The organism is Colwellia sp. BRX10-1, assembly GCF_014077545.1.
Classification (GTDB): domain Bacteria; phylum Pseudomonadota; class Gammaproteobacteria; order Enterobacterales; family Alteromonadaceae; genus Colwellia_A.
The window spans coordinates 1-115,343 of the sequence record NZ_JACGWC010000009.1 but is presented as its reverse complement, the minus strand read 5'-3'; the positions used below and the strand labels follow the sequence as shown (position 1 = coordinate 115,343).

96 protein-coding genes and 7 tRNA genes (1 of these 103 running past the window's edge) are annotated in these 115,343 nt (G+C 37.9%); 36 read left to right on the top strand and 67 right to left on the bottom strand.

Annotated elements, in window-relative coordinates; translation table 11 throughout:
* Positions 1-1,580: the start of an ExeM/NucH family extracellular endonuclease gene (locus H4J75_RS09945; RefSeq protein ID WP_182222031.1), read on the bottom strand. The gene continues 2,884 nt to the left of window position 1, outside the view; the window shows 1,580 of its 4,464 coding nt (coding positions 1-1,580); its start codon is at positions 1,578-1,580; the stop codon falls past the left edge of the window.
* Between the two features lie 765 nt (positions 1,581-2,345).
* Positions 2,346-5,870 (bottom strand): M36 family metallopeptidase, encoded by a 3,525-nt coding sequence (locus H4J75_RS09940; protein WP_182222030.1) that lies wholly within the window; start codon positions 5,868-5,870, stop codon positions 2,346-2,348.
* Positions 5,871-6,238: 368 nt separating this feature from the next.
* On the opposite strand from H4J75_RS09940, the gene H4J75_RS09935 reads away from it, so the two are divergent.
* Together H4J75_RS09935 and H4J75_RS09930 are read left to right on the top strand one after the other, a co-directional pair.
* Positions 6,239-7,189 (top strand): hypothetical protein, encoded by a 951-nt coding sequence (locus H4J75_RS09935; protein ID WP_182222029.1) that lies wholly within the window; start codon positions 6,239-6,241, stop codon positions 7,187-7,189.
* A gap of 63 nt (positions 7,190-7,252) precedes the next feature.
* Positions 7,253-8,170 carry a surface lipoprotein assembly modifier gene (locus H4J75_RS09930; protein ID WP_182222028.1) on the top strand — a complete coding sequence of 306 codons (918 nt, stop codon included), beginning with the start codon at positions 7,253-7,255 and terminating at the stop codon, positions 8,168-8,170.
* Here the strand turns inward: H4J75_RS09930 and H4J75_RS09925 are convergent.
* Positions 8,167-9,507: a S8 family serine peptidase gene (locus H4J75_RS09925; protein WP_182222027.1), complete on the bottom strand. Its 1,341-nt coding sequence runs from the start codon at positions 9,505-9,507 to the stop codon at positions 8,167-8,169. The two genes, H4J75_RS09930 and H4J75_RS09925, sit on opposite strands and share 4 nt — an antisense overlap.
* Before the next feature lie 119 nt (positions 9,508-9,626).
* Here H4J75_RS09925 and H4J75_RS09920 point away from each other — a divergent pair, with 119 nt between their 5' ends.
* From H4J75_RS09920 to H4J75_RS09905, 4 genes are all read left to right on the top strand, one after another.
* Positions 9,627-10,118 carry an RNA polymerase sigma factor gene (locus tag H4J75_RS09920; RefSeq protein WP_182217207.1) on the top strand — a complete coding sequence of 164 codons (492 nt, stop codon included), beginning with the start codon at positions 9,627-9,629 and terminating at the stop codon, positions 10,116-10,118.
* Positions 10,115-10,864: a hypothetical protein gene (locus H4J75_RS09915; protein ID WP_182222026.1), complete on the top strand. Its 750-nt coding sequence runs from the start codon at positions 10,115-10,117 to the stop codon at positions 10,862-10,864. Before H4J75_RS09920 ends, H4J75_RS09915 begins: the two co-directional genes overlap by 4 nt.
* Positions 10,865-10,876: 12 nt before the next feature.
* Positions 10,877-11,395: a CC0125/CC1285 family lipoprotein gene (locus tag H4J75_RS09910; RefSeq protein WP_070373679.1), complete on the top strand. Its 519-nt coding sequence runs from the start codon at positions 10,877-10,879 to the stop codon at positions 11,393-11,395.
* Between the two features lie 309 nt (positions 11,396-11,704).
* Positions 11,705-12,175, top strand: a complete 471-nt coding sequence (locus tag H4J75_RS09905) for an FKBP-type peptidyl-prolyl cis-trans isomerase (protein ID WP_070373680.1) — start codon at positions 11,705-11,707, stop codon at positions 12,173-12,175.
* Between the two features lie 122 nt (positions 12,176-12,297).
* Here the strand turns inward: H4J75_RS09905 and H4J75_RS09900 are convergent, their stop codons facing one another.
* From H4J75_RS09900 to H4J75_RS09825, 16 genes are all read right to left on the bottom strand, one after another.
* Positions 12,298-12,960 (bottom strand): YoaK family protein, encoded by a 663-nt coding sequence (locus tag H4J75_RS09900; RefSeq protein ID WP_182222025.1) that lies wholly within the window; start codon positions 12,958-12,960, stop codon positions 12,298-12,300.
* Positions 12,961-13,008: 48 nt separating this feature from the next.
* On the bottom strand, positions 13,009-13,380 hold the full coding sequence (locus tag H4J75_RS09895; RefSeq protein ID WP_070373682.1) for a hypothetical protein: 372 nt from the start codon (positions 13,378-13,380) through the stop codon (positions 13,009-13,011).
* A gap of 185 nt (positions 13,381-13,565) precedes the next feature.
* A complete protein-coding gene (locus tag H4J75_RS09890) occupies positions 13,566-14,255 on the bottom strand; it encodes a glycerophosphodiester phosphodiesterase family protein (RefSeq protein ID WP_197517634.1) in 690 nt (229 codons plus the stop codon).
* Between the two features lie 116 nt (positions 14,256-14,371).
* Positions 14,372-16,342, bottom strand: coding sequence for a tetratricopeptide repeat-containing sulfotransferase family protein (locus tag H4J75_RS09885; RefSeq protein WP_182222024.1), 1,971 nt, complete (start codon positions 16,340-16,342; stop codon positions 14,372-14,374).
* 124 nt (positions 16,343-16,466) lie between these two features.
* Positions 16,467-18,866 carry a TonB-dependent receptor gene (locus H4J75_RS09880; RefSeq protein WP_182222023.1) on the bottom strand — a complete coding sequence of 800 codons (2,400 nt, stop codon included), beginning with the start codon at positions 18,864-18,866 and terminating at the stop codon, positions 16,467-16,469.
* 367 nt (positions 18,867-19,233) lie between these two features.
* Complete coding sequence (locus H4J75_RS09875) at positions 19,234-20,580, bottom strand: MFS transporter (RefSeq protein ID WP_182222022.1); 1,347 nt, start codon at positions 20,578-20,580, stop codon at positions 19,234-19,236.
* 662 nt (positions 20,581-21,242) lie between these two features.
* A tRNA-Leu gene (locus tag H4J75_RS09870) sits at positions 21,243-21,328 on the bottom strand.
* A 99-nt stretch (positions 21,329-21,427) separates the two neighbouring features.
* Positions 21,428-21,503: transfer RNA gene (locus H4J75_RS09865), tRNA-Gly, on the bottom strand.
* A 58-nt stretch (positions 21,504-21,561) separates the two neighbouring features.
* Positions 21,562-21,637 (bottom strand) — tRNA-Gly (locus H4J75_RS09860).
* A 95-nt stretch (positions 21,638-21,732) separates the two neighbouring features.
* Positions 21,733-21,818: transfer RNA gene (locus H4J75_RS09855), tRNA-Leu, on the bottom strand.
* 93 nt (positions 21,819-21,911) lie between these two features.
* Positions 21,912-21,985 (bottom strand) — tRNA-Cys (locus H4J75_RS09850).
* 50 nt (positions 21,986-22,035) lie between these two features.
* Positions 22,036-22,111: transfer RNA gene (locus H4J75_RS09845), tRNA-Gly, on the bottom strand.
* A gap of 137 nt (positions 22,112-22,248) precedes the next feature.
* On the bottom strand, positions 22,249-22,836 hold the full coding sequence (gene pgsA / locus H4J75_RS09840) for a CDP-diacylglycerol--glycerol-3-phosphate 3-phosphatidyltransferase (protein WP_070373704.1): 588 nt from the start codon (positions 22,834-22,836) through the stop codon (positions 22,249-22,251).
* A 135-nt stretch (positions 22,837-22,971) separates the two neighbouring features.
* On the bottom strand, positions 22,972-24,816 hold the full coding sequence (gene uvrC / locus H4J75_RS09835; RefSeq protein WP_182222048.1) for an excinuclease ABC subunit UvrC: 1,845 nt from the start codon (positions 24,814-24,816) through the stop codon (positions 22,972-22,974).
* A gap of 9 nt (positions 24,817-24,825) precedes the next feature.
* Entirely contained in the window at positions 24,826-25,470 is a 645-nt protein-coding gene (gene uvrY, locus H4J75_RS09830) for a UvrY/SirA/GacA family response regulator transcription factor (protein WP_070373705.1), read from the bottom strand.
* Positions 25,471-25,653: 183 nt separating this feature from the next.
* Positions 25,654-25,908, bottom strand: a complete 255-nt coding sequence (locus tag H4J75_RS09825) for a hypothetical protein (RefSeq protein WP_182222021.1) — start codon at positions 25,906-25,908, stop codon at positions 25,654-25,656.
* A 184-nt stretch (positions 25,909-26,092) separates the two neighbouring features.
* Here H4J75_RS09825 and fabA point away from each other — a divergent pair, with 184 nt between their 5' ends.
* Positions 26,093-26,608: a bifunctional 3-hydroxydecanoyl-ACP dehydratase/trans-2-decenoyl-ACP isomerase gene (gene fabA, locus H4J75_RS09820; RefSeq protein WP_070373707.1), complete on the top strand. Its 516-nt coding sequence runs from the start codon at positions 26,093-26,095 to the stop codon at positions 26,606-26,608.
* Positions 26,609-26,783: 175 nt separating this feature from the next.
* On the top strand, positions 26,784-29,381 hold the full coding sequence (locus tag H4J75_RS09815) for a GGDEF domain-containing phosphodiesterase (protein ID WP_182231400.1): 2,598 nt from the start codon (positions 26,784-26,786) through the stop codon (positions 29,379-29,381).
* Here H4J75_RS09815 and H4J75_RS09810 read toward each other — a convergent pair.
* The 3 genes from H4J75_RS09810 to aroG form a co-directional block, all read right to left on the bottom strand.
* On the bottom strand, positions 29,378-30,301 hold the full coding sequence (locus tag H4J75_RS09810) for an ABC transporter ATP-binding protein (RefSeq protein ID WP_182222019.1): 924 nt from the start codon (positions 30,299-30,301) through the stop codon (positions 29,378-29,380). The two genes, H4J75_RS09815 and H4J75_RS09810, sit on opposite strands and share 4 nt — an antisense overlap.
* The gene (locus tag H4J75_RS09805; RefSeq protein WP_182222018.1) at positions 30,298-31,110 is read right to left on the bottom strand and encodes a hypothetical protein; all 813 of its coding nucleotides are present in this window, start codon (positions 31,108-31,110) and stop codon (positions 30,298-30,300) included. Before H4J75_RS09805 ends, H4J75_RS09810 begins: the two co-directional genes overlap by 4 nt.
* Before the next feature lie 179 nt (positions 31,111-31,289).
* Complete coding sequence (gene aroG / locus H4J75_RS09800) at positions 31,290-32,342, bottom strand: 3-deoxy-7-phosphoheptulonate synthase AroG (RefSeq protein ID WP_182218309.1); 1,053 nt, start codon at positions 32,340-32,342, stop codon at positions 31,290-31,292.
* Between the two features lie 304 nt (positions 32,343-32,646).
* Here aroG and H4J75_RS09795 point away from each other — a divergent pair, with 304 nt between their 5' ends.
* From H4J75_RS09795 to secF, 3 genes are all read left to right on the top strand, one after another.
* Complete coding sequence (locus H4J75_RS09795; RefSeq protein WP_182218305.1) at positions 32,647-33,084, top strand: hypothetical protein; 438 nt, start codon at positions 32,647-32,649, stop codon at positions 33,082-33,084.
* Positions 33,085-33,209: 125 nt separating this feature from the next.
* Positions 33,210-35,060, top strand: a complete 1,851-nt coding sequence (gene secD / locus H4J75_RS09790) for a protein translocase subunit SecD (RefSeq protein WP_404842713.1) — start codon at positions 33,210-33,212, stop codon at positions 35,058-35,060.
* Positions 35,057-35,977, top strand: coding sequence for a protein translocase subunit SecF (secF, locus tag H4J75_RS09785; RefSeq protein WP_182222016.1), 921 nt, complete (start codon positions 35,057-35,059; stop codon positions 35,975-35,977). Before secD ends, secF begins: the two co-directional genes overlap by 4 nt.
* Positions 35,978-36,067: 90 nt before the next feature.
* Here secF and H4J75_RS09780 read toward each other — a convergent pair whose 3' ends face one another.
* The 3 genes from H4J75_RS09780 to H4J75_RS09770 all read right to left on the bottom strand — a co-directional run bounded on the left by H4J75_RS09780 (position 36,068) and on the right by H4J75_RS09770 (position 40,467).
* Positions 36,068-36,589 (bottom strand): GNAT family N-acetyltransferase, encoded by a 522-nt coding sequence (locus H4J75_RS09780; RefSeq protein ID WP_182222015.1) that lies wholly within the window; start codon positions 36,587-36,589, stop codon positions 36,068-36,070.
* A gap of 58 nt (positions 36,590-36,647) precedes the next feature.
* Positions 36,648-37,832, bottom strand: a complete 1,185-nt coding sequence (locus H4J75_RS09775; RefSeq protein ID WP_182222014.1) for a cystathionine beta-lyase — start codon at positions 37,830-37,832, stop codon at positions 36,648-36,650.
* Positions 37,833-37,953: 121 nt separating this feature from the next.
* Positions 37,954-40,467, bottom strand: a complete 2,514-nt coding sequence (locus H4J75_RS09770; RefSeq protein ID WP_182222013.1) for a DNA polymerase II — start codon at positions 40,465-40,467, stop codon at positions 37,954-37,956.
* Positions 40,468-40,607: 140 nt separating this feature from the next.
* On the opposite strand from H4J75_RS09770, the gene dinG reads away from it, so the two are divergent.
* The 6 genes from dinG to purB all read left to right on the top strand — a co-directional run bounded on the left by dinG (position 40,608) and on the right by purB (position 47,172).
* On the top strand, positions 40,608-42,725 hold the full coding sequence (dinG, locus tag H4J75_RS09765) for an ATP-dependent DNA helicase DinG (RefSeq protein ID WP_182222047.1): 2,118 nt from the start codon (positions 40,608-40,610) through the stop codon (positions 42,723-42,725).
* A 3-nt stretch (positions 42,726-42,728) separates the two neighbouring features.
* Entirely contained in the window at positions 42,729-43,373 is a 645-nt protein-coding gene (locus H4J75_RS09760; protein WP_182222012.1) for a pseudouridine synthase, read from the top strand.
* Positions 43,374-43,377: 4 nt separating this feature from the next.
* Positions 43,378-43,878 (top strand): NUDIX hydrolase, encoded by a 501-nt coding sequence (locus H4J75_RS09755; RefSeq protein ID WP_182222046.1) that lies wholly within the window; start codon positions 43,378-43,380, stop codon positions 43,876-43,878.
* Positions 43,879-43,941: 63 nt separating this feature from the next.
* Positions 43,942-45,093, top strand: a complete 1,152-nt coding sequence (gene mnmA, locus H4J75_RS09750) for a tRNA 2-thiouridine(34) synthase MnmA (RefSeq protein WP_070373718.1) — start codon at positions 43,942-43,944, stop codon at positions 45,091-45,093.
* A gap of 34 nt (positions 45,094-45,127) precedes the next feature.
* On the top strand, positions 45,128-45,751 hold the full coding sequence (gene hflD / locus H4J75_RS09745; RefSeq protein ID WP_182222011.1) for a high frequency lysogenization protein HflD: 624 nt from the start codon (positions 45,128-45,130) through the stop codon (positions 45,749-45,751).
* Positions 45,752-45,801: 50 nt separating this feature from the next.
* Positions 45,802-47,172 (top strand): adenylosuccinate lyase, encoded by a 1,371-nt coding sequence (purB, locus tag H4J75_RS09740; RefSeq protein ID WP_182222010.1) that lies wholly within the window; start codon positions 45,802-45,804, stop codon positions 47,170-47,172.
* A 6-nt stretch (positions 47,173-47,178) separates the two neighbouring features.
* Here purB and H4J75_RS09735 read toward each other — a convergent pair whose 3' ends face one another.
* Positions 47,179-47,355 carry a hypothetical protein gene (locus H4J75_RS09735; protein WP_182222009.1) on the bottom strand — a complete coding sequence of 59 codons (177 nt, stop codon included), beginning with the start codon at positions 47,353-47,355 and terminating at the stop codon, positions 47,179-47,181.
* A gap of 136 nt (positions 47,356-47,491) precedes the next feature.
* On the opposite strand from H4J75_RS09735, the gene H4J75_RS09730 reads away from it, so the two are divergent.
* The 3 genes from H4J75_RS09730 (at position 47,492) to H4J75_RS09720 (ending at position 50,418) form a co-directional block, all read left to right on the top strand.
* Positions 47,492-48,661: a cupin domain-containing protein gene (locus H4J75_RS09730; protein WP_182222008.1), complete on the top strand. Its 1,170-nt coding sequence runs from the start codon at positions 47,492-47,494 to the stop codon at positions 48,659-48,661.
* Positions 48,662-48,681: 20 nt separating this feature from the next.
* A complete protein-coding gene (locus H4J75_RS09725; RefSeq protein ID WP_070373722.1) occupies positions 48,682-49,146 on the top strand; it encodes a GNAT family N-acetyltransferase in 465 nt (154 codons plus the stop codon).
* A 228-nt stretch (positions 49,147-49,374) separates the two neighbouring features.
* A complete protein-coding gene (locus H4J75_RS09720; RefSeq protein WP_182217626.1) occupies positions 49,375-50,418 on the top strand; it encodes an amino acid dehydrogenase in 1,044 nt (347 codons plus the stop codon).
* A gap of 107 nt (positions 50,419-50,525) precedes the next feature.
* On the opposite strand, the gene H4J75_RS09715 is transcribed toward H4J75_RS09720, so the two are convergent.
* The gene (locus H4J75_RS09715) at positions 50,526-51,974 is read right to left on the bottom strand and encodes a glyceraldehyde-3-phosphate dehydrogenase (protein ID WP_070373724.1); all 1,449 of its coding nucleotides are present in this window, start codon (positions 51,972-51,974) and stop codon (positions 50,526-50,528) included.
* A gap of 154 nt (positions 51,975-52,128) precedes the next feature.
* Here H4J75_RS09715 and H4J75_RS09710 point away from each other — a divergent pair, with 154 nt between their 5' ends.
* Positions 52,129-52,929, top strand: coding sequence for a DUF2989 domain-containing protein (locus H4J75_RS09710; RefSeq protein ID WP_083277851.1), 801 nt, complete (start codon positions 52,129-52,131; stop codon positions 52,927-52,929).
* 29 nt (positions 52,930-52,958) lie between these two features.
* Here the strand turns inward: H4J75_RS09710 and msrB are convergent, their stop codons facing one another.
* Together msrB and gndA are read right to left on the bottom strand one after the other, a co-directional pair.
* A complete protein-coding gene (gene msrB, locus H4J75_RS09705) occupies positions 52,959-53,333 on the bottom strand; it encodes a peptide-methionine (R)-S-oxide reductase MsrB (RefSeq protein WP_182217623.1) in 375 nt (124 codons plus the stop codon).
* A gap of 14 nt (positions 53,334-53,347) precedes the next feature.
* Positions 53,348-54,886 carry an NADP-dependent phosphogluconate dehydrogenase gene (gene gndA / locus H4J75_RS09700; protein ID WP_182222007.1) on the bottom strand — a complete coding sequence of 513 codons (1,539 nt, stop codon included), beginning with the start codon at positions 54,884-54,886 and terminating at the stop codon, positions 53,348-53,350.
* A gap of 200 nt (positions 54,887-55,086) precedes the next feature.
* On the opposite strand from gndA, the gene gap reads away from it, so the two are divergent.
* Positions 55,087-56,091 (top strand): type I glyceraldehyde-3-phosphate dehydrogenase, encoded by a 1,005-nt coding sequence (gene gap, locus H4J75_RS09695; RefSeq protein ID WP_070373727.1) that lies wholly within the window; start codon positions 55,087-55,089, stop codon positions 56,089-56,091.
* Between the two features lie 286 nt (positions 56,092-56,377).
* Here gap and H4J75_RS09690 read toward each other — a convergent pair whose 3' ends face one another.
* Genes H4J75_RS09690 through zwf form a run of 5 tightly spaced genes read right to left on the bottom strand, consistent with a single transcriptional unit; the run spans position 56,378 to position 62,069 of the window.
* Positions 56,378-57,025: a bifunctional 4-hydroxy-2-oxoglutarate aldolase/2-dehydro-3-deoxy-phosphogluconate aldolase gene (locus H4J75_RS09690; RefSeq protein ID WP_182217619.1), complete on the bottom strand. Its 648-nt coding sequence runs from the start codon at positions 57,023-57,025 to the stop codon at positions 56,378-56,380.
* Between the two features lie 3 nt (positions 57,026-57,028).
* A complete protein-coding gene (locus H4J75_RS09685; protein WP_182222006.1) occupies positions 57,029-58,015 on the bottom strand; it encodes a glucokinase in 987 nt (328 codons plus the stop codon).
* On the bottom strand, positions 58,012-59,850 hold the full coding sequence (edd, locus tag H4J75_RS09680) for a phosphogluconate dehydratase (RefSeq protein ID WP_070376951.1): 1,839 nt from the start codon (positions 59,848-59,850) through the stop codon (positions 58,012-58,014). Before edd ends, H4J75_RS09685 begins: the two co-directional genes overlap by 4 nt.
* A gap of 15 nt (positions 59,851-59,865) precedes the next feature.
* Positions 59,866-60,561: a 6-phosphogluconolactonase gene (gene pgl, locus H4J75_RS09675; RefSeq protein ID WP_182222005.1), complete on the bottom strand. Its 696-nt coding sequence runs from the start codon at positions 60,559-60,561 to the stop codon at positions 59,866-59,868.
* Between the two features lie 38 nt (positions 60,562-60,599).
* Positions 60,600-62,069, bottom strand: coding sequence for a glucose-6-phosphate dehydrogenase (gene zwf, locus H4J75_RS09670; RefSeq protein WP_182217616.1), 1,470 nt, complete (start codon positions 62,067-62,069; stop codon positions 60,600-60,602).
* A 372-nt stretch (positions 62,070-62,441) separates the two neighbouring features.
* Here zwf and H4J75_RS09665 point away from each other — a divergent pair, with 372 nt between their 5' ends.
* The 3 genes from H4J75_RS09665 to H4J75_RS09655 all read left to right on the top strand — a co-directional run bounded on the left by H4J75_RS09665 (position 62,442) and on the right by H4J75_RS09655 (position 66,009).
* Positions 62,442-63,290, top strand: coding sequence for a MurR/RpiR family transcriptional regulator (locus H4J75_RS09665; protein ID WP_070373731.1), 849 nt, complete (start codon positions 62,442-62,444; stop codon positions 63,288-63,290).
* Positions 63,291-63,363: 73 nt separating this feature from the next.
* Positions 63,364-64,815 carry a pyruvate kinase gene (pyk, locus tag H4J75_RS09660; protein ID WP_070373732.1) on the top strand — a complete coding sequence of 484 codons (1,452 nt, stop codon included), beginning with the start codon at positions 63,364-63,366 and terminating at the stop codon, positions 64,813-64,815.
* 189 nt (positions 64,816-65,004) lie between these two features.
* Positions 65,005-66,009, top strand: a complete 1,005-nt coding sequence (locus H4J75_RS09655; RefSeq protein WP_182222004.1) for an ATP-dependent 6-phosphofructokinase — start codon at positions 65,005-65,007, stop codon at positions 66,007-66,009.
* Positions 66,010-66,081: 72 nt separating this feature from the next.
* Here the strand turns inward: H4J75_RS09655 and H4J75_RS09650 are convergent, their stop codons facing one another.
* The 5 genes from H4J75_RS09650 to H4J75_RS09630 all read right to left on the bottom strand — a co-directional run bounded on the left by H4J75_RS09650 (position 66,082) and on the right by H4J75_RS09630 (position 74,759).
* Entirely contained in the window at positions 66,082-67,293 is a 1,212-nt protein-coding gene (locus H4J75_RS09650; RefSeq protein ID WP_182222003.1) for an EAL and HDOD domain-containing protein, read from the bottom strand.
* 183 nt (positions 67,294-67,476) lie between these two features.
* The gene (locus tag H4J75_RS09645; protein ID WP_182222002.1) at positions 67,477-68,751 is read right to left on the bottom strand and encodes a hypothetical protein; all 1,275 of its coding nucleotides are present in this window, start codon (positions 68,749-68,751) and stop codon (positions 67,477-67,479) included.
* 33 nt (positions 68,752-68,784) lie between these two features.
* Positions 68,785-69,357: a tRNA-(ms[2]io[6]A)-hydroxylase gene (locus tag H4J75_RS09640; protein ID WP_070376952.1), complete on the bottom strand. Its 573-nt coding sequence runs from the start codon at positions 69,355-69,357 to the stop codon at positions 68,785-68,787.
* A 104-nt stretch (positions 69,358-69,461) separates the two neighbouring features.
* Positions 69,462-73,904, bottom strand: coding sequence for a thrombospondin type 3 repeat-containing protein (locus H4J75_RS09635; RefSeq protein WP_182222001.1), 4,443 nt, complete (start codon positions 73,902-73,904; stop codon positions 69,462-69,464).
* A 174-nt stretch (positions 73,905-74,078) separates the two neighbouring features.
* A complete protein-coding gene (locus H4J75_RS09630; RefSeq protein ID WP_182222000.1) occupies positions 74,079-74,759 on the bottom strand; it encodes a hypothetical protein in 681 nt (226 codons plus the stop codon).
* Positions 74,760-74,891: 132 nt separating this feature from the next.
* Here H4J75_RS09630 and H4J75_RS09625 point away from each other — a divergent pair, with 132 nt between their 5' ends.
* On the top strand, positions 74,892-75,452 hold the full coding sequence (locus H4J75_RS09625; RefSeq protein WP_182221999.1) for a DUF2937 family protein: 561 nt from the start codon (positions 74,892-74,894) through the stop codon (positions 75,450-75,452).
* A gap of 226 nt (positions 75,453-75,678) precedes the next feature.
* Here the strand turns inward: H4J75_RS09625 and H4J75_RS09620 are convergent, their stop codons facing one another.
* From H4J75_RS09620 to H4J75_RS09570, 11 genes are all read right to left on the bottom strand, one after another.
* Entirely contained in the window at positions 75,679-75,969 is a 291-nt protein-coding gene (locus H4J75_RS09620; RefSeq protein ID WP_070373739.1) for an integration host factor subunit alpha, read from the bottom strand.
* 3 nt (positions 75,970-75,972) lie between these two features.
* Positions 75,973-78,384 (bottom strand): phenylalanine--tRNA ligase subunit beta, encoded by a 2,412-nt coding sequence (gene pheT / locus H4J75_RS09615; protein ID WP_182221998.1) that lies wholly within the window; start codon positions 78,382-78,384, stop codon positions 75,973-75,975.
* A gap of 11 nt (positions 78,385-78,395) precedes the next feature.
* Positions 78,396-79,376 (bottom strand): phenylalanine--tRNA ligase subunit alpha, encoded by a 981-nt coding sequence (gene pheS, locus H4J75_RS09610; protein WP_070373741.1) that lies wholly within the window; start codon positions 79,374-79,376, stop codon positions 78,396-78,398.
* Positions 79,377-79,591: 215 nt separating this feature from the next.
* Positions 79,592-80,890 carry an ammonium transporter gene (locus H4J75_RS09605; protein ID WP_182221997.1) on the bottom strand — a complete coding sequence of 433 codons (1,299 nt, stop codon included), beginning with the start codon at positions 80,888-80,890 and terminating at the stop codon, positions 79,592-79,594.
* 22 nt (positions 80,891-80,912) lie between these two features.
* Positions 80,913-81,251 carry a P-II family nitrogen regulator gene (locus H4J75_RS09600; RefSeq protein WP_070373742.1) on the bottom strand — a complete coding sequence of 113 codons (339 nt, stop codon included), beginning with the start codon at positions 81,249-81,251 and terminating at the stop codon, positions 80,913-80,915.
* A 330-nt stretch (positions 81,252-81,581) separates the two neighbouring features.
* Entirely contained in the window at positions 81,582-82,685 is a 1,104-nt protein-coding gene (locus tag H4J75_RS09595; RefSeq protein ID WP_070373743.1) for a phosphoribosylaminoimidazolesuccinocarboxamide synthase, read from the bottom strand.
* Positions 82,686-82,960: 275 nt separating this feature from the next.
* Complete coding sequence (gene rplT / locus H4J75_RS09590; RefSeq protein ID WP_070373744.1) at positions 82,961-83,320, bottom strand: 50S ribosomal protein L20; 360 nt, start codon at positions 83,318-83,320, stop codon at positions 82,961-82,963.
* 15 nt (positions 83,321-83,335) lie between these two features.
* Positions 83,336-83,530, bottom strand: coding sequence for a 50S ribosomal protein L35 (gene rpmI / locus H4J75_RS09585; RefSeq protein ID WP_070373745.1), 195 nt, complete (start codon positions 83,528-83,530; stop codon positions 83,336-83,338).
* A gap of 214 nt (positions 83,531-83,744) precedes the next feature.
* Positions 83,745-84,299, bottom strand: a complete 555-nt coding sequence (infC, locus tag H4J75_RS09580) for a translation initiation factor IF-3 (RefSeq protein ID WP_070373746.1) — start codon at positions 84,297-84,299, stop codon at positions 83,745-83,747.
* A gap of 115 nt (positions 84,300-84,414) precedes the next feature.
* Complete coding sequence (gene thrS / locus H4J75_RS09575) at positions 84,415-86,325, bottom strand: threonine--tRNA ligase (protein WP_070373747.1); 1,911 nt, start codon at positions 86,323-86,325, stop codon at positions 84,415-84,417.
* A 140-nt stretch (positions 86,326-86,465) separates the two neighbouring features.
* Positions 86,466-88,109, bottom strand: a complete 1,644-nt coding sequence (locus H4J75_RS09570; protein ID WP_070373748.1) for an NAD(P)/FAD-dependent oxidoreductase — start codon at positions 88,107-88,109, stop codon at positions 86,466-86,468.
* Between the two features lie 141 nt (positions 88,110-88,250).
* On the opposite strand from H4J75_RS09570, the gene fdxA reads away from it, so the two are divergent.
* The 6 genes from fdxA to H4J75_RS09540 all read left to right on the top strand — a co-directional run bounded on the left by fdxA (position 88,251) and on the right by H4J75_RS09540 (position 92,975).
* Positions 88,251-88,580, top strand: coding sequence for a ferredoxin FdxA (gene fdxA, locus H4J75_RS09565; protein ID WP_182218013.1), 330 nt, complete (start codon positions 88,251-88,253; stop codon positions 88,578-88,580).
* Between the two features lie 62 nt (positions 88,581-88,642).
* Positions 88,643-89,527: a fructosamine kinase family protein gene (locus H4J75_RS09560; RefSeq protein WP_259368196.1), complete on the top strand. Its 885-nt coding sequence runs from the start codon at positions 88,643-88,645 to the stop codon at positions 89,525-89,527.
* Between the two features lie 129 nt (positions 89,528-89,656).
* The gene (locus H4J75_RS09555) at positions 89,657-89,878 is read left to right on the top strand and encodes a CPXCG motif-containing cysteine-rich protein (RefSeq protein WP_070373751.1); all 222 of its coding nucleotides are present in this window, start codon (positions 89,657-89,659) and stop codon (positions 89,876-89,878) included.
* A 149-nt stretch (positions 89,879-90,027) separates the two neighbouring features.
* Positions 90,028-91,389: an MATE family efflux transporter gene (locus H4J75_RS09550; RefSeq protein ID WP_070373752.1), complete on the top strand. Its 1,362-nt coding sequence runs from the start codon at positions 90,028-90,030 to the stop codon at positions 91,387-91,389.
* Positions 91,390-91,491: 102 nt separating this feature from the next.
* Positions 91,492-91,568, top strand: a tRNA-Val gene (locus H4J75_RS09545).
* A 165-nt stretch (positions 91,569-91,733) separates the two neighbouring features.
* The gene (locus H4J75_RS09540; RefSeq protein ID WP_182221995.1) at positions 91,734-92,975 is read left to right on the top strand and encodes an integrase domain-containing protein; all 1,242 of its coding nucleotides are present in this window, start codon (positions 91,734-91,736) and stop codon (positions 92,973-92,975) included.
* Between the two features lie 449 nt (positions 92,976-93,424).
* On the opposite strand, the gene H4J75_RS09535 is transcribed toward H4J75_RS09540, so the two are convergent.
* A complete protein-coding gene (locus H4J75_RS09535; protein WP_182172021.1) occupies positions 93,425-93,841 on the bottom strand; it encodes a LexA family transcriptional regulator in 417 nt (138 codons plus the stop codon).
* 319 nt (positions 93,842-94,160) lie between these two features.
* On the opposite strand from H4J75_RS09535, the gene H4J75_RS09530 reads away from it, so the two are divergent.
* Complete coding sequence (locus tag H4J75_RS09530) at positions 94,161-94,775, top strand: DsbA family protein (protein WP_310733762.1); 615 nt, start codon at positions 94,161-94,163, stop codon at positions 94,773-94,775.
* Between the two features lie 284 nt (positions 94,776-95,059).
* Here H4J75_RS09530 and H4J75_RS09525 read toward each other — a convergent pair whose 3' ends face one another.
* From H4J75_RS09525 to H4J75_RS09455, 16 genes are all read right to left on the bottom strand, one after another.
* Positions 95,060-95,704 carry a PEP-CTERM sorting domain-containing protein gene (locus H4J75_RS09525; RefSeq protein WP_259366394.1) on the bottom strand — a complete coding sequence of 215 codons (645 nt, stop codon included), beginning with the start codon at positions 95,702-95,704 and terminating at the stop codon, positions 95,060-95,062.
* A gap of 38 nt (positions 95,705-95,742) precedes the next feature.
* On the bottom strand, positions 95,743-96,363 hold the full coding sequence (locus H4J75_RS09520) for a PEP-CTERM sorting domain-containing protein (protein WP_182221993.1): 621 nt from the start codon (positions 96,361-96,363) through the stop codon (positions 95,743-95,745).
* Positions 96,364-97,066: 703 nt separating this feature from the next.
* Positions 97,067-97,696 carry a hypothetical protein gene (locus H4J75_RS09515; RefSeq protein WP_182221992.1) on the bottom strand — a complete coding sequence of 210 codons (630 nt, stop codon included), beginning with the start codon at positions 97,694-97,696 and terminating at the stop codon, positions 97,067-97,069.
* A gap of 113 nt (positions 97,697-97,809) precedes the next feature.
* The gene (locus tag H4J75_RS09510; RefSeq protein WP_182221991.1) at positions 97,810-99,273 is read right to left on the bottom strand and encodes a caspase family protein; all 1,464 of its coding nucleotides are present in this window, start codon (positions 99,271-99,273) and stop codon (positions 97,810-97,812) included.
* Between the two features lie 137 nt (positions 99,274-99,410).
* Positions 99,411-99,782, bottom strand: coding sequence for a hypothetical protein (locus H4J75_RS09505; RefSeq protein ID WP_182221990.1), 372 nt, complete (start codon positions 99,780-99,782; stop codon positions 99,411-99,413).
* Positions 99,783-99,890: 108 nt separating this feature from the next.
* Positions 99,891-100,958, bottom strand: coding sequence for a pentapeptide repeat-containing protein (locus H4J75_RS09500; protein ID WP_182221989.1), 1,068 nt, complete (start codon positions 100,956-100,958; stop codon positions 99,891-99,893).
* A 44-nt stretch (positions 100,959-101,002) separates the two neighbouring features.
* Positions 101,003-101,128, bottom strand: a complete 126-nt coding sequence (locus H4J75_RS20140; protein ID WP_259366393.1) for a hypothetical protein — start codon at positions 101,126-101,128, stop codon at positions 101,003-101,005.
* A gap of 176 nt (positions 101,129-101,304) precedes the next feature.
* Entirely contained in the window at positions 101,305-101,796 is a 492-nt protein-coding gene (locus H4J75_RS09495; RefSeq protein WP_182221988.1) for a hypothetical protein, read from the bottom strand.
* A 404-nt stretch (positions 101,797-102,200) separates the two neighbouring features.
* A complete protein-coding gene (locus H4J75_RS09490; protein ID WP_182221987.1) occupies positions 102,201-102,656 on the bottom strand; it encodes a terminase small subunit in 456 nt (151 codons plus the stop codon).
* Positions 102,649-105,126 (bottom strand): DUF3987 domain-containing protein, encoded by a 2,478-nt coding sequence (locus tag H4J75_RS09485; RefSeq protein ID WP_182221986.1) that lies wholly within the window; start codon positions 105,124-105,126, stop codon positions 102,649-102,651. The genes H4J75_RS09490 and H4J75_RS09485 overlap by 8 nt, the downstream gene beginning before the upstream one ends.
* On the bottom strand, positions 105,126-105,830 hold the full coding sequence (locus H4J75_RS09480; protein WP_182221985.1) for a hypothetical protein: 705 nt from the start codon (positions 105,828-105,830) through the stop codon (positions 105,126-105,128). The genes H4J75_RS09485 and H4J75_RS09480 overlap by 1 nt, the downstream gene beginning before the upstream one ends.
* Complete coding sequence (locus tag H4J75_RS09475; protein ID WP_182221984.1) at positions 105,827-106,171, bottom strand: AlpA family transcriptional regulator; 345 nt, start codon at positions 106,169-106,171, stop codon at positions 105,827-105,829. Before H4J75_RS09475 ends, H4J75_RS09480 begins: the two co-directional genes overlap by 4 nt.
* A gap of 1,626 nt (positions 106,172-107,797) precedes the next feature.
* Entirely contained in the window at positions 107,798-108,580 is a 783-nt protein-coding gene (locus tag H4J75_RS09470; protein ID WP_182221983.1) for a class D beta-lactamase, read from the bottom strand.
* Between the two features lie 170 nt (positions 108,581-108,750).
* The gene (locus H4J75_RS09465) at positions 108,751-108,966 is read right to left on the bottom strand and encodes a GDCCVxC domain-containing (seleno)protein (protein ID WP_070373754.1); all 216 of its coding nucleotides are present in this window, start codon (positions 108,964-108,966) and stop codon (positions 108,751-108,753) included.
* Positions 108,954-109,343, bottom strand: a complete 390-nt coding sequence (merC, locus tag H4J75_RS09460) for an organomercurial transporter MerC (RefSeq protein WP_182218008.1) — start codon at positions 109,341-109,343, stop codon at positions 108,954-108,956. Before merC ends, H4J75_RS09465 begins: the two co-directional genes overlap by 13 nt.
* A 64-nt stretch (positions 109,344-109,407) precedes the next feature.
* Positions 109,408-109,785 (bottom strand): MerR family DNA-binding transcriptional regulator, encoded by a 378-nt coding sequence (locus tag H4J75_RS09455; RefSeq protein WP_182221982.1) that lies wholly within the window; start codon positions 109,783-109,785, stop codon positions 109,408-109,410.
* A 592-nt stretch (positions 109,786-110,377) separates the two neighbouring features.
* Here H4J75_RS09455 and H4J75_RS09450 point away from each other — a divergent pair.
* The 3 genes from H4J75_RS09450 (at position 110,378) to H4J75_RS09440 (ending at position 115,258) form a co-directional block, all read left to right on the top strand.
* Positions 110,378-111,109, top strand: a complete 732-nt coding sequence (locus H4J75_RS09450; protein WP_182221981.1) for a hypothetical protein — start codon at positions 110,378-110,380, stop codon at positions 111,107-111,109.
* A 560-nt stretch (positions 111,110-111,669) separates the two neighbouring features.
* Positions 111,670-114,006: an ATP-binding protein gene (locus H4J75_RS09445; protein WP_182221980.1), complete on the top strand. Its 2,337-nt coding sequence runs from the start codon at positions 111,670-111,672 to the stop codon at positions 114,004-114,006.
* Between the two features lie 238 nt (positions 114,007-114,244).
* Positions 114,245-115,258 carry a transposase gene (locus tag H4J75_RS09440; RefSeq protein WP_182221979.1) on the top strand — a complete coding sequence of 338 codons (1,014 nt, stop codon included), beginning with the start codon at positions 114,245-114,247 and terminating at the stop codon, positions 115,256-115,258.
* Positions 115,259-115,343: the final 85 nt, after the last annotated feature.

The following is a 115,343-nucleotide window of genomic DNA, read 5'->3' as shown; positions in this document are numbered from 1 at the left end:
TCAATCGATTCACCAATATCACCGCCAGCGTTGTCATAGTGAATTTCATTAATAAATATATTTGATGTAATGCCGCCAGTATCGCCACCGCCAGTATCGCCACCGCCAGTATCGCCACCGCCGTTAGAGTTACAGGCTTCGCTACCATATAAAGTTGATACCCATTCAGGGTGATCAATAAAGGGATTACGATTTCCTTGATATTCGTAAATGGTATTGTTTCGTTTTTGTTCAAAGGCATCAATTGGATCTGCATTATGCCACTCAATTAAACGACATAACCTGCCAAGTTCAGGCCCACTGGTATTAGTACTTTCCACAACGCGCAAATCTGGCATGTTAGCGTCGGCTACTTCATATCGCGCATCCATATAAAAGACCATTCGTGCGACATCACCTTTTACTGTATCTCTAGGTTCGAATGAATTGCTGTCAACCTTATTACCAGGCGCCTCTCCAATTTCAGACCCTCCACTATCAAAATCTAAATTGCCTCTTGTGCTGTTAACTGAAATATCAGTAGGCCTTAAGTGATGAATATCTGTATAGCCAGACTGACTTTCACTACTAAAACCACCATGACTTTTCGCCCATACATGTTCCCTGTTCCAGTTTTCTGGATCACTAGAAGCTGGGCCACTGCCGTTTGAAAGTTTAGCTTTGGAAATACCACGATAGAATAAGATTACGTTATCTGAATTTGACGGGTCTTCATCAGTTTCAGTCAATGCGGTCCAAACCTCTGCATAACTTAGGTCTTTATGATTTTGACTTATTGCGGTAGTTATTTCTGCTTTTATTGCTGTGGTACCATGTCCGCCATTAATCGCCAAAATTACATCTTCATAATAAGTGGCATCGTCAAAATTGGTCGAGTTAGCAACTTTTTCTAGATCTGGGCAGTTAACACAGACGCTGCCACTGGCACCATCGTCAACATTGCCGCCACCACTATTATCACCGTTGTTACTATCACCACTGTCATCAAATGTCTGGCCTGTATTTACTGCGCCGAATGTATTTGCATTAGCTCCTTGCCAAGTTGAACCATCAAACTGTAGTGAATAACCCGTAGGTGTACTACTGGTTTCAGCAACACCAATATCAATACTTGTTAAGCCATTTGCTGGACCATTTGTGGCTGTTAACGTTCCTTCATAACTTAAGAATTCAACGACAACACCAAGATTATCTACTAATGCAAATGCATCAGGTGCGCCGTTTTGTATACCCGACTTTGTAAAAAATTGCGTACCAAAGCCTCCTTGTTGATCAGGAATAATGCCAGACAGGCTTACAGAGCTATAGCTAGTTCCATTACTACCATTATATAAAATAATTGACCAACCGGTTAAATCTGTTCCTGCAACACCAGCGATTTCAACTGCTTCACCTACGTCTGATCCTGCATTGTCGTAGTGTATTTCGTTAATAAAAACATCTGCTGCAAACGCTGTTTGTGTCATAGAAAAACATAATGCAGACATAAGCATTACTTTTCTTAAGCAACGTTTGGGGTTGTGATTGTTAGGGGGAACAGCCATGATTTTGGGTCGTAAGGCTAATCGATTTTTTTTCATTTTATTTTTCCATATTACGTTTATTATTTTTATTAAAGTGCTATGTATTCGCACTTAGCCATTTGATTCAATATTTTTGTAAACCACTCATTCACATCGTAATTAATTTATTTTTGGGCGTATTGTCTATAATTTAGAATGATAAAGGTTTTATAATTACTGCCCGTAATTAACATCTTTTCTTTGAATAAAGATTTTAAGAAATAATCGCTTAGCGATTTTAGTAAAAATTGGTAGTGCAAATAATAAATTGAAACGATTATTTTCAATGATAGAGAGCAATATAGGGTGGATAAAATGAATGAATAAAACTTTCCAGTCTTAGAGAGAAGAGAAAATATAAAAAAAGATGAATCTGTGTATCTAAACTCCATTTTACATTCTTATATTGTTGTTTTATATATGGCTATTATTTCCCTGAAATATGACATTTTAATGAATAATCTAATAAAATATTTATATTAAAAATCACTTTAAAGTAAAATGCTCCATAAACTGACTAAGCGGTCAAATAAAAAAAATGAATTAGAAGCTTGTTTAACTTAACAATTCTGTCCAATAGTAGTATCCAGCTGACCATCAGGATGGATAATTAAATAATGGATGCACTATTTATTCAATACGTATATTTGTACCTTCTCTTCTCGTTGAATACTCACTAATAAGATGTTTTTTTGGTGGGTGGCAAAACACTTTTAGCAAAAAAAAGACAAAAAAAAGCCCACTTATATCACTAAGTGGACTATTACTTTTTTCAGCAAATGATTAAAGTGTCGCTGTTGGACCCATCATTGGCGCAGCAGTTACTGACTTCGCATCGTCAGGTTCGACGACCATAATCGTGCCATTAGCTGGGTTTACTACAAACTCAACTAGCTCCACAGAACCTACAGCAGACTCAGCAGTACTTGCTTCGGTACTCGCATCTGATTCATTTAGTACCATTTGGTCTAACACAATAGTAAATTGAGTTGGACCATTGGCATAACCTTTAACACGTAGAGTGTAGCTTTCACCACCAACAACCGTACTACCTACCTGCTCTGAAGGGCCTAAGTTACCAGAAGTAACCATGACATTGCCGTCACTGTCGAGCATTGAGAAATCCAAATCTGGAATGGCTCCCCCCACTTCAGTATCTGCTGTTAAGGTTGCAACAATACTTTGTGCACTTGTCTCTGCAGTAAATACCACATCAACATAATCAACACCGTCAGCAACTTCTACGTCTGTAGTGCCAATAGCAACTAAGCCTTTATGCTCAGAGATATTATGATAAACCACGGTACGATCAGCACCCGCAGATGAATCCATCGGTTCTTGGTTACCATTAGCCGCAACTGAAGGTTTCTCTATCTGAGCAAACACTTTAGCTTTAAAGGTAAACAGCTCAGCCATCGGGTTGTTAAAGATAAAGTTAATCGCTGAAGAGTCCATTTGTGATGATAAAGATTCGTCATAAATGAACGTCGCAGTATTGCCATTTTGACCTGTGCCACTTTTAGCGTTAGCTACAGTTACATCAGGGCTACTAATTGAGACAATATTAAACTTTATCGGCCCAAACAAATCATGCGAAGCATTATTTGTTAAGATATTATCAAAAGAAAATAAACCTTCACTAAAAGAAACATTATCGATCCGCGCGGTAACTTTCTTAGTGACATTTCTCTGTTTCAAGTTAGTTTTCGCCGTACCTGACAAATCAGAAAAACCAACTTGACCCAAAGCATTAACTTCAATAGCACGAACAACATATTGATAATCATAAGCATCAATACCTTGACCTGCTCCACGACCAAAACCTTGTCCTTTATCGCTGTAACTGGCACCCGTTACAAATTCAACATGGGTATAGCCATTATTTTCTATATCGCCGTCGACATATTCACGACCCGGTACACCAGCGAATAAACGAGCTGGGCTGCCACCTTTACGCTTTAATATTTGATAGCCTATGGCATTATCTACTTCATTCCAAGTGACATCTATTGTGTCTGGGTTGGTAATCGTTGCAACAATATTTTGTGGTGCAGCTGGTGCTGCTTGACCCGCAGTAAAGTCACTTACCGCTGTTGAAATCATCTGCACACCACCTAATGGAGCTGAAGCGTTTAATCCCAATTCACGAGCGGCAAATACACGTTCAATAATAGCATGATGTTGACCTAGAGATTTAGCATCAACAGAGGTAGTTGGATATAGCATAGCGTCAGCTGTTAATGCCGCATCTCGTGCTTTAACAAAGGTATCTGGCGCAGTAACCCCTAAAATATACATAGAGCCAAGGAAAATACGTTCCCACGTTTCTTTACCTAAACTGGTTAACTGTGTTGCATCACCCGTTGTTGGATCTGGGCGAGCAAAGTCGTTAGCTGGATACATCTCTAACATAATTTCTCGTAAGTCCCACATCGCACCGGCATATATTTCGCCATCTCTGTGTACTTCAAAGTCGTCACCGCGTGTTCCTAATTGTGAATAACGTAATTGGCTTTGGCCACTACGAATATATTCAAAAGAATCAGGATCTGTACCATTTTCGCGTAATAAGTCTCTTAACCCACAACCTGCAACTGGGTAACTACCTAAATCAGGTGTTTCACCTATGGTATAAGCCCATAAATCGGCTTGCCCTTCGTTCAAGGCGCCACCTTCAGGGCTACCTTCAAAGCCAGCAATAGGTGTGATAGTCGCATGCGTACCTTCGTGCATAGGCACACTAAAATCTATTGCTAAGTTGTTAAAGTAATAACCATGACCATAAAATGTTGGGTTAACAACCACTTCCTGACCACCAATTTCTTGTGTAAGGGGTATAGCAAAAGCATTATCTAAGTTTACTATTTTATTTAAAAGCTCAGGATCACTAAAGTCTATATCTTGAGCTTCTAGTGCCATAAACACGTTAGGTATATGAACGACACCTACTAAAGGCGTTGACTCATTAGGGTATTGATCAGGAAAACTACCACTGCCAAATCCTCTAGCATGAACATCATCGCCATCTTTGTGCAAATAGTCTAAATATTCCATTAAGTTAGTGATATATATAAATTGACTGATACCGTCGAATTGCTGTGCAGGCTCAGCAGTATGATCTTTTTCATTAACGCGGCCATAAAGAGGTGCAGCGTCTTGGTCAAAATAATAAGTGCCTAAAGCCGCTTGAGCGAATGGCAATTTGCTCGATGAAGCATTAAGAATAAGTGCATTAGTACCCGTTAATACACTACCAACACCTGTTACTCGGTTAGTTTCATCAAATTTTCTTAATTTAATGCGCAATAACCCTTCAGGTGTGCCCGTTAAACCGCCATCTGCATCAACAACTTCACAAGAGTCTTGTAATTCTTTGGTGATCGGTGGGAAAGTCGGAAAATAATCAGCAAATTGATCGGTGGGTTGTGGCTCTTCGGCCGTGCGCACTTGATCTTCACGGTAAACTATCTCACCCGTTTGTGCATCAACCATGTATTTAAATACGCCAAAAGGATTCGTTGAGTAGTAATAAAACTGCCAAACTAAACTATGGCTATCAGCCGTTTGCACTATGCGTAGCTCTGGTATTGGTGTTTTAAACACACCTAGCTCTGCTGCTATTAATTCATAGGCCGGGGTTAGTATTGACATAGCCTCTGCGGGGATATTCTTTTGAAATTGTACAAGATTACGCGTTGCCATTAACACCGCATCATCAGCAGATAACCCCGGTTGACCCGCTACAGTAAGGGCTTTTTGATAAGGACCCATAATGGCGCGAACGTTGTTGTTACCATCAATAACAACACCTAAACCATTGCCATCAACAAGAATACCATCGACAACTTGATCGAAACGAACAACTTGCCCACCTAATGCCGCTTTAGAGCGATTACGATTATATTTCAGTTGGTCATTGCTTAAACCTTCAAAAATTTGCTGATTGTCGGTAATGAAATTACGCGCCATATTCTCAACAGAGTTACCCGCCGTTTTAACGGTCATACCGGTAATAGCATCAACAGTCCCTGTTGCTTGATTGATATTTACCTGTGCGTTTGGATTAGCTGCTTGAAAGTGACTGATGGCTTGAGCCTGCTCAGCGCTTAAACTCATTAAAGTATTTAGGCCCGTATCTTGAATTTGATTAACGTTTGGTACACCAGCAACGTCAAAATTTAAGATTTTATTAGCAGCATTACTTCCAGTAATGATATCGCTTGTTGATGCATGAACTTGACTAGATATAACGCTTAGCGGAACAGTCAGTGCAAAAGCAATGGCACTTGATATTAATGTATTCTTCATTGTAATCACCTTTTATTATTTGTGACCTTGAGCATGATAATTAAACATATAAGTCAACATCATTCGCTTTCATGGACACTTTATGGGTAAGAAAATTATTTACTTAGTTAGGGTGCCCATTTCTCTGACAAAAAATAATCAGGTATTTCCCTCTTTTACACTAGGTATTAACCCCCAGTGTTATTACTGCTTATCTATGTAGAGGAAAAAAAGTAAAACAAAAAGCCAGCCTAAAATATTGATATACAGACTTAAAAAAAACAAAACCTTTAAATTTGTATTTTTATTTAAATAAACTTGGAATAAATATCTCACATCATCCGTTATCTAAGTGTCATTAACATAAACAAACCTTAGAGGAAGCAAACATGACTTCATTAAATAAAATTGCAAAAGTATTGGTAGTAAGCGGATTAAGTTGTTGGGTAAGTGTTGCACAAGCAAACACTATTCAAATTAATCAAGACGCCCAAGTTAATCAGAATACTCAATTATCTCAAGGAGTTGATAGCACTGATAATTCAGCACAAATGTCGGTACATTCAGACAGTTCCGCAACGAGTAATACACAAGTTACGGCTAATAACGCAGACAACAATCCGCAAGCCTCTGCTCCAAGTGAACCAGCGCAAAGCGAACCAACAGAGCAGCAAATCAGTAATAGCGTTAATGCAACAAGCGTTAATGCAACAAGCGTTAAAGCTTTTGATAGCAATAATCAGATGGTTGCGACCCTAACAAATAATACGGGAAGCACTGTCAATATAACCGCTGGTGTTGCGGCCACGTTGAGCCAATCACTGACCCAATCACTTACCCAAGTAAGCACAACAGAGCTACCAGAAGATGATATTCCCCAAGAGAGTGAAGCGACACCTGGTGAAGACTTAGCTGAATCTGAAGATGTTGCTAGGGCGTCCAACCTTGATAGCCAAACGTCTTTTGCTAATACGTCGCAGCTGTCGCAGAGTTTATCGCAAGGCATGTTTGAAAATATGTCAGGAGGCTTACAAAATGCTAATGCGTTAGATACCGCCACCTCTTTAACTGGTACCTCGCAACTGTCGCAGAGTTTGTCAGGAGATTTGCAAAACATTGCCGCTGCAGATGCAGCAGCACAAACCACGCAAGTCTTGGAGCAAAGTATTAATGCCAATATTGTTAATTCAATTACCAGCGATACGCAAAGTGTTATTACTCAAGACGTGAATAGCCAAATTAGTCGTGTAGTTACTGAGCAGGTTAACGCTGAAATTGCTGCAGCAACTGCCGCTGAAGTGGTAAGCACTTTGGCAAGCGACTTAGCTATTGGCTTTTAATCTTACTGACTAACTTGTTAAATGCGCCAGTTACCCTGGCGCATCCTATTTAAGGAAATTAAGATGAAATATATGTTGAGCAGTTTAGGATGCATCCTTAGTATGCAAGTGATGGCAGCAACGCCAGAGACATTTACTTTTAGTGGTGAGGCTTCGCTGGCTTTAATAAACAACTCAGCGCTTAGTGTCGATGAGCTTGATGAAGTTTCCTCACAGGGTGACAGTGGCATTCAAAAAACGGCTGCGGTTACTGGCTTGTGGACGTTCAATAATAAAGCAAAGTTAACGTCATCATATCGATATAATGACCAAGATTATCATCAGTTAGATTCTTTTGATCTTGCCTTACATCAAGTCAGTATTGATGGGACCTATAAATGGCAGGAAAAAGATTTAGGGCTACGTTATGATGGTGCTAAAGCTAAGTTAGCTGGCGAGACATATTTAACCTTTCAACAAGCCAGTATTTACTTGGGAACTTTTCTTCAACCCCAAACATTTTTACGCACTAGCCTTAAAATAAAGCGTAAAGACTTTGCCCTAATAACTCGCCGAAATGCCAACACTTTTGCTGTAAGTACTGAATTATTTCACTTTATCAATGACGGTCGCACTATGCTGATGCTAGGGCTTAGCGCAGATAAAGAAACGGCAACAGACTCACAGTTTAATTATGGTGGCTATGGGGTTAACACTAAGTTATCTCAAAAATTTGAATTATTTGACTTAGCTCACAAAGCAACTATCGGTTGGCGTTTTCAATCGAAAGATTTTCAAGCGGTCAGCAATAATGATATCCCTAGTCAGCGTGAATCAAAAGCAGATGAACATAGGCATATATTTCACGGACAGTGGCAGTTAAACGTTAACGAACATTTAGTGGTTATTGGCAACGTTGAATATGGCGACTACCGTTCAGAGCTTGATAGCCAAACATACACTCAAACCCTTTCGACTTTAGCGATTAAAGCGCAATTTTAACGGCTTACTATCGCGCCGACACCATAAATAGGGTCCTTACCGCGAGGACCCAAATCTATTGTTGATTCATTGAGCTTTTCTAATAATTGATTTCTGTTGACGCCAATTTTTGCAATTAAACAGGCTAAAGCTGCGGTTACGTAAGGTGCGGCAATCGATGTGCCTGACTCCCGCCCCACCCGCTGACCACTTTGTGCCGTTAAGACATTAACCCCTAAGGCAGAGTAATCGACATAATCACCGCGATTTGACCAACGGTAAGGTTGTTGAAATTGGTCAATAGCACTCACCGCAATAACATCTTTATAAGCCGCTGGAAACATCGGAGGAGCCGCCGGACCTTCATTACCGGCTGCAGCAATAATTAAAGCGCCCTTTGCCATGGCCGAAGTAAGCACAGCCTGCAAAATTTTATTATCTGGGCCCGCTAAACTCATATTGATCACTTTTACGTCTTGTTCTATTAGCCAATTTATTCCCGCTATCATCGCTGACAAAGTTGCACCCTGAACATAACCTGACTGCTGGTAAAATACTTCTGCCGAGTAAATTTGACCCTGTGGTAAAAGCGGTACCAACTGCTCGGTCTTACCAACCAATAAACTTGCGATCACGGTACCGTGTTGAACTGAGGCAGCTAATTCAGCAGGCAAAAAAGACTTTGCGCTAATACTTGCCTGCTTAAAAGCATCATGGTTTGTGTCTATTGCACTATCAACTAGACCAACTTTTACCTTTAGCTGACAAGCATTAAATGGGCTTTTAGTTTTTAGCTTTTCACCGACTACTTTTTTATCGGTAAGCTGACGGGCTTGACTTTGTGTTTGATAAATATGATTTCTAGCTAAACTCAGTGACGCTTTGGCAGAAAGTATATTTATTAACGCTTTCTTTGAGTCGAGAGCTTGTGGCACATTAAAACGTAACAATGTCATGCCCAAACCAGAATAACGAGATTCATTGATTATCACCGCACCCTGGCCAATTAAGCGTGCCTTATTAAGGTCGTCGGCTAAGAGTATCCATTGTCCCTTCACGGCTCGCCATCCCTGTTCTACCTCAACATCAAACCAAAGGTGTTTTCCTGTTACTGTTTCTATTGATAATGAATCAGGTAAAGCCGTAAGTGGCTCAGTCGTCAATTTATCAACATTGGGTAAGCGACTTAACGCAAATGGCGCTAGTTTACGCGGTACTTTTATTTGCTGGCTAATATCGCCTAAATTGCGATCTACTAGGGTTATATTTCCTAAAACATCACCGCTAGCCAGTTGTTTTGCCGGTAGCGATGTACTAAGAATTGAAATAAATATGGCGGTAAGTGGTAAGGTTTTCATGTTAGTCTTCAGCCTAAAAAATAAGTGTGTCGTTAATAAAACGTTTCAACTAAAAATAAATTTCCTTTTATGGAATAAATATTTTTTAGATACGTCTACTTAGTAGAGAGGAGTAAAAAATGAATAAACCTATAGAAAATATACTACCAATGCTAAGACGCTTTGCCTACTCTTTAACGGGTAATCCTGCTGATGCAGATGATTTAGTACAAACCACGCTAGAGAAAATACTCAATAAAGGTGTGCCTAGTGGAGTAGACGAAACTAGGTGGGCATTTAAGGTTTGTCGCAATGTTTGGATTGACGAATATCGGTCACGAAAAGTTAGGCAGAATGCGGTACTCAAACCGGAGCTTCAAGAGCCACAAACTGCTAATGAACACCAACAATTTGACAACAAAGAAACGCTGGCACACGTTAATAAAGCGATGAGTACCTTGCCTGACGATCAACGGGCAATTTTATCTTTAGTGGCCGTTCAAGGCATGTCATATAAAGAAGTGGCTTCTTCTATGGAGATCCCTGTTGGTACGGTGATGAGTCGGCTATCTCGAGCACGTGTTGCACTAATGGATATGATGAAACCCTATCAAATAGGAGCAGGCTTATGAAAATAGACAATGAAATATTGAGTGCATTTTTAGACGCCGAACTGAGCGAAGAAGCAATGGAAGAGGTCCGTTGTGCGCTAGAGACTGACGACGATTTAGTGATGCGTTTGGCTGACTTATCACAAGTTGATCACTGGGTTAACGAAAATGCTGCCATTATTGATAGGACTACAATGCCTGATGGTATCTTACTCTTAGCACAAACCTTAGATAAAAAAATAGCAGAAAATAAAGAAGACCAGACGCCTGAAAATGTTGTTAGCTTGTCACGCTGGAAAAGTGTTAACCAACGCATTAAAAAACATTACGCCTTAGCGGCAGGTATTTCGATGATATTTGGCGTAGGAACAATAACCCTAATGCAGTCAGAGCAAACAACTGCGATTACTGCAGAGATATCACAGGTGTTAGATAAGGCAAAAAGTGGTGAAATGTCGTCAACAGACCAAGGTGATAAGGTCATGGCTAATTTAAGTTTCACTAATCATGCGGGTAATTTTTGTCGACAGTTTCAGCACATTAATTTACAAGCGGCCAGTATCAACATTGCCTGTAAAGAAAATCAGCAGTGGCAGCTTAAAATCACCAAAAACGTAGCGTTTTCCCAAGATATTGAAAATTACCGTGTTGCCAGTAACAAGGCACAACTAGACAGCGCTATAGATGAGATGATCAAAGGACAAGCAATGGATAGCGCTCAAGAACAACGAGCAATAAACAATAACTGGCAAACAAATAAACAATAACCGAGGTACATTATGAAATCATTTATTCCCTTTTTATTCGTAACTTTATTAATATCAGCTTGTGCTTCTCAACCTGACTACCGCCCTGCAACTAAAGGGTCATCAGGTTATAGTGAGCAAAAAATTACCAGTGATAGGTATCGTGTACAATTTAAAATCATCTCTAACAGTGTCGCTGATGCAGCTGATTATGCGCTATTAAGATCCGCGGAGCTCACTCAAAAGCAAGGTTTTGATTGGTTTGTTGTGACCAATAAAGAAACTTTTGTTGAGTCTCAAAAAGTAGAGGTTGCCTCTGCATTTGGTTTATCGCATCAACAGCGCATTGAACGCCGTTGTGGCCTATTCAACTGTGAAACCTACCAACGCCCACATAGTGAAATAGGAATTGCCTTTAATAGCGGCAATAACCGTAAAGAAGTGCATAGTATTTTAGAGATTCGAATGGGCAAAGGCATTATGCCTAATGAATCGACTTATAGCGCCGTTGATGTGATTGAAAACTTGTCACAAAAACTGGATAAGCATTAGAAAAAAACATGTGATAATAGCCAATGTAAACGCTAGCAATAATCACATAACTTGAGGTAGCTGTTAATCTACCTATTAAACCCGGTAACATGCATGTTACCGGGTTTTTCTATAACTAAAGGGTAAATGTTCAAGGCCTCATCACTGTAAATAGCATAAGACACCTCTTTTGAATGAATTAATACCCCTGCAAATCATCCGCTTACCTAACAATGAAAAACATAGCACTCATATTAATTTTAAATTAATGTGACCTGCAAAAGAATCGAATGCTAGAATACACAATAATTCAAATTAATCGGATCAGTTATGAAATATGTTGTATTGGTTATAATTATTGCCTTGGTAATTTTCTTTATTTCAAAAAGTTCAAATGATAAAAAAGCCGCGGTTGAAAATATAGCTATAGCTAACCAGTTCTTAGCTACAAATAAAACCCTTGAAAATGTTGTTGAAACAGCTTCAGGTTTGCAATATCTAGTATTGGAAAAAGGTGATGGATTAAAGCACCCAAGTGCCAGTTCAAAAGTGAAAGTGCATTATCATGGCTCTTTACTCGATGGCAGTGTATTTGACAGCTCAGTTGATCGCGGTGAACCCATTAGTTTTGGCTTAAACCAAGTGATACCTGGCTGGACTGAAGGTCTTCAATTAATGGTTGTTGGTGATAAATTTAAGTTTTTTATTCCATCTAGCTTAGGCTATGGCAATAAATCTGCAGGAAAAATAACCCCCGGTTCGTTACTTATTTTTGAAGTGACACTACTCGACATTCAGTAAATAAAATATCTAAAACAGCAATAATAGAAATATCATTGCTGTTTTGTTTAGTCAGATGATTAGGTCTTGCCAGCATATAATAGCCACTATATTTTGTATTGATAACAGCGAACATACGGCTGTTAACTACTCACCTTTGCACTGTAAACTGAATAGAACAATGCTAATAGCAAGCAAATAACAGCAGGAATTAATAAAGCATTAAACTTAAACATACTGAAAAAATAAGCACCCAATCCCCCACCAACAATAAATCCCGTTATTATCAGTAGAAACAATACCGCCTTTCTTTTATCAAAGAGTTCGCCTCGAAGTCTTGAACCTAACATAAGACCAAGATCGGTAAATAACCCAGTTACATGAGTTGTTCGAACAACAGCGCCACTATAGGTTGTCACTAGTGCATTTTGAAGCCCACATGCAGCTGAAGCTAAATAATGGCCAAATAGTGATCCCTTGGATAAGAAATACATTGATGCGAAAATAATGATTGCCTCCAAGATAAGCAGTCGACTGTAATTACGACCCAACTTTAACGAACCACTATTTAGGAAATAGCCTGATATGGCAGAGCCTACTAAGAAGCTAAGCAGAATTAAAACCAAATGAAGTGTATTAGAAAAACTTGAGTTTAAAACACCTACGCCAAGCAGTGTTGCTGTTCCAGATAAGTGTGAAATAGATTGGTGATTAAATCCTAAAAGTCCAACAGCGTTAATAAAGCCCGCAACCAGTGCTAAAACAAACGAGCCATACTCTACCCACCGAGGTAATTTTGATATCACGATAATCCTTTAATCACAAATGCCACGTTAAGCGCCGATTTGAGTGACTTATAGTTCTTGTGTAAGTGCGGCACTTATAGCGATAGTAAATAACAATATTAAAGCAGCAAGTCCTTTAATTACACCTTTTATACGTTTATATGAGAATTCATTATTCCTTTTATCGTAATGATCGATAATTTCAATCAAAAGATATAAAGCACCTAACAAAAGAGCAGCAAAAGAAAAATATACTGCATTACCTTGAAAGGTAACTTCACCTCTTCCTAGGGGGAGATAAAGAGTACCGCTGTAGACGCCATAAGTGCCATAGCAAAGTAAAAAAATAATAAGTATTTTTTTAGCTACCCGCTGTGGTAAAGGGATATCATTTGGAACATAGTTTTCACTATTTTCTGACTGCTTTTCCCCACGACGCATACATTAGATCCCTGATAAGTTGGCTTATAAACTAAATATATATTTTATCGCAAAATAAATAATACTCATGTGCGTTAACATTAAAATCTAGTTCATCTTTAAATAACAGGGATTTTCAAATCAAAACACCCCATACAAAATCCCACGCTATTTCTCGTTTAGTATCGCAGGCAATCGTGTCTTAATTATAATCTTTCTGGAAAATTACAAAAAATACCATCGATATTTAATTCTTTTACTTTGGCAATGTCATCATAGTCATTAACCGTATAAACATAAACTTGTAACCCTTTTTGATGTGCGTCATCAACAAAGTCCTGATTGATAAAATCTAGACTTAAGTTGATGGATTGAGCATTAAGTTCAACGGCACAATCAGCATAAGAAAGAGGAACGCCTTCAAGCAAAACACCGATGGGTATTTGAGGATACAAATGTTTAAATTTATTTAATTCATGATGATCAAATGAAGAAACCATAAAATCAAGCTCAGACCAGCCCTTTTCTTTTATGTATTTATCTATTACCTGATACGTTGCAATTGCGGTACTTCTTCCCTTTAATTCTATATTTACTATCACGCTTTTATCAACAAGATCCAAGACTTCTTCAAGTGTTGGTATAAGTTCACCTTTTCCCGCGTCTAGTTGTCTTAGCTCAACAAAGGTTTTATCTTCAGTATAGCCTATACCATTAGTTGTTCTGTCTACTTTATCGTCATGTATAACAACAAGTTCACCTGTTTTACATACATATACATCTAATTCGATCGCATCAACATTTAACGCTAATGCTTTTTTAAAAGACCTTAGCGTGTTTTCAGGTTCATGACCCATTGCGCCACGATGTCCTATTTTTAGTATCTTTTTATCCAAAATTTATTTCTCTTTATTTTCTATAGTAAAATAATTAACACGACAATATCAATACGCATAGCGCTCATTAACAGCCAACTGCTATAAAAACAGTTCTAGCACTTTAGAAAGCCGACCTAGCTTTTTAGTGCTTTTTTTAATGGTGTTAAATGAGACTCATAATTGCGCCATTGTTCAAGACCACTTTGATAAATAGGTTGTCGAACTTGCTCAGAGCTAGGCGTGCGAACAGCGCGTTTATTTGTATGAAAATCAATACAAGCCTGCTCAAAAGGAAGTCCACAATAGTCTAATATGCGCCTAACTTGGCTTTCAAGATCGGCAACCACATCTTCATACTGCACACGTAAAATCTTACCGGGTAATTCTTTGTCCCAATGGTCCATCAACTCAACATAACTACGATAATAATGTCCAATGTCTTCAAGATCATAGGAAAATTGCTGCCCCTCACCAAACAATTGTTTAAAACCACTAAAACAACAGGACAAAGCATCGCGTCTCGCATCGATAATTTTCGCGTTAGGCAAGATCAGATTGATAAGCGCAATATGCCGGAAATTGTTTGGCATTTTATCGATAAAGAACATTGCTCCTTGGCGATGATGCCGAGTCTCTTCAATATACAGCTCGCCCATTTTAGTGAGGTCATCAGCAGTAAGATTGCTTAGAATACTCGGGTATTTGGGGGTGTCACGCGTGGCTTGTCGACCATTTAAGCGATGCGCTAGACCGATAATGTTGGCCAATTCCATTGTCCCATCAACCTGTGAGTGTGAAGAGAGGATTTGTTCTAAAAGTGTCGACCCAGCTCTAGGTAGTCCAACAATAAATATAGGATCTGCAGCAGAGCAACCGGTTTGTTTATGGCGATTGAAAAACGCAGCGTCAAAATTATTTTTCTGAAATTCAAACGATAACTCGAGAGATTTGCTGTCAAATTTGTCTTGCTCGCTCTTGAGTTTGTTGCCGCGATGGTAAAAAGAGAAGGCTTCGTCAAAGAGCTCACTGTCTTCTAAATCTTTGCCAAGCGCAAAGCAAAAATGAATTTTATCATTTATCGATGTTGTCGCGCTTGCTTCTTTAACCCTCATTTGCTGACGTTCATCAGAGGTAAATCGGTAAGTTTTTAAATTGGCCAAACTCCAGAAAGCATCACCAAAGTCAGGTTTGAGATCGTAGCTTTTACGGTAAGCTTGGATCGCGTCTTCAACACGCCCCATCGTTTTTAATGCATGGCCGAGAGTTAAATAGATAGAGTAATTAGCTGCGTTGCTATCCAATACACTTTCAAAGGTGCTTATAGCTGCTTCAAAATCTCCAGTGGCTTGTTGCGCATTGCCAAGACCAATTTTAAACGTTGCATTTTCCGGGTCTGAATCTAATAGAATTTTTGCTTGCTCAAGTGCCTTATTAAATTTTTGTCGTTTATGCAGAACATGAACATAGTCAAGGCGTGCTCTTTTGTAATTTGGTTCAAATTCAAGGCAGCTGGCTAATAAGAACTCCGCGTCATCAAGAATTTGAAACTTTGTTCCTAACTCAGCCAATAAGCGCATAGCTTCTGGTTGATGGGGATTGTCTTTGAGAAAATGACGACAGAGCCATTCAGCGCGATGTAATTGCTTTTGATATATTAAGCTAGAAACAGAAACTAATGCTGGCGGCAAACTGGAGAGCCAATCAGCACGTTTTTTTGCTTCCTGACGCATCGGATAACCAGGTTGGTCTGCTAAAGCGCGCCAACTTCCAAACAAAGCTGGATTTAAGGCGACTGCTTTTTCAAAGGATGCTATCGCTTGGCTAGTGTTCGCCATTGCTTTGTGAGTATAACCTTGCTCTTGATGCGCCCGGCCATGGTCCGGTTGTTTTATAAGAATTTGATCAAGACTTGCCATAGCCAGATTATATTTTTGTTGTTTACGCTGACAGACTGCAAGACAATAAACACCTTCAATATGTCCTGGATTTTCCGCAAGCATATCTTCTAGGTTCTTAGCTGCTTGGCTTAAGTGGCCTTTTTGAATCAAAAGTTGACACTGTTTAATAACTTGGTCTGGTTGGAGGTTTTTCAATTGATTTGGCAAAATAATGTCTCGGTAAATATCAAGAGATGGTTGATATTGTCTATAAATATACAAAAAAAATGGGTCGACGTTATTAAACGCCGACCCTATCTTATCTTAAAATACTTTAAAATAATGTAAAATGCTAATAATCATAGCTTATTCTAAAGCCAACTGTGCGAGGTCTCGTTGGTGAAACCCTAAAGACATTATCAGCTGAACCCGCAGCAACTTGTCCAAGAGAATCGGTAGCATTGTCAATAAAGAGTGTTGCTTTCCAGTCATCTTTTCCAATAGAGGCAGATAGGTTAACTTGATTATAAGACGGTAACTCGACACGATCAGCAGCAACTAAGCTATTAAAACGTGAGTCTGTCCATTTAAATACGCCTTGAAAAACAGCAGCAAAGTCGCCGATATTTTGATAGTAACGCGCGCCAACCACACCTTCATTTTCTGGTGCGTAAGGGAGATTAGACCCTACTGGTGTGATATTAACTAAGGTGTTTGGAATATCAGTCAACTCTGAATCGATGTAACTAAATGAGCCAAAAAGGTCGACATTATCGGTCGCAGCCCAGTTAAGTTCAAATTCAACACCATTGATATCAGCAGAGCCAACATTATCAAAGAATGAGCTATTAGCGATACTAAGATCAAGAACGCCTTGCTGCATGTCACTGAAATCAACATTGTATATCGCGCCATTAAAACGCAAAGTATTATTAAGCCAAGTTGTTTTCCAGCCTAATTCAACACTAACAACATCATCGGTATCAAAAGTAGCAGGAATGCCACCAGTGCCAACTGCACGATTGAATCCACCGCCTCTAAAGCCTTCAGAATACGTAGCATAAAACATCGCGTCAGCATTCATTTCCCAGCGTATATTGGCTTTGTAAATCGTTCCCGATATCGTTGCAGGCGATAAACCAGCCAGTCTTGAATCAACATTTGTTCCGGCATCTGCCTCTGGTCCAGATGCTCTTTGACCGAAAGGAGATTGTCCCATCAAGCCCATTTCAATATTATAGTGACGTGCACCAACTGTTACGGTTACCTCTTCAGTAACGTCGTAAGCAAGCTCACCAAATACAGACATTTCTTCACGGTCTGATTGATAATCATTGAAATAAGTTACGCCCGGCGGCCGAGCACTGCCATCGGTGTTAGTGAAAGCACCCGGTATTGGAAAGTTTGGTGAAAATCCAGCGGCGATAGAACCCGCATAAGTAAAGTCAGTTAACGTATTAAGTTGCTGATCATCATAGAAAACACCACCAATCGCTCTAAAACGGTCTTCCGCATTGGTTGCAACACGAATTTCGTGCACAACGCGTTCTGTTTCAAACTGCTCAGAAGTAGTCATCACAGGACTAAAGCATTCATCATAACCTGGGTAACTACAAATGTAGTAAGGAACATATGGTCCTATTTCTATATAAGCAGTATAGTCAGTATTACCTTGGAACGTGCGGTTGGTGAACGAGCCGTTATAAATAACTTCAAGGCCGCCAAGCATACCATTCAATGTCCACTGTGTTAGGTCAACTTTATCATCACCAGCCGTCGGCGAAAAAGTGGCTGTATTTAAGTCGTTTTCAGTGCTGATAGAGGGATCATATTCAAAAGAACCTTCAGTATCTAACTGTTGGTTTGTGTGCTGTACTAACAAATCCCATTCGTCGTTGATTTGCCATAAGCCACTAATTCTGACGCCACGGTGTGTCGCTTCATTGTAATCATCTTTTGCAAGTGTAGAGTTACTGACTACTTGTCGAGATGAAGGAACGCTGCCACCCAGTGCTGGATTAGTTAATGGTAATTGCGTTGTAGACAGCGCATTATCAATAAACCCACCATCAGTAGAATTATAAGCTGCAATTCGTATGGCAAACTCATCTTCTATAATAGGAAGATTGACATAACCTTCAGTTTTATTACTGATGCCACCGCTCTTGGTCGATGACATACCTACCTCGCCACCGGCTCTAAATTCGTTCAATTCCGGTTTGTTGGTAATAAGGCGAACGGTACCTGCCTGTGAACTAGCGCCAAACAATGTGCCTTGAGGACCTTTTAACACTTCGATACGTTGCAGATCAACCGCATATAAATCTATATTACGACCTGGAGTAGTGATTGGAGTTTCATCAAGGTAAAAAGCAACGCTTGGCTCGCCCCCTATGCCTGCAAGTCTAACATCAGCACGACCGGCGGATACACCACGGATATAGGTTTCTTGCTTACCAGGACCTTGACCTTCAGAGCTAACACCCGGTAGTAATGCAATATAATCTTCAAAGCTGTCAATACCCAGTTGCTGAAGTTGTGCTCCACTAATGGCTTGAACAGCAAGCGGCACTGCTTGTTGGTTTTCTGAACGGCGAGTTGAAGTAACCGTTATAGTTTCGATCTGGCGCTCAGTCTCAACTTTTTTGTCTTCTGCTTTACTCTTTTCCTGAGCTTGAACGGCACTACTACTCAATGCAAGAGCGATTGCCATGGTCAATACGGTTTTAACTGGTCGGTTTTTATGATACATAAGTACCCTCGTTGATTATTTTCTGTGACTTAGCAGATACTAAGTAAATTAATAGATCAATATCGAAGCAAAACGCTTATCAAGTGACAGCCTTTTGATTCTTTGTGACAAACCGTCAAAAGTTTTCGCAAACAGCTGTGTCGTTAAAATAGCCTGTAATATAACTTAATGATTAATATCACAGAAATTTTTGAGTTGTAGCATACTACAATATCGGAAAGATTACTGAATATAGCTAAAATAAACAGCAAACTTCGGTGAAAAGATGGTATTTTGAAGAAGTAACGTTGAGAACGACTCACGGGGTTTATTTAAGCTTGTGGCGATAAACTCTTAAAGGGTTAAAGAGTTTATCGCATTAAATACCTTACTTGACGACACTTTCCCCTGACTTTGCCGCTTTATATTCCGCATGCATAAATGCCCAAACAGATATAATACCCACAGCTGAAATCAATATAAGCATATTCATAAAGCTAGACCAACCACCCGCACTATCAGCTAACCTGCCGCCAATAAAAGCAAATGTTGCACTGGCCGCAAAACCAAAAGCATCAATAAAACTCACCAATTTTGCACTGTGGGGTCCACCATATTCGATAGAGAATATTGACATAGGTAGGTAATAAGCGGGAGAAATTGAAAAGGCGAATAAGAAAATTGCGCTCAAAGCGACAATGTAATTCACTTCAACACTCAAATCAAACCAAGATAAATACTTCAGGGTCAGTATACTCAATAAACTCAGAGTCATCGCTATCGTTAATACGGTGCGAATACCTTTCTTTGAAAATCGGTCGTAAAATGCTATCGAAGCTAACAATCCAGCCAAAGAACCTACGGGGAAAATAGTAGAAGCCATTGCTGCTTGTGAAGGAGATAATTGATAGGTTTCCATAAGATAAACGGCAACAAAGTCTAAAAAGGCCATCATACAAGTAAGCATCATTAGCATTAGCACCACGAGCCAAACTCTTGGACTTTTAATAAATGCCAACATACCTGCACCCATACTCGTATCTTGAAGTGGGTGGTTATATTTGTTATCAACTGCCTGCTTTGCTGCTTTGGCTAGCGCTATACCTTCGGCACTGGTATCAGTATGATCACTTTCAATTTCTCTAAAAAAGTTGGGATTTTCTGGTTTTTCTTGTAGAAAAAAATAACAACCAATAAAAACAACCAGTCCAAAAGCCGCAGCGATGAAAGCGACTGAACGCCAATCCATAAAGCTTAATAACCAACCAAAGAATAAAGTCGCTAACACAACACTGAATCTAGAACTGGTAGAAATAATACTCCAAACTCGCCCGTAATGATGAGGGTGATACCATTCTCCAACCAGTTTGGTCATCGCTGGCCAACCTGAAGATTTTGTACAGTACAATAGGAATGAAAAAACAGTAAAAGCCATTACATTAGGAGAGAGTCCAAAAGCAATAACAAAGAGCGCCGTTAGAAATATGCCAATCAAAAAAGTAAAGCGCCCACCTATAATATCAGCAAGGGGCCCCCAAATGAGCTTGCCAACCAATGCACCTAAAGTACCATAAGCAGCAAAATCACCCAGATTAGTTTTTGTTAAGGCTAAGGTTTCATCGGCAAGCAAGGCAGGACTAAGAATAGTGACCATTTGACGACAAATCATCATGGCGGCATAACCAAGATACATGGCGATAATAATATTTAATTGCTTTGGGGGTCGGTTAGACATAATTTCTCTGTGAACAGTTGTAATATAGTTAACGGTACTCCTATAAAACACTGGCTCTGTTAGGTTAATGATTATGGATTCGATGATACTATGTTATTCAGTAGTTTACGTCAAATACGCCAAAAAAATTAGCCTTCTATCAAACTGACAATAATTACAGGTTCACTACTTTCAAGTAAAGTGACGATATTTTATTCAAGAATATTATGAATTTAGATTAAACAGATAATAGTTACAGTATCTATCCTTTATAACAACAGAGTTATTAGCGCAATATAATTCAAGAGAAAAAATCTAAACGATGTAGATGATGACTTGCAATAATGGGGAGGATTTTAATTAACTAGGAAGTACAGAAAAAAAGGTGGTACCCGGAGACGGACTTGAACCGTCACACTCTATGTTCAAGTAAAGTGACGAGATTTTTATTCAAGAGAAAAAATCTAAACGATGTAGATGATGACTTGCAATAATGAGAGGATTTTAACTAACTAGGAAGTTCAGAAAAAAAGGTGGTACCCGGAGACGGACTTGAAACGTCACACTCTATGTTCAAGTAAAGTGACGAGATTTTTATTCAAGAGAAAAAATCTAAACGATATAGATGATGACTTGTAATAATGGGGAGGATTTTAACTAACTAGGAAGTACAGAAAAAAAGGTGGTACCCGGAGACGGACTTGAACCGTCACACTCTATGAGCGAGGGATTTTAAATCCCTTGTGTCTACCAATTCCACCACCCGGGCATCGGATAATTCTTTTTAAAGTAGAGATTGGCTCCCTACTAACTCTTAATTACTAAGAGGTTTTTTACTATCTAGCTTATTAAAACACTAAATAAGTATTGGAGCGGCTAACGAGACTCGAACTCGTGACATTCACGTTGGCAACGTGATGCTCTACCAGCTGAGCTACAGCCGCTTCGTAGATTAAGTAATATAATATCATTACTTAAGGTTTTCTTTTCTTTAATAAAATTTGGAGCGGCTAACGAGACTCGAACTCGTGACATTCACGTTGGCAACGTGATGCTCTACCAGCTGAGCTACAGCCGCTTCATAACTTGCTATTACAAACAAGGTTTAAATTTTATCTGCATGCGCCAACATACACCATCTTAACTACCCACTTTACTCTGTTAAAAACAAAGTGGTACCCGGAGACGGACTTGAACCGTCACACTCTATGAGCGAGGGATTTTAAATCCCTTGTGTCTACCAATTCCACCACCCGGGCATCGGATAATTATTTTTTATAGTAGTGATTGGTTCCCTACTTCTTAGTATTTAAACTAAGTCCTTCATACATCCAACACTTATAAATAAGTAATGGAGGCGGGTCCCGGAGTCGAACCGAGGTCCACGGATTTGCAATCCGCTGCATAGCCATTCTGCCAACCCGCCGAATCCTTTGAATAGATAACGATTTAAAAAAAATCATTAGAAATCAAACTTGGAGCGGCTAACGAGACTCGAACTCGTGACATTCACGTTGGCAACGTGATGCTCTACCAGCTGAGCTACAGCCGCTTCATCTGCTGACTCCCTGTCAACTTGGGACGCATTCTACATTGAAATTATTTGGAGTCAACAGTTTAATTTCAATTTTGTTTTGACTGCTCAAAAAGCGGCTAATTTGACGTTTTTTTAACTAAATATATCATTTTCTAGCTATTTTGTTTCGCTAACTCTGGCCAAGCTACTTTAAAATAGGCCAGCATTGACCAAAAAGTAAGCACTGTGGCTATCGCATAAAAGCTGTAAGCGATAAACATTAATATTTCATGTGGAAAATTAAACAGAATTAACGGAATATCATAATCAGGTTGCCAAATTAATCCCATAATACCTAGCATTTGCGCAGCTGTTTTATATTTTCCCATTTGAGAAACAGCAATTTCATCGCGTTTACCGCGTGAAGACATAAATTCACGCAAGGCACTAATAAAAATTTCACGAGCAATCATTAATATTGCTGAAATTGAAATCCACCACAGTTGATAATCTTGAATAAGTAGCACTAAAGCAGCAACAACCATTAATTTATCAGCTACTGGGTCGATAAAGGCGCCAAATGCTGAAGATTGGTTTAATTTACGTGCTAGATAGCCATCAAGAGCATCACTAATAGCAGCAAGCCAGAATACGGCAAATGCGCCGAAATGATTCCATGAGACTGGTAAATAAAATACCACTAAAAAAACAGGTATTAATACTATCCGAAACATGGTGATTTGATTTGGAATGGTCCACATAAATTTATTTTACTACTAAAGCAACAAGCGTTACCGCATTCTACACATTACAGGCAGAGACGTAAATTTTTATCAAAAAATAGCAATAATAAGTGTAGACAACAAAGGTGGGTTTATTACAGGAAGACGTTTAACTTATTTATCATGTAAGGCGTTATATATTGTATCGGCTAAAACAGCACTAATACCAGGCACCTTTTCAAGTATTGACCTATCGGCTTGCATAACTTCTTGGAGCCCACCTAAATATTTTAATAAGGCTTGACGTTTTTTCGCGCCAATTCCTTCAATAGATTCAAGTGTCGATTTTTTGCTGGCTTTTTGACGCTTGGCTCGATGTCCTGTAATGGCAAAACGATGTGATTCATCACGAATATGCTGTACTAAGTGTAAAGCTGGTGAGGTTGATGGTAATGAAATTAGCTGATGACTACCTGCTAAGATTAGCGTTTCAAGTCCAGGCTTACGCCCTTCTCCTTTAGCGACACCAACTAATAGTGGGATTTTTTCTAAAGCGGTATCTATTTGCCATTGAGCAAAAAATGCTTCTGCTTTTGATAATTGTCCTTTACCGCCATCAATAAAAACAATGTCAGGCATATTTTCCATGGTGTTCACCTTGCCATAACGTTTGTTAAGCGCAAACGCCATCGCCGCATAATCATCACCCGGTGTAATGCCATAAACATTATAACGACGATAATCACTTTTTAAAGGCCCTTCTTGATTGAACACCACATTAGATGCCACGGTTTGTTGCCCCATGGTATGACTAATATCAAAACACTCAATTCGGTTAATGCCATTATCAAGTTCAAAAACTTCATTTAATGCCGAAAAACGCGCTTGCATTGACGCTTTATGACTATTCTTAGTGACTAATGCATTTTGCGCATTGGTACAGGCCAACTTTAAATATTGGGCACGTTCGCTGCGAACACTCGTTGATATTTTAACATTGCGCTCGGCTTGCTCACTCAAAAGCTTAGTAAGCTCTTCAATGTGTTCAAAACTTTCACTGATCACTATTTCTTTAGGTATCGCAGCACTTTTCAAGTCTTGCCCTAAGTAATGCTGGCTTATAAAGGCTTGGTAAACGTCTGCTTGTTCAGTTTCGGCAGGAATACTAGGGAAATAGCTTTTGCTACCCAGTATCTTTTGATCACGTATAAATAAAACGTGTACACAAACCTGTGATTTCTCAATATAGATACCGATAACATCAAGTTCAGCGACAATACCACTGACAAACTGTTGCTTTTGAACTTGTCGTAACGTAGCGATTTGATCTCGGTACTTAGCCGCAGCCTCAAAGTCTAATGTGTGGCTAGCTTGTTCCATTTCAACCACTAAACTATCAATAACCGTTGAGCTTTTTCCTCGTAAAAATAGTTTAGCTAAGTCAACTTGTTGCTGGTAATCAACCGCTGATATTTTGTCGACACAGGGTGCAGAACAACGATTTAATTGATACTGCAAACAAGGACGACTGCGCGCACGATAATAACTATCTTCGCATTGACGAACCGGAAATAACTTTTGCATTAAACGAAGGCTTTCCCAAACAGCACCAACAGTTGGATATGGACCAAAGTATTCACCTTTAACTTTTTTACCGCCTCGGTGAACGCCTAGCTTAGGATGTTTATGGTCTGTTATTAGTAAATAGGGGTAAGACTTATCATCTCGTAATAAAATATTATATTTAGGGAGATATTTTTTAATGTAGTTGTTTTCAAGAATTAACGCTTCGCCCTCAGTATGAGTAACGGTAACGTCAATCGCCATAATATGGCTGACTAATACTTTGGTTTTGGTGCTGCCGACATCTTTACGAAAATAACTGGCAAGGCGTTTTCTAAGCTGTTTAGCTTTTCCTACATAGATAACCGTTTGGTGTTTATCGTACATCCGATAAACACCCGCTTGCTCAGAAACGGAAGAAAGAAAAGCTTGGTGATCAAAAAGAGATTGAGAAATTGACAAGTTTTATAATGTTTCTGTTTTGATCATACCATGACGTATAGCGAGATGAGTAAGTTCTACATCATTACCAACGTTTAACTTTTCAAACATTCTGTATCGGTAACTATTAATCGTTTTAGTACTTAAAATGAGTTGTTCTGAAATATGGGGGACTTTTTCACCACGGGTGATCATCAACATAATTTGAAGTTCACGTTCAGACAAGGTATTGAATGGATTTTCTTCATTCGATTTAAACTGACTTAATGCCATTTGTTGAGCAATATCTGGCGTTATGTAACGCTGACCACTGTTTACTGCTCGAATAGCGTTAACCATTTCATCAGCACCAGCACCTTTAGTTAAATAACCTGCAGCGCCAATTTGCATGACCTTGGTAGGAATAGGGTCTTCTGAATACACAGTTAACACGATAACTTTTATGTCAGGTGAATAACGAATTATTTTTTTAGTCGCTTCTAAACCACCTATCCCCGGCATGTTCATGTCCATTAACACAACATCGGGTTGACTTTTACGACAAAATTGTACGGCTTCTTCTCCGGTTTCGGCCTCGCCTATGACTTTAAGTCCTTTTACGTCGTCTAGAATTCTACGTATTCCTGTACGAACTAACTCATGATCATCGACCAATAAAACATTTATCAACGGAGGTTCACCTTAATTTACAATTTTTATTATCTTGGAGAATACTGTAAGAAATATTCCTTATATGATTAGAGCATATAGGGTATTAGCAAGCAGTACAATTGAATTCAACCATCTTACATTGAAAAAGTGCAGCATAGTTATAGCACTGCTTTATTAACCTACTGTTAGGCTAAATTTTAACTAAAGATCATGCTTCTTTAACCAATTATTTAACAAACCAATTTGACCATTTTTATAAGCAGCATAAGTCAATCTAACCGCATTACTTAAAATGACGCTGTCCGTCCATTTCGTCTGCTCGGCTATGAGTTCGTAACAATTTTGTGCTTCTGGAGACAAATAGCCACGCATTTCTTTTTTGCCATTCTCTTTTTGTCGTTCGCGATAGCGCTTTTGTTTCTCTGCGTTACTAAATGCTTTTTTATTCTCTCTCATCAGTGAGTTACCAAATTATCTAAAATAAAAACAAGGTTATGCGTAACCAAATAATATATAAAAAAGTGATAATAATCTAACTTTATATTAATAAAACTCAAATAAAGCACTGCTCGGAGTTGTTTAGTGTACAGGTGTTCGCTAAAGTAGCGAATAATTTAATTACTGAAAATAAAGTGACCTCATGTTAGATCAAAATTCATACTCTAAAGAAGACTTAGTAAAAGCAGGAACTGGCGAAATGTTTGGCGAAGGAAATAGTCAATTACCTTCAGACAACATGTTGATGATGGACCGAATTATTTCTATCACTGAAGATGGTGGTGAATATGGTAAAGGTGAGATTATTGCTGAACTTGATATTAGCCCAGACCTTTGGTTTTTTGATTGTCACTTTAAAGGCGACCCTGTTATGCCTGGTTGTTTAGGCTTAGATGCTATGTGGCAACTCGTTGGTTTCTTCCTTGGTTGGTCAGGTGGTCCAGGTCGCGGTAGAGCGTTGGGTGTAGGTGAAGTTAAATTTACAGGTCAAATTTTACCGACCAACAAAAAAGTAACTTATAAAATCACTTTAAAGCGTGTTATCAAGCGCAAATTGTTTATGGGTATTGCTGATGGTGAAGTATTAGTTGATGGCAAGGTTATCTATACCGCTAAAGATTTAAAAGTAGGCTTATTTACTGACACTACTTCATTTTAGTCTTGTTTTATCTAAGACTTATCTAAGACTCATATAATAATACCTTACGTTATATATGTTAAAGCCTACTTTTAGACAGTAGGCTTTTTTATTTTATTAATTTCCTGCCTTTATTTGCGATATTCTGCTAAATTAACCTTATTAAACTTATCCCGCTATTCTTAAAATTATCCTTATGATCAAGTTACCCTCAAGTGTTTATAACAGCACCAAATTAGTCTTTATCCTAATGATTTCGCTGGTGTTAGTTTTTATCCTTAACAGTGTATGGCAGTTTATCAGTCATATCGATGAACTTTCTTTTAGTGAAAATTCTCCTTTAGTAACAAGTAATTTTAGCTACGCTATTGACCATGGCAATAGTTTAAATATCAAGACTCTCATAAAAAGCAAAGAGGCCGAAGCGCGATTCACTCCCTCGTTAGCTAATGACATTCCTTACGCACTAGGTCTTCAATCCTATTGGGTTAAAATTAATATTAATAACAACACACCAAACACTCAAAGTGTTGTATTGCATGCCGATAACAGTCGTTTGGCTTTTTTTGATGTTTATAAAGTCAACGCTATTTTAGGAAGTACGACACAAATAGCTCAACAAAAACAGACGCCTGAGCAAGAAACCTTATTGGATGTATTTCCACATGTAGCTTTTGATCTCCTTGCAAAGAGTACGGCACAAGTTATTGTGCATGTAAAAAGTAATGGCGCACCAAATATCCCGTTAATACTTTATAGCAAAGACAATTTTGATAAACGTGCTGATTATGTGCAAATGACTTTTGGGATTTTTATTGGCATTATGCTTTTAATGGCAGCCTATAACTTTGTGCTATTTTTTGCGACAAAAGATAAAGTTTACTTGGTATATATTGGCTATTTATTATCTGCTTTTATTGTTATAGCTGGAGTAACGGGGTATGGATATCTAATTTTCTCAAAAAAAATTCAATATATAATCCATGAGTACTCGCTATTTTTAGATTATTTTATGATATTTTTCTTGTTACTTTTCTCATTATATTTCTTACGTTATGACCAAATAAAAGGAAAGTTTTATAAAGTGGGCCTGACATCTTGCCTACTGTTAATAGTTGTCGCTTTTTATTCATTGACCTTAGATCAAATTGCACAAACCAAACTGTTTTTTTCAATTCAACCGATATTTATTTTATATGCACTATTTATCATTTTTAGAAGACTGTCTAAAGATTTTGCCTGGGCACGATTTTATTTCATTTCATGGGTACCTTTTTTAGCTGGTGCGGCAATTCAACCACTCGTGTTATTAAATTATGTTGATTCGACATTCATTACACGTAATGCATTTCTATTTGCGGTGATGATTGAAATTACTTTTATGGCTTTTGCACTCGCTGAGCGGATGCGCAGGAATGAGCAAGATAGAATTCATGATATTAGTTACCATGATTTTACCAGATTACCCCGTAAGTCGATGCTTGAAAACGCGATGAACGAAATGAAAATTTCGGGTAAAAACGATTTTTGTGTATTAATAATTAAACCAGAACATATCGAACAAATATCACTTTATATTGATGATAAAGCTAATGCGGCTTTATTTAAACGCCTAAGTCGTCGCTTAAGCTCATTGTTCATTCATAATGATGCTATCGTAAAATTATCTTCTAACCACGAAAAAATTTGTTTTTTAGAAAATAACTGCCTGGCTATAATCGTTAATAACGAGAAAAATCAGCAAGACTTGCCTGTTTTGATCAAATCAATACAACAGCTTACCTCTGAGACATTTCAAATAGATGACCTTAAGTTACCCTTGTCAGCAGTAATTGGTGTCGCTAACCACCCAGAACATGGCAGTGCTAACTACTTATTGATTAATCATGCCCAATTAGCGGTAAACGATGCGCAACTTGTCTATGGACGTTGGGCTTATTATCAAAGCGAAAAATCAGATCACACCAGTTACTTGCTCAAACTTGCCACCGATTTAAAAGAAGCAATAGAGAATGACACATTAGCTATATACCATCAGCCACAAATCGATCTTAAAACCTTACGTGTATGCAGTAGCGAGTGTCTAATTCGTTGGGAACATCCTCGTGAAGGTTTCATCTCACCTGACATTTTTATTCCTTTAGCCGAAGATTTAGGCCTTATTAATCAACTAACGTTATGGGTTATTAAGCGCGCTTTAGCACAGCATCAACAAATTTTAGTCAATAATAATCATATGGTCTCAATTAATATTAGTGGTAAAGATATTGCTCATGAGCACTTTTTTACTAATGCTCTAAGTATTATTGAAGAAAGTGGCATAGCCGCTGAGAAAATAATTTTAGAGTTAACTGAATCGGCGTCAATTAGCCATAACAAGCAATCTCTTGAGTTAATCCAAAAATTAGGCGATTTAGGTTTTACTATCAGTATTGATGACTTTGGCACAGGATATTCTTCCATGGCGCAAATTAGCCATCTTCCTTTTCAAGAGCTCAAAGTTGACCGACTATTTGTTGAGAATGTTAATGATGATCACAAACGTAAAACCATTGCTGAAGCTACCGTTAAAATGGCAAAGGGTTTAGGTTTAGAAGTTGTTGCTGAAGGTATTAATAGCCAAGAAGATGAAGACACATTGCGTAGTTTTGGCTGCGATATTGGCCAAGGCTACTATTACGCAAAACCAATGCCCATTGATGATTACCTTGACTGGTTGGCTTCACAAAACAATGGTCGAACACAAAAACGTGTCGACCTTGATGGTGAGTTCATTCCAGCTGATAAAATCTAGAATAATCTATTCTCTAAAGTTTTACCGTTAGTTAATTGTGAATATTGCCATTTGTGTTGATGACAAAGCTTTAATATTTGTAAATCTAACGGTTCGCTTTCAGGAGAAATGATACCAGTAGTGATTAAAAACTCATTGTTTTGCGTCTGTTCAATATGCTGTACATCGGCAACGCCAGCCATTAAAGGTAAAAAGTTATCGTACGCCTTCCTCATTCTAATCGTTAAGAAACCTTGCTGATCTTCGCTTTGCAAGTTTTGATGTTGTTTTAATTGTCCCTTCTCTATATATAAGACTTGGCTACATAACCGCTCTAGCTCACTCAAATCATGAGAACTTAAAATAAAGGTAATTTCTGATGATAATGAAGCAACGAGCTGACGAACTTCTCGTGCATTTATCGGGTCAAGTCCCGCTGTCGCTTCATCCAACATAACTATTTCTGGCGAGCCAATTAACGTTTGGGCAATAGCAACACGTTTACGCATGCCATGTGATAACTCATCAGGCTTGGCTTTTAGCGTGTCAGCTAAGCCAACAAGCTCTAACGTTCTTTGTGCTTCTTTTTGTGCATTCTTGCGAGTTAGACCTTGCAGTTGGGCATAAAAGGTTAATTGATGTGCAATCGAAAAACGTGGGTCAAACTGAGCATCTTGTGGTAAAGCCGCTAATCTGCCGAATAAGTTGGCGTCTCCAGCCCTTAATCCTGCAATAGTGATAGTGCCGCTACTGGGCAACAGATAACCACATAAAAGGCTAAATAAAGTTGTTTTACCAGCACCATTGGGTCCAACTAAAGCAATGGGTTGCCCTTTTTCTATACTGAATGATACATTGTCTAAAGCTAGATGATCGCCAAATGATTTTGAAAGATTATCAACTTGAATTAATGGCGCAGATTGGCTATTAAGTAAACTCATATTGATGCCCTCTTTAGTAGTTTATCCGCAACAAATAACAAGACAATTGTTTGTAATATAGGAATTAAATAATGGTAAAAGTCGAGTCCATCTAATGAAACTACACTGCTAATTTGTGTACCCGGAAAAATAAAGTTAAGAAAAAGTCCACTGTCTAATTGAAATTGAATAAAACCTATCAATAGTGCTCCTATGGTATAAAACAAAATACCAGCAACAATGCTCATTTTTGCTGAGGATAAAATACTATTAAAAAATGACATCAGAGCAATGAAAGGTAAAATTATAATTGCTAATTCAATAAACAAAACTGCAGCTTGTTTTAATGCCGGTAAAAACAAAGCATTATCACGAACTGTGGCTAAAATAACACATGCCACTAACGTTAGTAATATAAGACTAACAAGTGTAAGGAATTGACCTAAAAATCGTCCTAGCAGTATTTCACTGCGTGAGGCTCTTAAAGTAATAAAACGAAGCGTTCCGCGAGCACGGTCGGAACAAGTTTGATCACTACTGACTAAAAAAGTGAATATTGGAAATGAATAAACCGCGACTAGCCAATAAATAGAAAATTCAGCAACGGGCCATTTCAACAAAGCACTTACTCCCAATGAACCAAATAAAGTACTTGCTGCCACCTTAAATCCATCGGAAAAAACCAGTTCAGTGGCTGAGCTGATCACATAAGTCAAAAGTATGAACCAAACAGCACAAAATGCCGTTAAGGCGATTAAGCCATTTTTAGTATTAAAAATACGCTTCAATTCAAATTGCGTGAGAATAGATAGTCTATGGATGTTCAACAAATTAACGCCTGCTAGTGATTATTTTTCAATACCATAAAGGCACAGCTAACAAAATGCGAGTGTTATTTTGTTTCAAACAGTGGCAATAACATCAGCGCTCGACATTGAGTTTACAAATAAAAAAGCCAATCAAAATTGATTGGCTTTACTAATACACTTAAAGAAGGGGGAAAATAAACTTAAGCTCTACGAGTAACGACTGACTCACTCAGTTGTGCCAACAAGACTTCTGTATCAGACCAGCCAATACAAGCATCGGTAATGCTTTGACCATATGTCGCCACTTCTCCGTCAATCAAGTCTTGGCGACCTTCTACTAAGTGACTTTCAACCATTACACCGAAAATATTGTCATTCCCGCCACTAATTTGCTGACAAACATCATCGCAAACGAGCATTTGATTTTTAAACTTTTTACTGCTATTAGCATGACTAAAATCAATCATGATCTTGGTATTAAGTGAAGACTTCTCTAATTGCTCAGTCACAACTTTTACACTGTCTGCGTCAAAATTTGTCGATTTACCGCCTCGTAAAATAATATGACAATCTTTATTACCCGTTGTTTGAACAATAGCAGAATGACCATATTTAGTGACCGACAAAAAATGATGAGAAGCACTTGCTGCGCCAATTGCATCTATTGCCACTTTAATGGTGCCATCTGTACCATTTTTAAATCCGACTGGACAAGATAAGCCTGAGGCGAGTTCTCGATGAACTTGGCTTTCAGTAGTACGAGCCCCGATTGCTCCCCAACACATAAAATCAGCCATATACTGTGGTGTTATCATGTCTAAAAACTCACCCGCTGTCGGCATCCCCATATCATTGAGGTCGAGTAATAATTTACGGCCAATTCGAAGGCCGTCATTAAGCTTAAAGGTGTTATCCATGTAAGGGTCATTAATTAAGCCCTTCCAACCCACCGTTGTTCTTGGCTTTTCGAAATAAACTCGCATAACAATTTCAAGCGTGTCTTCATACTTTTTGCGCAGTTTAACTAGTCGCTGGCCATATTCTAATGCTGCATCTGTGTCATGTATTGAACAAGGACCAATGACAACGAGCAAGCGATCATCTTTATTATTAAAAATGTTACTAATGGCTTTACGTGCAGAAAATACCGACTTAGATGCTTCTTGAGAAGCTGGAAATCGCTCAATAAGTGCGATTGGAGGTAATAATTCTTTTATTTTACTGATGCGAACGTCGTCGGTTTGGTAGAACATAGTCATTTCTCTTTACTTCAATGCTAAAAAGTACAGTTATTGCACCGCTTAGAATTTATTTTCATTGTGTATGTCTAACTCGCTGGCTAGACTCCTAGATGGGTAACCCATCAACAACTTAGCAGTGTTAATCGGACAATACCAATAGAAAATGCCTTAAAAACAATATATCGATAATGTTGGCAACAATGGTGATTTTTCGACAATAATCAACGCGACTTTAGTCAATTTATTTTACTTCTACACTTGAAAAACAAATATTTTGCCACACATACACCATATTAATAATTAATTTACTTTTCTTATGTGGCGTACTTTTTCGATAACCCTGTTTTTATTTGTCTTAGCTGCCACGGCTAATGCTTTACCTATTGAAAATTCAGCTAATAGCGATTTAACTTTTTCTAGTATATCGACCATTGGAAAAAGTCACTCGCACCCGACATCAAACTTTTCGGTATTAATAGATAATATTGCCCCCGATGATGTGGTTAACTTACCGCGCTTAAATCTAATTTCCGCCTCTTTATTTATTAATGAAATACAAACCACGCCAAACTATCTTCTCGTTACTGAGTTTTTTACGCTAAAACTCTCTGCAAGTTTATTTAAAAATCTTGCAAACCCTCCTGCTAAACTTAATTGGTATGAACAACTCAGTCATCGTTCAAACTCTAATCGACTTGCTGGTTGGAAAGATGGCAATACGCTATACACAGCTCGCCTGACTTATCATTCATAGATTCATCATCTAACCATTATTAACTTATTTTTCCTTTTTCCCGTCACTGCTTTAACAGTGACCCTTGTTGCATGCGCTTTTCTAAAATTTAGAGAGTAAAGGTAGCAAAATTTCGAGATTTTATGATGAATTCACCTAGAAAAAAGCCATATCGTTACTTTACATGGCAAAACCTATTAATTATTTTCACCTTAGTTTTTTTATTAGTAAATGCCCTACCCAACATATATAAAGATAAAGTCACAATTGTCCTCTCACCTATTAATGCGAACGTGCAAAAACTAACGACTAGTGAGCTTAAAGGTTTATTGAATAAGAACAACTTAACCGTTGATAAAATTCATACTATTGATAAGACAACGTCAATAACACTCAGTAATACAGCCGACATAGCGTCAGTTAACACACGTTTATCTAATGAGTTTAATCATTATCGTGTTGAGACCTCGGTGATAAGTGGCGTACCCTCATGGTTGCAATCATTCGACGCTAAGCCAATAAAATTAGGCTTAGATTTAAGTGGTGGAGTATTATTTGTACTTGATGTCGATACAAAACAAGCTTTATTTGACCGTCTTAAAAACATCGCATTAGCAATAAAAACCCTAGCTATGGAAGAACGTATTCGAGGCGTTAGTGTTGTTCAACATAAGATTGATCTTACTAGAGATGCGGACAATCAAAACCTTTCGGTGAATTTTTCTAACGCTGACAAAAGTAAAATGGCTATACTTTTCACTAAAATAAAAGCAGCCTACCCTGATTTATCTCAACAAAAAAATCAAAATGACCAAGTGATCTTGTCATACTCCTCGCAAAAAACAGCTCAATTTCGCCAAGAAACTATGCAGCAAACATTAAAAACGATGCGTGGAAGAATAGCTGAGCTGGGTATAACCGAAGCGGTTACACTTCAACAAGGTAAAAACCATATTCGTATTGAATTGCCTGGTGTTCATGATCCCGAGGAAGCAAAACGTATTATAGGTGCCACGGCATCACTTGATTTTTATCAGCTTGCCGAAAACTCAAATGCAGCAGGTATATTACGCATGGCGGACGAACATGGCAGAACGTTTACCTTAAACAGTCAGGTAGTTTTTTCAGGTAGTAATATCGAAAATGCTCGAGCAGGACAAGATCAAATGAGCATGCCTTTAGTCAACCTCACCTTAGATGGCTTAGGTGGTAAGAAGATGTCGCAATTTTCTAAGCAAAATATTGGTAATGCTATGGTGACGGTGTTTTCTGAGTTTTATCGAGATGCTGATGATCAAATGGTTAAAAAAAGTAAAATAATTAATGTTGCCACCATTCAACAACACTTAGGTTCACAGTTTAGTATTACCAACATGCCCAGCCAACATGCGGCACAAGAACTGTCATTATTATTACGAGCAGGCTCGCTAACAGCGCCAGTAACTATAGTAAAACAGCGCACCATTGAAGCGACACTCGGCGAAAATAATATCAAAAATGGTATAAAAGCACTGAGTATAGGCATGGGGTTTACTTTGTTATTCATGGTTTTTTGGTATAGAACTTTGGGGCTTATCGCTAATGTAGCGTTAACATTAAACTTAATAAGCTTACTAGGGTTGATGTCGTTACTCCCTGGGGCAGTACTAACACTTCCGGGTATTGCTGGTTTAGTATTGACGGTTGGTATGGCTGTAGATACCAATGTACTTATCTTTGAGCGGATAAAAGAAGAGTTAAAGCGTGGACATAAAGTACTATCAGCTGTTGAGCAAGGCTATAAAAGTGCATTTTCAACAATTCTTGATGCCAATGTAACCACCATGATCACTGGTATTATTTTATACACCATAGGCAACGGCCCAGTAAAAGGTTTTGCCCTTATTTTGTGTTTAGGTATTTTAACCAGTATGTTCACCGGCGTTTTTGTTTCTAAAAGTTTAACAAACCTTGTCATTCGAAAAAATAAAGCTCAATTATTAGGTGTTAATGTATGAAAAATTTTAAAATAAATAGCACGTCTAAATTAAGTGTTTTTCGCCTAGTGGGTTGTTTTATAGCTATGATTTTTGTTGTTATAGCGCTGGTAGGACTATCAAATAAAGGTTTAGCACTCGGTTTAGATTTTACCGGTGGTTACTTAACTGAATTTTCAACCGAGGAATCACTCAGTCAACAGGATATGAATAACTTACTCAGTAACTATCTTCCAGAAAGCTTTAAACTGACCTCTGCAGAGCAAGGGACTCATTGGAGTGTTCAACAAGCAGATAATAACGTCAGTTTACAAGATAAGGCATGGCTATCTGATTTTGCTGACAAAAATCAACTAAACATTAGCCCTCAAGATGCTATTTACATTGGCAGCCAAGTCGGAGAAGACTTAATTAACCAAGGTGGCTTAGCACTATTAACCGCAATCATTGTTATCTTAATGTATTTGTCTTTTAGATTTGAATGGCGTTTAGCCGCGGGGGCTGTTATTGCGCTTTTTCATGATGTGCTTATTGTACTGGGGCTTTTTGCATGGTTTGGTATCCCCTTTGATTTAACAATATTAGCGAGTTTATTAGCTATTGTAGGGTACTCGTTAAATGACTCTATTATTGTCGGTGACAAAATCAGAGAAATAATGAAATCTACCCATGACACCACAATAGATGAAGTGATCAATCAAGCTATTAAATCAACTTTAGTGCGAACGATGATCACCTCAGGAACAACCTTAGTGACTATTATGGCTGTATGGGGTTTTGCCGGGGAGTCTTTAGCGGGGTTTTCTATTGCGCTATTTTCAGGGATTTTAGTGGGCACTTTCTCTTCTATTGTAATTGCGGCAACAGTGCCACAATTACTCGGGCTAACCGCTGATTATTATCAACAAAAAGAGCTAGAGGTTTGTCCTTTACCCTAATATAAACGGTTTGAGAGGAAATTGGCAACACTAGGATATTTGCACTTAAGTCCATATCCTAGTGTTAAACGTTACTGTCTTTAAAGTTGGTTACTGTTCAAAAATTGAAGCCAGTCTGACTTTATAAAGATTATTGGTTGACCCATAAAACTCAATAGTCTGTTCAAATACAAAACCAAGCTTTTTTAATAATACGTTAGAGGGAGTATTTTCTAGTGCGGTGATCGCGACAACATTTGCCGCATAATTATTGTCATAAGCAACTTTTAATACGGCTAATGAGGCTTCTCGAGCAAAGCCTTGCGAACAATATTCAGGTAACAAGGCATAACCTAAGTCAGGGAATTCCAATTCAGGCCGCTTTAACAAACCACAGAGTCCAATCGGTGTGTTATCACTTTTCAAAGCGACTAAATTTAGCCCAAAACCCTGTTCGCTATAGCTTGCTAGTGGACCATTAACTAAGTAGGCAATTGCATCTTTAGTCTCTCTAACCCCTTTATCACCAATGTTTTTAATAAAAGCATCATCATTCAATAATTGCAGAACAAATTCATGGTCCTGCTCATTCAGGTGCCTAATGGTTAACCTTTGTGTTGTGCATAGCAGCATGTAAATTCCAAACTTTTAACGCGTAAAGCCTAAGCTTTATTTTTTAATAAAATACTGTCTAAGATTTATTTTCTAAGGCAGTGTTCAATCTATCAAAGCCTCGAGCAAGGTCGGCAATTAAGTCATCAACATCCTCTAAACCTATATGCAGGCGAATTAATGGATATTCATAATTCCACTTTGTCGCTGTTCGCAAACGGCCAACATTGGTATTACCCAAAATTAAACTTTCAAAACCGCCCCACGAATAGCCCATTTTAAAATGTTCCATACCATCAAGTAAGGCATTAAGTGATTGCTTATCACCGCGGGTTAACACAAATGAAAACAAACCGTTAGCACCAGTAAAGTCACGCTTAAAATATTCATGGCCCGGACACGATTCGAATGCAGGATGAAGAATAACATCAACTTCTTCGCGTGTTGCTAACCAATTAGCCACTTTTAGCGCACTAATTTGATGTTGTTTTAAACGCACACCTAAGGTACGAATGCCACGCATTGCCAAATATAGATCATCGGGTGAAGTACATTGCCCCATCAGATAACTGTTTTCACGCAGTTGTGGCCAATACTCTTCAGTGGCTATTGCCGTACCTAACATCACATCTGAATGACCAACGATATATTTAGTCGCTGCTTGAATCGAAATATCGACACCATAATCAAAAGGTTGAAAATTAACCCCTGCAGCCCAAGTATTATCGAGCATAACCATACAGCCATGCTGGTGAGCAACTTCAGCTATACCGGGAACATCTTGAACTTCCATGGTAATAGAGCCAGGAGACTCTAAGAAAATAAGTCGGGTGTTTTCTTTAATAAGTCCGGCTATATCTCGGCCAATAGTTGGATCGTAATAAGTCGTTTCAACGCCAATATTGACCAATATTTTATCGCAAAAATCACGCGTGGGTTCATAAGCCGTATCGACCATAAGGATATGGTCACCGGTTTTAACAAACGAAAGAATAGCATTAGTGATCGCCGCAGTACCCGATGGATAAATGGCACAACCAGCGCCGCCTTCGAGATCAGTCATAGCATCGGCGAAAGCAAAAGCCGTTGAGGTGCCTCTTCTGCCATAGAAAAGTACTTGATTACCACGATTTGCTGTTGCGTGATTCATTTCTTTAACCGTATTAAAAACAACGGTTGATGCACGTTCTACTGGGGGATTAACAACGCCACGTGTCCATTTTGATTTTCGTCCCGCATTGACTATTTTGGTATCGTTGATCATGATCTTTCATCCTAAAACATAAAATTCATTTAGCCATCTAAATAGCTAACTCAATAAAGTCACCTTATGATCTTTCCAAGCATGATGCACGATTTATTTATATTAATTAAAACAGCAGAGGCTATTGAAACAAGTTCATTTGATCACTGGTTAATTTTTCGAAACTACTCCCGACAAAAGGTAAAATAGCATCAGCAACGGTCGCTAATTGCCGATCGATATAAAACTGGTAATCGAGTGGCGCGTTAACATAACCTTTTGCTTGCGGTCCAGAAGTCGTGATCAAGTACTCTATCCAACCACGTTGCTGATATTTTAGCGGTTGCTTATTTATCTTGTTTATATCATCGGCTAAACGTGCCGCTTTCACATGTGGAGGCACGTTTTTAACGTAATGATCTAACTGCCTACGAATGCGTTTACGATACACCAGTAAATGATCTAATTGTCCTGCTGATGTTTGAGTAACAATATTGCGTACATAGTCAGCAAAAGGTTCGCCATTAAATATTTTTAAATACAACTCTCGTTGAAAAGTTTTAGCCAGTTCAGTCCAATCGGTGCGGACACTTTCTAAGCCTTTAAAAATCAATTCTGATGAGCCATTCTTTTCTACAATGCCAGCATAACGCTTCTTAGTACCGACATCTTGCCCTCTGATGGTTGGCATCAAAAATTGGCTAAAATGTGTTTCAAACTCAATTTCAAGTTGGCTTTCTATCGCAAATTCTTTTTTAAGCGTTGCTTGCCACCTAAGATTAATTTTATCTTGTAAGGTTTTACCCAGCTTTTGACATTGCTGGTGACTAAAATCATCGTCAACACTGACGAAAATAGAATCGGTATCGCCATAAATAACTTGATAACCATCATCTTCTAGCCACATTTTAGTGGTGATTAATAATTCATGGCTTCGTTTAGTGATTGAACCGGATAAACGAGGATCAAAAAATCGGCATCCCGTTGAACCTAATACTCCATAAAACGAATTCATAATAATTTTTATTGCTTGTGACAATGCCGCATTTTTATCTTTTTTAGCGATATCACGCTCTAACCACAGCTCATTAATAATGTCAGGTAAAAAATGTTTATCCCTAGAGAAATAAGCACCATCAAAACCTTTGATACTAGTTTCAGGTGATTGTAAGCCTTCAATTAGGCCCATAGGATCAATATTAAAACTTCGAATAATTGAGGGGTAAAGACTTTTAAAATCAAGTACTAAGACATTTTTATATAAACCCGGAATAGAGTCCATCACATAACCACCAGGAGAAATTAGCCCTTGCAAGCCATCGCCCATATTGGGCGCAATATAACCACTACGGTGTAATTTAGGTAAATATAAATTAGTAAACGCTGCCACAGAGCCGCCAATACGGTCTATAGATAAACCAGTTAGTTTGGCGCGCAAACGCGTGAATTCTAGTAATAGAGATTGTTCAAAGATCAGGGTAACTAAATGGCAATCTTCAAGGTTATAAGCGGCTAAAGCTAGCTTGTCATTGGCAAAGTTGTCGTTAATCTCTTGCATTCTATTGTCAACATCATCAACTTTTTTCCCTTTACCTAATAAGGCATTGGCAACAAAATCAAGGGAAAAACTTGGAAAGTTATAAGTCGCGTTTTTTAGTAAATCAATACCATCAAGGACCACTCTGCCAGCGACATCAATAAATTTTTGCTCATTTTGACTACCACCTGCCGAACGTGTTCGCCAACGAGGCGACTTATCATTGCGGCCGATATTAAAAGGGATATTATAAATATCACAGCGTTTTTGTAGCAAATTAAAATCAAAGTTAATCACGTTCCAACCAATAAAAATGTCGGGATCGTGGATTTTTATCCAAGCGATCAGCTCAGCTAGCAGCGCTTGTTCATTGTGAAACCAAACGATGTGCTCTGCGATTTCTGTCGCCTCAGCGTCGGATAACTTGGACTGCGTTATTTTTGCTAAAAACTTGTTTTGATCACCGATCATCAAAACACATTTTATCGGCTTACCATCAGACATTTTATGCGAATGTAAACCAATAGAATAAAGCTCCCCTGCCATTGAACACTCAATATCAAGTGATACCATAGTTAACGCAATATCATCAAGTAACTGAGTCTTATCCGTTGCACGGCATTTGTCACTATAAAAGGTAGCAAAGTTAGTCTGTGAAAACTGTTTGGCAGATTCGGTTATCGATAAAGCTGTTAACCGAGGGATAAATTCAATACCAGCGGTAATAAAGCGCTCCATTAAAAAACGTTCATCGGGGCGAAAATCGTCTTCATAGCATTTTATCTGGGCTTGTTTTAAAACATCGCGTGCGCGATAGAATTCACGCATCGTTGAAAAATAAAAACCACTGACAAGTTGTTGATTAAAGGTTTTAAGCGTAAGCGGGGTAACTTTAGCCGTTACTATTCGCTGCTCCGACAGGAGACTTTGCGCGCGTACTTGCTGCGTTTGTTCAACAAAAAATAATGCCTGTTGATTTTGCACAATAACATTAACAGCACCTTTAAGGGTTTTAATCCATAAAGACAATTCGATACCTTGTTTGGTATCATAAGCTTGACGAGTTAATAAAAAGCCATAATTCAAGCTGGGCGTTAATTTTTCTACAGTTAATGACATTAATTATTTTAATTCGTTGCGGATAACGATAAACTGTTAATATATACAGCAGTATATACTCATCCTATTTGAAGATACAGGATTCAGCCTATTTAACTGGAATGAGTATATAATCTAATGAACCCTAAATGGCTAACAGCATGCTAAGCGATAAAATTAAAGTAGCAATTCGCACATCGTATAAAACCATTGGTGAAAATTTAGAAAACTTTCATCCAAGAAAACAGCAAACTTTTTTGATTGCCGAAATAGCTAAAACTCTTGCGGGAGAATACGATAAAGCGCGAAAAATTATTATCATAGAAGCCGGCACCGGTACGGGTAAATCGTTGGCTTATTCATTAGGCGCTATTCCGTTAGCGATGTCACGTCAAAAAAAGGTCTGTATTTCTACTGCAACAGTTGCGCTACAAGAACAATTAGTGGATAAAGATTTACCCTTCTTAAAGAAACATTCAGGCTTAGATTTTAATTTCACCTTAGTCAAAGGTCGCCAGCGCTATGTTTGTCGGCAAAAATTAGCACTTGCTGTCAGTCAAGACGATTCACCTCAGGCCGGTTTCACCTTTGCGCAAAAACCTAATGCCATGGATATAAAGCTATTACATCATTTACATAAAGCGTTAACGGATAATAAATGGCAAGGCGATCTAGATTCTTGGGCTGACCCTATCCCTCATCATTTATGGCAACAAATTCAATGTGACAAACACAGTTGTTTAAAACATTTAGCCGATCACACCCATTGCCCTTTTCATAAAGCTCGAGAAACCATGGAGTCTGCCGATGTGTTGGTCATTAACCATAGTTTATTACTGGCTGATTTAGAGCTTGGTGGAGGTGTTATTTTACCCTCACCAGAAGACACTTTTTACATTATTGACGAAGCACATCATCTGCCTAAAGTAACCCGTGATCATTCAAGTGCGAATGTTGCCATTAAAGGTGCTATTGATTGGCTAACCAAGTTAAAAGAAACCGGCGATAAAATGGCAAAATTAATAAAGTCGACTTCGGCCATTACACCCTCGTTAAAGTTAGGGGACGATTGCCAAGATTTATTAATGGAAATGCAAAAAGTAGCGAGCTTTATCGAAAACAATCAAGCGTTATATTTCAATGAAAAAGCTAAAGAAAATAGCCGTTTCTCTCGTGATGACGAGGCGGCATTATATCGTTTTGAAAACGGAATCGTTCCACCGAACTTAAAAAACTCAGCTAAAGATTTAGCAGAGCTCAGTAAAAAATGTTTAGGACATTGCAACAAGCTATATAACTTATTGATGGAGTCAGTGAAAGACGGGGAGTGTAAAATGTTTGTTGCCGAGCCCTTACTTGCAGAAGCTGGTTTTATGATCCAACGGTTAGAAAATTTCAACTCACTATGGAAAATGTATGCCAAAACAGACAGTGAGAAAGGCGCTCCAATGGCAAGGTGGTTCGAAAAACTGACGGGCAAACGTAGTGACTTTTTAGTATCGGCTTCCCCTATTGAAGTGGGCTTTACCCTTGAAGATATTCTCTGGTCAAAATGTGAAGGGGCGGTATTATGTTCAGCCACTATTTTAGCATTAAATTCGTTTGAGCATTTCCGCCGCCAGGTCGGTTTACAAACGAATGATGGCACTCAATATCAAAAAGTCGACTCACCGTTTGATTATCAAAACAATGCGCAACTAGTTATCGCTAAAATGAAAAATGAGCCAAGTAGCCCTCAGTTCACCGATGAATTAATTAAAGAGTTACCGGCGTTAATTAAGCAAGAAAAAGCCTGTTTAGTGCTGTTTTCTTCGTATTGGCAAATGGAACAAGTAGCTAAAGCCTTACGAGAGCAGCACAAAATGGAGATTCTAGTTCAGGGTGAGCAGTCACGTCAGCATATTATAGAGGCCCATAGAAAACGCTGTGATGAAGATAAAACCAGTATAATTTTTGGCACACAAAGTTTTTCTGAGGGTCTAGATTTACCCGGTAAATATTTAACGAATTTGATTATTACCAAATTACCCTTCTCTGTGCCAACATCACCCGTTGAAGAAGCACAAGCTGAATACATTACCGCTAAAGGCGGCAATCCTTTTATGTCGATTTCAGTACCAGAAACATCCAAAAAACTGATTCAAGCGACAGGACGATTACTGCGAAATGAGAAAGATACCGGTATCATTACTTTAATGGATAAACGTTTAGTGACTAAGCGCTATGGTAAGCAATTACTTGATTCTTTACCACCCTATCAAATTATTTCAAAAGGATAAGCTTTGACTAACCTCACTAAGCGTCCAAAAGCGTCAAACTCAACTAATCGTCGATTATCAAAGAGTCGCTCATTAAAAGATGTTAAGCCTCGCCCTGCTCCAGCAGATCGTGTGTTAGTACTTTTCAATAAACCCTTTGATGTACTGTCGCAATTTACGGATGATCAGCAGCGGAAAACCTTAAAAGATTTTATTCCAGTTAAAGACGTTTATGCCGCTGGGCGTTTAGACCGCGACAGTGAAGGCTTATTGTTGCTGACAAATGACGGCAAATTGCAGCACAAACTGGCTAACCCAACCGAAAAAACAGAAAAAACCTATTGGGCACAAGTCGAGGGTGTGCCACAGGAAGCTGATTTACAAAAACTTCGAAAGGGTGTCGAACTAAAAGATGGCCAAACGTTACCAGCCAGAGTAAAAGTGATCAATGAACCAGACCTTTGGCCTCGTAACCCGCCAATACGCGAGCGAGCGAATATTCCCACGACATGGCTCAGTATCGCGATTACCGAAGGAAAGAACCGGCAGGTCCGCAGAATGACCGCAGCTATTAATTTTCCAACGCTGCGACTTATCCGTTACAGCATTGGTCAATACACCCTTGACGGTATCGAAAATGGCCATTACCAACAACTTAAAAGTGAATAAGAATATGACACTAGCGGTTAACACTGCCGGTAATGACCATGGCGAAAATCAATTTAAGCCCAACGCTACCGTGGCAGCTATTATTGTTCATCAAAATAAGTTTTTATTGGTTGAAGAAGTTGAAAATGGTAAAAAAGTCTTTAACCAGCCTGCTGGACATTTAGAGGCGAATGAAAACTTAATCAGTGCCATTGAACGAGAAGTTCTGGAAGAAACAGGCTTAGCACTTTCGCCTAATTACGTTTCTGGTATTTATTACTTTTATCGCCCGGATATCAATCTTTATTACCTTCGATTTTGTTTTGTTATCGAACTTGATGAATTTCTACAAAGTATCCCTCAAGATGATGAGATTATTGCCACCCATTGGCTGTCATTTGATGAAATAAAAGCAAAATCTGCACAATTACGCAGCACGCTGGTCTTGGAATGTATTGAGGATTACTTAGCTGTTTTGAAAAATGGAAAAAAAATATCATTATCTTCATTAAAATCCAATCTTTAATCTATGCCCCTAAATCCTGACATGCTATAATTTTTCGCCTTTTTCTCTAGATTTGTAGTTTTAATGTCATCACAAGTATCATCGAGCGCTGAAAACCAAAACACCGCGCCTATAAGTAAAGCACCACACGACACCAAAGTAATTGTTGGTATGTCTGGCGGTGTTGACTCCTCTGTTTCTGCACACTTATTGATTGAACAAGGTTATCAAGTTGAAGGCCTGTTCATGAAAAATTGGGAAGAAGACGATACCGATGAATACTGTGCAGCGGCACAAGACCTCGAAGATGCACAACTTGTTTGTGACAAACTCGGTATAAAGTTACACACCATTAATTTCGCAACAGAATACTGGGATAATGTTTTTGAGTATTTCTTAGCTGAATATAAAGCAGGTCGCACGCCGAACCCTGATATTATGTGTAACAAAGAAATCAAATTTAAGGCCTTCTTAGAGTTTGCTTGTGAAGACTTAGATGCCGACTATATTGCCACCGGACACTATGTTCAGCGTGAGTTTATTGATGGTCAGTGGGCTATGTTACGCGGCTTAGACAGTAATAAAGATCAAAGTTACTTTTTATATACGCTAAGCGATGAGCAAGTGGGACGGACATTATTCCCTGTGGGTAATATCGAAAAGCCTGCAGTACGCGCCATTGCCGAACAGGCTGACTTAATCACTCATAATAAAAAAGACAGCACGGGTATTTGTTTTATTGGTGAGCGTAAATTCAAAGATTTTTTAGGTCAATATTTACCCGCGCAGCCAGGAAAAATTGAATCCGCTGAAGGCGATGTCATTGGTGAGCACGACGGTTTAATGTACCACACGCTAGGTCAGCGCAAAGGCCTTCGCATAGGCGGTTTAGCTAATGCCGGAGAAGAGCCTTGGTACGTTGTTGAAAAAGATTTATTGCGCAATGTTTTAATTGTTGGTCAAGGTCATAACCACCCTCGTCTATTTTCTAAAGGTTTAATCGGTAATCAATTGCATTTAGTGAATCGTAAACCTCTTGATACGCCAATAAAATGTACCGTTAAAACCCGCTATCGCCAAGATGATGTCCCTTGTCATCTATCTCCGATGAGCGATGGTGAATATTTAGTCATGTTTGATGAAGCACAAAGTTCAGTAACACCAGGACAATCTGTAGTTTTTTATCAAGATAATATTTGTCTTGGCGGCGGTATCATCAACACACTTATCCGTTAAGTTATAACGAAAATTAGTTGAGCAGTTAATAGTTATGAACAGTATAAATGAACAAACCCTAACACTTGCCGCGGTTTGTCAAGTCGCTTATTGGGTACAAAAAATATCTCGTAGTGGGCAAATAGACGAAGACGAACTCGCCTTATTACTTAATAGTGTCATGATCACATCGCCTAAAAACACCATGGAAGTTTACGATGGTGAAATGAGTCATTTAAAAATAGGATTAACAACACTAGTTAACCATTTAGGCAATAAATCAACTAACAAAGATCCTGAGATCACCCGTTATGTGGTGAGCTTACTGGGTTTAGAGCGTCGTTTAAGTAAATATAGCGATAAAATGAATGCGCTCGGTGAACGAATTAGCCAAAGCCAACGTCAATTAGTACATTATGGCATTACCAGTGAAACACTCGTTTCGAGCTTAGCGTCAATTTATAGCGATTTGATCAGCCCGCTCGGAACACCTATTCAGGTAGCAGGCGAACCCGCTATATTAAAGCAATCAGTCAATCAACATAAGATACGTGCCTTGTTATTAGCCGGTATTCGCTCAAGTGTTTTATGGCGACAGGTCGGTGGACAACGCCGAAGTATTTTATTTTCACGTTCAAAATTGGTTGAATGTGCCGAGCAGCTGCTCAAAGCTTGTTAAACAAATTCAAAATTAGTTTTTAACCTTACTTTAAATATTAGGAAAACCCTATGGAACTTTCAGCGTTAAGTGCAATATCTCCAGTAGATGGTCGTTATGGCAGCAAAGTTAAGTCATTACGCCCTATATTCAGTGAATTTGGTTTAATAAAATACCGTGTTACCGTTGAAGTTCGTTGGTTACAAAAACTTGCATCAACGACAGAAATTGCAGAAGTTCCGGCTTTTAGCAAAGACGCTACGGCAACATTAAATGCGATTGTTGATAACTTCAGTGAAGTAGACGCACAGCGTATTAAAGACATTGAAGCGACCACTAATCATGATGTAAAAGCGGTTGAGTATTTCTTAAAAGAAAAAATTGCTGATCATGCTGAATTGAACGCAGTCACTGAGTTTATTCATTTTGCTTGTACATCTGAAGATATTAACAACCTTTCGCATGGTTTAATGTTAAATGACTGTCGTACCGACGTTTTATTACCAGAAATGGATAAAATATTAGCGGCAATTAAAGCACTAGCAATTGAATACAAAACCATTCCAATGATGTGTCGTACTCACGGTCAACCTGCTTCTCCAAGTACTTTGGGTAAAGAAATGGCCAACGTTTATATTCGTCTTAAACGTCAACGTGCCCAAATTGCTGATGTTGAATTATTAGGTAAGATTAATGGTGCTGTTGGCAATTACAATGCACACCTATCAGCTTACCCTGAAGTTAATTGGCATGAATTTGCTAATGAATTTGTTACTTCATTAGGTTTATCGTTTAATCCCTTTACGACTCAAATTGAACCACATGATTACATTGCCGAATTATTTGATGCCATTGCCCGCTTTAACACCATCTTAATCGATTTTGATCGTGATATTTGGGGTTACATCGCGATGGGTCACTTTAAGCAAAAAACCATTGCAGGTGAAATTGGTTCGTCAACAATGCCACATAAAGTTAACCCAATTGACTTTGAAAATTCTGAAGGTAACTTAGGCATTGCTAATGCATTATTTACCCACTTGGCGCAAAAATTACCGATTTCTCGCTGGCAACGAGACTTAACTGATTCAACGGTTTTACGTAACTTAGGTGTTGGTTTTGCTCATGCGATGATAGCTTACGGCGCTACATTAAAAGGTATTAGTAAGTTACAAGTAAATGAAGCAAATCTAGCTGCTGAATTAGACAGCAACTGGGAAGTTTTAGCTGAACCCGTACAAACAGTAATGCGTCGTTATGGTATCGAAAAGCCATACGAAAAATTAAAAGAGCTAACTCGCGGTAAACGCGTTAATGGCGACTCAATGCGCGCTTTCATTATGACGCTTGAATTACCTGATGCGGCTAAAGCACAGTTATGTGAAATGACACCCGCGAGTTACATAGGTCGCGCAGTAGAGTTTATTAACGAATTAGACTAGTTTTATCTAAACGTATGCTAATAAAAAGGAACCTCGCGGTTCCTTTTTATGTTCAGGATGAACGGTATAACGTGATGGCATGGATGCCAATGAACGTATATGTTCAGGATGAACGGTATAACGTGGTGGCATGGATGCCAATGAACGTATATGTTCAGGATGAACGGTATAACGTGATGGCATGGATGCCAATGAACGTATATGTTCAGGATAAACGGAAACCTATATGTCTTGGCTTTTTAGCAACGCCCTGATTTATTATGGTATTAGTGCATTTATGCACGCCAATTAACAGTAGTAAAATAGAGAGTAACACGTAATGCAAAAAATCCATTGGGGCGAATTAACGCCTGAGCAGTTTTTAAAAGAATATTGGCAAAAAAAACCGTTATTAATAAAAGGTGCGTTCAAAGACTTCACCGACCCAATTGATGCCAATGAACTTGCTGGCCTCGCGATGGAAAGCGAAATTGAATCGCGTATTATTGCCTGTAATAATGGTGACTGGCAAGTAGAGCAAGGTCCTTTTGATTCATTCGATAAGTTTGGCGAACAGAACTGGACGCTACTGGTGCAGGCGGTAAATAATTGGTCTCGCGATACCCAATCATTGCTAGCAGCTGTTAATTTTATTCCACAATGGCGTATTGATGATGTAATGGTTAGCTTTTCAACACCCAATGGCGGTGTTGGTGCTCATTTAGACCAGTACGATGTCTTTATTGTGCAAGGTGAAGGAAAGCGTCGCTGGCAAGTTGGTGCGCCTGATAGTTCACTAAAACAGCTATTACCTCACCCTGATTTAAAACAAGTCTCTAGTTTTGTTGCTGTTATCGACGAAATAACCGAAGCAGGTGATTTACTTTATATTCCACCAAATCATCCACACAATGGCGTGTCATTAGAGAACTCGATGAATTTTTCTATTGGTTTTCAAGCACCGAACAATCAGGAATTATGGTCTGGTTTTGCTGATAAATTAATAGATGAAAACCTTGGAGAAGCACGTTTTCCTGATAATGAACGTACACTAACCAGTCATCCCGAACAACTTGAACAAATGGATATCGAAAAGTTAAAGGCGTTCATGAAAGCACAACTTGATGACGATAAGTTATTTACTCCTTTTATCGGCAAATATCTTACACAGAACCACCATGCCTTAGAAATATTAATGCCGGTCACGCCTATCGACAGCGAACAACTTTCCGATATTCTGGCTGAAGCAGAAAACACCTTAGTGCCTGTTTCCGGGATAAAAAGCTTAATTGTTCCTTTTCAACATCAGGAACAAGCGCCCAACGAAACAAGTTTTTTATATATTAATGGTGAAAGCTTTTTAATTGATAAAGAAACAATCACATTAGCGACATACCTAACAAAACAGCAAACTTTGACCACTCAAACAGTAAAAAGTTTACTAACAAATTTGAAAAATGAACAATTATTGACTAGTGTTCTAAATATGGGCTTTTGGTATATTGAATAACAACACGTGGAATAGTTATAATGTCGTTCAGTGTCAGTAGAGTAAATTGGGAACAAGCGGCATCACTATTAAGAGATGTCCGCGAAAAAGTTTTTATTTGTGAATGGCGTATTCCACGAAAAATAGAGTTTGACCGAAAAGATCACTATGCATTTCATGTCTTAGTTTGTGATGATATTACTCAAGAGCCCGTTGCAACGGGCCGTATATTATCTACGGGTGAAATTTCTCGCATCGCAGTATTGATGTCTTTTAGAAAAAGAAACATCGACAGAGATGTTGTCAAAGGTTTACTGGCTATTGCTAAAGATCTCAAACTTGATGAAGTATTTATTTATAGTCCACTTGATGATGTTGAATATTTTAGAAAATTTAACTTTATCAGTGCTGGCGCAGTATTTATGGAAGCAGGTATGCCAAGACAGCGTATGACCTGTGCTGTTGAGAATATAAAAAAATCTACCCGCTTCGCTTTTAATCACTAGTTTATTAATTCCTACTCTCCTAATAAGCCACTCTTCTTATCCTTTTGCCACTATTATTAAATTTTGTGCTTTATTCTATACATTTACCCTAACATAGTGACCGTTATATTTTGATCTGACGGCTAGCGCAACATTAGGCTAAGTGGTATTGTGCGCATCGAAACAATACAACTCTTATTACAGAAGTAAAAAGAATATTAACAAAACTTTTTACGTGGAGATTTAGAAGTGGCAATTTTTGATTTAGTAGATTTCGACAATCATGAACAAGTTGTTTATTGCAGCGATGATGCAACAGGCTTAAAAGCTATCATAGCAGTACACAGTACTGCACTTGGACCGGCAGCAGGTGGCTGTCGTTTTTGGGATTATGTAAATGATGAAGCAGCATTAAAAGATGTTTTACGTTTATCAAAAGGCATGACCTACAAAAATGCTATGGCTGGGTTAAAACTTGGCGGTGGTAAAGGGGTTATTATTGGTAACCCTAGACACTTAAAGTCAGACGATTTATTCAAAGCTTATGGCAAAGCCGTTAATAATCTAGGTGGCCGTTATTACACCGCTGAAGATGTAAATATTACTACTGGTGATATGGCTATTGTTAATCAAGTTACCGACTATGTTTCGGGTCTTGAAGGAAAAAGTGGTAATCCAGGCCCCTTCACTGCGCTAGGTACATTTTTAGGTATTAAAGCAGCGGTTAAGTTTAAATTAGGATCTGATGATTTAACCGGTATTAAAGTGGCTGTTCAAGGGCTTGGTAGTGTTGGTTATTCACTTTGTGAGCGACTTCATGCTGCGGGTGCGAAATTAATCGTCACTGATATTAACCAAGAAATTTTAGATAAAGCCGTTGCCGAGTTAGATGCGACAGTTGTTAGCTTAGACGATATTTACAAACAAGATGTTGAAGTATTTTCACCTTGTGCGTTAGGCGCGTCGATTAATGACGATAGCATTGCAGAACTTAAAGCGGTGATCATTGCCGGCTGTGCTAATAACCAACTTGCAGAAAGTCGCCATGACCAAGTCCTTTTAGACAAGGGTATTTTGTATGCTCCTGACTACGTCATTAACGCTGGGGGAATTATAAATGTTGCCCTTGAAATTTATCCTGAACCTTATTGTGCTGATAAGGCGACAAGTTTGGTCGAAAATATTTATCACACACTAATGAATGTTTTTGTAACTGCGAACGAGAAAAACTTACCAACAGGTAAAGTAGCTGATGAAATGGCGAGAGCTATAATAGCGAACGCTGGAAAATAATTTTTCCGTATAAACTAAAAAGCCGCACTATATAAATAAAGTGCGGCTTTTTTTTCGCTATAAATTGTTGGCATCAACTCACACCAACAATGTTATCAACTTATAGACTAATTAACGGGTAATGTTGGTACCTGAATACCTGACATTTCTAGCATTACTCTAACTACCTGGCAGCTGTAACCAAATTCATTGTCATACCATACATACAATACAGCGCGATCGCCATCAACAATCGTTGCTTGAGAGTCAACAACTCCAGCGTATCGAGAGCCAACCAAGTCAGTAGAGACGATTTCAGTTGAAGCCGTATAATCTACTTGATTTTGTAACTTAGAATTTAACGAAATATTACGTAAGTAATCGTTTAACGCTTCTTTATCAGTTGATTTTTTCAAATTCAAATTCATGATAGCCATTGAAACGTTTGGTGTTGGTACGCGAATCGCGTTACCCGTTAACAAACCTTTCAATTCAGGTAATGCTTTAGCAACCGCTTTAGCAGCACCCGTTGTGCTAATAACCATATTTAATGGTGCACTACGACCGCGGCGAGGAGCTGGATGGTAGTTATCAATTAAATTTTGATCGTTCGTATATGAATGAACCGTTTCAACGTGGCCATTCTTAATACCGAACTCATCGTTAATGGCTTTTAACACTGGTGTAATAGCGTTAGTGGTACAACTCGCTGCAGAAACAATTTTGTCATCCGCTAAAATCATATCTTGATTCACGCCATAAACGATATTTTTAATATCACCTTTAGCGGGTGCTGTTAACAATACCTTAGCAACACCTTTTGATTGCAAATGTTGCCCTAGACCTTCTTCGTCACTCCATACACCGGTGTTATCAACAACTAAAGCGTCATTAATACCATATTGGGTATAGTCGATTTCGCTAGGATTTTTTGCGTAAATAACTTGAATAAATGCGCCATTAGCTTTAATGACACTATTTTCTTCATCGATAGTAATACTACCGTTAAAAGCACCATGCACTGAATCACGACGTAATAGGCTGGCACGTTTTGCTAAATCACCTTTACCACTTGGGCGAATAACAATAGCACGTAGATTTAATGTTGAGCAGGGTCCTGCGCGTTCAATTAACAGACGCGCTAATAAGCGACCGATACGACCAAAACCATAAAGAACAACATCTTTAGACTTTTGTGGGTCAGTATTTTTATTAATTGATACTAATTCTTTTTCTAAAAACTGCTCAATTGACAGACCATTAGCTTTACCAAGAAATAAATAACGGTAGGCCAATTTACCGACATCAATACGTGCTGGTGCTAAATCCATGTGTCTTAATGCATCAATAAAAGGAAAGCTTTCACGTAAACGTAATTTACTGTCTTCATGTAGCGCAACAGATTTATGTGCTTTAATGATATCAATTGCAGAAGCATTAACTAATGGACGACCATAAATAGATACTTCGAGACCTTTGTTTCTGAAAAGTTGCCCTATAATAGGTTGCATATTTTCAGCAAATGTTTGGCGTTCTTGCCAGCTAGCTTGGTATTGTTCCTCAAGATGAGAAGTCATTGCGTAAACCTTTTTATTTCAGTCAATTGAACGATGAGTTATTATTAATATTAGCACTAATAACAATAATAATTAATTGCGGCACTATTGTAATCGAACCTGAAAACTTTCGCCACTAGTTACAGATAATATCACGCTCAAATATGGGACAAAAATGAAGACAATAATAGCCTACTTCTCACTAATTTTTTTATTAACCGCTTGTGATAGCAAGCCAAACTTTGCTGAACTTTGTGAAAGTAATTCTGAAATCTGTAATGAATTTCAAGAAGACTCATGGTGTAAACGAGAACGTATTATGGTGGGTTTTTCTAATTTAGAGGAAAAATTGGCTAGTTCAGATCTACATAAATATCATCAACTCATTGCTTACGAAGATTATGCACAATGTATGGTTCATGCCTCAAAAATTGAGCATATTAAATTAAAACATAAACAAACGATGAGAGTTGATAACGCAATTCAAGCACAGAATCGTATCAAAGAAATATCAAAAGAAACAATAACCTCAGATCACCCTCACCTGCTCTACTATCACTGGTCGAGATATATCAACGAAGAATCTTTAAATAAATTTTTAGCACAAGAAGGGACAAAAGCCCTTGAAAATTCAAGGTCGCAATATAACTTAGCGACGCATTATACAAAAACAGATCCTAAAAAGACCTTAACGTTACTTTATCGAGCTTTGCAATTATACCAGCCAGATCAGAAAATAAATGCAGAAATCTTTCAGTCAATAGCAACGATATTTATAGAAAAGCAAGATGTTAAAAAAGCTTATCTTTGGTTAAGAATTTTACGTTTACATTCGCCAGAAAATAAAGAAGTGACTGAAAAGTCTTTAAATAATTATGTTGTAGGTTATAAATTAAATAAAACATTATTAGATAAAATTGCCAATATAACCTTAGATAAAATTGAAGCAGGAACCTTTGAGTCACCAAAGGTTTAGGTTTAATCAAGAGATTAAACCTTGTCTTTTTAAAGTGCGCTAAACTGTAAACTTAATGAATTAACACAATAGCGTTTACCGGTGGGTTGTGGGCCGTCATCAAATACATGACCCAGATGAGAGTCACACGTACTGCAAGTGATTTCTGTACGCATCATTCCAAGGCTGTCATCTTCAATGTAGGCGACATTTGGGCTAATAGCGGCAGAAAAGCTTGGCCAACCGCAACCCGATTGAAATTTATCTGTTGAAGAAAAGAGCTCCTTTTCACAACAGGCACAATGATAAACACCGGCTAGCCAATGATCGTTATACTCGCCACTGAACGGTTGCTCTGTGGCAGCCAAGCGACATACTCGAAAAGCCTCGGGTGTTAACTTATCTTGATAAGGGTCTTTAGACATATATTTTCACCTTTTTATTTTGAATGACCAAATTCGATCATTTCGCGCTCAGGGTGTGACCATTCAACATGAAATTTCTTTCCTGGCGCTTGATCAACACGTTCAAAAGTATGTGCACCAAAAAAATCTCTTTGTGCCTGTAATAAATTTGCAGGAAGAACCGCAGTACGCATCGCATCATAATAGGTCAACGATGAACTTATTGCACTGGTTGAAATTCCCATTAAAGCGGTTTCTGCAACAGTTTTACGCCAATTTAATTGATGAGCATTTAATTGCTCCACAAAGAATGCATCTAGCATTAAATTTTCTAACTTCGCATTACGTTTAAAAGCATCGGTAATAGATTGTAAAAATGCTGCACGAATAATACAACCCGCTCGCCATATTTTTGCAATACTGGCAAAATCTAGCTCCCAATCATGCTCTTGCTCCGCTTGCTTCATTAATTGAAAACCTTGGGCGTAAGCACAAATTTTCGCACAGTAAATCGCATCATGTAAACGAGCAATAAACGCTGTTTTTTCTTGTGCATTTAAGGTCTTAGCTTCAGGGCCGTTAAGCAGACTTGAACTCTGCACTCTTAAATCTTTAAATGAAGAGATGGAACGTGCGTATACCGCTTGGGCAATAGTGGGAGCTGGTGTGCCTAATTCTAAACTGCTCATCGCAGTCCACAAACCTGTACCTTTCTGCCCCGCTTTATCGAGAATCAAATCCACTAGCGGGATGTTATCTTCGGTCACCTTATGGCGAAGTACTTCGACAGATATTTCCATTAAATAACTGTCTAGAGGACCTTGGTTCCATTGTTCAAAAATATCAGCAATCTCATCTGTTGATAAATTTAAACCCGCACGTAAAGTATGATAAGCCTCACAGATAATCTGCATATCCGCATATTCAATACCATTATGAACCATTTTTACATAATGACCCGCACCGGCTGGGCCAATATAGGCGGCACAAGGTTCACCTTTCTTAATGGTTTCTCCTGGCTTAGTCCGCTCTAAAGGTTTACCTGTTTCGGCGTCAACCTTAGCTGATATGGCTTCCCAGATAGGTTTGATGCGAGTCCATGCATAAGGAGAGCCACTGGGCATTAAAGCAGGTCCAAATCGAGCGCCGACTTCACCGCCAGAGACAGCTGAAGAAAATAAAATAAAATTACTCTTATACTTTTTCTCACGAGCAACGGTATCAACCCACAGACTATTACCTGTATCAATAATAATATCGTCGGGTTGAATACCAGCGCCAATCAAACTCTCAGAGACTTGATCAACAGGAGCACCAGCAGGTACAGAAAGTACAATAAGATGGGGAGTTTTTAATCGCGATAATAATTCTGTATATGATGAGCAACCGTGAACACGTTGCTTATTTTCACCATTTTCCAATTTGTCTTGGGCAATAACGCCAAGCACTTTTTCATTATCTAAATCAAAAGCAGCAATACTGTAACCGTTGTCGGCTAAGTTTAGCACCAAATTTTTACCCATTACACCAAGGCCAATAAAGCCGATGTCACACAAACTATTGTCTTGTGTCATAGTAGAAAGTCCATAAATACTGAGAAATACAATGGCATTTATTCTACCATGAACAAAACTAAGCCACTAGCAATTAAAGCCGACCCAATTCGTAATAAAACGTCTTTTTTATCAATAAAAGGCCAAATACGACAAGTATCGCTTGTATAAATCTCAAAATGATGTAATTTTACTACATTATTTTCATTTGGAATTTTAACATGACTATTAAAGTTGGCATCAATGGTTTTGGCCGTATCGGTCGTTTTGTATTTAGAGCTGCTGCGCAGAGAAGCGACATTGAAATTGTCGGTATTAATGATTTAATCGACATTGACTACATGGCTTACATGCTTAAGTATGACTCAACACATGGTCGTTTTAACGGTACGGTAGAAGTTAAAGATGGTCAGTTGATTGTTAATGATAAAGTTATTCGCGTTAGCGCTATCCGTAACCCCGAAGAACTTAAATGGGATGAAATAGATGTTGATGTTGTTGTTGAATCAACCGGTTTATTTCTAACTGATGAGACAGCACGAAAGCATTTGATCGCCGGAGCTAAAAAAGTTGTACTTTCTGCCCCTTCAAAAGATGACACCCCAATGTTTGTCTGTGGTGTAAACCTCAATGAGTATAAAGGCGAAGATATTGTATCAAACGCCTCATGTACTACTAATTGCCTAGCACCTATTGCTAAGGTTCTTAATGATAATTGGGGAATTGAAAGTGGTTTAATGACGACGGTTCATGCAACTACAGCAACACAAAAAACTGTTGATAGCCCTTCAGCTAAAGATTGGCGTGGTGGCCGTGGTGCAGGACAAAATATAATCCCTTCATCTACGGGTGCTGCAAAAGCGGTTGGTAAAGTTATCCCTGAATTAAATGGCAAACTCACTGGTATGGCCTTTCGTGTACCAACACCAAATGTATCTGTTGTAGATCTGACTGTTAATTTAAAAAGTAGCGCAACCTATCAAGAAATTTGCGATGCGATGAAATCAGCAGCTCATGGTGATTTGCAAGGCATATTAGGCTATACCGAAGATCAAGTAGTTTCTAATGATTTCATTGGCGAAACGTGTACGTCAGTCTTTGATGCGGGTGCGGGTATAGCACTAACCGATAAGTTTGTAAAAATCGTTTCTTGGTACGACAATGAAATTGGTTATTCAAACAAGGTACTTGATTTAGTGGCTTACGTCAGCGCTTATAAAAATTAATCATCTTTAGAATAAAAGTTATATCAAAAAAGCCAAATATCTTTATTTGGCTTTTTTATTGAGATAAATGTTAGTCAAAGCCCCTTACTTGAACAACCTTGACTAGTGGATTTACGGCTCTCACCTGTAGCATCCCTATAAAGATGTTATTTAGCTATCGACTGCCTTTACTTGCTTATAAAAGGATATATGAGGATTGATGTCAGGCGGACAAGAAGTCGTATATATAAAAAAGGCTGGAGCACTATCAATAGCGCTTCAGCCTTTTTGGTATTCACTTTACGCGTTATTTTACATGAGCAAGTGCTTGTTTAGCTAATTCAGTAATTTTAGCCCAATCTTTATTTTTAATTATTTCGTCGGTAACCAACCAAGAGCCACCACAACAAGCAACGTTTGATAAGGCTAAATAGTCCTTAACATTACTTAAATTGATACCACCTGTTGGACAAAAGCGAATGTCAGGGAATGGTCCGCCCATAGATTGAATCGCTTTAACACCACCAGAAGCTTCTGCGGGGAAAAACTTCAAATGATCATAACCAAAGTCAATTCCGTCCATCATTTCTGAAATTGATGAAATTCCTGGTATTAGAGCAATATTACCTTCATTACCCGCTTTTAATAAATCTTTTGTTAAGCCAGGACTTATTGCAAACTTAGCCCCTGCTTCTTGACAGCGTTGTAGCATTTCACGATTTGTTACTGTACCTGCGCCAACACAAGCTTCAGGTAACTCTTGCGCGATAATTTTAATCACATCAAGTGCCGCTGGTGTGCGCAAAGTTACTTCTAAGACTTTTATGCCTGCAGCGAGTAAGGCTTTAGCAATAGGTAAGGCATCTTCAACATCTTTAATAACAAGAACAGGCACAATAGGCCCCATAGCGAAAATTTCTTTTGGCGATAACTGCCAATTATTTGTTATGGTCATGATTTAGATGTGTCCTTTCATTGAAGATAATTGTTGACGAATATAGGCAGACGCCCCTATCAAACCGGGTTGATTTTCGGTGATCACATACGTCGGAATATTATTAATAAAACTAGATAGTCGGCCTTTTGTATCAAAACGCTGCCTAAAATTGCTGTTTTTGATGAAATCTATAAAACGAGGCACAATGCCACCGGCAATATATACACCACCAAAACAACCTAACGTTAAGGCTAAGTTACCGGCAAAGCTGCCTAAAGTATTACAAAATTGATGTAAGGCTTTTTCACATATTGGACATGAGCCATCTATCGCTTTAGCGGAGATTTGTTCAGCTGATAAATTACTCTTGGGCAAGTTATCAATTGACAAAAAGGCTTGATAAATTTGCTCTAAGCCTCTGCCACAAAGTAATTGCTCATAGGATATTCTATGTTGTTTAGTTTCAAGTAAATAACTTAATATTTTAATTTCATCAGCATCAACAGGAGCAAAGTCGACATGGCCTCCTTCTCCCCCTAAACAACACCAACCGTCTATGGTCGGTACTAAATTAGCAACACCTAGTCCGGTACCAGGGCCACAAATAGAAATAGGTTTGTCAGCAATTGCGACCCCTTCTCCAATTTGCACTTTCTGTGCTTGTGTTAGCAAAGGTACTGCATGAGCTATTGCGGTATAGTCATTTATTAAAAATAACTGACTAATATTCAATGCTTTTTTCAAGGACGATTGAGAAAATGTCCATGGCAAGTTAGTCATGGTAATTTGATCTGTTTCAACCGGACAAGCAATGGCTAAACACGCATTGATTGTTTTACCCGCAGCGTTATGTAACGCTAAATAAACGCTAATAACATCGGCTAAGCTATCATATTGGTCGCACTGATAAGTTTTAATATCTGAGGTTTGACCATCGTCATTAACGAGGCCAAACCTGATATTAGTACCGCCAATGTCAGCGACTAAGTTAAGTATTGACTCACTCACGAAGCTTTACCATCAATATCAGTTTCATCAAATAATGAACAAGCACCGGTTTCAGCGGTACTTAAATTACGACGCATAAAACCAAAAAGCTCTCGGCCCATGCCTTGATGATGACCATTGACTTGAAAAATAGCGTTGTCACGTTGGGCAAGCTCTGCTTCGTCAACCAATAAGGTTAATTCTCCAGTTTCGCCGTCAACTAAAATCATATCACCGGTTTTCACTTTCGCGATCAAACCGCCATCTAGGGCTTCTGGGCATAAATGAATAGCAGCAGGTACTTTACCTGAGGCGCCAGACATACGGCCATCAGTTACCATAGCGACCTTAAAACCTTTGTCTTGAAGAACGCCAAGTGGTGGTGTTAGTTTATGTAATTCAGGCATACCGCGCGCTTTAGGTCCCTGAAATCTAACAACAGCAACAAAATCTTTTTCTAATTCACCCGCATCAAATGCCGCTTGTAATTCATGTTGATCTTCAAAAACGACGGCAGGTGCTTTAATAACAAAACTACCTTCACGCAATGAAGATGTTTTAATGACAGAGACACCTAGGTTACCCTTAAGAACGCGTAAACCGCCAGTAGCTTTGAACGGGCTTGCAACGGTTGCAATAATACTATCGTCGAGAGATTTTTCAACACAGTCAACCCACTTAAGTTCACCGCTTTCGAGTACAGGTTTTTTAGTGTAGCGCGTTAAACCGCGGCCACAGATAGTTTCAACATCTTCAAAAACTAAACCGCCTTCAATCAATTCTCTAAAGAGTAGTGCCATACCACCGGCTTCTTGAAATTGATTTATATCTGCTTCGCCGTTCGGGTAGATACGTGTTAATAGTGGCACCGCTTCAGACAAATCATTAAAGTCTTGGAAGTTAATGATAATACCCGCTGCTTTTGCAAACGCAATAATATGCATGGTTAAGTTCGTTGAACCGCCCGTAGCAAGTAAGGCAACAATTGCATTAACAATTGAACGCTCATCAACCATTCTGCCAATCGGCATATAGTTGCCCGACTGTTGCGTTAAACGAGTTGCTTGACGTGCCGCTGCTTTTGTTAATTCTTCACGAAGCTGCGTATTCGGTGCGATAAATGAAGCGCCAGGTAAATGAAGTCCCATGACCTCAACAACCAATTGATTTGAGTTGGCTGTGCCAAAGAAAGTACAAGTACCCGCAGAGTGATAAGAGGCAGATTCAGCTTCAAGAAGCTCTTCTTCGTTAGCTTCACCTTTAGCATATTGCTGGCGAACACGTGCTTTTTCTTTGTTTGGTAAACCTGAAGGCATAGGGCCCGCAGGAATAAATACCGTGGGTAAATGGCCAAAAGTCATACTGGCAATCAACAAGCCCGGTACGATTTTATCACAGATGCCCATCATTAATGCGCCATCAAACATATTATGCGATAAGCCAACCGCTGCAGACATTGCAATAACATCTCGGCTCATTAGGCTTAAATCCATACCCGGTTGGCCTTGAGTAACACCGTCACACATAGCAGGTACACCGGCTGCAAATTGTGCAACACCACCCGCATCTCTCACTGCTGCTTTAATAATCGCAGGATAAGTTTCATAGGGCTGATGAGCAGATAACATATCATTATAAGCTGAAACAATAGCGATGTCTGAGTGATGTATGCCACGTAATGAGGCCTTGTCTTCTTTACCACAAGCAGCAAAACCATGAGCTAAGTTACCACACGACAAACCGGCACGATGTACTGTTTGCGAGCTTTCAGCTTCTATCTTAGCTAAATATTTAGCCCTACTGCCTTTACTACGCTCAATAATTTCATTGGTAATAGCGACGATTTTTTCATTCATTTTAATAGTCATATGTTACTCCGCCCAATACACTTGTGTATTGATATCTGGGTTTTGTAAAAATGCCCTTATTGGCATTTCTGTTTGATTGTTACTTGAAAGTGCTTTTTCTAAAACGACCTTTTTCCCGGCACCACAAACATGCAAAATAATATTTTTACTCTGCGCTAAATGAGCATAAGTAAAAGTTATACGGTCGTTAGGAGCTGTTTTGGGGACAACCTTCATTAGGGCATCTGAATTATCAAGCGCAAGTGCTGATGATATTTGCTCGCTACAAGGGAATAAAGAAGCCGTATGACCGTCTTCACCCATGCCAAGAATAAGCACATCTAAGGGCAATAACTGGCTTTTAGCATCAGTATTTAATTGCACTAGGGTTGATTGATCACATTCACCCTCTTTTTTAAGGTGAAAAAATTGTGCAGCGGCTGCTTTATTTTTTAACAGGTTTTCATGTACCAAACGGGTATTACTTGCCTCAGACTCAAACTCAACCCAACGTTCGTCCGCTAACGTGACGGTTACGTTTTGCCAATCAATATCTTTAGTCGATAAAGCCGTAAAAAAACCTTTGGGTGTAGACCCGCCAGAAACAGCCAAGCTTGCTTTACCTTTCTGACTCAAAGCGTTTGATAAAAGTTCAGCGACATTATTGGCTAAGGCATTATCTAAATCTGTTCGCTGAGCGAAATCGTTTAATTGGTACATAGTTATTTCCTGAAATTCACGTTATCTCTAAAATTTATTTATTCAACCCACTGGCGATCATCACGAGCGATCATAGAAAGAGAGGCAACGGGTCCCCAAGTTCCAGCAGGATAAGCTTTAGGTGCTTCATTACTTGTTTTCCAGGCTTCGATAATACTATCAGCCCAAGTCCAAGCAGCTTCGACTTCATCACGACTAACAAATAACGATTGATTACCGTTGATAACTTCTAGCATCAATCGTTCGTATGCATCGACAACACGCTGATTTTCATAAGTTTCTGAAAAACTCAAATCAAGCTTATTTTCTTGGATATGCATTTGTGAAGCAATACCTGGAATTTTATTCATCATCTGTAATTCAACGCCTTCGTCAGGCTGTAAACGAATCGTTAATTTATTTGCCGGTAGATCAGCATGGCTATCTTTAAAGATATTATGCGCTTGAGGTTTAAATTGCACCACTATCTCACTGTGCTTAGCAGGCATTCTTTTACCCGTACGAAGATAAAAAGGCACGCCAGCCCAACGCCAATTATCAATTTCCGCTTTTATAGCAACAAAAGTTTCAGTATCACTTTTTTGATTGGCATCTTCTTCATTTAAGTAACCCGGCACTGGTAAACCATTTAAGTAACCATCGGCGTACTGACCGCGAACTGTTTTTTCTTTCACATTCAAGCGATTAATGGGCGCGAGAGCTTTAACTGCCTTTAACTTTTCAACACGAATACTTTCTGCACTTAAATCAGCAGGAGGCTCCATCGCTAAGAGTGATAAAATTTGTAATAAATGGTTTTGTATCATGTCGCGCATTTGCCCTGCGTCGTCATAAAAACCCCATCTCCCTTCAATTCCTACACTTTCAGCAACCGTTATCTGTACATGGTCAATACTATTACGGTCCCAGTTATTGGTAAAAAGTGAATTGGCAAAACGCAGTACTAATAGATTCAGTACGGTTTCTTTTCCTAGATAGTGATCGATACGATAAATTTGGTTTTCATTGAAATAACGAGAAACTTGATCGTTAATAACTTTTGATGATGCAAGGCAGTTGCCAATCGGTTTTTCCATCACAACACGGTCAGCGTCAGTAATAAGTTTAGCTGACTTTAAACCGTCGGTAATATCACCATAAATAGCAGGAGGCGTTGAAAAATAATAAACACGTGTATCATGGCCACCTTTTAACGTTGCAGCTAAGTTACTATAAGAGACAGTGTCTTTAAAATCTAACTGTTGATAAACCATACGGCTAATAAAACGAGCAAGTACTTCTTCGTTTAAGCCTTCTTTGACAAACTCAGTAAGATTCTCAATAACAAAAGCCGTAAATTCTTCTACCGAATGGTCTTGTCTGGCGACACCTAAAATTCGACTTTCTACATTTAATAAGCCAGCTTGGTCTAATTGATATAAAGCGGGTAATAATTTGCGACGAGACAAGTCACCAAGTGCACCAAAAATAACAATTTCACTGGCAGACTGAAGATCAGAACTTTTCATAAACAATATCTCTTTTTTTGGCTTTCTTTATTGAACACTGATAATAACTAAAATTACCTCATCAATAAACCTAGCACATATTGTAACTAAACTACATTTATCCATAATTTAACGGGTATATTGGCATCAGTAAAGAACTTTTTGTAATTAAATTACATTTTAGGTATTATGAATAAATAAAAGCTTTACGCGGCAATTTTACTCAAAGTTCATTGTTGGTTAGTGGTTATTCGTATGAAACATTAATTAAAGGTTTGCTAAAAATTGCCAATATGTTTTATATTAGCTGTAATTATGAAATAAATTTTCATTATTCTCGTCATTTAGACAGAAAATTAATTACGATTATTGTAAAAAGTAGGATTGACCGACATGAATATATTAGAAAAGATCGCCGACGAATTAGATACTTTCAGTAAATCTGAACGTAAGGTGGCAGAGGTAATATTGTCTTCTCCGGGTACCGTTATTCATGCCAGTATCGCTGCCTTAGCTAAACAAGCAAATATCAGTGAGCCTACTGTTAATAGGTTTTGTCGTCGTTTAGATACTAAAGGTTATCCCGATTTTAAACTTCATTTAGCCCAAAGTTTAGCCAACGGTACCCCTTATGTTAATAGGCATGTTGATGAAAACGATACGGCTGATGAATATACAGATAAAATTTTTGAATCAACCATGGCTAATCTTGAATTAGCCCGTAAAAGTTTAGATGCAAATGTGATCAACCGATCTGTTGATGTGTTAACACAAGCGAACAAAATATCATTTTTTGGCTTGGGCGCTTCCGCAGTTGTTGCTCATGATGCTTTAAATAAATTCTTTCGCTTTAATGTGCCAGTAGTTTATTTCGATGACATATTAATGCAACGTATGAGTGCTATAAATAGTCGCCAAGGTGATGTTGTTGTTGTAATTTCTCATACCGGGCGAACCAAGTCATTGGTTGAAGTCGCCAGTTTAGCAAAAGAAAATGATGCCATTGTTATCGGAATAACAACGGCGGGTAGTCCTCTGGCAAAAGAATGTAATATCGTTTTATCTGTTGATGTTGCTGAAGACACCGATTTATATATGCCTATGTCATCACGTATCGCTCAACTTGCATTGATTGATGTATTAGCAACAGGCTTTACCCTGAGACGTGGTACAAAATTTAGAGAAAACTTAAAGAAAGTTAAAGACAGTTTACGTAGCTCTCGTTTCGAGCGCAAAGACTAAACAGCATTATCGATGGCGACTAACACTGATTTGTTTATCGTCAAAATCAAACAATATTATAATAAGGATTAAGATGCCTAGAAGAACTAAAATTGTAGCGACCTTAGGGCCAGCCACTGACGACAGAGCCGTATTAAAAGAAGTATTAGCCGCTGGTGTAAATGTGGTTCGTTTAAACTTCTCTCATGGTATTCCACAAGATCATATTGACCGTGCCAACAATGTTCGCGAAATAGCTAAAGAATTGGGTATATATGTTGGTATCTTAGGTGATTTACAAGGCCCTAAAATACGCGTATCAACTTTTAAAAATGGTCCAATTAAATTAGCCATTGGTGATAAATTTGAACTTGACGCAGAATTGCCAAAAGGTGAAGGCTGCCAAGAGAAAGTGGGTATCGATTACAAAAAATTACCACAAGATGTCGTCCCTGGCGATATTCTTTTACTTGACGATGGTCGTGTGCAATTAAAAGTTTTAAGTACACAAGGGCAATCAGTTTTCACCGAAGTAACGGTGGGTGGACCTTTATCAAACAATAAAGGTATTAATCGTCAAGGCGGTGGCTTAACAGCACCAGCATTAACAGCTAAAGATAAAGAAGATATTAAATTAGCCGCAAAAATTAATGTCGACTTCTTAGCGGTATCTTTTCCTCGTGATGCAGCAGATATGCGTGAAGCACGTTTATTAGCGCAAGAAGCTGGTTGTGATGCACGCTTAGTATCTAAAATTGAACGTGCAGAAGCAGTAAATGATGATAAAGTGCTTGATGAAATTATTCTAGCCTCTGACGTTGTCATGGTTGCTCGTGGTGATTTAGGTGTTGAAATTGGCGATGCTGCATTAGTCGGTAAGCAAAAACATATAATCGCTCGTAGTCGTCAGTTAAACCGTGTTGTTATTACCGCAACACAGATGATGGAGACCATGATTGAAAACCCTATGCCGACCCGTGCTGAAGTTATGGATGTTGCAAATGCTGTGCTTGATGGTACTGATGCAGTCATGCTCAGTGCTGAAACTGCCGCAGGTAAATACCCGGTAGAAACAGTCAAAGCGATGGCATCAGTATGTATTGGCGCTGAAGAGCATCGTTCAGTAAACATTTCAAACCACCGTAATGAACTCACTTTTTCTGAGATTTCAGAAACAATCGCAATGTCAGCAATGTATGCAGCTAATCACCTAGTGGGTGTTAAAGCTATTATATCATTGACTGAATCTGGACATACCAGCAAAATCATGTCGCGTATTACTTCAGGTTTGCCTATTTATTCTTTATCTCGTCATCAGAAAACATTAAATAAAACTGCTATTTATCGTGGTGTTTATCCTGTTGAATTTGACTCTACACATTTTCCTGATGAAGAATTATCTAATGCAGTACTCAATAAAGTCTTAACTAAAGCAGACTTAAAAGTTGACGACATAGTGATATTCACCCACGGTGATATGATGGAAACGGTTGGCGCAACGAATACGATGAAAGTGTTAACAGTAACAAAAAAACATCTCAGCTAATCAATTGCTATGACCCATTAAGGTAAAGCTTCAAGCAGTTACCTCAAGCTAGCAGGCAAAAAAGTTTAGATCCAAAAAGGTAGCTCAATAGCTACCTTTTTTTATGTGCAAAAGATAATCAAGGTAAATAATGACGGATGCAAAAAACTTCCTTAGAATGGATTTTACTAGATAAGGTTAAAAACTATTATGACGATAAAAAATATTGCGGTATTAACCAGTGGTGGCGATGCTCCCGGCATGAATGCGGCGATACGTGCGGTCGTACTTGCTGCGCATCACTATGCATTGCCCACGATTGGTTTTTTTTCTGGTTATAACGGTTTAATTGAAGCGAGTTCGACATTGCTAACACCTGCAAGTGTTAATGGCATTATCCACCGAGGAGGAACTATTTTAAAAAGTGCTCGCTGCCCTGCCATGCTCACTGAGCAAGGTTTAAAATCAGCCGCAGCAACCCTTAGAAAAGAACAAATAGACGCCTTAATAGTTATTGGCGGCGATGGCTCTTTTAACGGCTTACTGGCGTTAAGTAAATATTGGTCAGGAGCTATTATAGGTATTCCAGGGACCATAGATAATGATATTGATGGTACAGATTTCACCATAGGTTTTTCTACTGCAGTCAATACCGGTATTGAAGCGATAGATAAAATACGTGACACGGCAGAAGCTTTTGAGCGCATTTTTATTGTTGAAGTCATGGGCAGGCGAAGTGGACACATCACTTTTAATGTCGGTATCGCCAGTGCAGCTGAGCAAATATTATCTTTTGAGAATTTTTCTCAAGCCGACGAGCAAGAAAAACTCAGTCATTTAGCTAAAGAAATCAAACAAGCACAGCACAATAGGCATGCCAGTTATATTATAGTTATTACTGAGAACTTATGGCCCGGTGGCGCTGTACAGCTCGCTAAGCAATTAAAACAGACCGCAAACATTGACTGTACTGCATGTATACTTGGCTATATTCAACGAGGTGGTTCACCGGTAGCTAAAGACCGAATTTTAGCAACAAAAATGGGGGTTGCTGCAGTACAAGCGCTAATAGCAGGAAAGAGTAACGTTATGATTGGCGAACGTAATAATCAATTACTCACAGTCCCTCTGGACGTAGCCGTTCAACATAAAGAAAAAGTCAGTGAAAGCTTAGTTTCAGCCCAAGAAAATATTCTCGCCTTAACGGCGCAGTAACTGCCTAAAAAAAAGCTTAAGCAACAGGCATAAGCTTTTAAGGTATCTATCAAGTCGCTGAGCTGAGATAACTTAAATACCGAGTTCTTTACACCATTGACAAGCGGCAACAAACTCTTGCTGAATATAGGTTTCGTCAAGTGAATACATTTCAATCAATTGCTTTATATTCTCACCATTACCCCTGATGTACTTAACCGTAAAATCAAGTAATTCGCCGAGTAAACCTGAGTGGTCAACTAGCGCGTTTTCAATTGGAATGGCGAGTGGCATTGTTTTAACGATTTCGTTAATCGGCATACGCAAAATAATTTCAATAGCACTTAATAAGCCGGTAATAAAAGCAAAATCACTGATCTCTTTAAAGGCACCTTCTTTGGCTAATGCCGTCATTAATTTTGCAGTAATGAGCGCCTGCTTAGAGATTTCATCGGTCTTGTCGGTGGTCAATTTAGATAAAGCAAGGATAGTCACAAACTGTTTAAGTTTATCTTCACCTAAATAGGCCGCGGCTTGTTTTAATGAAGTAATTTCAATACGAGTTGATGTTGCTACGTTATTAACCATTTTTAACAAGCCAACAGTTAAGTTAACATCATGACTGATAATCGTGGCAATGTTGTCAAAATCTAATGGTGAATGAAATGTTTCACTGATCAAATGCAGCATTTGTGTTTTGATTGGCGCAAGTGTTTGCCCCTCGACTATCTCAGGTTCGTGATAAAAGTACCCTTGATAGTAATCAAATCCTACTTCTGCTAAAGCTTGTAATTGAAAGTTAGTTTCAACTTTTTCTGCGGCAAGTTTAATGTTGTGATCTTTTAAACGCTCGATAACTTTATGCAGACGTTTCGGATTAACTTTATCGGTATCAACTTTAATAATTGATATATATGGAAATAAAACATCCCACTTTGCATCAAGATCATATTCAGTTAACGCAACTTTATAACCTTTATCAAAATAAAACTTAACAATTTTAAACAAGCGTTCCGTTGGTACTTTATGGCCAACAAGTTCGATAACAATAGATTTTTTATCAAACATCAGCGGATATTTATTAATCAGACATTTTTCAGTAAAATTAATAAAAGCAAGTTTTCCCATACTGATAGAGCGAATGTCACCTTGTAGGTGATTTTGAATAATTAATTTTGAGCTAGCAACATCTGAATCAATGTCAGGAAATTTGTTATCTGCGCTATCTCTAAAGAGCAGCTCATAACCAATCGTGACATGGTTTCTATCAAGTATCGCTTGTCTTGCTATATAAGTGTTATACATATATCAGAGCTAAAATTTTATTAATTATTATTAACTTAAACATACCCTATTTTTCTTTGAATTGTAAAGTAATTAAGCCGCTAAGCCGTTATTTTATTGTCAATATTATTAGAAGCATTTATACGCTACTCAAATAAACGAATGAAATGGGTAACCTATATACGGTTGATTAATTTCAGCTCTTTATTTAAGCCTAAATGGCGCGGTTAATAAAGCCTGCGCTAAAGGGATATCTTGATAGTGATTTTCACGAATATTATGAATAAATTTCAGGGTCTTAAAAGCATCAAACCAAACGACTAGCTGTTTATTAAACTGCTTTTCACTATTATTTATTTGTTTTTCAACAAAAGCTTCAAAACCTATTTGATTTAATGCGGTAACTATTGGCTCAGATAACGGTTCTAACCATGCGATTAAATCACCACGATAGTGCCATAAATTTGCAAAAGCAGACAATACAGCTTTGAGCAATGTAAATACTTGAGGATGGTAATAACAATAATCTAGGTGACTTGCTTGTAAATCAAGAATTTTTTGCACTGCAGGTCCAGTACCAAACGGCACACGTTGAGACGTTCTGGCATCAAGCTTTACTGTTACCTCTTCAATAAATTCAACAGCACCTAACTTAGCTAATTTATTTATTAAATAAAAATCTTCTCCAGCACTGCGCTTTGGAAAACCACGAGCCTGAACATATACTTCCGCTTTAAACGCTAAAATACTCCCAATAGTAAAAAAGGCATAAGGTGAATCGGCATAATGTAAGCCCGCAACATAATAGCGTAAAGCGCTTTCATAAAGAAAATTAGCCTGATGAATGCTTTTATCTTCACTGCTATGCTTAAAGTTAAAACAGCAAACTACGGTATTTTTATCACGTGTATGTAAAGCGTTAAAATAATCATCGGGTAAGTAAGCATCGGCATCACTAGAACAGATCCAAGCTTGTCTGATGCGGTTTACTGAAATTAAATAAGCGCTGAGGTCAGTACCTATTTTACGTGCCAGCCCTACGCCTTGGTCTTTATCAATAGCATGAGTAAAACGGTCAACCACTAACAGCCATGTTTGACTTTGTGTTACCTTAATCAAGGTCAGGTTATTGTTTTGCCAGCAGTTATCACCACAAGAAAGTGCATATTGATAAAGTGCTTTTTGTTGATTTATCTCGTTATAATTAGCCACTGAATTATCTTCGCGTAACGATTGAGTAACAGACTCGGCGATCGATTCGGTAATAGGTTCGTTAATGACCAGCACCATAAGTACCGGAGATTTTGAAAGTGATGAAGCTAAAAAACGCTCAATAAAAGCGCTTGTTTCTTGATAAGCAGGAATAACCACAACATGGTCAACAGTAAACTCATCAGGTAACCCTGATTCATATTGAGTTAGTACCGCAACTTCACTTTCAGCATAGCGACTAAAATATTGGTTAAACACTTTTGACATCAGCTTACCCGTTAACCATTTATCGTTAAATAATTAATGCAGAGCCGCTCTAAAGGGAAGTTTTGCACAAATCTCAGCTTCTAATGTCAGTACTTCTTCTAAACGTATATTAACTTCGTCTTTATCAAAATATTCATAAGCGAGTTCGATAAATAAATTTTTATGCTTTTCTTCAGACTTTGCAATCGCGTCATATAAGACTTTGTCTTTGCCTTCAGGCAATGCTTGGGCAATAAGCGAAAAACGTTCGTATCCTCGCGCCTCAATCACACCAGCAACGATTAATCGGTCCATAAAAAACACTTCTGCGCCATTACGAAAGGCTTTACGAATTTGGGTAATATAAGGGTCTTTGGTGTCTGCGCCGAGCTGAATGCCACGCGCATTGATTAATTTTAACACTTGTTTAAAATGAATGAGCTCTTCTATCGCTAAGTCAGCCATAGCTTTAACCATATTTTTTCTATCGGGATAATGAGAGATCATTGACATCGCCATACCTGACGCTTTTTTTTCTGCGGTTGCATGATCAAGTAAAAAAGCATTGAAATCAGCAAGAGCAACTTGCGCCCATTCTTTTGGCGTATGGTATTTAAGTTCAAACATAAAACTACTTATTATTGAAAGAGGAAATTTGCCCGCTATTTTATAGGAAAATAGCGGGCGAACAAACATAAATGTTCACTTGTTTGTCAAAGTCGCGTTATGACTTACTTACTTAACTTTTTCAATCGTAAGCTCACTAATACCAGTAATAATAACCAGTAAATACTGCCACTACTTGATTGCTCAGGATCGGTTTTCTTGGCAACTTCAGCATTAGGCACAACGGCAACACCACCTGGGTCGTCTATAATACCGTTAACCAAACCATCCGCATCGTTTGCACCGCCATCTTCAATCAATAAGCGTACACATTGATGCCCTTCAGTTAAACCTGTCTGGTATAAAGCACTCTGTGGCGGTGGACATACATCGTTATCTGCTGGACTAGACGCTAAGGTATTTTTGCTGTTTTCAACAAAGTTTTGCCAACCACTGTCACGATTAAATTTCCGGTAAAGCGCATTTTGTGGAATACCATCATTTAACGGAATAACCACAGCTGCAGAGGCACCAAAAGGAGTCACCTGATGAATTTCAAAGTCAAAGTAATCACTACGATGATCATAAGTGTCCGTTGCGACTAAACCGGTTGCATCCATCTCTTGTTGTGTCATTTGCACGCCATCTGAAAACTGCTGTAACGCATATTTACCTAAGCGTAACTTTAAGCCTGGCTCAGTTTCCATTAACTTAGTTTTACCGGCATTAACATGTAATGGCTGCAAATAAGCAATATCATTATTATCTAAGAATGCCGGAACACCATCGTTATCGTCATCAGCATAACCTTCAATATTATCTGCGATACCATCACTGTCCGTATCACTACCGTCGAGTCGAGCTAAAATGCTATTAACCGGAATACTAAGGCGATGAGTTTGTGACAATTCGCCACTGCCATTATCAGTAACACTGACTTCTACCGTAATTAATCCTCTTATTTCTTCAGGTAAAACAAAGTTGTCAGGTTGCAAATAAACCTTTAATTGACTGGCACTTATTTCGGCATTGATATACTCAGGCAGTAACCAATTAATAATGTGTGAATCATTTGGATTATCATCATTTATCTGTAGCTCTATGGTCACTTCACCTTGGTCTTTACTGATACTAGAAACCGCTATATTTTGCTGAGTCATACGCAATTGTGTTGTCGGTACTATATTATTTTCAGTAATAACTATGGTGTGGCTATTATTGACACCGGCATTTATTTCATTGCCAAAACTCAGCACAAGCTGTTCATCACTTTCTGCTTGAAAGTCTTTATTAATCAAGATATCAATAAAGCCTGACGTGCCCTCAGTAATAACAATTTTATTGTCTGTTATCTTATAATCAAGGGCATCTACATTACCAGAAATAGCAAAAGGTAATTCAATGGGATAAGCCGGCGCTTTGCCTGACAAGACAACTTCAACCCGAGCCGTAGCGCCCTCACCTATTGTTTGCGTCGCACTAAAGTTCACTAACGGATAAACATTAAGCACTTGTGGGGTGGTTGAAACATTACCAGCCTCATCAACCGCTCGCCATATAATATTGTACAACCCTGAGGTAATATATTTTTGTCCGCGCTCAAAACCCACCGGTGTTAATGCACAACAGTTAGCGCCATCACGACCATCTTCAACATAAACGTCGGTTAACTGTACCAATTGTGTTTGTGTTAGCGCAGTAAAGGTATGATCAGCATCAAGGTGAACTGCTTGTGGGACCGTTATCACTGGCGCATAATCGTCAATTAATGGATTGGTGTTGTTACGCTCTTCATCAACATTTGCCGTGCCGTCTGAATCTGTATCAATTAGTGCATCAGCATCGTTAAATGGGTTAAAACCATATTGAAGCTCAAAGACATCACTCATGCCGTCATTATCGTCATCAGGATCGGCATTATTACCTAAACCATCAACATCAAAATCTAGTGACTCTGTCGGGTTTAGCGGTAACTGGTCGAGATAATCAAAGACACCGTCGTTATCATCATCGATATCGTTAACATTGCCAATACCATCACCATCGGTATCAACACTTTCTATCGGATCGAGTGGGAAAGCATCGTCGATATCAAGCACACCGTCATTATCATCGTCACTATCGCTATTATTTCCAATGCCGTCATTATCACTGTCACGTGATTCATTCGGGTCAAAGGGAAATAAATCAACGTTATCTAGCACACCATCATTATCGTCGTCAGTATCAAGTACATCACCAATACCATCGCCATCAGTGTCAAATATTTCTCCTGGATCAAACGGAAAAGCATCATCAGTATCAAGAATACTATCGTTGTCATCATCGGCATCAGCGTTATCGCCTAGCCCATCTCCATCCGAGTCTTGCCATTCAGTTGCATCTAATGGATATAAATCATTACTATCAAGATAACTGTCATTATCGTCATCTGTATCTGCATTATTCCCTATGCCGTCATTATCGGTATCAAGCCTTTCATTAACATCTAATGGAAAAGCATCTAGGCTATCAACTAAACCATCGTTGTCATCGTCACTGTCGCTATTGTTACCAACAAGATCTCCGTCGGTATCTTGCCACTCGTTAGGATCTAAAGGAAAAGGGTCGTTAGCATCTGGTTCACTATCACCATCATCGTTGATATCAACATTATTACCTGTGCCATCACCGTCGGTATCTAAATATTCGCTCACATCTAATGGAAAGGCATCAGCATTATCAGCAAAACCGTCACCATCATCATCTGGATCAGCGTTGTTACCAATACCATCGCCGTCAGTATCTATGCTTTCAGCCGTATTTAACGGAAATAAATCAATGTTATCTACAACACCATCATTGTCGTCATCATTATCATTAGTTTCATTAGCTAGGCCATCGCCATCCGTATCTGTTCTTGCTAACGGATCGGTTGGTCCGGGATCAACCGCATTGGCAATACCATCGCCATCAATATCTGGATCGCTATTATCGCCGATAAAATCGCCATCTAAATCATTCCATTCAGTTGCATCGAAAGGAAAAAGATCTATCGTATCAGGAATACCATCACCGACACCGGTAAAATCGTGCGTGTCATCATCAAGATCGGTATTATCAGCAACGCCATCACCATCGGTATCTGTGGTTGCTAAGGGTAACAGTGAGTTTGCCGGTGTTTCATTTACATCTAATATTCCATCGTTATCATCATCTGTATCAGTATTATTACCAACGCCGTCTCCATCAGTATCAAGCCACTCACTTGCATCTAATGGAAATCTATCGACGCCATCAGCTACATTGTCGCCATCATCATCGGTATCAGCAACATTACCTGTTCCATCACCGTCAGTATCAATATATTCACTAGGGTCTAATGGAAAGACATCATCTAAACCATCGATAATACCATTGCCGTTAATGTCATCTAAAACGCCATCATTATCATCGTCGGCATCAGAGTTATTACCTATACCATCAAAATCAGTATCTACTGACTCATTAACATTAAGCGGAAAAGGGTCACTGCTGTCTAAGACACCATCACCATCGTCGTCTGTATCTGCATTATTGCCTGTACCGTCACCATCAGTATCAATAAATTCAGTGTTATCAAGCGGAAAAGCATCGTTTACATTTAAATGGCCATCGCCATCAATATCTGTATCACCATTATCGCCAACACCGTCACTGTCGGTGTCTAACCATTCACTCGCATTTAGCGGAAAATCATCATTTATATCAAGGAAACCATCACCAACACCCGTACCATCATGTGTGTCATCATCGGTATCAATATTATTATCGATACCATCACCATCGGTATCAAACCATCTTGAGGCATCATTGGGCCATACATCAATACCATTTGCGTAACTGTCTCCATCACTATCGTTATCAGCATTATCACCTATACCGTCACTATCAAGATCTCTTTGCTCTGAGCTATCAAGTGGAAAAGCATCATCAACGTCTAGAATAGTATCGCCATCGTCATCGGTATCAGTGTTATTACCTATACCGTCAGAATCGGTATCAAGTTGTTCAGAGGCATCAAGCGGAAAAGCATCATAGCGGTCAATGATACCGTCACCATCATCATCAGTATCGGTATTGTTGCCTATCGTATCACTGTCGGTATCGTCCCATTCAAGTGGATTAAGGGGATATATATCAACAACATCAACAACGCCATCACCATCATCATCAAGATCAACCGTATTGCCAGAGCAATCACCGTCGGTATCAAGCCATTCAAAAGAATTTTCGATAAAAGGATCGTATGCGTTCAGTACAGGGTCACCATCACGGTTAAAATCAAAACCGTCGGGTACACCATCACCGTCATCATCAGGATCAGCATTATTACCAATACCGTCTAAGTCTGTGTCATACCACTCGGTTGGGTCAGTTGGAAATAAATCATAAGCGCCGCCAATAACCATAGTATCGTCGTAACCATCACCATCAGCATCGAGTAAAGGAGTTGGCGGAGGGCATTGTGGTACAACCGCATAAACAGGAAAACTGCTCATAAGTGTTAATACGAGAGGAAAAACGACTGAATGAATTCTTAATGGCATAAACATCCCCACCAATAGCAATATATTTTAAACTTACAGGTGTAAGTTATTACGTCTTGAAATTAACAAGACCACCTATTTAATGGCGATCATTATTAATTTCTTCTTTAAACTTTAGCAAATATCATCAACAAAGACCTTAAATGCTAGGCTAGACAACTTTTTCTATCAAACTTAATAATCTAAGCCTCGTCCAAAACGATAACTTAGACCAACATAAACAGATGTTATAGCACCAAATTCAGAAAAATTAGGTTGATGTTTAACACCTAGGTTTAATGCAGTATTTTTATTAAACTTATAATGGGCAACAACGCCTAGTACCATGTTTATATCATTTTCTTGCGAAGGGTATATTTCCACTGTATCTGAACTGTTTGGGTCGGTATAGGTAAGTTTATTTTCAGTGAGCGCTAGTGAAGCGCCCAGTTGATATTCAATCGTTAATTTTTTGAAAAAAGCATTATAACTTTGTATCTTATGACGATAACTAACAAGCCCATCAATGGTATTAATTTTAAAAAAACGTTCGTCGGTTATGGTGAAAGGTAAATCATATTTTACTTTTTCTAAGTTATTATAAGAAGCAGTCCAATAGAAATTTCCACCTTTAGTAAAGCTGTCTGCTAAAGAAAAACTATAACCTTGGCTGTTAGCGTCTTGCCCTTTGTGAATGTTACCTGCTACTTCTAAAGCATTAACACTGTATGAAAAAAGACTTGAAGCAATAAAGATACCGCCAACGGCAAAAGTTTTCCGCAGCTTACTTAAATTTTTAACCATTATATTTCTTCCTAAATGAGAGTGTTGCAATATTAAATTTTCTTGTTCGTTGTTATCTATATTAATTTTCACTATTGATACCACCATCAAAAATTTGACTCTTTATTGCATTCAGATCAAATGCATAATCTATTTTATAAATATGCAATTTTTAAACCATAAAAATTTTAAAATATAAACAAATATATGCTAATGTTATTTTTTGTGAATATATATTTAAGCGATAAATTAGCTATGTTTAGAGTGATTAATAATATTATTGACCGCTGTTTCTTCACTGTAACATTTATAGTAGGTGTGCAATTACCGGCATTTATCATTCAATATAAACATCGCCTGTCCGGACACTTATCTGAAGCAAAACTGCACCTAGTAGAATTTCAAAACATTGCAGATCTGCACTACCAAGGTAATTTATCAGCGATGATAACGAAGTATCAAGCTAATTCTGAGCCGTCAATAGTCAATACTGCCGAAATTATTAACCAATTGGTCATACGGGTTGAGTATTTGCAGTCACAACTTAGCGTGATAACTAGCGACGTTTATATTGAACGGATTTATAACTTTATTGTTTATGGCGATAAAGTCATTATTAAAGATACCTTAACTGATTTTTCACTGACTATCCCACTTGAGATAAATGCACTAAGTACTGGAGCGGTCATCGCTATTGTTGGTTTAATAGCGAAGGAAATAATTGTTTCTTTGCTTAAGTTACTAGGTAAAAAGATGTCACTAAATCATCAAAAAAGTTCACACTAAAGCAAGATAGTTAAGCGCTACTCTAGATCACGCATAGAGACAGATTGATACCCTAACTAAACGATATAAATCAAGGCTATCCTTGCCACCCATACTTGGCTCTATCTTATCTATCCCTGCTCTCTCGCAAGCATAAAAAAAGGTTGCCGTAGCAACCTTCTATAAACATCATCTCATCTATTATTGAATACATAGAAAAGCATGCTCTAACGTTATACGTTATTAATTAGCCGTTACCGTTTTCAACGCGACTCTTTAATTTTTGTCCAGGACGGAAAGTAACAACTTTACGAGCAGAAATTGGAATATCTTCACCCGTTTTAGGGTTACGACCTGGGCGTTCGCTTTTAACACGAAGATCGAAGTTACCAAAACCTGAAAGCTTAACTTGTTCGCCACTTTCTAACGTTTCGCGTATTTCTTCAAAAAACACCTCAACCATATCTTTTGCGTCGCGTTTGCTCAGCCCAACTTTCTCGAATAAATGTTCTGCTACTTCTGCTTTAGTAAGCGCCATTACCTAATTCCTCAGTGATGCATTTAGCTCAGTTTCTAATGTGTCTACGACACGTTCAACGACTTCATTAATGTCTTTTTCTTCGAGGGTTTTATCACAATCCTGTAAAGTCATCGCTATCGCTAAGCTCTTAAACCCTTCTTCAATACCATTTCCTCGGTATACGTCAAACAAGTTTAGATCAACTAAATAATTTCCGCCAACCTTTTCAATAAGTTGTAAGACATTATTTGCATTAATTTGCTCTTCAACGATCACTGCTATGTCACGTCTATTGGCAGGAAAGCGAGATATATCACCAGCTTCAGGGATTTGTTGTGTTGAAATTTCAGACAATAATAGCTCAAAAATAAATGTACGACCGTTTAGTCCTAATTTTCTTTCTAATTCAGGATGTAAGGTACCAACATGTCCCACCAGCACACCATTCTTATGGATTGCGGCGGTTTGGCCAGGATGAAGTGCGACTATTTCATCTTTTGAAAACTGATATAACGAAGTATCGCCCGTAAGAGCCAGTAAGGCTTCTACGTCTGATTTAATATCAAAAAAATCACTTGCAGACTTTTCCATATCCCAATGTTCTTCATTACGCTGGCCGGTCACAACACCTGCAAACATTTGTTCTTGTCGAACACCGTTTTCTGCGGCTTCATCTGGAACAAAACGTAAACCTGTTTCAAATAAACGGATGCGAGATTGCTGGCGGTTCTGGTTGTAAATAACCGATTGCAATAAGCCTGTCCACATACTTAAACGCATCACCGACATTTCAGAAGAAATTGGATGCGGCAAAGTCATCACCGCTTGTTCAGGGTGAATAAGCGCTTGAACTTTTGGGTCAACAAAACTATAAGTTATTGCTTCTTGATATCCACGATTAACCATAACGTTGCGTAAACGTTTCAACGGAATGAACTTTTCTTTTTGTTCGCGCATCGCCAACGTTGCTTTAGGCGACACATTTGGAATATTGTTGTAACCAAAAATACGCGCAACTTCTTCAATTAAGTCGACTTCAACTTTAATATCAAAACGATATGCTGGTACCACTACGGTCCAAACATCATTTACAAAGGTAATTTCGAAACCTAAACGCGTTAAAATCTCAGTCACTTTAGCATCTTCAATATGATGACCAATGCGTCCATCAAGTTTTTCGCGGCGTAAGGTTACTGTTTTTTCTTTTGGTAAATGTTCATCACTTAATGCTTCAACGATAGGTCCTGCTTGGCCACCGACAATAGCTAATAATAAGGTCGTTGCACGTTCCATAGCACTACGCTGCAATTCAGGGTCAATACCACGTTCGTAACGATGTGATGAATCAGTATGTAAACCATATTGGCGGGCTTTACCTAAAATAGCCAAGGGAGCAAAGAAAGCACTTTCTAAGAAAATATCAGTTGATTTTTCTTCTTCATCGGATTTAACACCCGATTCTTTTCCGCCAAAAATGCCAGCCATCGCTAAGGCTTTACTTTCATCAGCAATCACTAATGTTTCGCTCGAAAGCGTCACTTCATTACCGTCAAGCAAAACAAGTTTTTCACCTGACGTAGCAAAACGAACATTAATACCACCATCGATTTTTGATAAATCAAAAGCGTGCATCGGGTGCCCTTGCTCAAGCAACACGTAATTAGTTACATCGACAACAGGGTCAATTGAGCGAGTGCCACAACGGCGTAATTTTTCTACCATCCATAACGGTGTTTTCGCGGTTACATCTATATTTTTAATCACTCGTCCTAAATAACGCGGACAAGCTTGTGGTGCAGATAAAGTAATGTCACGCACATCATCAATCGTTGCAACAACAGCAACAATTTCAGGTTCAGTAATGTTAGCACTATTTAACACCCCCACTTCGCGTGCTAAACCTTTAAGGCCTAAACAATCACCGCGATTAGCCGTTAAATCAACATCGATGGTAACGTCATTTAAGTCTAAGTATTCACGAACACACATACCGATTGGTGCATCAGGTGCAAGCTCCATAATACCGTCAGCACTTTCAGACAAACCAATTTCTGACTCACTACACAACATGCCATGAGAAGGCACGCCACGCAATTTAGCTTTTTTAATTTTAAAGTCGCCCGGTAAAACTGCGCCAACCGTTGCAACAGCAACCTTGAGGCCTAAACGACAGTTTTTAGCGCCACAAACGATGTCAACTAACTCGCCATCATTAAACTCGCTACCCAGATTTATTTTTGTTACTTGTAATTTGTCTGCGTCAGGGTGAGGCCCACATTCAACAACTTCACCAATTAATACACCGGTAAATTCACCCGCAACAGGTTCTACAGCGTCAACTTCTAAGCCGGCCATAGTTATTTGATGAGCTAACTCACTCGATGAAATAGCAGGATTAACCCACTCACGTAACCAAGATTCACTAAATTTCATTGTTGGCTTTCCTACTTGAACTGTTTTAAGAAGCGAAGATCATTTTCGAAGAATGAACGTAAATCGTTTACACCGTAGCGCAACATGGTTAAGCGTTCAACGCCCATGCCAAAAGCAAAACCTGTGTATACTTCAGGGTCAATACCTACTGATTTTAAAACGTTAGGATGAACCATACCGCAACCTAAAACTTCTAACCATTTGCCATTTTTGCCCATAATATCCACTTCTGCTGAAGGTTCAGTAAAAGGGAAATAAGAAGGACGGAAACGAATTTCAACTTCTTCTTCAAAAAAGTGATGTAAGAAATCGTGTAAAATACCTTTAAGATGCGTAAAGCTAACATCTTTATCAACCATTAAGCCTTCAACTTGGTGGAACATTGGCGTATGCGTTTGATCGTAATCATTACGATAAACTTTGCCCGGAGATATAATACGTAAAGGCGGTTGCTCTTTTTCCATAGTACGAATTTGTACACCAGAAGTCTGTGTACGTAAAACTAACTTAGGATTGAAGTAAAAAGTGTCATGGTCTTGACGTGCAGGATGGTGCTCTGGAATATTCAGTGCATCGAAATTATGAAAATCGTCTTCAACCTCAGGACCTTCTTTAACAGAAAAACCTAAATCACCAAAAAAGCTTTCTATACGCTCAATAGTACGTGTTACTGGGTGTAAACCACCTAGGTCATTACTACGCCCTGGCAATGTTACATCAATAGACTCAGCAGCTAACTGTTTAGCAATAACCTCTGCACGCAATAACTCACCACGTTCGGTTAATAATTTTTGTACTTGCTGCTTAGCAATATTGATCACTTGCCCTGCTTTAGGTTTTTCTTCTTTAGGTAATTTACTTAAGCCCTTCATTTGCTCAGTGAACAAACCTTTCTTACCTAAAAAATTAACGCGAACTTGATCAAGCTCTACTGGATCTTTTGCTGCAGAAATAGCTTGTTCTGCCTGCAATATTATATCGTCTAAATTCATGAGTTCCTCTAAAACGGCTCTAAAACCGTTCAGTAAATTTGAAGGTTTTGGCTAGACTGATGGTATTAATATAAATGGTGTATGATTTTACACAAAAATCAATTGATTATGTAGTGAAAAGAGTGCTTTTACTGAAAAAACAGCTCAGATAAGAAAAAGGCCTCTATTTCAATAAAGGCCTTGCTGTTTTTTGACGTCTAAATCACAAAATTTAACTACAAATTATACCCTGATTCATCATGTTCAATTAAATCAAGGCCCGTTATTTCTTGTTCTTTATCAACCCTTAAGCCTTTAGTCATCAAGGAAACAAGCTTAAACAACACGTAAGAGACAACCGCCGTATAGACAATAACAGCGCCAATTCCCACTAATTGAACACTGACCTGCCCTAACATCGTGGTGATACCCTCTGCATAACCATAACCACTAAAAGCGCCTAGCTCTGTAGAAGAAAACACACCCGCTAATAAAGTGCCTAAAATACCCCCGACACCATGCACGGGAAAAACATCTAAAGAATCGTCAATTTTTAACTTTTGTTTAATATAGACCGTTGAATAAAAACAAATAAAACCCGCAGAAATCCCTATAACTAGTGCGCCACCTGGGCCAACAAAACCTGATGCAGGTGTTATTGTCCCTAAACCGGCAACCATGCCCGTTACCGCGCCTAAGACACTCGCTTTACCAAATTTTTTCCATTCAATAGCAGCCCAAGTCAGTGCACCTGCTGAAGCGGATAAATGCGTGACTAACATAGCCATTGCTGCGTCACCATTGGCGGCTAAGGCACTACCACCATTGAAACCAAACCAACCTACCCAAAGCAAACCTGCCCCCGTAATAGTCATGGTTAAGTTATGTGGCAACATAGGCGTTCGAGGGAAACCATATCGAGGACCTAAAACAACAGCAGCAACCAAGGCAGCAACACCACAGGTAATATGCACCACAATACCACCGGCAAAATCATAAATGCCCATTTGGCCTAACCAACCGCCGCCCCAAACCCAATGAGTTACCGGAGCATAAACCGCTAGCAACCATAAGCCACTAAAAATTAAGACTGCAGAAAACTTCATTCTTTCTGCATAAGCGCCAATAATAAGTGCAGGAGTAATAACCGCAAACGTCATTTGAAATAAAGCAAACAAGCTTTCCGGAATATCACCAACAAGGGTTTCTTTGGTTATTCCCATCATAAGTACTTTGCTAAAATCACCTATCCACGCATTACCTTCACCAAAGGCTAAGCTATAACCGACCACAAACCAAAGTATCGAAGAAAGAGCAGCAATTGAAAAACACTGCATAAGAATAGAAAGAATATTTTTACGTCGAACTAATCCACCGTAAAATAAAGCGAGTCCGGGTAAGGTCATCATTAGGACTAGAGCCGTTGATGTGAGGATCCACGCCGTATTTGCGCCGTTCAATTCGTCATTGCTGGCAAAACTTGGCAATGCGACCGCGGACAAAAGTAAAACAAAAAGTGTTAATACTTTATTCATCGTTATGCTTGAGTGTAACTGCTTAAATAGCTTCATTATCTGTTTCACCTGTTCTGATCCTAACAATATGTTCGATGTTAGTGACAAATATCTTACCGTCACCTATTTTTCCTGTTTGTGCTGTTTCGAGAATAGTGTCGATAACACGCTCAACCATTTCATCCTTAACAGCGAGCTCAAGTTTCATTTTTGGTAAAAAATCGACAACATATTCGGCACCACGATAAAGTTCGGTATGACCTTTTTGACGGCCAAAACCATTAACTTCGCTTAACGTTAATCCTTCTAGACCTATCTCACTGAGTGCTTCACGAACATCATCGAGTTTAAAAGGTTTGATTATTGCGGTTATCAACTTCATTTGTTCACCTTTAGTGCATATTATTTAAGATTGTTTATATAAATTTATTTAAGCACCATTTATGCCCAAAGAGACAATCAACTAAAAAACAATAAGTTAAAAAATATTAATTAATATTACATCGCTCAAATGCACCAAAATGTTGCACACAAACACAACCCAAACACCATATTGGTGCGCAGATTATGACCATTAGTCAGATTTTATGTTTAAGAAAAAGTGTAAAGGGCAAAATTGAAGGTTTAGTATTAGCAAAGGTTAGAGATGGTAAATAGCGCACAAAAAAAAAGCCCTACGGGTGTAGAGCTTTTAAGCAGAGACAATAACGACTTAATCGATTAGCTGATACTGCTCGCGTAAAATATCAATTATTTCAGCTTTAGGGTTAGCAGACAAAACAATTTTTTGACCGGTAATTTTCTCAGCGATCGCTGTGTATGTTTGTGACACATCCATTAATACGGATGCCGGTAACTCATTGTTGCGAGCTAAAGCTAAGCGCTCGTCCATGCGATTTTTATTTAATAAAATATCAGCATCAGGGAAATGTGCTAAAAGTAATTGGCGGAAACCTTCTTTCGAGTTTTCAACCACTTTACCGGCACGATATTGCTCGCCATCCCAAATACGTGAAGAATCAGGCGTACCCACTTCGTCCATATAAATTAACTTGTCGTTGCCAGCTTTATCTTTTACATAGCCAAATTCAAACTTAGTATCTACAAAAATTTGGTCAAGCTTTGCCAACGCATCAGAAATAACGTCAAAACCTTCCGTTAATAATTTTTCGTATAAAGTAATATCATCAGGCGTTTTAAAATTAAAGGCTTCAAAATTATCTTCAATATTTTTGCGAGTAATATTAACATCATCAATCGCAGGAACGCCCGGAATGCCTTCTAAAATACCTTTTGTTGACGGTGTTTGTAGAAGTTCAGGTAGCTTTGAATCTTTCAATAATCCTTCAGCTAATTCGATACCACAAAAATCACGTTCACCTTTTACGTATGAACGCCACATAGAACCGGTAATATACTGACGACAGATAGCTTCAATCATTACAGGTTTAGCTTTTTGTACGATCCAAACAAACGGATGTGGAATATCAAGAATATGACTATCGGCTAGACCTTGATCTTTAAATAATTTAAACCAATGATTTGATATAGCATTCAGTGATGCACCTTTTCCAGGTACACCTTGCATACCACCTTCGCCTTGCCAAATACATTCAAAAGCAGAAATACGATCACTAATAACCATAATGGCTAAAGGTGTGTCGTCGGCAACATCATAGCCTTTCTCTTGAATTAGTCGCTTACTATCCGCGTCGGTTAACCAATAAACACTGCGCACTTTACCGCTGTGAACTGGTGCATCGGTACGAATAGGTAAATCATTATTTACCGCTAAAATTTGATCTGCAAGACTCATCGGTTTAAACCTTAATTATCAAGTTAATATTAATTGTAGCGAATAATATCTTTGCGCGTTATCCCAAAAGATAAAATAGTATTCGGTATAATTAATAAAAACATTTTAATACATTATAACCAAGGTGTTTAGTTTAATTTCCAAAGTAAAGAACGGTGCTAATAACTATTAGTAAGTACTTTAAAACGCAGAAAGTGAGCTAAAGAACAAGTTAGTATAATTAAAAAAAGAAAAGGACGCCTAATGGCGTCCTTATCTCAAAGCTTTTTCAAGTTCTATGCAGCTAAAGCAGCTTTCGCTTTTTCAACTAAGAATGTGAATGTTGCTTTGTCGTATACTGCAATATCAGCTAGGATCTTACGATCGATTTCAATAGCAGCCTTTTTAAGACCATTAATGAAAACACTGTAAGATAAACCGTTTATGCGAGCTGCTGCATTTATACGAGTGATCCAAAGCTGACGGAATTGACGTTTACGTTGACGACGATCGCGGTAAGCGTACTGACCTGCTTTAGTTACTGCTTGATAAGCAACACGGTAAACACGGCTACGTGCTCCGTAATAACCTTTAGCTTGCTTTAGAACCTTCTTGTGACGTGCACGAGCTTGTACACCACGTTTTACTCTAGCCATTCTATATCTCTCCTATTAACCGTGACGTAAAAGTTTTTTAACTGACTTAATGTCAGCCGCCGAAATCATGCACTTAGCACGAAGATGACGTTTAACTTTAGTACGACGCTTAGTCAAGATATGACGAAGGCCAGCTTGTTTGAACTTGTAGCCAGAGGCTGTTTTTTTAAAGCGCTTCGCAGCACCTTTGTTAGTTTTCATTTTAGGCATGAATATTACTCCGCATTCATGTTTGTGCTATTACACATAAACATTGCCATTGAAATTTAGCAACTTAGGCGAAAAACTTAACGCGTTTATTTAAGGATAAACAAAAATAAACGTTAGTTTTTACTTTCAGGCCTAAAGTTACCCGTTAAAATCAATAATGGTGAACTTATTTTAATTTACATCAAACTAAGTTACTTGAAATACCGGTTATTGATTATTTTTTAGGTGCTAGTACCATCACCATTTGTCTTCCTTCCGCACGACGCGGGAAGAATTCAAGTACAGTTAACTCTTCTAAATCGTTTTTAACGCGAGTTAGTAGTTGTAAACCGAGTTCTTGGTGAGCCATTTCACGACCACGGAAACGTAAAGTTACTTTAACTTTATCGCCACCCTCTAAAAAGCGCTTCAGGTTGCGTAGTTTTACCTGATAGTCGCCTTCATCTGTTCCAGGACGGAATTTAATTTCCTTAACCTGTATCTGTTTCTGGTTTTTGCGTTGTTCTTTTTGTTCTTTAGCTTTTTCATAGATAAACTTACCGTAATCCATAACACGGAGTACAGGAGGTTTAGCCGTAGGGCTTATTTCAACAAGATCAACACCAGCTTCGTCAGCTTGATCCATTGCTTCATCTAATGTGACGATGCCACCAGGCTCTCCGTCAAATCTAATCAAACGAACTTCATTATCAGCAATACCTGTAATTAACTCATTTAAACGATGTGCTGGCTCTTTTTGCCCGCCTCGTTGTCCACCTTTAATAGCCATGTTCCTCCAAAGAACTTTGTTCCGAGTAGCTGGTGTTATTTTTAACTTAACAACTACTCAGATTAATAAAATATTTTGATGTATGTTATAAACGTTATTATAAGTAATTTAAACGCTAACTGCGAGAGTTAACTTCTTCACTTAGTTTAGAAATAAAGTCATCAACAGACATTTTGCCTAAATCTTCACCACTTCGCGTTCGAATAGCGATTTCGCCTGCTTCCATTTCTTTGTCACCAACAACTAACAAATATGGAACACGCTTCAAAGTGTGCTCGCGGATTTTAAAGCCTATCTTCTCATTTCTCAAGTCTAGTTTTACTCTAAATCCACTTTCTTTTAGTTTTTTAACAACTTTTTCACAATATTGACCCTGTTTGTCGGTAATATTCATCACAGTTGCATGAATTGGAGATAACCAGGTCGGAAACTTCCCGGTAAACTCTTCAATCAAAATTCCAATAAAACGCTCAAGTGAACCTAAAATAGCACGATGAATCATCACTGGGATGTATCTTTCGTTGTCTTCACCAACATAAGTTGCGCCTAAACGCTCTGGTAAAGCAAAATCGAGCTGCACTGTACCACATTGCCAAGCACGACCTAAACAATCCATTAAGGTAAATTCAATCTTAGGACCATAAAATGCTCCTTCGCCTGGTAAATATTCAAATTTGATGTCGCTGTCGGTTAATGCTTGTGCAAGACCCGCTTCAGCTTTGTCCCAAATTTCATCACTACCAATGCGATTTTCAGGACGCGTTGATAATTTAACAACAACATCTTCAAAACCAAATGAACCATAGACATCGTATACCATCTCGATACATTTTTTTACTTCGGCTTGTACTTGTGATTCCATACAGAAAATATGAGCATCATCTTGAGTAAAGCCACGAACGCGCATTAAGCCATGTAATGAACCTGATGGCTCGTTACGATGACAACAACCAAACTCAGCAATACGTAAAGGTAAATCGCGGTACGATTTTAAACCTTGGTTGAATATCTGTACATGACCTGGACAGTTCATTGGTTTTATCGCGTATTCACGCTTTTCAGACTCAGTGGTGAACATGCCGTCGGCATATTTTTCCCAATGACCTGATTTTTCCCAAAGGCTTCTGTCCATCATCATCGGCGCTTTAACTTCGTCATAATCATATTCGTGTAATTTTTCACGAATAAATTTCTCTAACTCAGTGTAAATTGTCCAACCATCGTTATGCCAAAACACCATGCCTGGTGCTTCTTCTTGCCAATGAAATAAATCTAATGTTTTACCAATTTTACGGTGATCGCGCTTTTCAGCTTCTGCTAAACGAACGATATACGCTTTAAGTTGCTTTTTATCAGCCCAAGCTGTGCCGTAAATACGTTGCAACATTTTGTTGTCAGAATTACCGCGCCAATAAGCACCAGCAACTTTCATCAATTTAAAATGATGACAATGACGCATACTAGGTACATGAGGACCACGACACATATCAATGTATTCTTGGTGATGATATAAAGCAGGCGTATCAGTTTTCTCGATGTTTTCATCAAGAATCTGTAATTTGTAGGTTTCACCACGCTCAGTAAACGCATCGTAAGCGTCTTGCCATGAACCTGTTTTCTTAACAACTTCATAACCGGTGCGTGCTAGTTCAGTCATACGTTTTTCAAGTTTGACTAAATCGTCTTCAGTAATTGACTCTTCAAGGTCAATATCATAATAAAAGCCGTTATCAATCGTTGGTCCAATCGCCATTTTAACATTTGGGTATAACTGCTTAATAGCATGCCCTAGTAAATGCGCACAAGAATGACGAATAATCTCAAGAGCTTCGTTATCTTTATTAGTGATAAGTTGTAAAGAAGCATCTTGGGTAATTAATTCACAAGCATCAACAAGATTTCCGTCGATACGACCCGCGATGGTTGCTTTAGCAAGACCAGGTCCTATGTCTAAGGCAACATCCATTACCGATACTGCATTGTCGAATGAACGTTTTGAACCGTCAGGGAGAGTGATAACAGGCATTAATTTTCCTTTATTTCAGTGGCGTCACACACAAAGTGACGCTTGAATATATTTTTAATAATATAAACTATTTCTTTTGGGAAATATTTGAGGTCGCAAATATAGGGGAATTCCCCTTTATTTGCAATATAAAGACAGACTTATCTTTTTGCCATCATTGCCAGCGCCATCGCTTCTGCGACTTTAATACCATCAATACCCGCTGATAATATACCACCTGCATAACCAGCACCTTCACCAGCCGGATAAAGACCTTCGACATTAATGCTTTGCAGTGACTCTCTATCACGGGTAATTTGAATGGTTGATGATGTTCTTGTCTCAACAGCCGTTAATGTCGCATCATTCATTGAAAAACCTTTTATCTTACGTTCAAAGGCAGGTAATGCTTCACGAATAGCGGCAATAGCGTAATCAGGTAAGGTTTCACTTAAGTCGCAATATTTAACGCCGGGCTTGTATGAAGGGCTAACTTCGCCATGCTCACCGCTTTTACGTCCAGCAAGAAAATCACCAACCAACTGCACTGGCGCATCATAATTTTCTCCACCGAGTTTAAAGGCTGTTTCTTCTAAACGGCGTTGAAATTCAATACCCGATAATACGTCTGAAGGATCATCTTTATTAGCAAAGTCGCTAGGCTCAATACCAACAACAATTGCGCTATTCGCATTACGCTCATGACGCGAGTATTGGCTCATACCATTAGTGACTAAGCGCCCTTCTTCTGATGCCGCTGCAACTACAGTTCCGCCAGGACACATACAGAAGCTGTAAACACTTCGACCATTATTACAATGGTGTACTAATTTATAATCTGCAGCGCCTAATATTTCATTACCGGCATTGTCACCAAAACGTGCATCATCAATAACTGATTGCTCATGTTCTATGCGAAAGCCAACTGAAAAAGGTTTAGCTTTTACCGAGACTTTATTTTTAACAAGCATCTCAAAGGTGTCACGAGCGCTATGACCTACGGCTAAAGCAACATAATTGGTATCAATACGTTCGCCACTGGCCAGTGTTAAGCCATTAATACGTTTGTGTCCATCAGTACCTTGCTCTTCGTCAAAATGAAATTCGTCAACGCGTTGTTCAAAACGAATTTCACCACCAAGCGCAATAATTTTAGCGCGCATTTGCTCAATCATAGTAACGAGCTTAAAGGTACCAATATGCGGTTTACTCACAAATAAAATTTCTTCAGGCGCGCCTGCATCAACAAATTCATGCAGCACTTTACGGCTATAATGTTTCTTGTCTTTAACTTGGCTGTAGAGTTTACCATCAGAAAAAGTACCTGCACCACCCTCACCAAATTGTACATTAGATTCAGTATTGAGTATTTTTTTGCGCCAAAAGCCAAAGGTATCTTTGGTGCGTTGACGTACTTCTTTACCGCGCTCTAAAATAATCGGCTTAAATCCCATTTGAGCAAGTACTAATCCGATAAATAAGCCACATGGACCAAAGCCAATAACAACAGGTCGTTGTGATAAGACTTCTGGCGCTTGGGCAACAAAATTGTAGCTCATGTCAGGGCTTACTTTTACTTGGCTGTCTTTAGCAAATTTTTCAAGTAATTCTTCATTAAGGCGAGTGTCTACATCAAGCGTATAAATCAACACTATTTTTGCTTTTTTACGTGCGTCATATCCGCGCTTATGAACCGTAAAATCAATTAGCTGATCTTCAGAAATTGATAATGTATCTAGAATAGCCAGTTTTATATCAGCTTCTTCATGATCAAGCGGCAGTTGGATATTTGTTAAACGCAACATAGTGAGCGGTTCCAAAAAGAGAAAAGGGAATTTTTCGGCATTTTACCTGAACATACCTCTCAGTTAAATCAACAATTGAAATTATTGCTAAGCTAGGTATGATCAGCTCGAAAATATTTCATCTCATCAAAAGAGTACGTTATGGCATTTGTAGTTACCGACAATTGTATAAAATGTAAATACACCGACTGTGTAGCAGTATGCCCAGTGGATGCATTTTATGAAGGTCCTAATTTTTTAGTCATCAGTCCTGAAGACTGTATTGATTGTGACTTATGTCCGGTTGAATGCCCTGCAGGCGCCATATATCAAGAAGATGACGTTCCTGAAGATCAAAAAGAATTTATCGAACTCAATGCTGAGTTAGCTAAAGTATGGCCGAGAATAACCGAAGTAAAACCCGCACCTGCCGATGCACAAGAATGGGATGGTGTACCCAATAAAATAGCTCACTTAATTATTGAAAATTAAAATCAGTTCAGCAAAATAAACACATTGCTCAATTATTAACTATACTCACACCAACAGGGTCAATGAATAATTGGTGCATTATGTGGCAATCTATTGAGCAAGCAATCAAAACTGAAACCGGTGAGCAATTCACTATTGAAAAAAAGCGCCTTATTTCAACAAGTGAAAGCAATTTAGCTTACCAACTAAGCAATAAGCATCATCATTACTTTATTAAAATTAAAGATAAAAATCACTTCAACCATTTTGAATCAGAAGCTTACGCCCTAAATCAAATACGTTCTCTTAAACAAATCACTTGCCCCGAAGTTATAGCATTAGGAAGCACCCTTGATAAAAGCTTTATTGTGCTTGATTACATTCCATTTTCACACGCTACCGAAAAACATTGGTATAATTTAGGTGCACAGCTCGCCTTGATGCATAAAGGTTCGTCACATGGACAATTTGGTTGGCAACACGACAATTATATTGGCGACACTTTACAGCCGAACAACTGGCGTAGTAATTGGAAAACCTTCTTCTCAGAACAACGAGTTGCTTGGCAATTACAATTACTGAGCGAAAAATCAATAACACTGGGTAACATTGACCATATTACTGATATTTGCCACGACGCATTAAATCATCACGATGTTAAACCTTGCCTAGTTCATGGTGACTTATGGATGGGTAACTTAGGCTTCACAGATTCTTTGTCAGTCATTTATGATCCTGCTTGCTATTATGGTGACCGAGAAGTCGATATTGCGATGACCGAACTCTTTGGCCAACTACCTTATGATTTTTATCAGGGTTACCAAGATATTTTCCCCCTTGAAAAAGGCTATGAGCAACGAAAGCTCATTTATAATTTTTATCATATCCTAAATCATGCAAATCTATTTGGTGGTATCTATATTGATCAATCGAGAGCTTTGTTATCTCGAATTTTATCATTACATTAATGTTAAAATAAAATTGATTGCACACAGTAAGTTAAATAATTTAGACAACTTTATTTTTGATTTTGTTAGCGATTTTTACAAATATGAACATACTTAATCATCAGTAACCAAAAGAATCTAGGAGGCAAAATGTCCCAGGAATCAAGCTTACAAGCGATAAAAGACAAACGTATTAGCTGCCCTCATTGTGGTCATCACTTACATTTAGCTTTAGATACATCGGCTGGTGATCAAGATTATTACGAAGAGTGCCCTTCTTGTTGTCGAGATATTCACTTAAATATGCATATTGATGAATACCGCCAAAAAATTCAATTAGCGATAGACAGTGATGACGAACAAGTTTTTTAGTAATTATTACTCTTGTTTTCGCTTCACCATTGTTTTTTATAAAGGCTAAATTCACTAGAGAAACATTGCACAACTGCTTTAAACCTATATCATTCTCATCTTGATCATTTTTCTTCTTAAAATGATGGTTTTATAAGCACTCTTCCCTAATGAATATTACTGACTTTAGAAAAAACACCAAAAGCCTAATGAAATTGGCTTATCCTATTTTGATCGCTCAACTTGTGCAAACCCTAATGGGATTTGCAGACACGGTGATGGCTGGTCGAGTGAGCGCTACCGACATGGCTGCAGTAGCGGTTGCTAGCAGTGTTTGGTTGCCCTTAATACTAACTATATATGGTTTAGTCATGGCACTTGCTGCCATAGTATCGCAACTTGCTGGAGCAAAAAAATTCCATTACGTTGCCAAAGCGACCTATCAAACCGCATGGATAGCATTAACCTTAGGTCTGTTGTTGATCGTTTTATATTATGCGATCACTCCCTTAGTCATTGAACAGATCCCGCTAGAAAGTCATTTAAAACAATTACTTTTTGATTACTTAGGCTATATCGTTTGGGGTGGTCCAGGTTTTTGTTTATATCTTGTCTTAAGAAACTACTCTGAAGGTTTGTCGCATACCAAACCAACAATGATCATCAGTATCATAGGTTTGTTAATTAATATTCCGGCTAATTATATTTTTATCTACGGTGAGTTTGGCATGCCTGCATTAGGGGGTGCCGGTTGTGGTATCGCCACAGCTATCGTTTATTGGGTTATGTTTGTCTCGATGTTTATTTATTGTTACGTATCAAAAAAATTAAAACATGCCTCATTATTTGAACGTTTTTACTGGCCGAACTGGCTAGAAATAAAAGAAATACTGACGATCGGTTTTCCTATTGCAATGTCATTACTGTTTGAGGTGAGTTTATTTGCCGTAGTCGCAATTATTCTGGTGCCCTTTGGTGCAGAGGTTGTTGCAAGCCATCAAATAGCCATTAACTTTTCAGGCTTAGTATTTATGGTGCCATTAAGTTTAGCTATGGCCGTGACTATACAAGTGGGTTATGCCGTTGGTAATAATGATTTAGCTAACGCGAAAGAAATATGCAATTATTCACTGATATTGTCACTTGTTATTGCAGTTGGTACTGCACTATTAACGATTGCTTTACGCTACCCCATCGCAGAAATATATACGCTAGATAGAAAAGTGATTGAGTTAGCCGCTAGCCTAATGTTTTTAGCTTCTTTATTTCAGTTTTCCGATGCAATACAAGTTATTTCTGCGGGAGCATTGCGAGGCTATAAAGATACGCAGTCTATTTTATACATTACTTTCTTTTCATATTGGGTCATTGGCTTAAGTTTAGGGCTAATTTTAGGGTTAACCAACTGGATAATTGACCCGATTGGTCCTTATGGTTTTTGGATAGGTATAATTTTTGGCTTAACAACCGCAGCCGTATTATTAGCTTGGCGACTCAGTATCATTCAAAAAAGAGTCGAAATGGCGCATTAATAAGCAAACAGTTAATTATTTAAATTGAAATACATAAAACTACTTGCAACTAACATTTCATATCGATAATATGACGCCCGTTGGTTAAAGCAACTAACAATTGCTCGCTTAGCTCAGTTGGTTAGAGTACTTGCATGACATGCAAGGTGTCACTGGTTCGAGTCCAGTAGCGAGCACCAAATTGAGGTTCAACAAGAACCTATAAAGACCGGAATATCCCAATTTAACAGGGTATTCCGGTTTTTTTATGTCCTAAATAGTTTTATGCCGTTCCGTGACATCAGCACTTTTTAGGAGTACTTTTAGGAGTACCAGACCAATCTATCAAGTTGCAGTACTCCAAAATGGCAAAATTAACAAAACCACTAACCAACACAGAAGTAAAACAAGCTAAACCAAAAGACAAACTATATAAGCTTAGTGATGGCGGTGGTTTATTATTAAGAGTGAAACCCAACGGCTTTAAGACTTGGGTGTTTGATTACTATAAACCTCATTCCAAATCACGCACCACTATCGGTTTTGGTACATATCCTGAAGTTTCATTAGCTGACGCTAGAAAAAAACGTGAAGCTGCTAGAGAGTTAGTAGCTAAAGGTGTCGACCCCAAAGAACATAAAGACGACAAGCATCGTGAGCAATTACTTGCCGCCAACCACACCTTAGAAAGTGTAGCTACCGATTGGTTTGCTATAAAACAAACTACCATTGCAGAAAACACAGCTAAAAGTTTATGGCGTAAGTTTGAAAACCATGTATTCCCTAAATTAGGCCACCGACCCATTGATAAAATATTAGCACCTGAAGCTATAGAGGCTTTAAAACCATTGGCAGCTAAGGGTAATTTTGAAACAACAGGAAAAATAATTGGCCACTTAAACAACGTAATGAATCACGCTGTTAATATCGGCATATTACACCACAACCCCTTATCAGGTATCCGTAGTGCATTTCAAACAGCTAAAGCCACCAATATGCCAACCATTCGCCCGCATGAATTAGGTAAACTAATGAAGGACATCAGTTACGCTAGTATTATGCTAACAACTCGATGTTTAATTGAGTGGCAATTGCATACCATGACCCGCCCTAGTGAAAGTGCAAAAGCTGAATGGTCTGAAATAGACTTAGACAATAAGTTATGGATTATCCCTGGTGAGCGTATGAAAATGCGAATAGAGCATAAAGTGCCTCTTACACCACAAACCATAGAGATATTAGAGCGATTAAAACCACTCAGTGGTCATCGAAAGTATTTATTCCCTTCATATACCGATCATAATAAGCATTGTAATACTGAATCAGCAAACAAAGCCCTAGGCCGCATCGGATATAAAAACAAACTGGTAGCTCATGGGTTACGAGCACTCGCGAGTACCACGTTAAATGAGCTGGGGCATGACCCTGACGTCATTGAATCAGCATTGGCACATTTAGATAAGAACATAGTTAGACGAGCTTACAATCGCGCTGAATATCTTGAACGTAGACGTGTGTTAATGTGCTACTGGTCACAACACATTGAAACTGCTGTAAATGGCAAAATCAGTACTGAAGATAACATCAAACATTTAAAAGCTGTTTAACAATGCAGACATACAAAATACAAGGCAAATATTTCCACAAAAACAATCCTTTTCAGCATTATATCTTAGGAATATCTCGCCACTAACTCGTGTAACTTGGCGATAAAAGTCTCGTTTCGTATGCCGTTTGTTGCTTGTTCCTTCAACGGCAACAACCTAATGGCCGGAGAGTTTTTGAGACGTGTCATCAAGTGTAAGAGTTTACCTAAAGCAACACACTCCGGCAAACGTTCTTCCCACCGAACTTTTTTACTAAGGTCATTTGGATACTCATGCCGGTCATCGATCAAGTTGCCGCAATTTTGTAACCTGAAGAAACGACTCATCTATTGGATAAAATATACTGGTCAGCACAAGTGAAGTCGTAATTATTAATTAGCACTACAACTGGCTTTCTTCGGATTAAGGGGGCAAACACCTTCTCTGCTGACATGTAGTAATGAGCTTCATCAACTAAAGCATACATTCGATAACTCTCTTGTTTTGCGGTGTATGCGTATTGATCGCGTAACGATGCCCTCAACTTGAAATTCATCATCGGCTGATATAGTTACGGGCTTATGCAAGGGCGAAGCTGAGAGAAGTTGTGCTTTATCCTTATCAATCAACTTGCAAGTAAAGCAGCCATTATAGTTTGCAACAATAACATCGCCTTGTTGTAATTTTTCAGCTCTGTCTACAAGCAACAAATCTCCATCGAAAATGCCAACACCTTCCATCGAATTACCCTTTGCTAGCCCGATAAATGTAGCATCAGGATGTATGATCAATAGTTGATCTAATGATAAGCCAAGCTCTTTATACTCGGCAGCAGGTGATTCAAAGCCAGAGATACCAGCTTCAATGTTCAAAGGAATAACTTTCATAACAATAACCACTGTAAATTTATACAGTATAGCAGGGTTATTATAAATATTGCGCATTTCTTGTGTTGGTATTGGGTGCGTTAGTTTCCCGAGGACGTTTCTCAGGTTCGCCAGCACATTTTAAAACGGCCTAAGTAATTTGTTTCATTAAGTAATTATTAATACCTATATCACTTATGCCACAATATAGTCATTAGCATTTAAATAGACGACAACAAAAAAGTACTTATACTGGTGCATTAAATCACTTCACGAAATGTTAGTTAGCGTTCTTAATTTAGAACGTTTGTATTAACCCAAGATTGCCTAGGAGTAACTAGTGTCTGACTCTACTTTATTTTATGTACATGACCCAATGTGTAGTTGGTGCTGGGGACATCGCCCTCAATGGGAACACTTACAAGCAGCTTTACCAGAATCAGTTTCGGTAAAGAATGTGGTAGGCGGTCTTGCGCCAGACAGTGACAAAGTTATGCCTTTAGCCCAACAGAAAGCGATAGGCGGTTACTGGAAAAAAATTGAAGGAATGCTTGGTACTCAATTTAATCACGATTTTTGGCAGAAAAACATACCACGTCGATCAACTTATCCCGCTTGTCGATCTGTCATTGCTGCGCGATGGCAGAATGCAGAAGAGAAAATGATAGCGGCTATACAAGAGGCTTATTATTTAAAGGCCAAAAACCCTTCAGATACTAAAACACATCTTCTGTTAGCGGCTGAGTTGGGGCTTGATTCTGATAAATTTTCAGCAGATTTCAGGTCAGAAAAGTTAGAAAAAATTTTTATGCAAGAGTTGCAGTTTGCTCGTAGCTTACCTATAAACGGTTTTCCGTCAATGGTGTTACAACATCAGGATCAAGTAGATGTTATCCCGCTTGATTATAAAGATTATCATGGTGCTATAGAGGTAATAACCGAAATCATTGCCTAACGTTGTGTTAAGCATACCCTGATAAACGACTCTGTCGTATACAGACATGTACGTATCTATATATTCGACCCCCATGATCTACTGTTGTATGGATCGGAGGGGTAATGGTCTTGTTTTGCCACAAACCCGACCTAAGGTTTTAAAACCATAACGTCAGCTCTGGGTTAGTAAGCTGTCATAAATTGCGAGTGAAATTACTATATCTAGCAGTCACAATGAGCCTTTTGCAGACATTAAAAAGCCAGTTTAATTAGCTGGCTCTTATATCAACAGGAGGGTTTAGATTATTTTTTAGCTCTACGGAAAGCTAAACCCATAATACCTAAAGCAAAAATAAAAAAAGTTGATGGCTCTGGTACTTGATACTCACGTGATACGCTTATCATCGTTACATCATCTAAAGAGAACTGATGTGCTTCTAACAGTGCATTATATACTGCGAACCGACCAGAGCCTGAACCTTCTCCATCCGTCCAAAAATTTGCTTCGTTGCCGTCTTGATAAAAACCTAAGTTATCTATCCCTGTCTCACCAATTTTTCGATACGAGTAATTAATTCCATTAATGTCAAAGGGGTCAATCCCTGCGGGTTCCAATTCGTCATATATTGGTCGGAATAAGTTACTAAGGTCGAAAGATGCGTCTGCCAGAACTTGAAAATTCTCACACCAAACGCCAGGACAGACTCTTTCTCTAACTTCATATATTGTATCATCTAGAGTTCCTGCTATCGCGTCAGGGCCGTCGTTATAGATAGTTCTCTTAACTGATTTATCATCATAAGTAACAGTCCAGCTAAGGATGTCGTTCAAGCTATGCATATCATTCAAACTATGCCTTGATGAATTATTAATATCACTAACTGTTCCTTGCCATGTCTCAGTTATTAATCCTGCATTAGCAATATTAACCGACAAACATGCTGACAATATTAGTCCAAGCAAGGCTGTATTTAATAAGTTAAACTTCATAAAACATTCCTTGTACATTTTGTTATTTTAAATCGACGCGATGCTAAACCAACTATACCTAGTGCAAAAATAAAGAGAGTTGAAGGTTCAGGCACTTCAGTCGATCTTACCATTGCGTAGCCGATCGAACTGTATGGAGCCAAAGGTCCACAAGAACTTACATCACACCCAGCATAGTAAGTCAGTCTAGGGTATGTTGTTGGACTCCCAAATGATGCACCATATCTACCACTTGGTGTCATAGCGTATGCACCGTAACTGGCTGCTCCACTCTTCTCGAATTCAGACACAAAATCAGCTACAAGCTCAGTTTCACTTCTACTAGGGGAATAATTAGCGCTTACTCTATCATTACTATAATTTAAGTCGCCAAACACCTCAAAAAACAACTTATCTAACTCGACTTTCGTTGCCATTCTCCATTCTAGGTTCGCTTCTAATGCTTCATCAATGGTTAACCCACTTGTGGTGTCCCATCTTAGCCAATCTACATCATTAATAGTTGTCCACTCGGAGATTTCAGGGGTTTCATCTATGTATCCAGCGTGTGCGTTCTGGTACATTGTGCTTATCATTAAGCACGCCCCAAAACTCAATGTTACTATCATGTTTTTCATCAAATTGTCCTTTTTAATCCCTTTCCATCTTTATTGATAGGTAATCCGTAAAATCGTAATTTATTTATCTGTACACTTTAACACAAAAAACATACCAAACTTATAATGTTTCACAATTTCAATAGGATGCAAAGAATATGATATTTGCATATAATCGGATTGCAAAATATCCTGACACATAAACCCCATCAACCAGTTGGTTTCGTTAGGTTATTTCAGGTTTCTTAAAGTCATGTGAGTTTTGAACAATAGGTGAAGTAAGAACGCTTAATTTATAAGATTTTACATGTAAATCCCTTAGGTTCTGGACAATAATAGCTCGCAAAACTAGCCTTTATGTTGATAAATAAGTTAGAACTCATTTTATTGATTTTAGTTATCTAAAACTAGAACTCCACAGTCGGCTTTGAGGCTTGAAGCGGTCATTAGGATTAACTAGTGGCTGACTTCCCCAAAACGCACCAAGAAGTCTTTAGTATTTGATGAATTTATGAGTCAAAAACCGAACTACTTTTGTAAAGTGACAAGACTAACTGATGCCACACAGCCGACATTAGCACTTACTGGCTAGAATTGATTTCGGATTAGTTTTTGTATCGATAACGCCCCATTAAGAGGCTTTTAATTGTTGGCTAAAATGTGAAGCGAAGCGGAACCTAGCCAACTGTCAAAGTCCTGCTTGAATGGCTTGTGATATTTTTATCTACTCAATAGAAAATGAGGAGTAAATATTAGTTTCTTCATAATGTTCAAAATACGATATTGATTTTTCAAGAGTCTCAAAGAATTGATTTGGCAATATTTCACGGTCTTCCCATTTATTCGCAGGATATTTATAATGGATAAATTGATTTCTCTTCTCAGTAAGTAAAGCCATAACTTTGAGGTGCTCTGGAGCTAATGGACTTAAATTTAGAAGTTTAAACAACCAAGAAGTTTTCGCTTTATTATTAAGGCTACGAACAATTTCTTTAAAATCATTTTCATTTAACCCTTGCTTAGTAACTCTCTGTTTAACAATTCCATTTAACCAATGTTCCCACCAAGTACCATATAAGACTATTGATAACTCAATTCTTTCCGCTTTGAAATAGCCTCTCGCTTCTTCAAGTAATGTATCTTTATGCTCAAGAACCGAATGAGTAATTCCGCCATCATTATTTACATAATCGCGAGCGTAATCAAGTGCTTTTCGTTTCGCATCATTGGCCCCTAAACCATCCAAGTCCAAAAGACCTTCAGCAATACCTTCTCTAGCTATAGAGTTAATTAGAACTCTGCCGAGTTTCTCCTCGACTTTAATAATTTCACTTTCAGATAAATTTTCGAACATGGTGGCGACCTAAAAATATAACGCTTTGCTAAGCGGCTAAAAATGACTGGCTATAATAGCGAGGAACGAGAACAGCCAGCTGTTTGTGTCCGTTTAAGCAACTTGATAACTGTCTAGGTCCGATTCAAGGTATGGCCGTACGGAAATAAAACTTTTGAACTACCACTTAAGCTTGCATCAATATCTATACTTAAAAAGTTGCGAGGTATTATCATATCTTCCGACAACATACTCAAAAATGCATTATAACGCATCGGTTCATAGAAGACTTCATCAGAAAATACATGAGCACTTGGGTCAACTTGTATTACATCATCTCCCTCATAATAAACTCCAGTCACTTTATATTCACCGACACTATTTTTTTCAGTTGTAACGGCTACTGTTACATCATTAATTGGCTTACCTGGAATGACATAAAATCTATTTTGAAAAGGAAGTAGGCATTCAGATATAAATTCAAATGAAGGAGCTAAATCATCATGTTTTTGCAGTTCAAATACTGCATTAAACCTAGACAACTTAAACGAATTTCGAATATCTCCTTTAGAGCTAAAAAATATTTCAAACAGCATACCTTCAAGAATATTTTCAACTTTATCTTTATCAACACCTTGAGTTTTAGTTCTAAAGTTATTTATAAAATCAGATGAACCATCTGAACTGCCACAAGCTGCCTGATAAATATTTCTCCCTAGCACAAACAGTGTATCCTTATCGCTTTCTTTCAGGTCGTTACTTGTGACGGCCCTGATTGATGGGTTTTGTATATACCAATCATGCACTTTTAGCTTAGATATTATCTCATGTAGGGGCAATTTTTCATCTAATGCAAATAGTTCATCCGATATAGCAGATTTAGAATATTTATCAATTCGATTACCAAGACTTAAATTGAAGAAAAAATCGCCCATAAGGGATGTATGTTCCCAAGAAGTTTGTTTCCCCTTCGTAATTAAGGATAAAGAGTTCCTTACTCGCTTGAACACATTCTCAATAGGAGTGTCCGTTTTATTAAGATGTTTTAATAAAGCCTCTGTATAAGCTCCGTTTTGTCCTGAACCATCGCTTGCAGTTTCGCCAGGAGAAGTAGAATAGGCGATAATAGTACCTTTAGGAGCGAAGATTGGAGCTAAGCCTCTAACGGCAACATCTCTATTCCAAGCTCTTACATAAGGGTTATTTCTACACGCATCTAATATGATAATATTTGTTTTATTACTGCAACCTTCCATTAAATCGATTAGTTTATTTAAAGGAAATGAACTCCATTTTGCACTGAATTCTTCAGAAAAATCGGTATCAATAGCCGTGATAAAGTTTTCACCTTCGATTTGCATTCCATGACCCGCAAAATAGAATAGTCCCACATCATTACTATTAAGGCTTTCCTTAAACGTCTTAGCTGCCCGATCTATTTCCTCACTAGTACAGTCGGTTTTACAAATAACTGAGAAGTCTAGTTTTTCTAAAGCAGAAGTTACGTCTTCTGCGTCATTCTTAGGGTTTACTAAAAGTGCATTGTTATCATTATATGCACCATTACCTATTACTAAAGCGACCATTTTTCTATTCAATTTGGCACCTTCCTTGATTAAATACATGAGACAGTTAACGCCCAAAAAACAGGCAAAAAACAGGCAAAAAACAGTTGGTTAAAATAAGCGACGAATGAGCAAAAAGCAACTGTTTTTTGTCCTTGTTGATTTTCTTGTTATGTTTTAATTTGAAACTCTAAACCATCGTCATCAAGCGGCTTTAGGCTTGCAGAAAACAAATGATTTTTGTTATGCACAAGCTCAAGGTTTACATATGAAATTTTATCGGTGTAAGCATTTAAAAAGTGTGCCGAATTCTTACGGATATGATCGTCTCTGATTATCACTTTAGTGATTGTTTGAGAGTGATCAAGAAAAATTTTATTAGCGTCACTTGATTGGTTACCATCAACTGGGGCTAGTTTTATACGGAATACAGCATGATCATCCATAAGTTCAATTTCAGTTTGTTTTGCACCTATAGAGTCTTCGCCAAACTTGTACCAGACTTCGATTGATGTTTGTCCTTTTCTTAGGCTTCGAATCACCTAACTTCTCCTTAAAACATAACGCCTCGTTAAGAGGCAAATAATTGTTGGCTAAAATAAGCGACGCAGGAGCAAAAGCCAACTGTTATTTGTCCTGCTTTAGACTTGTTAGGTTTTATTTTCTATATGGTTTTCGCAGTTCTCAGTGATTTTTTCTACCAATATCTGAATATTACTTTCGCAATATTCAATCTGCTCAAGAACCCAGGGGTATTTTTTAAAGTGCTCAAACATACCATATTCTCTCTGTGATTTTTCTATAATAGGCTGAACAGGTAAAGAAGGAAAATTGGGAATTATTTGAGTAAGCTCTTGAGGAATACTTTTAGGGCTTGATAAATCGGCAACAACGAATTTAGCTAAAGAGGCCAGTGTAATTATAGTTTCGGTTACATCCCTGTTGCTTGGACCTTCAAAATCAAATAGTACAGGAAGATAACCGCGCTCTTGTAGTTCAAGCTTTATGGTATCAAGAACCGATTTTCTCTCTTCTGTAAATCTACCTAAAATTAGAACAACTTTAGACGTAATTGTATCGATTATATCCCTAATTTTCGAGTTATTAACTAGAAGGGATATGAATTGAGCCATTTCGATAGTTGGTACTGTTATCGATGTGCCTTCTTCCTCTATTAGTATATTACTTTGGTTGCTTCCGTCTAGAATTAAGTCCCAAGCAGAGACACCATAAACTCTTGCTCCGTCGATAACTGTATCCGTGAAGTTCGTTTTTACTAAGCTCATATTGCTTAATTTTGTAGAAATAAATTTTGAGCCTGAAAAGTTTGTTTCTTCTGCACTGCAATACGAAAGATCCGCACTTGTAAAATCACATTCCAGAAATTCAGTAGAACCTATTTTTGAAACAGCTAAGCCAGCTTCTTTGAAGCTACAATTTTGAAAGAAAGAGAAGCAAATATCTGAAAAATGAAGTGAACTACCAGCAAAAAAACAACTGATGAAATAAGAGTTTCTTGCTGTTATGCGATTTAGATTCATGTGCGATAAGTTGTAACCAGTAAATTCTGGCACATCATACATTTCAGTATAGGTATGAACATCTTTTTCGAAATCTATATCAGATAGATCAGGGCTTAGATTCGGGTTTTTATCTCTCCAAGCATTCCATACTTGAGAGCCTTTTTTGAAAATTTCGACATGTTCAGTTATTGCCACAAAAAGCTCCTAAAAACCAACTGTTTTTTATCCGTTTAAGCAACTTAGCTGCCCTCTGCCTTTGGTGTTTTTACTATTGGCATTTTAGGTGGGTTTCTTGCTGGTTGAAGGCCTTTTTCATCGTTAACTCTAATTGGCTGTTGTTTATTTTGCTGTTTATTATTAGACATAATCAATCCTTTCTTACATTTAAGTTAATTTTTTTCACTAGTTTCCGACTTTGTAGGCTTTACCTGTGGCATTGGTGGAGGGTTTCTTGCTGGTTGTAACCCTCTTTCCTCCGTAAGAGGCACTCTTCTTTGGTGATCAGTAGATGAATTTCTTTGATTATTAGACATATAAATTCCTAGGTTAAATAAAAATTAGTTAAGTAAACAGAGGCTGACTCTTCAGCTTGTTCATGTAATTTACCATCGGTTGGGACCGTAGTAGACACATACTTTTTAAGTGACTTCTGTTTTGCGGCTCTAATTTCAAAACGAGCTATGTTAATTTCTGTTGGAGTTAATTGACCATCTGAGATTGAATGCCATTTAAATTCGGCTCTAATCATTAATTCTTCTAGTTCATTTAAGAGCGATGAATATGCTTTAATCCTGCTTTTATAAGGTAAAAAAGGAGTAATGGCTGTAATTACTTGTGAAAAGGCAATTATACTAGCCCACAGCCATGAGTATTCATTCCATATAGCCCAAGCTCCTATGCTAGAACTTGATGTAATTGCTAGAAATATTTTAAAGAACCTATCGATTCCTTCTGATTTTTCAAGCTGCCTTTCAATAAACCCAATGTGAGTTTTTAATTGATAAAGTTCTTTCCAATATTGATTTTGCACCATACTTCCTTATATTAGTGGCAGCTAACGCCTATTACGGAGACTTATCAATAATGTCAGTTCCATAATTTTTATTAATTACCACTTAATATTCCACAATTTCACTAAATTATAAAGATTAAATTAACCAATATCTGTTGTACCTGAAAGAAATGACAGGTTTGTTGGTATTTACTGAGAAGTCTCAGTAATAAGACATGATTTATTCATTAGAAAATATATGGTTAAAAATCACTCATCAATGTCTTCTATGCGCACAAAGTGACCATAACGCCGTTAGCCCCAAAAACACTCTCTTCTTAAAAATTTGATATTTTTTCCGTAGTCGATGTATCTATATAATTGCCCCCGCCCCGAAATCTCCTATGGGATCGGGTGGGGGTCAATTTTCACTTATGTTTTAACTGTTAATAATATTCGCCTTGCGCATCAACTTTCAAAGGAGGCATCCTGCAATTATCCTTCGGTAACAGCCCGTTACGGTTAGCCGCGTTACTAGCCGTTATGTCGCGAATAATGTCATCGACAGTTGTTGTCACCTGAACATCAAGATAAAGGCCACAAACCTTAGCTAGATGCGACCAAGCAGCTACACGTGATGCTGAAGTACTTCGTTCTCCTCTATCCATCGCTTCTTTCAATAAACCGGTTAATATCATCTCGCGATTGATAAAGGTTTCAGTCGATAGTTTATCTAATTGTATTTTTATAGCCTCTTTAATGTAGGGTTTAGACAGGTTTTCACTACCGATTGATTTTGCAGAGTGTTCAGAATAACCGGAACGTATTGCTGCTTTGCTAGCATCGAAATCTACCAAAAATTCATTTACAAAACGGTCTTGCTTAGTGGTTAGTTCATGCATGGTTTACCTCACTTAATTTTTCATTTTGTTGGATAGTTGATACTTCTGTCAGTTTTGGCAGTTGATAATCTGGGTGTTTGACATAATAAGTTGTCGAGCGACCGATGCTTTTAGGATCAGTTTCGAGTGGCATGCAGTACCCAGATTCCTCAAGAATAGCTAATGAAGGTTCAACAAGATCTTTAGTTGTTAAGCCTTTCCACTTTTTGCGGTAAACATCACGTACAAGAAAAGTATCATTTAGCTTATCAAAGTTTTTAAGAATAACTTTTGCGCCAATTAAAACGTACTGTTCAGGTAATGAATATATTCGCTCTGCATGTGTACGTAGGTACTCAACATACTCAATCGCCGCTAATGTGTCTTCTTTATTTATTAAAGGAGATTCATCAACTGAATCAACTTCAAGAACATGAAATATTGCCGCTATACTTGGTACTAAGCCTCTATATTTAGCATAATGCGCTTCTAGACTAACTTGTTGGTTATCAGCTCTGATCAAGGTTTCATTATGCAAATACCACTCTTTATAAAGATGGTAGGCTTCTTTATCAAACTGTAAGACATGTTGCTCTTCATGATCATTACTCCACTTAGCTAATGATATTATTTTATCGCGAAACAGCACAAAAGCTTGCTTATTTGGTGCTTTATCAATAAATGCTGGTTTATCAATTAAATCGGGGTAAACAGCAACTTGAAAACGCTGTAGTAACCCATCACCACCTTGACTGCCTGATACTGTTTCGAGTATCAAATTGCTAAATACATCTGGCTGAATTCCACCTAAGATAGATAACCTATTTGTAGGTATGAAAGTAGTACCACGACCAATACGATCAACAGTATACGATTTATTGCCATTCCAGCTCTCAAGATAAAAAGAACGATCATTCGTTTTGTCTGGCTTATTTAAACCTTTTAACCAACCACTCAATTCATCACGGAATACCAGTAACCCCTTAGTATTACTACATTGCAGGTCTGCTATTTTTTCAAAAGTACCGTCATTAATAATATATCTAGTTTGTGAAGGAGGTTCATCATCATCGATTTGATCGGCCATAAGAATTGCTTTAGCTTTACTGTGGTTTTTGTCTTTAGTGATAGCACTTTTAGCTTCTTTCTTGTTAATAACAGCATGTATTTCCATTAACTCACAATCAACTTGAAACTCTTTCAATTCTTCCTTGTGTAATTCACGCGAGATAATTTCAAGCTTATCAAGTGCTGCCATAGCTATCGACAAAGTTGGCGTTTTCAATAATGATGGTTTACCAATAATTACTCCCCATAAATTAGGTACTTCTACCCACCCTGTATCAGAATGCTTTGGCTGAACAACAACGTTACGCGCAATAATACTAGAGGCGACTATAAGTAATCCGGCAGCTAAAAAATCTGGCGGACATTGCATTCGTTCTGCAGAGTCAACAACTAAGCTTTGCATTACCTTAGGTAGTAAATCAATATTAAGTTGTTTTACCGGTTTTAATTCATTTACAAGAGGTTTTGGTGCTGGCCAGTAAGTATTAGCGGCATTTACTTGTTTGCAATTGATAACATAATTAACAATACGATAAATATCATTGTAACGCTCAAAGTATCTATTATCTTTAGTAGCGCTTGATATATTCATAAGTGATTGTAAATATGTAACGATTGAATCAGCGCACATATTATCGTTTGCCAAATACCCTGCTAAAGATAAAAGTGAATCATGTAGATTAATGCCAATGGCGATATTTTTCGTGTGTCCAACTATCCCCTCTTTGCGGCCTACACTTATTACTTCGTTATTTTTTTTATCTATAACGCCAAGTTCTTCACTGCCAAAACTGCCAAAACTAAATTCTGTTATAATTTCATCCGTAGTATAAACATCGTCTTGATGCGAAATAACGGTAACTTGATGAGGTTCGCTTTTAAGGTTGTAAGAACCCGCTAACCGCATTATGCGTGGTAAGTCAGAGACACTAGGGTCTCCATTGTATTTTGCTGCCAATGCTTTTTGGAGCTTAGTAAATTGATCTAAAGGGCAATCATCCACCCGCCAGTAACAATGAAACTTTCCTTTACTACTATTCACAACTAAATTCGGAGCTAAAGGCATAGTTTCAATGATGGCAAGGTTATCTTGTGATGTATCATCAAAATCTAAATACAACGCCCGTACCCCCGTTACATTTACAGTTTTAGTGCCTGTACCGTCAGTCAAATTAACCGTAAGAAATACTTCAAACCCATTCTCAATATTCAATAAAAGCTTATCAACCCAACTTGGATTGTGTGTGTCGAATTGATTAACACATTTATTTTTAATGGCTTTAAAACAAAATAACGCGTTATCACTATCATCTATAGCAACCATATGAAGCTTAACTAGGTACAGAACCCTATCCTTGTCTTGTTTATTCATTGCCGATGGTGAAGTGTCTTTTTCAATAAGCGGAGAAGTCGTTGAATTCATTATTGCTCACCTACATTGCTAAAATTCAGGCGCCCTAGATGCCTTGGGCTTTTCAAAAGCCTGTCATTGACTTTGGTAAATAGTAAATCAGCAATGCTTCGATCTTTCCAATAATTAACACTCCGAATTTTGATAGCTACGTTAGCCATTCCGATTAATACACGAATACCCGGCCTTCTAGCACTACCTTCACTCTGTACAAGAAGAATTGAAACGCCTGTATTTTCAAGTATATAATTTAAATTACTTACTGTTTTAGATACATTAACTGCGTCGACGGGATCTAGAGATTTATAAGTAGATAATTCAAAAACGATAAGTGACAGACCTTTTTCGATAAGCCCGCCGCGCTCGTTTAGTTTGCCTACTACATCTATAATTTTCTGTTGATTTAGTAAATCAATAGTAGTACTCATCACAAGTAATTCTTTCGAATGAGGTTTACCATGAATTTCATAACTATTCGTTAATGCTCTATTTTTGCCAAGTTTACCGGCATAAAGAACTGATCCTCTCGTACAAACTTTTTTATCAAACATTGGCTCCCCTGTTACTAAGCGACGAGAAATCATATTTGCAACTTCGCCGTTATATGTATGATTAACGCCGACAATAATTGATAAGCGATTTTTAGCAATAACATCAGTAAATAGCCATTTACCAGAACTTACAGCAGGAGCAGAAATAGTAGCTATATTACTCATAACTGCTCTCCCAACGTTAAACAATGGCGTTGAGCCACAAGCGTCTTTACCAGTGAGCGTATTTCATCTTTACTTTTTCCTTGGGCTTGAGCGAGCATAACAGCCAAAACCTCATGCTTTAAATATGCTACAGCCCGATCACCAATTGAAAAACTGGGAACCATTAATCCCTTAATAATATCTTCGTGATGTTTAGATTTTGATGCGTTGGTTCTTATTAAAACTTCGGGCTTTTTAATGAATTCAAAATTAATATTAGCCTGTGTTACATTTAACAAAGAGGGTGCATTTTCATTGATTTGACAGCCATAATCGGCTACATTTACTTTGGGTTTGCTCATTGTGGTGAGACTCCTGTTATTAGTGAGCTTAATTGCTCTTTGTGACCTCAGCATTCGAGTGCTGTGGTCGCATTTCTTATAATATTCCTTCTGTTAAAGCTTCCTTCTCAAGAAATTCGATAAAGGCCATAGCTGTCCCGAATTCCATTTATAAGCTACTTGCCTTGAAGTGGATTAGCAATATTGAAAAAAAAATTAATTTCCTATTAAATTGTATTTGTATCTTTTAAAGGTACAACTATTGGTTCGTGATGAAGCGAATAATCGAGCGAATAATCGAGCGAATAACAAACATAAAAAATAAGAGTGAAATAGATTCTAACGTTTTCTGGCGAGGGCTAGAGCTTAGTTGTTCGTTTGTAGTTTTATTTATATTGCATGAAAAATCAAAGTGTTTCAAAATTTATACTGCACCTTTAAACGGTATGTTTTCATTTTGAAAATAATTTTTAATTTTAGCAGTAGTATTCATTGAAAAACGACTTGATCAATAAAGTTTCAACCGACTAAGTACTTTTATTTTATGAATGTGACTTTTTTAAAATCGTTGAATGCACTTTAATAAATAATGTCCTCCAAGTAAAAAGTTCAAGCCTTTGATCTAAATATTCGGTATAGATAAAAATACTTCTGACTAGGTTTTGGCCTCAATGTGATAATGCTTATTCAATTGCATCACGATTAAACCCATTATAATTAAGCCTTATACTTGCTATTAGCGGCAATACACAACATCACAGAAGCGTTTAATACAGGGAGCATAAGTGAAGAAATGTTTGAAATCTTTTAAGTTAGGCGAATACTTTTGTAAACATTACAGAACACCTAAAATTCATCAAAGAAAATGATGACTTGAAGATTTAGAAGTACCAGAAGTAGTACCGCCACATCAACCAATAAATTAAATCATTAAAAATCAAGAGCTAAGCAACATGGTTCGAGTCCAGTAGCGGCACCAAATTAAAGAACGGGATTACAGCGATGTAATCCCGTTTTTGCTTTAATAAACAAATATTTACAGTTAATCTAAATAACTATCTCTTATTGATTTGTAGATGGTATCTAAAGAAATTCCCTTCAACAAGTGACCAATTTACTACGGACAGATCCTAAACTAAGTGAGTCTGATGATATGAGGTCTTTAGGGGATAAATTACATGATGATTCCGTGCGACCCAAGAAGTAACGCCTCGGTACAAATGAAGGCGTTGCAAGCTCATATATACTCGCTGATTCAAAAAATTACATATTGCGAATTTATCGATAGATTGTAGCAATCCATGTAACAAAATAAATTGTAAATAATAGTCCTGTTATATAACAATGTAATTAGGCTTTAATTGACATTTTTTACACCTCTTAACCGTTAATCTACACATCTATTAAACCCATCAACAGTTATCAGAGACTATAAAGACCTTAAGTATGTTCTACTTTAGGATGGTGTTTCCTATTAAGAGGGGTTGTTCTAATCGATTATGTCAGGAAGCTACAAAGCGGTCTTAATTTTTGTTTAATTTATCATAGCCAAAGGTTTGCTTGGCCATTGCCGACATTCATCATAAAACGAATACTAGCTCAGTACCAACAGGGCATTTTATCCTGAAGTGGCTATTTATTATTAAGTTATATTATTCCCGCTAACGATAGTTGCTCTTTTACAGCATCAATCCTAGTGTTGATGACCTCTTTGAAAGACTTGCCATCAATATTTAAAGCAAAATAATAAGTTTCTTTCTTGGTTTCAATAAACCCTACATACCAGCCTAGGGCCTTATCTTTAGCGACTCCACCAGCTCCCGTTTTGGCATATAGTTTATAATCTTCGGTAGATTCAGCTAACATGATGTCTTTCAACTGCATCAATGAACTTTTCGATACTGCTAACTTATGATTATATAAGCGTTGAAGGAAGTCGACTTGCTCTTTAGCACTTATTTTTATACTTTTATTCAACCAAAAATTATCAATACCTGATGATATATCTTGATTACCATATTGAAAATCAGCTAAGTATTGACTCATTCTCTTTTTATTAATTTTACTTGCTGTATTTTGATAGATAGGAACTGCCGAATACTTATAAGCCTCCCTTAAAGAAATAGGTGCTTCATACCAAGTTTTAGGCCACCACTTTTGAATTGGATAATCCGCTATATCAAAAGTAAGCTCTACTTCAGTATTTTTAATGACGCCTGTATCTAAAGCTATAAGGGAATGTGGAATTTTGAATGTTGACCAAGGTGTCATTCGCTTAACAGCTCTTTCGGGATTTATAATACTGTATTCACCAGACTGTTCACTTTTTAGAACAAAGGTGCATGAGCTATGACATAAAGAATTAGCATGAGTTGCTATCGAAAAACTAAACCCTAGTAAAGAAATTAATAACTTTTTAAATTTTATCATTTTTGTCCAATATAATTATTATGGTTTCAATACGAACTGTATATTACCAAGCTTAAATCAAGCCAATTCAAATAGTTACGTCAACTACGGGTATTTCAAAACACATAGATTTGACCGAACCAATAATTCTCTCATTACTGACAAAATGGCACAACAGTGGACATAGACGGTTAGCTATTACAGCAATCTTGTCCTTCTTGGATTGGTGGGCATTTAGCAGTTCCATAAGAACAGAAAACGCAACAATCACCTTTTAAAGGCTTTAATAATGCTTTGCATGATTCACATTCATAGAACCACTGACAGGCATTGGTTGGCATTTTTTCTGTTTTATTATGTCCGCACTCAGGACAAGTTATTGTTGAGTTTAATTTTATACTTTGCATATTATCTCCTTTATAGGTTTTACAATATCTAATACTGACATTACGACCATTAAACTTATGCCAAAGTAGAATAAATAGGTACTCCAACCATATTGCCAAAGAGGATATAGTGTTAGTAAAACAGCTGTAGGACCAAGAATACTTAAAGCACCTCTTAAATGGCTTTTATTGCGATACCAATTATATATATTTACGAGTAACGCAAGGGTAGCGAAAATAGGTAGTAAAGTATTTACTGCAACGCCTTCAAAAGACGAAAGAAATCCCAAACCAAATACGGATACCAACGAGCCTAATGCAGGAAAACAGGCAGTACAACTAAGGGCTGCTATCCAAACCCCACCAGAGCCAACTTTATCGAGTAATTTGTTTATCATATAGAATCATTCCTAAGTAATTTATCATCACGATAAACCCCGTATACAGATACGGAGTCAACAATTACTTTAATGAGTCAATAATAGGGCAAGAATATTGGTCTTGATTGGTTTTACATGAATTTGTCATTTTACTAATAACGCTCTCTAGACGCTGTAAATCAAATATTTTATTTCGAATTATATCCAATTTTTGCAAACCTAGGCTTTCTACTTGGGCGCAGTTATTTTCCATAGACATTAGTGAGGATATTTCTTTTAATGTAAAGCCAAGAGCTTTTGCTTTAGCGATAAACCTAAACTTGTCTGCAATAGCACTACTATATAAACGATAACCATTTTCTGGCTTAATAGGTTGAGAAATAAGTCCTTTTTTTTCATAAAACCTTATGGTCTCAATATTTATATCTAACTCTTTGGCGAGCTTGCCAATTGTCTTCATACCTATAGTCACTTATAAAGTTAAATGATTTCACAATCTGAGAAATGAAGTATATTAAATCATTGCTTATCGTTCAATTAAGTCATTATTGCTAATAACGCTGAGTGTCTTTTTTGAGCCTTGAACTAGACGTTAGCTATAACTACTTGCTAATTTCCGCTTTAGCGCACCAAGGGGACATTAGAACCTACAAATATTAGGCTAAAACTAAATTGGTTTGGACTTTTGTTTAACCGTCACTTATGCCGATTTGAAGGCCTAAGGTGTTAGAAACATACCTAAAGTTTTGGAACAGTAAGCGCTCGTAAATTGAGAACATAATCACTATTGCTAGCAGTCACAATGAGCCGAAAGCCGACATTTTTTAGGTTTATTTCAATTCAATAATTAGCCCACAGTGTCATCAAAACAGACATTCTGAACTTCCCTAACCTTGCTAGAAAACAAATGAGTTACATCGTAACCTCAACTAGAGGTGTTTATAAGCAAAGCCAAGGAAGTCCACTAGGGTATTTGAACAAAACAATAACGTTTCTTTTCCCTCAATTTACATCTGCTATAATTATATTTCGCTCTAAAGGTTGGGTGTTTTATGAAATTTTGTGCTTTTGTTATATTATTATCGTTTTTCTCACTATCAACGTTTTCAAAATCAATAACGTTGAGTCGAGGGGAAGATGCTGTATTACAAAATTTTTCTGAATTAATACTTCAAAAAGCATATCAAAAAATAGGTATTGAATTAAAGGTAATACATGTACCCATTGCTAGATCTTTGGTCTTGGCAAACAATGGCATAATAGATGGTGATGTCTCAAGAATTTCAAAAATTGAAAATCAATATGGCAACTTAATAAAAATTCCAGTACCAATTAATCATATTGATATCAGAATGTTTACTTATAATAAAAAGCTATTGGAGAATAAAAATAACATAAATGGTTTTTATCGGATGGGATGTGTTCGAGGACTTATTCTTGTGGAAAAAATATCAACAACAATGAAAGTGGACTGCTATAAAGTTAATGGCCACAAAGAAGGTATTAATATGTTAAATAAAAATAGAATTGACGTGTTACTTTTACCTCTAACGATAGGTGCCTATTTTAAGAGCGTCGATTCTAAATTTTCTACCAGCCATTACAGTGAATCACTAGGCCGTGAACCGTTGTTTCATTATCTCCATAAAAAACATCACAAATTGGTTCCTAAACTGACTTTAATATTGCAACAAATGAATATTGATATTTATGAAAAAACTTATAGAGACTCCTTGAAAGAAACTCTTTCCCCCGATGGTAATTCAAGTGTTCTAATAAATTAACTATATCTTTAGTGTGTATTGATAAATAGTAAGCCGATAAAATAGTGATACCCTATATAGTTACAATTAATATTTTTATTAAAATAAAATCTACAATTTCTTTATGTTCAGCTTATTGAGATGTCTGAGTAATATTCGCCAAACCAATCTAAATTTATATGACGATTTCACCTAAATCACCTTAAAAGTAATATTCTACTTCATCCAAACTATAAAAGGTTCATGACTGTTTTTTCTTACTAATTTTGACGCGAAAAATTATAAATTATTTCAGGTGTCCGCCTACAATGATTAGCAGATCACCACGCATAAAAGCTCGAAGTTGATCAATGGCAATAGTCAATGATGGTTTGCCATTGTTCTTGGCTAAGCGTAATTCTCATGTTTATCTCCTAAATTAAGTGGGGAGATAACATACCCGATATCAAACGCTAACAGCAGGTGCCGTTAGCTATAAGGTTACATATAATGTATTGCCTTATCAGTATAGACTTTGCTTTGCTTAATAATGATATTTGGTTTATAACTACGGTAAGAATATTAATAAATCGCCCCAATTGATGACTAATAAATCCATAAAAAACAAATCGATTCGTCTTAGAATAATCTTTTTAATTATTTTGGTTTTTACTCTTGTATTAGTGTTTTTTTCATATTTTTTAAAAGATTTTATTACTGGAGTTGAACAAGATTTAGGTAAAAAAATGGTGCTTCAACATGCCATTATCAACAAAGAAAAAGCCCTCAGTCATTTTACACAAAACTTAAATCTAGTTAAACGTTCCTTGCTCAATAATACATATCAAGACTGGATGAAAAATAACGATAATGAAAAATTTAAAACAAAAGCGATTCAGTCTGTTGAAAAAGACTGTCAAGTTATAGATTGCTATGGCTGGTTTATCCTTTCAATTGCCCCCCTTACTAGTATTGATTGGAATAAAGAGAGCAATACCATAAAAACGGTTCCGCTGAAATTAGAAGAAAATTCTTGGCTACCAAAAAAGCTAAAAGAAAATAATGAGTTTTATGTCGATGCTGATATTAATACTATTGATGGAAACACCTATGTTTTTTTTGATTATATAGTAAGAGAAAATGATCAAGTCATTGGAACGGTTGGAAGCTACGCATTAGTCTCAACTATTACTAATCAATTACTCAGTACCTCTAACCAAGATATTTTAGATGTACTTATTGATAATCATGGTGTATTTCGTACTAGTTTGAATGAAAATACCAGTCGTTATCATCCCTCTCTTTCAAAGTTTTTGTCCAACAAAGAATGGCATCAAGTCATCGGGGATGATCTAGATAAAAGCAGCTTAATAAAACTAAAAAATAATACTAATAGTCATTTGGTAAAAACGATTGATATCAGAATTAATGAAGTTAATTATATAGCCGCTATTGTGTATATCGAGGAAATAGAATGGTATGCAATGAGTTTATTTTCAAAAGAAGCAATGGAAGGAAGTATTGTTATTCTGCCTCTCTTTTTAGTTGGCACCCTACTTCTTTTTAGCGTTATTGCACTTACACTTTATTTTTTGAACAAGCTGGTTTTTAAACGACTTATCGTGATGAACAAATCAGTTAATAACATTGCATTAGGTAATTATAAAGACTTAATTAAAGATTGTCGTTCGGATGAATTAGGTACTTTAGCTCAAGGGATAAACACCATGAGCCAAGAAATTTCAAAGAATCTATCAAAGATAAAGTCTCAGAATAATGCGCTAAATGATGCTATTGATAAAGCAAATGCAGCAAATAATGCAAAGTCTATTTTTCTATCTAACATGAGCCATGAAATAAGAACCCCTATGAATGCAGTGTTAGGTTTTGCTGAAATAGGAAGAAACACCAAAGTTTTATTTGAAAAAGATGATTCACTTGAACAAATACAACGTTCAGGTGAACACTTACTGCAAATAATTAATGACGTATTAGACTTTTCTAAAATAGGATCCAAGCAACTTGAGTTGGAAAAAATCTCATTTAGCTTTAGTGCTATTCTTAAAAAAATAACACAAATTTGTAAGTCGGATATTGATAAAAAAAATATATCATTAAATTTCCTATTAGATGATTCGATTCCTAGCCACTTAATTGGTGATCCACTAAAAATAGAACAAATCATCATTAATTTGGTTAGTAATGCTATAAAATTTACGGAACATGGCAGTATTGATATTAACACTCGTCTAAAAAGACAAAACGAAAATAACGTTATCATAGAGTTAAGTGTTAAAGATACAGGAATAGGTATAACGCCAGAACAACAAAAAAACTTATTTATAGCTTTTTCTCAAGCCGATAATTCAATCACTAGAAAGTTTGGTGGCACAGGATTAGGATTAGCGATAAGTAAGCAATTAGTCGAAATGATGGGGGGGGAAATCACACTAAAAAGTGAACGAGATAAAGGCACTGAATTCACATTCACCATACCTTTGACATACTCTACTGAAAAGTTAGAGAAAAAAATAGAAGAATCAGCTGATTTTGATTTAGTAAAATTAAAAGCAGCTTTGTATGGAAAAAAAATCTTGCTAGTTGAAGACAATAGAATCAACCAAATTGTAGCTAAAAAAACACTAGAGCCATTAAGTATTTCAATTGATATAGCAGAGAATGGATTACAAGCAGTAGAAAAAATGAAAAACAATACTTATTCTTTAGTGTTAATGGATATACAAATGCCTGAGTTAGACGGACTACAAGCCACAGAACAAATTAGAATGTTTGATAATGATACTGTAATTATTGGTATGTCAGCTCATGCTAGTATCCAAGATACTGAAAAAGCGATTAAATCAGGAATGAATGATTATATGACTAAACCCATTAAGCAAAAAACAGTTTTTTTGATGATATCAGAATATATCTTTTAGTTCTTCAGGTAACTAACACCAAATAAGTCTATGCCTTTAGAAGCAAAATTTAGGAGATAAGGTAATATGTTTCTTAAACGTTCATGATGATAGTAACTAGTCTATTTTTAGATGTGATTTAAGTAGTGTTATCGGTACTCCTCATAAAAAACATTAATTAAGCCACCCATAATAACTTGTTTGTTTTTTAAACAATAAACTACACTTAATTTCCCCCCTATTAAGTGTGGTGATTGTTATGCCTAAGCCTCGTTCACAACAAATTAGTTTATCTGATACGCCGTATTATCATATTTGCAGTCAAACCGTTCGCAAAGCCTTTTTATGTGGTATTGATAAAGAAACCGGTATCAGTTATGAGCACAGACGTCATTGGATTGAACAACGCATTTTTACATTATCTCAGGTGTTTGCTATTGATATTTGTGCTCACGCTGTCATGAATAATCACTTACATTTAGTCCTTCATGTTGATAGTGAAAAAGCTAACAACTGGACGACGCTAGAAGTACTGTCCCGTTGGCATAAGTTGTTTAAAGGCACCCTGTTGACCCGTCAATTTCAACAAGAGCAATCATTAACTACATTAACTCCATTCGAAATGGAAATGGTTGAAGAAACAGCACAAGTCTATAAACAGCGCTTAATCGATATCAGTTGGTTTATGCGGGCATTAAACGAGCCTATTGCTCGACAAGCCAATAAAGAAGATAAATGCACCGGGCACTTTTGGGAAGGACGCTTTAAATCACAAGCCCTGCTCGATGAAGGGGCATTACTTGCTTGTATGGCTTATGTAGATTTAAATCCAGTGCGTGCGGGTATTGCTCCAACACCTGAGCAATCGAGTTTTACCAGTATTCAACTGCGTATCAAAGCAGCCATTATCGGAGAGCAACCGACAACGTTATTACCTTTTACGGGCCATGAACAGCAAGAGAAAACCTCAGGTATCCGCTTTAATTTGAAGGACTATTTAACCCTTGTAGATGAAACAGGTCGCATAATAAGAGCAGACAAACGAGGCGCTATCGAGACTAAAACCGCAAATATACTGTCAAGACTTCACATCAGCGATGAAAGTTGGCTCAAACTCACCACAAACTTTGAAGGTATATTCACGGGCGCGGTGGGCACCGCAGAGCATTTGTGTGAATTTACTGAGCACGTGGGGTTAAAGCGCGCACACGGTAAAGCAAATGCCCAAGCTTGTATTAGACGTCAACTAACTTGTCCGGTTGGCGTCAATTAACTTGGCCGGTATTTGAATTTAGTTGCATAGCTTGTTTTTTTCGGTAACTTTCTCCTTTTATTTGATAGATATCACTGTGGTGAAC

What these genes read in the sequence shown, in the direction of transcription:
- H4J75_RS09810 (WP_182222019.1), bottom strand. Translation starts at nt 30,301, where the DNA reads ATGAGTTTACTTAATAGCCAATCTGCGCCATTAATTCAAGTTGATAAT.
- H4J75_RS09755 (WP_182222046.1), top strand. Translation starts at nt 43,378, where the DNA reads ATGACACTAGCGGTTAACACTGCCGGTAATGACCATGGCGAAAATCAA.
- H4J75_RS09560 (WP_259368196.1), top strand. Translation starts at nt 88,643, where the DNA reads ATGAATAATTGGTGCATTATGTGGCAATCTATTGAGCAAGCAATCAAA.
- secD (WP_404842713.1), top strand. Translation starts at nt 33,210, where the DNA reads ATGAATTCACCTAGAAAAAAGCCATATCGTTACTTTACATGGCAAAAC.
- H4J75_RS09495 (WP_182221988.1), bottom strand. Translation starts at nt 101,796, where the DNA reads ATGGTGCAAAATCAATATTGGAAAGAACTTTATCAATTAAAAACTCAC.
- H4J75_RS09640 (WP_070376952.1), bottom strand. Translation starts at nt 69,357, where the DNA reads ATGTTTGAACTTAAATACCATACGCCAAAAGAATGGGCGCAAGTTGCT.
- pgsA (WP_070373704.1), bottom strand. Translation starts at nt 22,836, where the DNA reads ATGTGGACCATTCCAAATCAAATCACCATGTTTCGGATAGTATTAATA.
- H4J75_RS09795 (WP_182218305.1), top strand. Translation starts at nt 32,647, where the DNA reads ATGTGGCGTACTTTTTCGATAACCCTGTTTTTATTTGTCTTAGCTGCC.
- H4J75_RS09535 (WP_182172021.1), bottom strand. Translation starts at nt 93,841, where the DNA reads ATGAAAGTTATTCCTTTGAACATTGAAGCTGGTATCTCTGGCTTTGAA.
- H4J75_RS09440 (WP_182221979.1), top strand. Translation starts at nt 114,245, where the DNA reads ATGCCTAAGCCTCGTTCACAACAAATTAGTTTATCTGATACGCCGTAT.
- merC (WP_182218008.1), bottom strand. Translation starts at nt 109,343, where the DNA reads ATGATAAACAAATTACTCGATAAAGTTGGCTCTGGTGGGGTTTGGATA.
- H4J75_RS09645 (WP_182222002.1), bottom strand. Translation starts at nt 68,751, where the DNA reads ATGTCAAAAGTGTTTAACCAATATTTTAGTCGCTATGCTGAAAGTGAA.
- zwf (WP_182217616.1), bottom strand. Translation starts at nt 62,069, where the DNA reads ATGAAAAGTTCTGATCTTCAGTCTGCCAGTGAAATTGTTATTTTTGGT.
- H4J75_RS09930 (WP_182222028.1), top strand. Translation starts at nt 7,253, where the DNA reads ATGAAATATATGTTGAGCAGTTTAGGATGCATCCTTAGTATGCAAGTG.
- H4J75_RS09715 (WP_070373724.1), bottom strand. Translation starts at nt 51,974, where the DNA reads ATGACTTCTCATCTTGAGGAACAATACCAAGCTAGCTGGCAAGAACGC.
- H4J75_RS09915 (WP_182222026.1), top strand. Translation starts at nt 10,115, where the DNA reads ATGAAAATAGACAATGAAATATTGAGTGCATTTTTAGACGCCGAACTG.
- H4J75_RS09875 (WP_182222022.1), bottom strand. Translation starts at nt 20,580, where the DNA reads ATGTCTAACCGACCCCCAAAGCAATTAAATATTATTATCGCCATGTAT.
- H4J75_RS09775 (WP_182222014.1), bottom strand. Translation starts at nt 37,832, where the DNA reads ATGATCAACGATACCAAAATAGTCAATGCGGGACGAAAATCAAAATGG.
- H4J75_RS09600 (WP_070373742.1), bottom strand. Translation starts at nt 81,251, where the DNA reads ATGAAGTTGATAACCGCAATAATCAAACCTTTTAAACTCGATGATGTT.
- secF (WP_182222016.1), top strand. Translation starts at nt 35,057, where the DNA reads ATGAAAAATTTTAAAATAAATAGCACGTCTAAATTAAGTGTTTTTCGC.
- H4J75_RS09895 (WP_070373682.1), bottom strand. Translation starts at nt 13,380, where the DNA reads ATGCGTCGTGGGGAAAAGCAGTCAGAAAATAGTGAAAACTATGTTCCA.
- H4J75_RS09780 (WP_182222015.1), bottom strand. Translation starts at nt 36,589, where the DNA reads ATGCTGCTATGCACAACACAAAGGTTAACCATTAGGCACCTGAATGAG.
- H4J75_RS09555 (WP_070373751.1), top strand. Translation starts at nt 89,657, where the DNA reads ATGTCCCAGGAATCAAGCTTACAAGCGATAAAAGACAAACGTATTAGC.
- H4J75_RS09490 (WP_182221987.1), bottom strand. Translation starts at nt 102,656, where the DNA reads ATGCATGAACTAACCACTAAGCAAGACCGTTTTGTAAATGAATTTTTG.
- H4J75_RS09650 (WP_182222003.1), bottom strand. Translation starts at nt 67,293, where the DNA reads ATGTATAACACTTATATAGCAAGACAAGCGATACTTGATAGAAACCAT.
- fdxA (WP_182218013.1), top strand. Translation starts at nt 88,251, where the DNA reads ATGGCATTTGTAGTTACCGACAATTGTATAAAATGTAAATACACCGAC.
- pyk (WP_070373732.1), top strand. Translation starts at nt 63,364, where the DNA reads ATGCCTAGAAGAACTAAAATTGTAGCGACCTTAGGGCCAGCCACTGAC.
- H4J75_RS09825 (WP_182222021.1), bottom strand. Translation starts at nt 25,908, where the DNA reads ATGAGAGAGAATAAAAAAGCATTTAGTAACGCAGAGAAACAAAAGCGC.
- thrS (WP_070373747.1), bottom strand. Translation starts at nt 86,325, where the DNA reads ATGCCTGTTATCACTCTCCCTGACGGTTCAAAACGTTCATTCGACAAT.
- H4J75_RS09905 (WP_070373680.1), top strand. Translation starts at nt 11,705, where the DNA reads ATGAAATATGTTGTATTGGTTATAATTATTGCCTTGGTAATTTTCTTT.
- infC (WP_070373746.1), bottom strand. Translation starts at nt 84,299, where the DNA reads ATGGCTATTAAAGGTGGACAACGAGGCGGGCAAAAAGAGCCAGCACAT.
- H4J75_RS09730 (WP_182222008.1), top strand. Translation starts at nt 47,492, where the DNA reads ATGCAAAAAATCCATTGGGGCGAATTAACGCCTGAGCAGTTTTTAAAA.
- mnmA (WP_070373718.1), top strand. Translation starts at nt 43,942, where the DNA reads ATGTCATCACAAGTATCATCGAGCGCTGAAAACCAAAACACCGCGCCT.
- H4J75_RS09455 (WP_182221982.1), bottom strand. Translation starts at nt 109,785, where the DNA reads ATGAAGACAATTGGCAAGCTCGCCAAAGAGTTAGATATAAATATTGAG.
- H4J75_RS09595 (WP_070373743.1), bottom strand. Translation starts at nt 82,685, where the DNA reads ATGAGTCTTGCAGATCAAATTTTAGCGGTAAATAATGATTTACCTATT.
- H4J75_RS09735 (WP_182222009.1), bottom strand. Translation starts at nt 47,355, where the DNA reads ATGCCATCACGTTATACCGTTCATCCTGAACATATACGTTCATTGGCA.
- rpmI (WP_070373745.1), bottom strand. Translation starts at nt 83,530, where the DNA reads ATGCCTAAAATGAAAACTAACAAAGGTGCTGCGAAGCGCTTTAAAAAA.
- rplT (WP_070373744.1), bottom strand. Translation starts at nt 83,320, where the DNA reads ATGGCTAGAGTAAAACGTGGTGTACAAGCTCGTGCACGTCACAAGAAG.
- H4J75_RS09450 (WP_182221981.1), top strand. Translation starts at nt 110,378, where the DNA reads ATGAAATTTTGTGCTTTTGTTATATTATTATCGTTTTTCTCACTATCA.
- H4J75_RS09815 (WP_182231400.1), top strand. Translation starts at nt 26,784, where the DNA reads ATGATCAAGTTACCCTCAAGTGTTTATAACAGCACCAAATTAGTCTTT.
- aroG (WP_182218309.1), bottom strand. Translation starts at nt 32,342, where the DNA reads ATGTTCTACCAAACCGACGACGTTCGCATCAGTAAAATAAAAGAATTA.
- H4J75_RS09570 (WP_070373748.1), bottom strand. Translation starts at nt 88,109, where the DNA reads ATGTTGCGTTTAACAAATATCCAACTGCCGCTTGATCATGAAGAAGCT.
- H4J75_RS09485 (WP_182221986.1), bottom strand. Translation starts at nt 105,126, where the DNA reads ATGAATTCAACGACTTCTCCGCTTATTGAAAAAGACACTTCACCATCG.
- gndA (WP_182222007.1), bottom strand. Translation starts at nt 54,886, where the DNA reads ATGACACAAGACAATAGTTTGTGTGACATCGGCTTTATTGGCCTTGGT.
- pheT (WP_182221998.1), bottom strand. Translation starts at nt 78,384, where the DNA reads ATGAAATTTAGTGAATCTTGGTTACGTGAGTGGGTTAATCCTGCTATT.
- H4J75_RS09665 (WP_070373731.1), top strand. Translation starts at nt 62,442, where the DNA reads ATGAATATATTAGAAAAGATCGCCGACGAATTAGATACTTTCAGTAAA.
- pheS (WP_070373741.1), bottom strand. Translation starts at nt 79,376, where the DNA reads ATGAATTTAGACGATATAATATTGCAGGCAGAACAAGCTATTTCTGCA.
- H4J75_RS09925 (WP_182222027.1), bottom strand. Translation starts at nt 9,507, where the DNA reads ATGAAAACCTTACCACTTACCGCCATATTTATTTCAATTCTTAGTACA.
- hflD (WP_182222011.1), top strand. Translation starts at nt 45,128, where the DNA reads ATGAACAGTATAAATGAACAAACCCTAACACTTGCCGCGGTTTGTCAA.
- H4J75_RS09605 (WP_182221997.1), bottom strand. Translation starts at nt 80,890, where the DNA reads ATGAATAAAGTATTAACACTTTTTGTTTTACTTTTGTCCGCGGTCGCA.
- H4J75_RS09655 (WP_182222004.1), top strand. Translation starts at nt 65,005, where the DNA reads ATGACGATAAAAAATATTGCGGTATTAACCAGTGGTGGCGATGCTCCC.
- H4J75_RS09940 (WP_182222030.1), bottom strand. Translation starts at nt 5,870, where the DNA reads ATGAAGAATACATTAATATCAAGTGCCATTGCTTTTGCACTGACTGTT.
- H4J75_RS09470 (WP_182221983.1), bottom strand. Translation starts at nt 108,580, where the DNA reads ATGATAAAATTTAAAAAGTTATTAATTTCTTTACTAGGGTTTAGTTTT.
- H4J75_RS09910 (WP_070373679.1), top strand. Translation starts at nt 10,877, where the DNA reads ATGAAATCATTTATTCCCTTTTTATTCGTAACTTTATTAATATCAGCT.
- H4J75_RS09480 (WP_182221985.1), bottom strand. Translation starts at nt 105,830, where the DNA reads ATGAGTAATATAGCTACTATTTCTGCTCCTGCTGTAAGTTCTGGTAAA.
- H4J75_RS09920 (WP_182217207.1), top strand. Translation starts at nt 9,627, where the DNA reads ATGAATAAACCTATAGAAAATATACTACCAATGCTAAGACGCTTTGCC.
- H4J75_RS09540 (WP_182221995.1), top strand. Translation starts at nt 91,734, where the DNA reads ATGGCAAAATTAACAAAACCACTAACCAACACAGAAGTAAAACAAGCT.
- H4J75_RS09475 (WP_182221984.1), bottom strand. Translation starts at nt 106,171, where the DNA reads ATGAGCAAACCCAAAGTAAATGTAGCCGATTATGGCTGTCAAATCAAT.
- purB (WP_182222010.1), top strand. Translation starts at nt 45,802, where the DNA reads ATGGAACTTTCAGCGTTAAGTGCAATATCTCCAGTAGATGGTCGTTAT.
- msrB (WP_182217623.1), bottom strand. Translation starts at nt 53,333, where the DNA reads ATGTCTAAAGACCCTTATCAAGATAAGTTAACACCCGAGGCTTTTCGA.
- H4J75_RS09880 (WP_182222023.1), bottom strand. Translation starts at nt 18,866, where the DNA reads ATGTATCATAAAAACCGACCAGTTAAAACCGTATTGACCATGGCAATC.
- H4J75_RS09710 (WP_083277851.1), top strand. Translation starts at nt 52,129, where the DNA reads ATGAAGACAATAATAGCCTACTTCTCACTAATTTTTTTATTAACCGCT.
- H4J75_RS09620 (WP_070373739.1), bottom strand. Translation starts at nt 75,969, where the DNA reads ATGGCGCTTACTAAAGCAGAAGTAGCAGAACATTTATTCGAGAAAGTT.
- pgl (WP_182222005.1), bottom strand. Translation starts at nt 60,561, where the DNA reads ATGTACCAATTAAACGATTTCGCTCAGCGAACAGATTTAGATAATGCC.
- edd (WP_070376951.1), bottom strand. Translation starts at nt 59,850, where the DNA reads ATGAATGAAAAAATCGTCGCTATTACCAATGAAATTATTGAGCGTAGT.
- H4J75_RS09445 (WP_182221980.1), top strand. Translation starts at nt 111,670, where the DNA reads ATGACTAATAAATCCATAAAAAACAAATCGATTCGTCTTAGAATAATC.
- H4J75_RS09770 (WP_182222013.1), bottom strand. Translation starts at nt 40,467, where the DNA reads ATGTCATTAACTGTAGAAAAATTAACGCCCAGCTTGAATTATGGCTTT.
- H4J75_RS09515 (WP_182221992.1), bottom strand. Translation starts at nt 97,696, where the DNA reads ATGTTCGAAAATTTATCTGAAAGTGAAATTATTAAAGTCGAGGAGAAA.
- H4J75_RS09635 (WP_182222001.1), bottom strand. Translation starts at nt 73,904, where the DNA reads ATGCCATTAAGAATTCATTCAGTCGTTTTTCCTCTCGTATTAACACTT.
- dinG (WP_182222047.1), top strand. Translation starts at nt 40,608, where the DNA reads ATGCTAAGCGATAAAATTAAAGTAGCAATTCGCACATCGTATAAAACC.
- gap (WP_070373727.1), top strand. Translation starts at nt 55,087, where the DNA reads ATGACTATTAAAGTTGGCATCAATGGTTTTGGCCGTATCGGTCGTTTT.
- H4J75_RS20140 (WP_259366393.1), bottom strand. Translation starts at nt 101,128, where the DNA reads ATGTCTAATAATAAACAGCAAAATAAACAACAGCCAATTAGAGTTAAC.
- fabA (WP_070373707.1), top strand. Translation starts at nt 26,093, where the DNA reads ATGTTAGATCAAAATTCATACTCTAAAGAAGACTTAGTAAAAGCAGGA.
- H4J75_RS09725 (WP_070373722.1), top strand. Translation starts at nt 48,682, where the DNA reads ATGTCGTTCAGTGTCAGTAGAGTAAATTGGGAACAAGCGGCATCACTA.
- H4J75_RS09520 (WP_182221993.1), bottom strand. Translation starts at nt 96,363, where the DNA reads ATGAAAAACATGATAGTAACATTGAGTTTTGGGGCGTGCTTAATGATA.
- H4J75_RS09690 (WP_182217619.1), bottom strand. Translation starts at nt 57,025, where the DNA reads ATGACCATAACAAATAATTGGCAGTTATCGCCAAAAGAAATTTTCGCT.
- H4J75_RS09465 (WP_070373754.1), bottom strand. Translation starts at nt 108,966, where the DNA reads ATGCAAAGTATAAAATTAAACTCAACAATAACTTGTCCTGAGTGCGGA.
- H4J75_RS09550 (WP_070373752.1), top strand. Translation starts at nt 90,028, where the DNA reads ATGAATATTACTGACTTTAGAAAAAACACCAAAAGCCTAATGAAATTG.
- H4J75_RS09935 (WP_182222029.1), top strand. Translation starts at nt 6,239, where the DNA reads ATGACTTCATTAAATAAAATTGCAAAAGTATTGGTAGTAAGCGGATTA.